At 40.8% G+C, this 115,343-nt stretch carries 105 protein-coding genes and 1 pseudogene (2 of these 106 running past the window's edge); 87 read left to right on the top strand and 19 right to left on the bottom strand.

All coding sequences use genetic code 11. The features are described from left to right. Positions 1–233 carry the 5' end (the start) of a M42 family metallopeptidase gene (locus tag AC3WJJ_RS02530; protein WP_492537721.1) on the bottom strand. The gene continues 853 nt to the left of window position 1, outside the view, so 233 of the gene's 1,086 nt are visible here — the first part of the coding sequence; it begins with the start codon at positions 231–233; the stop codon falls past the left edge of the window. A 275-nt stretch (positions 234–508) separates the two neighbouring features. Here AC3WJJ_RS02530 and AC3WJJ_RS02525 point away from each other — a divergent pair, with 275 nt between their 5' ends. The 3 genes from AC3WJJ_RS02525 to AC3WJJ_RS02515 all read left to right on the top strand — a co-directional run bounded on the left by AC3WJJ_RS02525 (position 509) and on the right by AC3WJJ_RS02515 (position 5,375). Next, on the top strand, positions 509–1,258 hold the full coding sequence (locus AC3WJJ_RS02525; protein WP_492537718.1) for a class I SAM-dependent methyltransferase: 750 nt from the start codon (positions 509–511) through the stop codon (positions 1,256–1,258). 266 nt (positions 1,259–1,524) lie between these two features. Next, positions 1,525–4,731: a cohesin domain-containing protein gene (locus AC3WJJ_RS02520; RefSeq protein WP_492537716.1), complete on the top strand. Its 3,207-nt coding sequence runs from the start codon at positions 1,525–1,527 to the stop codon at positions 4,729–4,731. Between the two features lie 167 nt (positions 4,732–4,898). Beyond that, positions 4,899–5,375 carry a GNAT family N-acetyltransferase gene (locus tag AC3WJJ_RS02515; RefSeq protein WP_492537714.1) on the top strand — a complete coding sequence of 159 codons (477 nt, stop codon included), beginning with the start codon at positions 4,899–4,901 and terminating at the stop codon, positions 5,373–5,375. A gap of 98 nt (positions 5,376–5,473) precedes the next feature. On the opposite strand, the gene pgmB is transcribed toward AC3WJJ_RS02515, so the two are convergent. The 3 genes from pgmB to AC3WJJ_RS02500 all read right to left on the bottom strand — a co-directional run bounded on the left by pgmB (position 5,474) and on the right by AC3WJJ_RS02500 (position 9,802). Then, positions 5,474–6,133: a beta-phosphoglucomutase gene (gene pgmB / locus AC3WJJ_RS02510; RefSeq protein WP_492537713.1), complete on the bottom strand. Its 660-nt coding sequence runs from the start codon at positions 6,131–6,133 to the stop codon at positions 5,474–5,476. A gap of 18 nt (positions 6,134–6,151) precedes the next feature. Beyond that, on the bottom strand, positions 6,152–8,440 hold the full coding sequence (locus AC3WJJ_RS02505; protein WP_492537711.1) for a glycoside hydrolase family 65 protein: 2,289 nt from the start codon (positions 8,438–8,440) through the stop codon (positions 6,152–6,154). Between the two features lie 342 nt (positions 8,441–8,782). Then, on the bottom strand, positions 8,783–9,802 hold the full coding sequence (locus tag AC3WJJ_RS02500) for a LacI family DNA-binding transcriptional regulator (protein ID WP_492537708.1): 1,020 nt from the start codon (positions 9,800–9,802) through the stop codon (positions 8,783–8,785). A 316-nt stretch (positions 9,803–10,118) separates the two neighbouring features. Here AC3WJJ_RS02500 and AC3WJJ_RS02495 point away from each other — a divergent pair, with 316 nt between their 5' ends. The 5 genes from AC3WJJ_RS02495 to AC3WJJ_RS02475 all read left to right on the top strand — a co-directional run bounded on the left by AC3WJJ_RS02495 (position 10,119) and on the right by AC3WJJ_RS02475 (position 15,699). Next, entirely contained in the window at positions 10,119–10,970 is an 852-nt protein-coding gene (locus tag AC3WJJ_RS02495; RefSeq protein ID WP_492537706.1) for an endonuclease/exonuclease/phosphatase family protein, read from the top strand. Positions 10,971–11,237: 267 nt separating this feature from the next. Further along, positions 11,238–12,515 (top strand): cytosine permease, encoded by a 1,278-nt coding sequence (gene codB / locus AC3WJJ_RS02490; protein ID WP_422661163.1) that lies wholly within the window; start codon positions 11,238–11,240, stop codon positions 12,513–12,515. Then, a complete protein-coding gene (locus AC3WJJ_RS02485; protein WP_492537704.1) occupies positions 12,484–13,752 on the top strand; it encodes a cytosine deaminase in 1,269 nt (422 codons plus the stop codon). Before codB ends, AC3WJJ_RS02485 begins: the two co-directional genes overlap by 32 nt. Positions 13,753–13,980: 228 nt before the next feature. Then, a complete protein-coding gene (locus tag AC3WJJ_RS02480; RefSeq protein ID WP_492537702.1) occupies positions 13,981–14,292 on the top strand; it encodes a hypothetical protein in 312 nt (103 codons plus the stop codon). Between the two features lie 435 nt (positions 14,293–14,727). Then, positions 14,728–15,699 (top strand): VanZ family protein, encoded by a 972-nt coding sequence (locus tag AC3WJJ_RS02475; RefSeq protein WP_492537700.1) that lies wholly within the window; start codon positions 14,728–14,730, stop codon positions 15,697–15,699. 98 nt (positions 15,700–15,797) lie between these two features. Here AC3WJJ_RS02475 and AC3WJJ_RS02470 read toward each other — a convergent pair whose 3' ends face one another. Then, positions 15,798–16,208 (bottom strand): MerR family transcriptional regulator, encoded by a 411-nt coding sequence (locus tag AC3WJJ_RS02470; protein ID WP_422661459.1) that lies wholly within the window; start codon positions 16,206–16,208, stop codon positions 15,798–15,800. Between the two features lie 233 nt (positions 16,209–16,441). Between AC3WJJ_RS02470 and AC3WJJ_RS02465 the strand changes: the two genes are divergently transcribed. The 7 genes from AC3WJJ_RS02465 to AC3WJJ_RS02435 all read left to right on the top strand — a co-directional run bounded on the left by AC3WJJ_RS02465 (position 16,442) and on the right by AC3WJJ_RS02435 (position 22,263). Then, on the top strand, positions 16,442–17,482 hold the full coding sequence (locus AC3WJJ_RS02465; protein WP_492537697.1) for an NAD(P)-dependent alcohol dehydrogenase: 1,041 nt from the start codon (positions 16,442–16,444) through the stop codon (positions 17,480–17,482). Positions 17,483–17,513: 31 nt separating this feature from the next. Beyond that, on the top strand, positions 17,514–18,086 hold the full coding sequence (locus AC3WJJ_RS02460) for a DapH/DapD/GlmU-related protein (protein ID WP_492537695.1): 573 nt from the start codon (positions 17,514–17,516) through the stop codon (positions 18,084–18,086). Positions 18,087–18,182: 96 nt separating this feature from the next. After that, a complete protein-coding gene (locus tag AC3WJJ_RS02455) occupies positions 18,183–19,223 on the top strand; it encodes a DUF1835 domain-containing protein (RefSeq protein WP_492537693.1) in 1,041 nt (346 codons plus the stop codon). Between the two features lie 128 nt (positions 19,224–19,351). Continuing rightward, complete coding sequence (locus AC3WJJ_RS02450; protein WP_492537691.1) at positions 19,352–19,720, top strand: DUF3221 domain-containing protein; 369 nt, start codon at positions 19,352–19,354, stop codon at positions 19,718–19,720. 107 nt (positions 19,721–19,827) lie between these two features. Further along, a complete protein-coding gene (locus AC3WJJ_RS02445; RefSeq protein WP_492537689.1) occupies positions 19,828–20,478 on the top strand; it encodes a hypothetical protein in 651 nt (216 codons plus the stop codon). Between the two features lie 222 nt (positions 20,479–20,700). After that, positions 20,701–21,627, top strand: a complete 927-nt coding sequence (locus AC3WJJ_RS02440) for a poly(ethylene terephthalate) hydrolase family protein (RefSeq protein WP_492537687.1) — start codon at positions 20,701–20,703, stop codon at positions 21,625–21,627. Between the two features lie 111 nt (positions 21,628–21,738). Further along, positions 21,739–22,263, top strand: a complete 525-nt coding sequence (locus AC3WJJ_RS02435) for a CueP family metal-binding protein (protein ID WP_492537685.1) — start codon at positions 21,739–21,741, stop codon at positions 22,261–22,263. A gap of 208 nt (positions 22,264–22,471) precedes the next feature. Here the strand turns inward: AC3WJJ_RS02435 and AC3WJJ_RS02430 are convergent, their stop codons facing one another. After that, positions 22,472–23,965, bottom strand: coding sequence for a peptide MFS transporter (locus tag AC3WJJ_RS02430; RefSeq protein ID WP_492537683.1), 1,494 nt, complete (start codon positions 23,963–23,965; stop codon positions 22,472–22,474). 309 nt (positions 23,966–24,274) lie between these two features. Between AC3WJJ_RS02430 and AC3WJJ_RS02425 the strand changes: the two genes are divergently transcribed. After that, the gene (locus AC3WJJ_RS02425) at positions 24,275–27,430 is read left to right on the top strand and encodes a chondroitinase family polysaccharide lyase (RefSeq protein ID WP_492537681.1); all 3,156 of its coding nucleotides are present in this window, start codon (positions 24,275–24,277) and stop codon (positions 27,428–27,430) included. A gap of 57 nt (positions 27,431–27,487) precedes the next feature. On the opposite strand, the gene AC3WJJ_RS02420 is transcribed toward AC3WJJ_RS02425, so the two are convergent. After that, entirely contained in the window at positions 27,488–28,171 is a 684-nt protein-coding gene (locus AC3WJJ_RS02420; RefSeq protein WP_492537679.1) for a response regulator, read from the bottom strand. 37 nt (positions 28,172–28,208) lie between these two features. Beyond that, complete coding sequence (locus AC3WJJ_RS02415; RefSeq protein ID WP_492537677.1) at positions 28,209–29,396, bottom strand: sensor histidine kinase; 1,188 nt, start codon at positions 29,394–29,396, stop codon at positions 28,209–28,211. A gap of 434 nt (positions 29,397–29,830) precedes the next feature. Between AC3WJJ_RS02415 and AC3WJJ_RS02410 the strand changes: the two genes are divergently transcribed. The 6 genes from AC3WJJ_RS02410 to AC3WJJ_RS02385 all read left to right on the top strand — a co-directional run bounded on the left by AC3WJJ_RS02410 (position 29,831) and on the right by AC3WJJ_RS02385 (position 36,476). Continuing rightward, positions 29,831–31,114 (top strand): ABC transporter substrate-binding protein, encoded by a 1,284-nt coding sequence (locus AC3WJJ_RS02410; RefSeq protein ID WP_492537675.1) that lies wholly within the window; start codon positions 29,831–29,833, stop codon positions 31,112–31,114. Positions 31,115–31,189: 75 nt separating this feature from the next. Next, the gene (locus tag AC3WJJ_RS02405) at positions 31,190–32,089 is read left to right on the top strand and encodes a carbohydrate ABC transporter permease (RefSeq protein ID WP_492537673.1); all 900 of its coding nucleotides are present in this window, start codon (positions 31,190–31,192) and stop codon (positions 32,087–32,089) included. 36 nt (positions 32,090–32,125) lie between these two features. Further along, the gene (locus AC3WJJ_RS02400; RefSeq protein WP_492537672.1) at positions 32,126–32,995 is read left to right on the top strand and encodes a carbohydrate ABC transporter permease; all 870 of its coding nucleotides are present in this window, start codon (positions 32,126–32,128) and stop codon (positions 32,993–32,995) included. 15 nt (positions 32,996–33,010) lie between these two features. Continuing rightward, a complete protein-coding gene (locus AC3WJJ_RS02395) occupies positions 33,011–34,438 on the top strand; it encodes a sulfatase family protein (protein WP_492537670.1) in 1,428 nt (475 codons plus the stop codon). A 1-nt stretch (position 34,439) separates the two neighbouring features. Then, positions 34,440–35,639: a glycoside hydrolase family 88 protein gene (locus tag AC3WJJ_RS02390; RefSeq protein WP_492537668.1), complete on the top strand. Its 1,200-nt coding sequence runs from the start codon at positions 34,440–34,442 to the stop codon at positions 35,637–35,639. A 210-nt stretch (positions 35,640–35,849) separates the two neighbouring features. Further along, the gene (locus AC3WJJ_RS02385) at positions 35,850–36,476 is read left to right on the top strand and encodes a BTB/POZ domain-containing protein (RefSeq protein WP_492537666.1); all 627 of its coding nucleotides are present in this window, start codon (positions 35,850–35,852) and stop codon (positions 36,474–36,476) included. Between the two features lie 255 nt (positions 36,477–36,731). On the opposite strand, the gene AC3WJJ_RS02380 is transcribed toward AC3WJJ_RS02385, so the two are convergent. Beyond that, entirely contained in the window at positions 36,732–37,319 is a 588-nt protein-coding gene (locus AC3WJJ_RS02380) for a GNAT family N-acetyltransferase (RefSeq protein WP_492539554.1), read from the bottom strand. Between the two features lie 271 nt (positions 37,320–37,590). Here AC3WJJ_RS02380 and AC3WJJ_RS02375 point away from each other — a divergent pair, with 271 nt between their 5' ends. The 12 genes from AC3WJJ_RS02375 to AC3WJJ_RS02320 all read left to right on the top strand — a co-directional run bounded on the left by AC3WJJ_RS02375 (position 37,591) and on the right by AC3WJJ_RS02320 (position 47,038). After that, entirely contained in the window at positions 37,591–37,941 is a 351-nt protein-coding gene (locus tag AC3WJJ_RS02375; protein ID WP_492537665.1) for a VOC family protein, read from the top strand. 65 nt (positions 37,942–38,006) lie between these two features. Next, positions 38,007–38,306, top strand: a complete 300-nt coding sequence (locus AC3WJJ_RS02370) for a DivIVA domain-containing protein (protein WP_492537663.1) — start codon at positions 38,007–38,009, stop codon at positions 38,304–38,306. 57 nt (positions 38,307–38,363) lie between these two features. Then, positions 38,364–39,674, top strand: coding sequence for an amidase (locus tag AC3WJJ_RS02365; RefSeq protein WP_492537661.1), 1,311 nt, complete (start codon positions 38,364–38,366; stop codon positions 39,672–39,674). Positions 39,675–39,913: 239 nt separating this feature from the next. Next, the gene (locus tag AC3WJJ_RS02360) at positions 39,914–40,234 is read left to right on the top strand and encodes a PadR family transcriptional regulator (RefSeq protein WP_422661198.1); all 321 of its coding nucleotides are present in this window, start codon (positions 39,914–39,916) and stop codon (positions 40,232–40,234) included. Positions 40,235–40,296: 62 nt separating this feature from the next. After that, positions 40,297–40,638, top strand: a complete 342-nt coding sequence (locus AC3WJJ_RS02355; protein WP_492537659.1) for a DUF1048 domain-containing protein — start codon at positions 40,297–40,299, stop codon at positions 40,636–40,638. 144 nt (positions 40,639–40,782) lie between these two features. Further along, positions 40,783–41,544: an ABC transporter ATP-binding protein gene (locus AC3WJJ_RS02350; protein ID WP_492537658.1), complete on the top strand. Its 762-nt coding sequence runs from the start codon at positions 40,783–40,785 to the stop codon at positions 41,542–41,544. Next, positions 41,545–42,294, top strand: coding sequence for an ABC transporter permease (locus tag AC3WJJ_RS02345; protein WP_492537656.1), 750 nt, complete (start codon positions 41,545–41,547; stop codon positions 42,292–42,294). It begins immediately after the preceding gene. Between the two features lie 397 nt (positions 42,295–42,691). Further along, on the top strand, positions 42,692–42,997 hold the full coding sequence (locus AC3WJJ_RS02340) for a DUF3889 domain-containing protein (protein ID WP_492537655.1): 306 nt from the start codon (positions 42,692–42,694) through the stop codon (positions 42,995–42,997). A gap of 142 nt (positions 42,998–43,139) precedes the next feature. Continuing rightward, entirely contained in the window at positions 43,140–45,434 is a 2,295-nt protein-coding gene (locus AC3WJJ_RS02335) for a preprotein translocase subunit SecA (protein WP_492537653.1), read from the top strand. 227 nt (positions 45,435–45,661) lie between these two features. Further along, positions 45,662–46,072, top strand: coding sequence for a MarR family winged helix-turn-helix transcriptional regulator (locus tag AC3WJJ_RS02330; protein WP_422661205.1), 411 nt, complete (start codon positions 45,662–45,664; stop codon positions 46,070–46,072). Between the two features lie 20 nt (positions 46,073–46,092). After that, positions 46,093–46,731 carry a nitroreductase family protein gene (locus AC3WJJ_RS02325; protein WP_492537650.1) on the top strand — a complete coding sequence of 213 codons (639 nt, stop codon included), beginning with the start codon at positions 46,093–46,095 and terminating at the stop codon, positions 46,729–46,731. A gap of 10 nt (positions 46,732–46,741) precedes the next feature. Continuing rightward, entirely contained in the window at positions 46,742–47,038 is a 297-nt protein-coding gene (locus tag AC3WJJ_RS02320; RefSeq protein ID WP_492539552.1) for a putative quinol monooxygenase, read from the top strand. Between the two features lie 58 nt (positions 47,039–47,096). On the opposite strand, the gene AC3WJJ_RS02315 is transcribed toward AC3WJJ_RS02320, so the two are convergent. Continuing rightward, positions 47,097–47,930, bottom strand: a complete 834-nt coding sequence (locus AC3WJJ_RS02315; protein ID WP_492537648.1) for a MerR family transcriptional regulator — start codon at positions 47,928–47,930, stop codon at positions 47,097–47,099. A 101-nt stretch (positions 47,931–48,031) separates the two neighbouring features. On the opposite strand from AC3WJJ_RS02315, the gene AC3WJJ_RS02310 reads away from it, so the two are divergent. The 10 genes from AC3WJJ_RS02310 (at position 48,032) to AC3WJJ_RS02265 (ending at position 57,817) form a co-directional block, all read left to right on the top strand. Beyond that, positions 48,032–48,484, top strand: a complete 453-nt coding sequence (locus tag AC3WJJ_RS02310) for a GNAT family N-acetyltransferase (protein WP_492537646.1) — start codon at positions 48,032–48,034, stop codon at positions 48,482–48,484. A gap of 16 nt (positions 48,485–48,500) precedes the next feature. Continuing rightward, positions 48,501–49,907 (top strand): MATE family efflux transporter, encoded by a 1,407-nt coding sequence (locus AC3WJJ_RS02305; RefSeq protein WP_492537644.1) that lies wholly within the window; start codon positions 48,501–48,503, stop codon positions 49,905–49,907. Positions 49,908–50,180: 273 nt separating this feature from the next. Beyond that, positions 50,181–50,630, top strand: a complete 450-nt coding sequence (locus AC3WJJ_RS02300) for a VOC family protein (RefSeq protein ID WP_492537642.1) — start codon at positions 50,181–50,183, stop codon at positions 50,628–50,630. 324 nt (positions 50,631–50,954) lie between these two features. Then, entirely contained in the window at positions 50,955–52,025 is a 1,071-nt protein-coding gene (locus AC3WJJ_RS02295) for a hypothetical protein (protein ID WP_492537640.1), read from the top strand. A 104-nt stretch (positions 52,026–52,129) separates the two neighbouring features. Continuing rightward, complete coding sequence (locus AC3WJJ_RS02290) at positions 52,130–52,588, top strand: GNAT family N-acetyltransferase (RefSeq protein WP_492537638.1); 459 nt, start codon at positions 52,130–52,132, stop codon at positions 52,586–52,588. A 212-nt stretch (positions 52,589–52,800) separates the two neighbouring features. Then, complete coding sequence (locus AC3WJJ_RS02285; protein WP_492537636.1) at positions 52,801–53,295, top strand: hypothetical protein; 495 nt, start codon at positions 52,801–52,803, stop codon at positions 53,293–53,295. A 228-nt stretch (positions 53,296–53,523) separates the two neighbouring features. Continuing rightward, on the top strand, positions 53,524–54,579 hold the full coding sequence (locus AC3WJJ_RS02280; RefSeq protein ID WP_492537634.1) for an ankyrin repeat domain-containing protein: 1,056 nt from the start codon (positions 53,524–53,526) through the stop codon (positions 54,577–54,579). A 132-nt stretch (positions 54,580–54,711) separates the two neighbouring features. Further along, positions 54,712–56,361, top strand: coding sequence for a DUF6138 family protein (locus AC3WJJ_RS02275; protein ID WP_492537633.1), 1,650 nt, complete (start codon positions 54,712–54,714; stop codon positions 56,359–56,361). A 210-nt stretch (positions 56,362–56,571) separates the two neighbouring features. After that, positions 56,572–57,183 carry a TetR/AcrR family transcriptional regulator gene (locus AC3WJJ_RS02270; protein ID WP_492537632.1) on the top strand — a complete coding sequence of 204 codons (612 nt, stop codon included), beginning with the start codon at positions 56,572–56,574 and terminating at the stop codon, positions 57,181–57,183. 7 nt (positions 57,184–57,190) lie between these two features. After that, complete coding sequence (locus AC3WJJ_RS02265; RefSeq protein WP_492537630.1) at positions 57,191–57,817, top strand: GNAT family N-acetyltransferase; 627 nt, start codon at positions 57,191–57,193, stop codon at positions 57,815–57,817. A 79-nt stretch (positions 57,818–57,896) separates the two neighbouring features. On the opposite strand, the gene AC3WJJ_RS02260 is transcribed toward AC3WJJ_RS02265, so the two are convergent. Then, a complete protein-coding gene (locus AC3WJJ_RS02260; RefSeq protein ID WP_492537628.1) occupies positions 57,897–59,105 on the bottom strand; it encodes a sugar efflux transporter in 1,209 nt (402 codons plus the stop codon). A 306-nt stretch (positions 59,106–59,411) separates the two neighbouring features. Next, positions 59,412–60,182, bottom strand: a complete 771-nt coding sequence (locus tag AC3WJJ_RS02255) for a polysaccharide deacetylase family protein (protein ID WP_492537627.1) — start codon at positions 60,180–60,182, stop codon at positions 59,412–59,414. Positions 60,183–60,555: 373 nt separating this feature from the next. On the opposite strand from AC3WJJ_RS02255, the gene AC3WJJ_RS02250 reads away from it, so the two are divergent. From AC3WJJ_RS02250 to AC3WJJ_RS02220, 7 genes are all read left to right on the top strand, one after another. Beyond that, entirely contained in the window at positions 60,556–61,227 is a 672-nt protein-coding gene (locus tag AC3WJJ_RS02250; protein WP_492537626.1) for a S1C family serine protease, read from the top strand. Positions 61,228–61,253: 26 nt separating this feature from the next. Beyond that, positions 61,254–61,919 (top strand): HAD family hydrolase, encoded by a 666-nt coding sequence (locus tag AC3WJJ_RS02245; protein WP_492537624.1) that lies wholly within the window; start codon positions 61,254–61,256, stop codon positions 61,917–61,919. A gap of 121 nt (positions 61,920–62,040) precedes the next feature. Continuing rightward, complete coding sequence (locus AC3WJJ_RS02240) at positions 62,041–62,568, top strand: RNA polymerase sigma factor (protein WP_422661221.1); 528 nt, start codon at positions 62,041–62,043, stop codon at positions 62,566–62,568. Continuing rightward, on the top strand, positions 62,555–64,027 hold the full coding sequence (locus tag AC3WJJ_RS02235) for a DUF4179 domain-containing protein (protein ID WP_492537622.1): 1,473 nt from the start codon (positions 62,555–62,557) through the stop codon (positions 64,025–64,027). Before AC3WJJ_RS02240 ends, AC3WJJ_RS02235 begins: the two co-directional genes overlap by 14 nt. A gap of 169 nt (positions 64,028–64,196) precedes the next feature. Continuing rightward, a complete protein-coding gene (locus AC3WJJ_RS02230; protein WP_492537620.1) occupies positions 64,197–65,732 on the top strand; it encodes a spore germination protein in 1,536 nt (511 codons plus the stop codon). Further along, on the top strand, positions 65,729–66,829 hold the full coding sequence (locus AC3WJJ_RS02225; RefSeq protein ID WP_492537618.1) for a GerAB/ArcD/ProY family transporter: 1,101 nt from the start codon (positions 65,729–65,731) through the stop codon (positions 66,827–66,829). The genes AC3WJJ_RS02230 and AC3WJJ_RS02225 overlap by 4 nt, the downstream gene beginning before the upstream one ends. Beyond that, positions 66,826–67,947 carry a Ger(x)C family spore germination protein gene (locus tag AC3WJJ_RS02220; protein WP_492537616.1) on the top strand — a complete coding sequence of 374 codons (1,122 nt, stop codon included), beginning with the start codon at positions 66,826–66,828 and terminating at the stop codon, positions 67,945–67,947. The genes AC3WJJ_RS02225 and AC3WJJ_RS02220 overlap by 4 nt, the downstream gene beginning before the upstream one ends. Here the strand turns inward: AC3WJJ_RS02220 and AC3WJJ_RS02215 are convergent. Beyond that, the gene (locus AC3WJJ_RS02215; protein ID WP_492537614.1) at positions 67,940–68,383 is read right to left on the bottom strand and encodes a MarR family winged helix-turn-helix transcriptional regulator; all 444 of its coding nucleotides are present in this window, start codon (positions 68,381–68,383) and stop codon (positions 67,940–67,942) included. The genes AC3WJJ_RS02220 and AC3WJJ_RS02215 overlap by 8 nt on opposite strands. Before the next feature lie 160 nt (positions 68,384–68,543). On the opposite strand from AC3WJJ_RS02215, the gene AC3WJJ_RS02210 reads away from it, so the two are divergent. The 4 genes from AC3WJJ_RS02210 (at position 68,544) to AC3WJJ_RS02195 (ending at position 72,173) form a co-directional block, all read left to right on the top strand. Beyond that, a complete protein-coding gene (locus AC3WJJ_RS02210; protein ID WP_492537612.1) occupies positions 68,544–68,858 on the top strand; it encodes an ArsR/SmtB family transcription factor in 315 nt (104 codons plus the stop codon). 147 nt (positions 68,859–69,005) lie between these two features. Then, positions 69,006–70,301, top strand: coding sequence for an arsenic transporter (locus AC3WJJ_RS02205; RefSeq protein WP_492537610.1), 1,296 nt, complete (start codon positions 69,006–69,008; stop codon positions 70,299–70,301). Between the two features lie 27 nt (positions 70,302–70,328). Then, positions 70,329–70,748, top strand: a complete 420-nt coding sequence (gene arsC / locus AC3WJJ_RS02200) for an arsenate reductase (thioredoxin) (RefSeq protein WP_492537608.1) — start codon at positions 70,329–70,331, stop codon at positions 70,746–70,748. Between the two features lie 375 nt (positions 70,749–71,123). Beyond that, positions 71,124–72,173, top strand: a complete 1,050-nt coding sequence (locus AC3WJJ_RS02195; RefSeq protein ID WP_492537606.1) for a flavin-containing monooxygenase — start codon at positions 71,124–71,126, stop codon at positions 72,171–72,173. Positions 72,174–72,719: 546 nt separating this feature from the next. On the opposite strand, the gene AC3WJJ_RS02190 is transcribed toward AC3WJJ_RS02195, so the two are convergent. Continuing rightward, positions 72,720–74,708, bottom strand: coding sequence for an ATP-dependent DNA helicase (locus AC3WJJ_RS02190; RefSeq protein WP_492537604.1), 1,989 nt, complete (start codon positions 74,706–74,708; stop codon positions 72,720–72,722). Between the two features lie 366 nt (positions 74,709–75,074). Here AC3WJJ_RS02190 and AC3WJJ_RS02185 point away from each other — a divergent pair, with 366 nt between their 5' ends. The 13 genes from AC3WJJ_RS02185 (at position 75,075) to AC3WJJ_RS02125 (ending at position 93,712) form a co-directional block, all read left to right on the top strand. Beyond that, positions 75,075–75,722, top strand: a complete 648-nt coding sequence (locus AC3WJJ_RS02185; protein ID WP_492537602.1) for a response regulator transcription factor — start codon at positions 75,075–75,077, stop codon at positions 75,720–75,722. Then, entirely contained in the window at positions 75,700–77,097 is a 1,398-nt protein-coding gene (locus AC3WJJ_RS02180; RefSeq protein ID WP_492539550.1) for a sensor histidine kinase, read from the top strand. The genes AC3WJJ_RS02185 and AC3WJJ_RS02180 overlap by 23 nt, the downstream gene beginning before the upstream one ends. Positions 77,098–77,249: 152 nt before the next feature. Further along, positions 77,250–78,101, top strand: a complete 852-nt coding sequence (locus AC3WJJ_RS02175) for a metallophosphoesterase (protein WP_492537601.1) — start codon at positions 77,250–77,252, stop codon at positions 78,099–78,101. A gap of 101 nt (positions 78,102–78,202) precedes the next feature. Beyond that, positions 78,203–78,943, top strand: coding sequence for a type I methionyl aminopeptidase (gene map, locus AC3WJJ_RS02170; protein WP_492537598.1), 741 nt, complete (start codon positions 78,203–78,205; stop codon positions 78,941–78,943). A gap of 105 nt (positions 78,944–79,048) precedes the next feature. Beyond that, positions 79,049–79,174: a hypothetical protein gene (locus tag AC3WJJ_RS02165; protein ID WP_492537597.1), complete on the top strand. Its 126-nt coding sequence runs from the start codon at positions 79,049–79,051 to the stop codon at positions 79,172–79,174. Positions 79,175–79,237: 63 nt separating this feature from the next. Beyond that, positions 79,238–81,751, top strand: coding sequence for a GH39 family glycosyl hydrolase (locus tag AC3WJJ_RS02160; protein WP_492537595.1), 2,514 nt, complete (start codon positions 79,238–79,240; stop codon positions 81,749–81,751). A 195-nt stretch (positions 81,752–81,946) separates the two neighbouring features. Continuing rightward, entirely contained in the window at positions 81,947–83,188 is a 1,242-nt protein-coding gene (locus tag AC3WJJ_RS02155; protein WP_492537593.1) for a PTS sugar transporter subunit IIC, read from the top strand. 24 nt (positions 83,189–83,212) lie between these two features. Continuing rightward, positions 83,213–85,492 (top strand): beta-glucosidase family protein, encoded by a 2,280-nt coding sequence (locus tag AC3WJJ_RS02150; RefSeq protein ID WP_492537591.1) that lies wholly within the window; start codon positions 83,213–83,215, stop codon positions 85,490–85,492. A 261-nt stretch (positions 85,493–85,753) separates the two neighbouring features. Continuing rightward, positions 85,754–86,815: a suppressor of fused domain protein gene (locus AC3WJJ_RS02145; RefSeq protein WP_492537589.1), complete on the top strand. Its 1,062-nt coding sequence runs from the start codon at positions 85,754–85,756 to the stop codon at positions 86,813–86,815. A gap of 71 nt (positions 86,816–86,886) precedes the next feature. Continuing rightward, the gene (locus tag AC3WJJ_RS02140; RefSeq protein ID WP_492537587.1) at positions 86,887–89,172 is read left to right on the top strand and encodes a hypothetical protein; all 2,286 of its coding nucleotides are present in this window, start codon (positions 86,887–86,889) and stop codon (positions 89,170–89,172) included. Positions 89,173–90,169: 997 nt separating this feature from the next. Beyond that, positions 90,170–91,543 carry an outer membrane protein assembly factor BamB family protein gene (locus AC3WJJ_RS02135; RefSeq protein ID WP_492537586.1) on the top strand — a complete coding sequence of 458 codons (1,374 nt, stop codon included), beginning with the start codon at positions 90,170–90,172 and terminating at the stop codon, positions 91,541–91,543. 108 nt (positions 91,544–91,651) lie between these two features. Beyond that, positions 91,652–92,953, top strand: coding sequence for a DUF1963 domain-containing protein (locus tag AC3WJJ_RS02130; protein ID WP_492537584.1), 1,302 nt, complete (start codon positions 91,652–91,654; stop codon positions 92,951–92,953). A gap of 51 nt (positions 92,954–93,004) precedes the next feature. Then, complete coding sequence (locus AC3WJJ_RS02125; RefSeq protein WP_492537582.1) at positions 93,005–93,712, top strand: DUF4274 domain-containing protein; 708 nt, start codon at positions 93,005–93,007, stop codon at positions 93,710–93,712. 94 nt (positions 93,713–93,806) lie between these two features. Here the strand turns inward: AC3WJJ_RS02125 and AC3WJJ_RS02120 are convergent, their stop codons facing one another. Further along, the gene (locus AC3WJJ_RS02120; RefSeq protein ID WP_492537580.1) at positions 93,807–94,748 is read right to left on the bottom strand and encodes an SMI1/KNR4 family protein; all 942 of its coding nucleotides are present in this window, start codon (positions 94,746–94,748) and stop codon (positions 93,807–93,809) included. Between the two features lie 58 nt (positions 94,749–94,806). Further along, a complete protein-coding gene (locus AC3WJJ_RS02115) occupies positions 94,807–95,073 on the bottom strand; it encodes a tetratricopeptide repeat protein (RefSeq protein ID WP_492537578.1) in 267 nt (88 codons plus the stop codon). 369 nt (positions 95,074–95,442) lie between these two features. On the opposite strand from AC3WJJ_RS02115, the pseudogene AC3WJJ_RS02110 reads away from it, so the two are divergent. From AC3WJJ_RS02110 to AC3WJJ_RS02040, 15 genes and pseudogenes are all read left to right on the top strand, one after another. Continuing rightward, positions 95,443–96,261, top strand: a pseudogene (locus AC3WJJ_RS02110) (YwqG family protein). Positions 96,262–96,337: 76 nt separating this feature from the next. Further along, positions 96,338–96,886 (top strand): hypothetical protein, encoded by a 549-nt coding sequence (locus AC3WJJ_RS02105; protein ID WP_492537576.1) that lies wholly within the window; start codon positions 96,338–96,340, stop codon positions 96,884–96,886. 24 nt (positions 96,887–96,910) lie between these two features. Further along, positions 96,911–97,789 (top strand): ADP-ribosylglycohydrolase family protein, encoded by an 879-nt coding sequence (locus AC3WJJ_RS02100; RefSeq protein WP_492537574.1) that lies wholly within the window; start codon positions 96,911–96,913, stop codon positions 97,787–97,789. A 79-nt stretch (positions 97,790–97,868) separates the two neighbouring features. Beyond that, positions 97,869–98,924, top strand: coding sequence for an ankyrin repeat domain-containing protein (locus AC3WJJ_RS02095; RefSeq protein WP_492537572.1), 1,056 nt, complete (start codon positions 97,869–97,871; stop codon positions 98,922–98,924). 57 nt (positions 98,925–98,981) lie between these two features. Then, a complete protein-coding gene (locus AC3WJJ_RS02090; RefSeq protein ID WP_492537570.1) occupies positions 98,982–99,797 on the top strand; it encodes an inositol monophosphatase family protein in 816 nt (271 codons plus the stop codon). 20 nt (positions 99,798–99,817) lie between these two features. Beyond that, a complete protein-coding gene (locus AC3WJJ_RS02085) occupies positions 99,818–100,183 on the top strand; it encodes a hypothetical protein (protein ID WP_492537569.1) in 366 nt (121 codons plus the stop codon). Positions 100,184–100,406: 223 nt separating this feature from the next. Further along, positions 100,407–101,087: a nicotinamide riboside transporter PnuC gene (gene pnuC, locus AC3WJJ_RS02080; protein WP_492537567.1), complete on the top strand. Its 681-nt coding sequence runs from the start codon at positions 100,407–100,409 to the stop codon at positions 101,085–101,087. Further along, the gene (locus tag AC3WJJ_RS02075) at positions 101,084–102,094 is read left to right on the top strand and encodes an AAA family ATPase (RefSeq protein ID WP_492537566.1); all 1,011 of its coding nucleotides are present in this window, start codon (positions 101,084–101,086) and stop codon (positions 102,092–102,094) included. The genes pnuC and AC3WJJ_RS02075 overlap by 4 nt, the downstream gene beginning before the upstream one ends. A 26-nt stretch (positions 102,095–102,120) precedes the next feature. Then, positions 102,121–103,014, top strand: coding sequence for an NUDIX hydrolase (locus AC3WJJ_RS02070; protein ID WP_492537564.1), 894 nt, complete (start codon positions 102,121–102,123; stop codon positions 103,012–103,014). Further along, a complete protein-coding gene (gene ybiA, locus AC3WJJ_RS02065; RefSeq protein ID WP_492537562.1) occupies positions 103,011–103,562 on the top strand; it encodes a riboflavin biosynthesis intermediates N-glycosidase in 552 nt (183 codons plus the stop codon). Before AC3WJJ_RS02070 ends, ybiA begins: the two co-directional genes overlap by 4 nt. A 36-nt stretch (positions 103,563–103,598) precedes the next feature. Further along, on the top strand, positions 103,599–103,913 hold the full coding sequence (locus AC3WJJ_RS02060) for a hypothetical protein (RefSeq protein ID WP_492537560.1): 315 nt from the start codon (positions 103,599–103,601) through the stop codon (positions 103,911–103,913). A gap of 102 nt (positions 103,914–104,015) precedes the next feature. Then, complete coding sequence (locus AC3WJJ_RS02055) at positions 104,016–104,327, top strand: ArsR/SmtB family transcription factor (protein ID WP_492539548.1); 312 nt, start codon at positions 104,016–104,018, stop codon at positions 104,325–104,327. Positions 104,328–104,422: 95 nt separating this feature from the next. Beyond that, positions 104,423–105,598, top strand: coding sequence for an MFS transporter (locus tag AC3WJJ_RS02050; RefSeq protein ID WP_492537558.1), 1,176 nt, complete (start codon positions 104,423–104,425; stop codon positions 105,596–105,598). 87 nt (positions 105,599–105,685) lie between these two features. After that, on the top strand, positions 105,686–107,641 hold the full coding sequence (locus AC3WJJ_RS02045; RefSeq protein ID WP_492537556.1) for a GTP-binding protein: 1,956 nt from the start codon (positions 105,686–105,688) through the stop codon (positions 107,639–107,641). A 347-nt stretch (positions 107,642–107,988) separates the two neighbouring features. Continuing rightward, positions 107,989–108,699: a dihydropteridine reductase gene (locus tag AC3WJJ_RS02040; protein WP_492537554.1), complete on the top strand. Its 711-nt coding sequence runs from the start codon at positions 107,989–107,991 to the stop codon at positions 108,697–108,699. Positions 108,700–108,728: 29 nt separating this feature from the next. Here the strand turns inward: AC3WJJ_RS02040 and AC3WJJ_RS02035 are convergent, their stop codons facing one another. Then, a complete protein-coding gene (locus tag AC3WJJ_RS02035; protein WP_492537552.1) occupies positions 108,729–109,442 on the bottom strand; it encodes a MerR family DNA-binding transcriptional regulator in 714 nt (237 codons plus the stop codon). A gap of 150 nt (positions 109,443–109,592) precedes the next feature. Between AC3WJJ_RS02035 and AC3WJJ_RS02030 the strand changes: the two genes are divergently transcribed. From AC3WJJ_RS02030 to AC3WJJ_RS02015, 4 genes are all read left to right on the top strand, one after another. Next, positions 109,593–110,108, top strand: coding sequence for a DUF6022 family protein (locus AC3WJJ_RS02030; protein ID WP_492537550.1), 516 nt, complete (start codon positions 109,593–109,595; stop codon positions 110,106–110,108). Between the two features lie 331 nt (positions 110,109–110,439). Then, the gene (locus tag AC3WJJ_RS02025; protein ID WP_492537548.1) at positions 110,440–111,729 is read left to right on the top strand and encodes a M20/M25/M40 family metallo-hydrolase; all 1,290 of its coding nucleotides are present in this window, start codon (positions 110,440–110,442) and stop codon (positions 111,727–111,729) included. Next, positions 111,716–112,525, top strand: a complete 810-nt coding sequence (locus AC3WJJ_RS02020) for a DUF3100 domain-containing protein (RefSeq protein ID WP_492537546.1) — start codon at positions 111,716–111,718, stop codon at positions 112,523–112,525. The genes AC3WJJ_RS02025 and AC3WJJ_RS02020 overlap by 14 nt, the downstream gene beginning before the upstream one ends. Beyond that, positions 112,506–112,994 carry a hypothetical protein gene (locus AC3WJJ_RS02015; protein ID WP_492537544.1) on the top strand — a complete coding sequence of 163 codons (489 nt, stop codon included), beginning with the start codon at positions 112,506–112,508 and terminating at the stop codon, positions 112,992–112,994. Before AC3WJJ_RS02020 ends, AC3WJJ_RS02015 begins: the two co-directional genes overlap by 20 nt. A gap of 166 nt (positions 112,995–113,160) precedes the next feature. On the opposite strand, the gene AC3WJJ_RS02010 is transcribed toward AC3WJJ_RS02015, so the two are convergent. Both AC3WJJ_RS02010 and AC3WJJ_RS02005 read right to left on the bottom strand, forming a co-directional pair. Then, entirely contained in the window at positions 113,161–114,765 is a 1,605-nt protein-coding gene (locus tag AC3WJJ_RS02010) for a response regulator transcription factor (protein ID WP_492537542.1), read from the bottom strand. 2 nt (positions 114,766–114,767) lie between these two features. Further along, positions 114,768–115,343, bottom strand: partial view of a sensor histidine kinase gene (locus tag AC3WJJ_RS02005; RefSeq protein WP_492537539.1) — the end only. It continues 1,233 nt past the right edge of the window; the window shows 576 of its 1,809 coding nt (coding positions 1,234–1,809); its start codon lies beyond the right edge, outside the window; its stop codon occupies positions 114,768–114,770.

The following is a 115,343-nucleotide window of genomic DNA, read 5'->3' as shown; positions in this document are numbered from 1 at the left end:
TCAATCCGCGTTACCATGAAACCAATTTCATCCAAATGGCCGGCAACCATTATTTTAGGGCCATCAGAGACTGAGCCTGTTTTTCTGGCGATCAAGCTGCCGAGATGATCAACAGTCACTTCATCAGCATAAGGGGTGATGTGTTCCCGCATCACGTCGCGTACTTCATCTTCATGACCAGGTACGCCATTAGCGTCGGTTAAAGCTTTTAACATTTGTAGGGTAGAGTCCAAGGATGTCCCTCCTCCATTAGAATTGAATTTCAATTTATTATATATGAATTTACAGGTCAAGTCATTACTGGAAAGCGATCTTTGCTTGCAAATATAAGCCTTGCATTCAAAATAGCCTGTGGTCATGGTTAGGATTCAATCATTAACTAACTATGATTAATATCAATGGACACTAGCTTATTAGTATATTTTTCTATAAAATGAAATTGGGTTTCATCTATTGAAACGCAAGCGGTGTTAATCCCGAAATGACTTGGATAGGAGTGTGGTTTTAGATGAGCAGTAAGGAACGGTTTTCGAGCCGTGTCGATTCGTATGTGAAGTATCGTCCCAGTTATCCGCAAGAGCTTATAGATTATTTGTATGAAACAGTAGGAATTGATGGCGAGATAGCCGATATTGGATCCGGGACAGGGATATTCTCAAAGCTTCTGCTGAACCGGGGAAGCTGCGTAACCGCAGTGGAGCCCAATCAGCCTATGCGCGAATCTGCCGAATCAGACCTTGGAGGAAAACCTGGATTTCGTATGGTCTCAGGCTCAGCCGAGGAGACAGGGCTGCCCGATCAATCGGTGAATCATATCGTGTGTGCTCAATCCTTTCATTGGTTTGACCGTGATGCTGCCCAAATGGAGTTTCGTCGGATCCTGAAACCGGGTGGAAAGGTGGTACTGATATGGAACTCTAGGATCACGCAAGGAACGCCGTTCTTGGAAGCGTATGAAGAGCTGCTTCTTACCTATGGAACCGATTATAAAGAGGTGGATCAAAAGAACCTTTCGCACGATACGCTCGCTAATTTCTTCAAGTTAGGTGACATGAAAGAGGAAAGGTTCTTCAATCGGCAGATCTTTGATTATGAAGGATTATGTGGCCGTTTGCACTCATCTTCTTACGCCCCTCTTCCTGACCATCCGAATTTCGAATCCATGATGAGTGAACTGCGTGCTATTTTTGATCGAAATGAGCAAAATGGTTTTGTGTTTTTTGATTATGAGACCAAGGTATATTGGGGAGAAGTTTAATTATTATATTCCCCAAGGATGTGAAATTTTTAGAGATTTTCTTATCATAAAGAAAACGTAATTAACATAGCTATCCTGTATGTAAGACAGATTATCATCTTAATACTGAAGTGCTGGGTATGAGCTTAGGAGAGTCATCTCTTGAAGAGCATACCTTTTTCCATTTTAGAAGAATATTAAGGTGAGAAGGGGGAATGCAATACTCGTATTCACTTAATATCTGTTAATTGCTCCGTTGATTCGGATTCGATAAGGAGGTTATAATCATGAAAAAGATGTTGCTAAAGGTATTAATGTTAAGTCTTTCAGTACTTGTTTTCGTGTGTGGAATGCCACTGGCAATGGCCGATTCTGAAAGTGTTGTGGCATCCTCAGGTATTAATAAGATGGTCGGAGTGAAGGAGGCAGTTCTATTGGGTGGCGAGAAGAAGGGGAAGAGTCAGACCAGTTATTCTAATACACTGAACCATGAAGTTATTAACCGAGATGCAAATCTTTTACCTTCCGATAGTTTATTAAGCGTGCATAACGTTGCGAAAGACGAGGAGAATGTGTCAACGGGCAATACCACGTATTATGTGGATGATCTGAACGGTTTGGATACCAATAGTGGTACAGGTCAAGATCAAGCGTGGAAGTCATTGAAACAAGTGAATGCGTTTACATTTTTACCAGGGGATAAAATCCTATTCCGTGCTGGAGGAAAATGGTTCGGGTCATTGCAGCCGAAAGGCTCGGGTTCTAAGGGGAAATCGATTGTCATTGGCAGATATGGTGAAGGTAACAAACCCTTAATTGAAGGGCAAGGACTCGTTGAGAATACAGTGTCTCTCTATAATCAAGAGTATTGGGAAATCAGCCACTTAGAGATTACGAATAAAGGAGTACAGGCAGCTACTTCCCCACGCCGTGGTGTGCTCGTCATGGGAGAGGATTATAAGAAGGGGAATGAGACCAATGTAACCGATGTTCATGTGCTGAGCGGTATATATATCCATGATCTCTACGTTCATGATGTGAATGGTGAGGATAAGAAGGATGTAAGCGGAAGTGCAGGGATTCAAGTAAGTGTCCGAATTCAAGGGGTTGTGAATAATGTTCCGGATTCGAATCGAATCATTCAGCGTACAACGTTCGACGACGTCAAGATTATCAATAACGAGATCCGTAATGTGGCGAGATCAGGCATTGTTACTTGGAACGATTGGAAGAGTAGAGCTCTACTTGGAAGCTCGTATGGCAGCAGCGAACGAACACCTTGGACTCCAATCACCAATGTTATCATTCGCGGTAACAAGCTCTATGACATTGGTGGCGACGGTATTGTTCCGCATATGTCTGACGGTGCGCTGGTGGAATACAATTTCTTAGATGGATACAATCGGACATCGTCTGGTTACAATGCTGGTATGTGGACGTGGAATGGCGATAATACGCTCTATCAGTTCAACGAAGTGACACGCGGCTTCTCAACACGAGATGGGCAGCCATTTGATTTTGATCACGGATCCCAAGGGATTATCTATCAATTCAACTATAGTTATAATAATGATGGAGGTAACCTGCTGATCTGTTCGGATGGAAGTGGTGGTGAAGTGAGGAATGGTATTTATCGTTATAATATAAGCCAAAACGATAAATACCAGATATTTACCATCTGTGGTGCAAGTAATGCAAAAAACATTCAAGTCTATAACAACATTTTCTATGTCAAAGAAGGAATGAACACTAATCTGCTTGTCAGCCAAGGTGGAGCTGTTGAAGTGAAGTTGTTCAATAACGTCTTCATTAACCATGGTTCAGGTGGATATACAGCCAAACCAAGCTGGACTTATAACAATAATGCGTTCTATGGTAATCGTGTTCCATCCAAGGAACAGATTCCAGATCCATTCATGATAACAGGGGACCCGTTACTTATGGACCCTGGCAAGGCAGGCACCGTGTTAGGCGTTCCTGGTGTGATTGAACCCAATCAAGTGAAGTGGGATGCACTTCAGGGTTATAAGGTTCGAGATGATTCACCGCTCATTAACGCAGGACGATTTATAAGTGTAACGCATAATCCTGGTGTTCGTGATTACTACGGAAATCCAATCTATAATGGGATGCCAGATATCGGTATTCACGAATATTCAGGAGAGATTTTTCCAGATGTAGATCCGTTCGAACCTGTGATTCCAAAGCCGCCAGCGGTCATTAAAAATGGGGACTTTGAGAATATCGCACAGCACGGACCACGAGATCCATGGGATTATATGTGGAACAACGGCGGAGGGATTGTAAGTGATGGCCATGCGCATAGCGGAAACTACGCAGGTGTCATCAAAAAAATCTCGGCAGAAACGACAATCGAGCAGACCTTTGCGGTTCAACCAACTACTACTTATCGGATTAGCGCGTATACCAAGGTATTGGATCCACAGTTGGAAATTCTTTTTGGAGTTAAGGGGTTAGGAATCGATGAAAGCCTGCGTGTAACTTCCTCAGATTATAAGCTAGAGACAATTGAGTTTACGACTGGAAGCAGTACGAAATCGGCTACGGTCTATTTCTATAAGAAATCTGGTCCTGCAGCAAATGCTTATATTGATGATATCAAGATTGAGGAAGTCGTTGCAGTTCCAATCGATAAAAGTAAATTGCAAGCTGAAATCAATCAAGCAATTAAGCTGCAATCGGATACGGTAGTAGGAACTCTCCCAGGGCAAGTATCTAATGGTGCAAAAGAAAAATTGGATAATGCCATCACAGCTGCTAAGGATTTGTACGGTAATAATGAAGCGAAGCAATCGCAAATCGACGCGGCCGTTGTAACACTGAGCGCAGCTATAACGGAATTCAGAGCGGCCATTGTACCTGCACAGCCGGATTTTCCAACGACGACACTAACTGGTGACAATACGATAAAAGCGGGAGATGTATTCACAGTTACATTGGGACTTGATCAGGTGAGAAGACCCGTTTACGCACAGGATATTTCATTGAATTATGATGTGAATCTGATGGAATATGTGGGGGCAGTCCCCAGTCTTTCCGGCGTAAGTATCGTGGATAAAGTGACTAATTCCAACGGAAAGCTTCGATTTATCTTAGCTAGTGAAGGTGCAGCGCATGCGGTTTCCGGAAAGACAGATGTGCTTAATCTTTCTTTCCGAGCCAAGGGAGTGGAACAATCTGTCTCAGGGCTAATTTCCGTTTCCAATGCAACCATAGCAGACGATGAGGGGAGAGAAGTGACGATCGGGAACTCTTCCAAGTTGATTCAGGTGATTGTCGGTTCTCCAGGAGTTCCAGGTGATACGAATGGGGACGGGAAATTTAGTATCGGTGATTTGGCAATTGCTGCTGCGAATTATGGCCTTACCAGCAAAGATCCAAATTGGGAGAATATTAAAGCTTCTGATTTAAACGGAGACGGAGTAATCGATATTGAAGATCTAGCAGGAATTGCGAAGAAGATTGTAATGTAAGTACTAGGGGCATCCATGCGTGAAAGTTGGATGCCCTTCTTTGTGGTGCTTAATATGAACGAACATGAGGTAGATGGTAGAAATTGATTATTGGATAAGTTAGACTTAATGAAGTGGGTTGAGTATATGTTAGTTTTACTTTTAATTTGAAAAATGGAGCTACTAGAATGAACATAAGAACAATTCGAACAGAAGATAACCATGACATTGAAGCGATTATTCGGCAGTGTTTAATTGATTATGGCGGAAATCGTGCGGGATTAGCGTGGGAAGATGAAAGTTTAAGCCATTTATCTGACTATTATAATCAAGAGGGTCGAGCATATTGGGTTGCGTTGGATCAAGACGGCAAGATGCTTGGTGGCTGCGGAATCGCACCCTTCGGTTCCCCGGAGGACCAGATATGCGAATTGCAGAAGATGTACTTAATACAAGAAGCAAGAGGAACAGGAATTGCGAATAAATTGCTGCAGATCGCTTTGCAATTTGCACAGCAGAACTATCGAGTTTGTTATTTGGAAACTCTGCAAACGATGCAGGCAGCTAATCACTTTTATAAGAAACACGGGTTCCGCTTGTTGAAATCTCCACTCGCAGGGTCTGAGCACTTTGCTTGTGATGCTTGGTATATCCGGGATTTATAAAATTACCAATATCCCATTGGACAAACAGAAGACGCAAGTAAGATAGATCGCAGGTAACGATCTACTCTCTTACGTCTTTTTTGCATATCAACACTTTATTAATTTGTTTTTTTCCTAAAGTTCTCTTTCAGCAAATGTAGAGACAAATCTGCAGTTGAAGAGACGATGAGGTCTGCTTTTTGCATTTGAGCAGGCGTACCTACACCGACCGCGTACATACCAGCTGCGAGAATAGACTCGATCCCGGCTTCTGCATCTTCGATGCCAACACAGTCTTCGGGGGGGACATCGAGTTTAGCTGCACCAGTTAGGAAAATTTCCGGATCAGGCTTACCTTTCTTGATCAAATTCACATCTAAGACATGATTAAAATAGTGGGTGACACCGAGACGGTCAAGGATAAACGGTGCATTCTTGCTTGCGGAAGCAAGAGCTGTCTTTATACCGGCTTCCTGCAGCTGAGTTAAAAGTGTTTCAATGCCGGGGAGCAGATCTTTTGGTGTTACTTGTTTAATCATATCTTTATATAGATCGTTCTTCTTTTCAGCGAGTGCTTTTTTCTCTTCTGCGGGATAAGAGACATTGCCGAGAGCTAGAATCAGCTCCAGCGATTCCATCCGGCTCACGCCTTTTAACTTCTCATTGTATTGTTTGTCGAATGGAAGATGTAACTCGCTGGCTAAGCTTTTCCATGCTAGATAATGATACTCAGCTGTGTCGGTAATGACCCCATCGAGGTCGAAAATAACGGCTTTCATTGTTTCTCCCCCTATAACTTAAGCTTCTGAAGAAGTTGTTGCAACTAACGGCGCTTGATCCGTAATGTGAACTTTTTTATCATATAGTTCCATAGATAGCGGTGGACCGGAAACGAGTGTAATTATGACTTCATTTTGATCAACGCTTACCTTAATCAACCGATCTCTATAGTTAATATGGAAGTTGTATTTCTTCCAATCTTTTGGCAGGAATGGAGCGAAGCGGAGAGTATCTCCATACGTTTTCATACCGGCAAATCCTTGTACAATCGCAAGCCAGCTACCAGTCATCGAAGTGATATGCAGTCCATCTTCAGTATCATTGTTATAGTTATCTAGATCCAGTCTAGCTGTACGCTTATACATTTCTACCGCTTTTTCTTCCATCTTCAGTTCAGCCGCAAGAACAGCATGAATGGAAGGAGAGAGGGAAGACTCGTGAACTGTCATTGGCTCATAGAAATCAAAGTTGCGTTTTTTCTCTTCTTTAGTAAACTGGTCGCTGAAGAAATAAATTCCTTGTAGTACATCTGCTTGTTTAATGAAAGGAGAGCGCAAAATTTTGTCCCAAGACCATTTTTGATTCAACGGTAGATCTTCTTTGGTCAGTGAAGAAACCGGACGCAGGTCTTTATCTAGGAAGGTATCATGCTGTACGAACACACCCAGTTCATCATCGTAAGGGAAGTACATGCGGTCCACAATGTCTTGCCAGTGAGCAAGTTCGTCATCAGAAATATCCAGCTGCTCTTTTCTCTGTTCGTCGATATTTGTAAGACTTGCCATCGTATATTTCAGCACCCATGTTGCTATGGTGTTGGTGTACCAGTTGTTGTTTACGTTATTCTCGTATTCATTAGGCCCAGTAACACCATGAATCATATACTTGTTGTGACGCTTTGAAAAATGTACTCGGTCAGCCCAGAACCTACTGATTTCAGTCAATACTTCAATGCCTTCATTCTGAAGATACGTTGCGTCACCAGTATAATTCGTATAGTTATAAATGGCGTACGCAATGGCTCCGTTGCGGTGAATTTCCTCAAAGGTAATTTCCCATTCGTTATGACACTCTATGCCAGTGAAAGTAACCATTGGGTAGAGAGCACCTTTTAAACCTTGTTGACGTGCATTATGCTTCGCACCATCGAGTTGATTGTAGCGATAACGAAGCAAGTTTTCAGTAACGCGTTTATCTGCTAGCGCGAGATACATTGGAACAGCATATGCTTCGGTATCCCAATACGTAGCACCACCATATTTCTCACCAGTAAATCCTTTTGGGCCAATGTTCAACCGCTCATCATGTCCATAATATGTCGAGAACAGCTGGAAGATATTGAAACGAATACCTTGCTGTGCTTCAACATCGCCCTCGATCATAATGTCTGCTTTTTCCCAGCGACAAGCCCATTCAGCAATATGCTCTTCTTTTAACTGGTTGTAACCCTTGTTCATCGCTTCTTCCATCAGATGCTCTGCTGTAGGAATGAGATTGTTCTTCTCCATGTCACGAGAAGTTGTAACCACTACAAATTTCTGAATTTCCGCAGATGCGCCGGAAGATACCTCATAGTCATATTTGACTCCCGCATATAGTTCTGCTTCCTCAATAGTCTTAGATACAACGTTCTCTGAAACAATTCCCATCGTAGCATTGACCGTAAAACGCTCGATATCAAATGCATTTTCTATTGTCTCTGCGGATAGGCTGATATAAGGTTCGCTTACCTTTCGCCCAGCTTCAATCCAAAAAGTCTCTTCATAGTTAGCGTCTTCGTTCTTCGTATTTCCATCTAAATAAGGTATGAGAGTTACTTTAAGATTCTCATTCGTTAGATTCGTTACGCGATAGGAGATGAGGCATAGCTCAAGGAAGGTGACACTTAAGAAACGCTCGGTTTCAATACGCACTTGATTATTTACTGTGAATGAACGACGCAGAATGCCTTCTCTCATATCTAACTCTTGATAGAAATCAGTTACGTCATCTTTAAAAGTATCTATCTCGCGGTCGTTGATCAAAATATGTATTCCAATAAAATTCATAGCATTAATCACTTTACCAAAATACTCCGGGTAACCGTTTTTCCACCAACCAACCTTTGTTTTGTCAGGGAACCAAACTCCAGATATATAAGTGCCTTGATGATGATCGCCTGAATAAGTTTCTTCAAAATTTCCGCGAATTCCCATGTAACCATTACCAAGAGAAGTCATGCTTTCTTGAAGACGCAGATGGTCTTTATAAAGTGTATCTGTTGTGAGTTTCCATTCATGTGTGTCAAATAAACGGTTATAAGACATATTCATATCCTCCTTAGAGAGTGTGAGTGCTCACAGCTCCTGTATAGTTCATCATTTCGCTTTCTTTATACTCGTATCGTATTGTAAAGACTCAACATATTATCAACTAAATTCCTACATATTATTTGATGAAGTACTTGAATAACTACTTCAAAAAATACGATGTTAGTATAATGAAAGTGCTCTCATGAAATTTCGTACTCAGTATATAGTGCAACCGGTTGCCTTGTCAATATAAAAAAGAATGATCCCATAATCGTCTTTGATGTAGCAACAAGTAACTGTCTACAAAATCAAAAAAATGGTGATCATTCTTATTTGTTAGCAAGGATTAGTTTACACTTATTCTTCCTTGACTCTAGGTATTGAAGAAGCACGTTCAACAATTCGGTGAGGAACAATAATATGCTTAGTCATTTCTTTGGGATCTAAAATTTTCTCAATTAAACTTTTTGCTGCCTGATATCCTAACGTGAAAATATCAATATCTACCGACGTAAGAGCTGGATTCAACATTTCAGCAATACGAAGGTTATTGAAACTAACGAGAGAACAAGCTTCTGGTAGAGAAAATCCCATTTGAGTTAACATGGTTTGCAGTGATAGAGCTTGCATGTCATCCCCAACAATGATGGCCGTTGGACGGGTAACATGATGGAAAAGTGACTCCAAATCTTCCTTGGTAAAATCAGAATTCAATATATATCTATCTTCAATAGAGATATTCGCTTCCTCAAGTGCTTCCCGGTACCCGCGAACTCTTTCTTTGTGAACGGTTCGGCCAATATCAGCACCAACATAAGCAATATATTCATGCCCAAGCTGCATTAAGTACTGAGTTACATCTTTACCAGCTTGAAAATTATCATTATCCACATGAGTTGTCTCACTAACGTATTGCTGTGGTTTACCTATGACAGTATAAGTGATCTTCTCGTTATGAAAATAATCAATAACCGGGTCATCCAATTTCGAATAGAGAACGATGAAGCCGTCAACGCGGTTCGTTCTTGTCATCATTTTGACGCGTTCGAGTAGTTCTTCATCCGTTCTTGCTGTCACAATAGACATTGTAAAGTTCTTCTCATTTGCAAGCTCGCTAATTCCTCGAATACTCTCCAGAAAAAATGGGTTCTGAAAAACAGCTACATCAGCCTCTGGCATGATAATTCCAATCGATTGAGTCATTTTATTAGCTAAACTTTGAGCAGAAAAATTAGGCTCGTATCCGAGCGCCTTCATTTCTTTCCTTACTCGGGCCTTTGTTGCTTCACTAATTTTTGGACTGTCTTGTATGACGCGAGATACGGTGGAAGTAGCAACATTCGCGCGCTTGGCTATATCTTTAATTGTTACTGCCATCGGTAACGCTCCTTCAATATCTTCTTTTGTTATATCATACACACACCTTAACAAATGAACAACGTTAAACCTAGTTTTGAAAATGCATTTATAAAAAGGGGTTGCAATATGAAAATGAAATTATTTATCATTTTTTTGCAACCGATTGCACCAATTTGCATTGTATAAGCAAAGAATCAGGATTAATCCCATTATGTAAGAGATCTCTTGAGGCTAGCAATATAAATTATAAAAATTGGGAATCATACCTGTGAACTACACGAAAGCCGATGTTCTAAAATCAGATATTCAAGACAGATTAGGGTGATGATGAGCAGTGAAACTATTAACACTTAACACACATGCTTGGATTGAAGAAAACCAATTTGAGAAAATAGAGCAGCTTGCTCATTTTATCAATGAACATGATTTAGATGTCATTTCACTTCAAGAAGTCAACCAATCTATGCAGGAAGAAGCACTTCCTGCATCGGAGCTGACCTATTTCTATGAAGCCGAAGAGAATACTGTCGTCAAAACAGATAACTATGCTTACGTACTTCGTAGACAGTTGAAGCATGAATATTATTGGACATATATTCCGGTTCATACGGGATATGAGAAATACGATGAAGGTCTTGCGATTTTATCCAAAACACCGATTCAGGAGGCTTTCGGGGCTTACGTTTCGCATTTGAGGGATTATGAGAACTACAGGACACGCAAGATCATAGGGATCAAGACGGATTTAGCCGGGGTGAATACCTGGTTTGTCAACGGGCATTATGGGTGGTGGCAAGATGAAGAAGAACCATTTAAACCACAGTGGGAGCATTCTCTTGCTGTAATGGATAAGTATATTGCTTCTACGCCCGCTTTTATTATGGGAGACTTCAACAATGCAGCTCACATTGAAGGAGGAGGTTATTCCTTAGTAACACAAAGTGGATGGCAGGACTGTTATGAACTTGCTGCTCAGAAAGACGATGGTTTCACTGTCGTTAAAGCGATTGCAGGATGGGAAGAGAATGAGCAGAAATTACGAATTGATTATATATTCACGAATCGAGAGATTCCTGTTCTGTCTTCGAAAGTCGTATTTAATGGTACGGATCAGCCAGTGGTCTCAGATCACTCTGGCGTCTTCGTGGAAATACATGATAACGATTGGAAATCTACCAATGGATAATAATGACATTGACATCCTTTGAATTTTCCAAAATAATAGATATTAATTGAATACTGGTACCTTTAATTCAGTCCAGAGAGGCTGACAAGGACAGCGGATTTTTATAGTCTTGCGTAAAATTAGGCGTATTCCCGGTTTGGGGTATGCCGTGTCTTTACGCGGGGTTATGATGCAAGAAGAGGCTACTTGTCAGTGTATAACTTGACGAGTAGCCTCTTTTTTTCTGCTTATTTTGGTATCAGGACACTTTACTTTGGGGGTATTCTGATGAGCAAGCAAGATCAAGAGTTTTCGTGGCAAGCGGTACCGAAAGCGCAGAGAAATCATATTGGGAAGACGTTCTCCGTCATGTTGGCGTTCACATTCTTCTCCGCTAGCATGTTGGCAGGAGGGACTCTCGGCGTCAGCTTGACGTTCATGGAGTTTATAGGGATTGTACTTGCAGGTAATTTGGCACTAGGGATTTATACAGGGGCGCTGGCACATATCGCTGCTAGAACGGGTTTATCAACGCATTTACTGGCAAAGTATTCGTTCGGTGAAAAAGGGTCGTACCTTCCTTCTTTCTTGCTAGGTTTCACACAGGTCGGTTGGTTTGGTGTAGGTGTGGCTATGTTCGCAGTTCCAGTCGCTAGAGCAATGGATTGGAATGTGTATCTGTTAATCTTCGTTTTTGGTCTTGCAATGACAGCATCAGCCATTTTCGGCATTAAAGCTTTAATTGTTCTCGGTTATGTTGCGGTCCCAGCCATTGCTATTCTCGGTGGTTACTCCGTATTTGAAGGTGTGGAAAAGCTAGGCGGTATTCAAGGGTTGTTTGATTACACGCCGACACAGTCTCTGACCACGGCAGCAGCATTGACCATATGTATTGGATCATTCATAAGCGGAGGAACACTAACGCCTGACTTTGCAAGATTCTCTCAGACATCCAAGCAAGCGGTGACGGCAACAGTTATTTCATTCTTCCTGGGGAACTCACTCATGTTCTTATTTGGTGCGGTTGGTGCAATGGCTTATAATCTTGCTGATATCTCGGAAGTTATGTTCCTGCAAGGCTTGATGATTCCAGCAATCATCGTTTTAGGATTAAATATATGGACGACTAATGATAACGCACTCTATGCATCTGGTTTAGGCTTCGCTAACATCACGAAAATCTCGAAGAAATTCTTCGTCATCGTAAATGGTATTGTAGGTACGATATTCGCCATGTGGATGTACAACAATTTTGTTGGATTCCTAAATGTACTTGGTGCTGCGATTCCGTCCATTGGGGCGATTATCATTGCAGATTACTTCTTTGTAAAGAGAAGAAACTATAAACCGTTTGCTGAAATGACCTTTAAAAAGGTAAACTGGATAGCGATGATCGCTTGGGCTATCGGTGTTGCCTTCGCTCAACTGGCACCTGGAATAACACCATTGAACGCACTTATCGGAACGGCCGTGGTCTACATCGTGTTAATGGTGATTGTTCCTGCAAAAGAATCTACAGAAAAGGGGAAAACAAATGATTATACAGAACGCAAAATTGCGGGGTAAAGAAGGTCTATGGAATATCGTTGTCAAAGACGGGAAGTTCGAGCAAATTACGCAGTCAGTGGAAGTTACTTCAAACGATGAAGTGATCGATGTTAAAGGCTCGCTTGTACTGCCGCCTTTCATTGAACCACATATTCATCTGGATACAACGCTCACCGCAGGCGAGCCTGAATGGAACTTGAGCGGAACTCTGTTCGAAGGAATCCAGCGTTGGTCAGAACGCAAGGCATTCCTCACACATGAAGATGTTAAAACACGTTCCAAAACAGCACTGAAGTGGCAAATTGCACAAGGTATCCAGCATGTAAGAACCCATGTGGATGTCACCGATCCAAGCTTAACTGCCGTTAAAGCAATGCTTGAAGTCAAAGAAGAAATGGCACCATTCATTGATATCCAGCTTGTCGCTTTTCCACAGGAAGGTATTCATTCCTTCCCGAATGGTGTGGAATTGATGGAAGAGTCTTTGAAGATGGGCGTTGACGTTGTTGGCGGTATTCCGCACTTCGAATTCACAAGAGAATATGGCGTTGATTCGATGAAGGTTGCATTTGATCTTGCTGAAAAATACGACCGTCTCATCGATATCCATTGCGATGAAATAGATGACGAGCAATCCCGTTTCTTAGAAGTCGTTGCCAAGGAAGCTTTGGAACGCGGTCTAGGATCACGTACAACCGCAAGTCATACGACGGCGATGGGTTCATATAATGATGCTTATACGTATAAATTGTTTAGATTGCTGAAGATGGCTGACCTGAATTTCGTATCCAATCCTTTAGTTAACATCCATCTGCAGGGACGATTTGATACCTATCCAAAACGTAGAGGGCTGACACGCGTCAAAGAGCTACAGGAAGCGGGTCTTAATGTATGTTTCGGTCATGATGATATCTTTGATCCATGGTATCCGCTAGGCACAGGTAACATGCTTCAAGTACTGCACATGGGTATCCATGCTTCGCAACTGCTGGGTTATGACCAAATCGTAAATTCGATTGATCTTATTACGAAAAATAGCGCAAGAACCTTACACATTGAGGATATGTATGGCATTGAAGAAGGGAAGCCAGCGAACTTCATCGTACTTGAAGCGGAGAACGAATATGAAGCAATCCGCAAACAATCTGCTGTGCTTTATTCCTTCCGAGGTGGACGCAAAATTGCAGAAACGATGCCACGCGAAACATCGATCATCTTAGATGGTGATTCAGAAAAAGTCACTTTTAATAAATAATAAAATAAAGCGTGTATGGCTTTAATCAGGACGTGCACTATACTCAGAAATCCCCTCTTCGTGAATAGGATAAGGAACTCAAGTAATTGAGATCTCTTCCTACGATATAAGAGGGGATTTTTTTTGCGTATTTTAGGTGTTTCAATCATTCAACTATATGTGATAATTAAAGATAATATATAATTTAAAGATAGAGGCTAGGACGATAGCTTAGAAGGAGGAACAAAAATGAGAAAACGCATAATAGGTCTTGTCTGTATAACTTTAGGGTTAGGCGTGTTAGCCGTTCAGCATTTTCATGTTCCGACTGAAAGGGTGTATGTCTATCCACCTAGGGCAGAAGAGAAAGCTATTCACGAGGAAATTCAATCATCAGGAAGCCAACTGATTGTTAATGGAAGTTCTATCCCTCATAAGGTAATTCCAAGGGATGTATCTGAAGCAGAGGCTAAGCGACTTCGTGAAGAAGCTGGTTATTCATCGGAGGGGGTAACAGGAGGAGTCATTGTTGAATTGAAAGAAATTGATCCAGACTCCTGAAAGAGGATGGGACTGACCTAATGTATTTTCTTTCTTCTCTTTACTCCTTGGACAATAAACATAAGACCCATTAAGAAAAATAGTATATTACTAGAATTCAACATGTGTTGTTCAGATAATAAGTCTTTAGTTACCGAATAAATTTGGATGACCAATATAATAGAAGCGTACAAAAAATACATATTGGATTTGTCTTTGAATATTTTCATACCAACTAACCGTATTAGAAGTGTTATTGCAATTCCGTAAACTAAGATTATTCCCATAAAAATTAGAGCTAAAATCGAAACATTCATTATTAATTCCTCCTCATAGCAAAATAACATTATTTTCCATAATGACACGTGGCTTCATTGACATCAATGAAAACATACTATTATACTTTTACCGGTAACAAAATGTGCATGTAATGCTAAGAATAGAAAAGGTGTGTTTATGTATCAGGGAAAATCAAGAAAAATCGTCCTCACGCTGCTTGGGTTATACACGTTATTAACCTTGTTCTTCTTATTTCTAGGATTCAATCGAGCTAGCATCAATCCAGAGGGTTTACGGTATAGCTTCATACCTAGTGGTATTCCTCTACACTTTCCCATGGGAAAAGATTTTAAAATTTGGTTTTTTGAATGGGGGAATTTCTTAGCCTTCATTCCATATGGAATCCTCATCCCGCTACTGTTCCGCACAACATTTATCCGGTTTATCAGCCTATTTGTTGTTTGTATTACGATACTAGAGACTATTCAAATGTTTACGGGTCTAGGAGCATTCGATATTGACGATATCATCATAAATACAATCGGGGCTGCAGCAGGATATGTAGCACAGCGGATTGTATCCCAGCATCGGAATTCAGTAAGAGGAATGCTTAAAATCCTCCTGAATGCAATTCTTATCTCAGCAAGTACAATTATTCTCGTAGGCGGTGCCAACTATTACTTGGAGAATGGCGGCGGAGAAATCGTAGCTTTGAATGAAGTTGATGTAGCAAAGGGAACGGTACTATGGGATGAAAGTCTTACTGGATTTACTGCAGCCCAATCAAAGATTGAGCCAAAGATTAATCTTTACAGCCATAAGAACACTAAAAATAATGAGTTTTCGTTCCTTTTAAATGGTGAATATACGAGAATGGAAGGATATGTTGCAATACCGAATGAAGTAGACATCATGAACGGGAGAAGTGACATCATATTTGAGGCAGATGGATCAGAAATTTATTCAATCGGATTAGGAGATCATCAGCCAGATTCATTTCAGATTCCCTTACAAGGGGTAGAGGAGCTAACCGTTAAAGTTATCAGCGATGGACCAAATCTGAAGACCAATATCGTAATATGGGACACTACACTTACAGAAGCAAACGTAGGACAAAAGCTCATCAATAATATTCGCTCCTTGTTTTAGACGGGCAGGATAGTCATTGAATGATGTGCACTGTCAAGCTACAACGGAATATTTAACATAGTATTCATTCAAGTCCAACTCGTTGGACTTTTTTTATTTTAGGTAAGTGAACTTCCTATATTATCTTTATGAATACTTTCTGTTCCTGCTTCAAGCGCAGTTTTGTAATACATACATTTATGTTCGATAACTTCCATGGATTTTTTCAATTCTTCAATCTGATGTTCAACAGCAGCTTTTCGTTCCATAAATAAGTCATATCTTTGCTGTAAGGTTGCATCTCCATCAGAACACCAGTCGATAAATTTCTTGATTTCTTTGATGGGCATTCCCGTAGATTTTAAACATTCAATCACTTTTAAAGCACCTAGATCAGACTCTTTAAACACTCTTATTCCAGTGGATGTACGTTCTACAAAAGGCATCAGACCTTCCTTATCGTAATAACGCAAAGTGTGTGGTGTAAGGTTTAGTTCTTTAGCAACCTCGCTGATCGAATATGTAGTCATCATGTTTTATCCTACTTTCTATTCTATAGACTTCGAGTTAACTCTATGATCATGCGGATATTAACACGTAGTCTATTTCTTCGTCAATAAGTAGGAATAGTATTATATTTATGACTTGACTTAGAGTTAACTCTAGGGATTACATTTATCCATAAAGAGAAGTAAGTAGGAATGCTATTGAAAATGTAGTGTTTTTACCGCTCTCTTGGAATTTAATATTAGGAGGTTATTTTATGATAAAAGCTAGAGCACGGGCCGTAGATGGACCAGATAAGCCATTTCGGGAAGCTGAAATTAAACGACGGGATCTTGATTCCCACGATGTCTTAATCGATATTAAATACTCTGGCATATGCCATTCCGATATACATACTGCTCATGGTGAATGGGGGCCGGTGAATTATCCGCTTGTACCTGGACATGAAATTGCGGGTATTGTTACGGATGTAGGAGCAGAAGTTACAAAATACAAGGCTGGTGACCGCGTAGGCGTGGGCTGCATGGTTGATTCCTGTGGCGACTGTGAGAACTGTCGTAATGGGGAAGAGCAGTACTGTCTAAAAGGAAATACTCCGACCTACGCTGGTGTAGATAAATATGGAGAGCCGACACAAGGCGGGTATTCTTCCCACATCGTCGTTACCGAAGACTTTGTTGTACGAATTCCGGATGCTATTGAACTTGATGTAGCGGCACCTTTGCTATGTGCAGGGATCACGACGTATTCACCGCTTAATCATTGGGGAGCTGGCCCAGATAAAAAAGTAGCGGTGGTTGGAATGGGTGGACTCGGTCATATTGCAGTCCAAATTGCCCATGCAATGGGTGCTGAGGTAACGGTTCTATCTCAATCATTAAACAAAAAAGAGGATGGCTTACAGTTTGGCGCAGCTAGCTACTATGCCACAAGCGAACCTGAAACCTTTGAAAAACTTGCGGGTTCATTTGATCTGATCTTGAATACGGTAAGTGCAAATATTGACATTAATGCATATTTTGGATTACTCAAGCTTGATGGAACCTTAGTAAATGTAGGTGCTCCTGGAGAGCCATTATCCGTTAATGTAATGTCGTTGATTGGTCATCGCCGATCTTTTGCAGGTTCAATGATTGGAGGTATTAGAGAAACGCAGGAAATGTTAGAGTTCTGTGCTCAGCATAATATTGTACCTAAGATTGAAGTGATAACGGCGGACGAGATTGATTCTGCATATAAACGAGTGTTATCTTCCGATGTGAAATACAGGTTCGTAATTGACATTAGCACGATGTAATATTTAATGAAGAGTTAGGTGGGATCGTTCCATGGATATGAAAGAGTTTATTGAATATTGTAAAGACGGAAATCCCATTTCGCGTACAGATACAGATTTGCATGGACTATTAGTACAGTGTAGTTATGAAGCTCAAAAAGTTACCATGACATTAAATTCGTCTTTTCATACAAAAGAAGAAATCGTAGAGATTTTTAGTGAATTGACGGGCAGTCACATCGATCCATCCTTTATGTGTTTTCCGCCATTCTATACGGATTTTGGTAAGAACATCGTCATCGGCAAGAACGTATTTCTAAATACGGGATGTTCATTTCAAGATCGCGGTGGCATCCGTATTGGAGACGGAACAATGATCGGAATGAATGTAACTATAGCTACTCTAAATCATGGACTCGCTTTAGAAACAAGAAATACAACTTACCCATATCCAGTTACAATAGGTGAGAATGTGTGGATTGGATCAAATGCTACAATTCTACCAGGAGTGACGATTGGTAAGAATGCTGTAGTGGCAGCGGGTGCTGTTGTGACGAAGGATGTTCCTGAAGATAGCGTTGTAGCTGGAGTACCAGCAAAAGTTATAAAATCCATACATGATTGAATCTTTATAAGAAGTCGCCTATCGGCGGCTTTTTTTTTGGGAGATTAATTACAAAATGTGGTACCATTGTGTGTATTATCCTTAAAGGAGGGAGTCATGGATAAGTTATTCGACAATCTAAGTCAATTGGGTGAGATGGAACTTCGAATGCTTTTTAATAATATCTTGCAGACAGTAGACCGCAAATATAAGAGTGGCACCGAGGAAGATAAAAGGATAGCTGAAGGACTCGTTGATATGATTCAAGAGCATATGAATATAGTCAGCGATCATAAATTACATACGAACGAACGAGAACGGTTTATCCATATCGTATTTAGCCTTTCTGATGCAGGATCGTTAAAAGTAACGCTCTCTAAGATAGATAAACAGGATCAATGTAAAGTGCTAGCATTTAATGAATGGTTCTCCGTTGGACCCATATTGAACATAGATACAACCGCTGGACAGCAAGATCGGCTCTTATGGCAAATGGAATACGATGAGGATTTCAAAAGTGCTCAATATGTCGAACCCGCGCATCAACTTGCGAATATGGTTAAGGCGGTAAAGGATATTCCCGAGCATAAAACGATAGTCATATGGTGTGCAGACAATGCTCATGACCAAACTGGATTACGATTCGTGTTGCATTTGTTAAGAGAACGAAAAGAGAACGTTCATGTTGTTAATGTGACCGAACTCTATCAAGCTACTGAGTTTCAATCTTTAAAAGATGTTATTGCACCTTATGCTAGCGCATTAATCGATCGAAATTATTATCAAGCAATCGTTAGAGACTATTATGAAGGCATCCCTCTTCATTCTAGCCAAAGAAAAAGGTATGAATCCGAATGGGAAGTGCTATCTAGTAGCAATCATGTTCTTCGGTTGTGGGAAGAAGGCACGGTAACGGGCAAGGATGAAAATGCCCTAGATGAAATAATCATCAAGTCCATCATTGAACTGGAGGAAGAACAAGACGAGGATGGCTATATTCTGGCTGGGAGTGTCGTTGGTAGGGTGCTCGATGCATCTAGACAACTCATAAGTTACTCATTCATTTCTGTTCGAATATGGACGTTAGTTAACCAAGGGATCTTGTTGTTTAGAGGACTGCCTGGGGCTTTATATACGTTTTCAGTTAAAGTGGTCTAAGAAGGAAAAGGAATATTCAGGATGAAAGCACGATCAAATAAGATGCATTGAAGACAGATGGTAATCGACTTTTCCATGTCATCGGACCAAGGAAGTGGTTTGAATAATTATCCAGGAGGAGTGGGTAAATGAGAAAAATAAATAAAAGGAGCGTCTTTGTACTAGTTTTAACACTTCTGATAAGTATATTAAGCGGTTGTAATGCGGCGCCTGAAACAGGCTACGGAGATTTTATTATTTCAAAGGAAGACCAAAGGATACTAGTAGCGAAGAAGATTTCACAGGAGGATGCTGCAAGTAAAACGCACGCTGAACTGAAACAAGATAATATCGAAATAATCAATTATATAGTCGAAGATATCGAACTCTATAACGAGCTTGAACCAGGTGAACAAGTTTATGTGACCCCGAAGACGAGCGCTAATGGGGCATATATCGTAATGAAATCGGATCCTCCACAAATTGTAGTGGGCCGGATAGAAAGACTTAGAGATTAACTCCCTCATAAATACAGAGGTGATAGGATTAATAAATAACGATATTAAACTAAAATCTGTTATAATATACGTTTGCTATTAATTACTTTGTATGAAGGAGATTTACAATGGGGTCCATATGGTGGAAAATTTTATTTTATTTGTTTGTGTTTATTTTTGCTTTATTCATGTCACTTAATGATTATTCACCAATTCTGACAGTTGGTCTTTTGTTCGTGGCTACTATTTTAGCATTTTCGTTGTTCTTTTATTATCCATTGTTATTAGAGAAGCGAATAAGTCGTTTAGAGTCTTTTTTGCGTAAACAGAAAAAAACACCGGCAATTTACGTTCACTATGTCTTGGCGAACAGACTAGAGGATGAAGCAGGAGAGATTATGGAGCAGCTTATGAGCAAATATAAGCAGAGCGGTACACGGGCTATCTTTCAAGCAGCCTTCGGTGTTTATCAGAACGATATGGACATGGTTCGTGAAGCTTTGCCGGATATTCAAAAATCCGACTATCGCGCGTATTACGAAACCACTATACATATCGAGAATGGTGAGATGGATCGAGCCCGTGAGACTCTCGGTTCAATCAAAAAACACTGGATGAGATTAGCGCTCCTAGTCGATATCGAAATGAAATCTGGCAACCAAGCTGCCGCTATTCAATATGCTCGGGAAGCAGTAAACTCTACCAGAGGTGTTAACCGCTATACACTCTATAAGGAATATGAAAGAGAATTGCCGCAAGCTGTTGAAGGCATTGGATAGACTAAAACCATATCGTAGATATTTTCAAAATAAGACTGCTATCGTTGGCAGTCTTATTTTGTTTACCACATTATCCATAAGCCGTGTCAGTGTTTGATTTAATGTAAGGGCATATATTCAAAAGAAGGGATTAGATATTGAATAGAGAACTTAGTGTGAATCAATATATTAAATAGGATTTTATTAGAAGGAGCGAGATAAACTCTCGTAGAGGTAACATGTATGAAGGTTTTGAAGAAACGAAAGTGGATTGTATGGTTCTCAGCTTTAGTGCTTATCATTACGGTTTCAATAACCATTTTCATGCAAATAATCATCCATTCTAATGTTCCAAAACTTGCAGAAGAAAGTATTGAGCAGCGGTATGCACAGCAAGGAAGCTATCCTGTAAAAGTAGAAGAAGTAAAGAGTAAGAGTGGAGAGGCTTTGTTTAGAATATATTATCCAGCATTTCAAGAAAACGAATCTTATCCTATGATATCTTGGGGAAATGGAACAGGTGCCACGCCAGATCGTTATGACGAGCTCTTGACTCATCTTAGCAGCTGGGGATTCATTGTCATAGATTCGTATAGCAAGACAACAGGAACAGGCAAAGAAATTATAGAGGCTGTCGATTATCTAATAGATGAGAATGAACTAGAAAGCAGCTTGTTTTATCAAAAAATAAACGTGAAACAGATTGGTGTGGCTGGACATTCTCAAGGTTCTACAGGGGTTATTAACGCTCATACCAACTTTACAAATGGATCGTTGATTAAGACGGTTGTATCCATCGCGCTCCCGGACTTGAAGCATTGTGACCCAGAGGATGTGTACGATACAGCGCGTATTACGGTTCCATTCCTCATTCTGGGCGGCACGCGAGATTTTCTAATCTCACCGGTATCAACGAATCAATTAGCCTTGCAAAGTACTAATGCAACTACTCCTGTTATGATGGGGATGGCAAAAGGTGCAGCTCATACAGCAATTGAAGGAGACGGTGGCAATCATAGGGGCTATTTGACAGCTTGGATGAGATATCGACTGTATGATGATCAGGGGGCCAAGAAGGCTTTTCATGGAGATTCCTCCGAGATGAGCCATAACCCCAATTGGTTACACGTTATACAAGCCAATATGGATGCTGATGAATTCGTGCAATAACATAAATTCAAGAATTTGTGAATAATACCACCATAAAGTAAGGTAGATCTATGATAAATTCAGAATAGTTTTACTTTTCAATATATGACGAAAACGGGAGTGACAGAATGTATGAAAAAAGGTTTGCTCTTACTAATGGGTTTATTACTAAGCGTGGTGTCAGTAGCCTGTAACAATGATGGTAGTACACCAAAAGAAGCGGATGCACAGGATATTAAAGAGAAAGTCCATGCGTATAGTTTAAGTACTAATGAGGATGAGAAAGCATCAATTACATCACATGAACTTATCGTAACGGATAATGGTAAGAAGACTACTTTTAACCTTCCAGAGGACGAGTTTTTTGTTTCGATTGCACCGTATGTTGAAAGTACACATGAATGTGCTATTCACTCGTTAACGGGGTGTCAAGGAGAATTAGTAGAAAAAGACTTCGATGTGCATATTCAGGATAAAGAAGGTAACGTAGTGGTGAATGAAACGATGACGTCTTTAGATAATGGATTTATTGATCTATGGTTACCGCGAGACCGGACTTATCAAGTGCAAATTAAGTATGATGGCAAAACAGTAGAATCTGAAATTTCTACTTTTGAGGATGATAATACTTGTATCACAACGATGCAACTAACATAATTCCTCTGTAATGCTTATCAAAGTTTATGACGATAGATCAGACTACCTACTTAAGTATCCTTCACCAGTCAATACAGTCAATAATACTATATTCGTTTGAAATAAAACAGAACGGCGACCCTCACTTGAGGATCGCCGTTCTTTGTATTAGTCCACTGCTGCACTTATTTGCATCGATAACCAGCAGTAATCTGGACGCGATAATTTTTTAACGTATCCCTTTCATATAGCCTTGAATTTTTGAAGAGAACATGAAGAGTACGATACTGAGCAGGATCGCTGCTCCACCAATAACACCGAAATAGATCATCTCTGTCGCTGGGGAATAGAACTTAACAATCTGTGCATTAATCGCTTGAGCCGCCGCATTGGATAAAAACCATAAGCTCATAGTCTGAGCTGAGAAAGCGGAAGGAGCCAATTTTGTCGTAGCCGATAAACCTACAGGAGATAGGCATAACTCACCAAGCACAACAATGAAGTAGCTAAGAACGAGCCACAAAGGATTAACGAGAGAGTCTTCACCACCGAAGTAAGCCGGTAAAAGGATAACTAGGAAAGACAAGCCGGCAAACAATAAACCGAGTGCGAATTTCTTAGGTATCGTTGGCTGCCGATCACCAAGTTTTACCCAAAACCAGGCAAACACTGGCGCTAATAAGATAATAAATAAAGGATTTAAAGACTGAAACCAAGCTGGCGTAATATGAATGCCTGCAAAATCCAATTGTGTCCGTTTATCTGCATAATTGGCAAGGATCGTTGAACCTTGTTCTTGAATAGCCCAGAACATAATCGCTGCAATAAACAGTGGAATGTACGCGATGAGTCTGGATCGTTCCTCACTTGTGGTTCGTGGACTACGGAACATAACTATGAAATATAGAGTAGGAATCAGAATTCCCAAGATGCCAATTATTACGATCAGCGTATCAAATGTCAATAAACCGAGAGGAATCGTAATGGCAACAATAGCAGCGATAATCATAACACTGATACCTACAATAAGGAACACTTTCTTCCGTTCCTCTGGTGATAAGGGACTTGCTACGTAAGTACCTGCAAGACCGAGGTTTTTTTTCTTCGTAAACACAAACATAATCAATCCAAGAAACATACCGATCGCTGCAAGACCGAAGCCCAAGTGGAAATTATAATCCATACCAACGGTTCCGACAATGAGCGGGGCTATGAAGGAACCCAAGTTAATGCCCATATAAAAAATACTGAATCCTGCATCTCGTCTCTGATCTTGCTCACTATAAAGTTCTCCAACCACGCTGGATACATTGGGCTTTAATAAGCCTGTACCGAGCACGATCAGAACCATGGACACAAAGAACAAAGCAAGACTGCCTGGTATAGCGAGGGTGATGTGACCAAGCATAATGAGTATCCCGCCGTAGAATACAGCCTTGGACTCACCGAATATTCGATCTGCTAACCAGCCTCCAATAATCCCTGACATATATACAAGTGAACCGTAGATGGATACGATGGCTAGAGCCGTGTTCTCATCCATGCCGAGTCCGCCCTTACTCACTTCGTAATACATATAATAAACCAGGATTGCTTTCATTCCATAGTAGGAAAAACGTTCCCAAAACTCAGTGAAGAATAGGGTAAACAACCCTTTGGGATGTCCGAAAAACCCCTGTTGCGGAACACTCTCAACAATTTTTTGCTTGTTTACATCAGACATGCTGTCACTTCCTCCTTGGTGCATTAAATGTTCTGTTAAAAGCGTCATCCTTTCATAAGGATGTCCACTTTAAGTGAATTTCAACTTTTAATTCCTTGTTTAGACACTTCGGCGGACTAAAATTATACCATATGTATAGTTGATTTTACTATTAAGATGGTATATGCACATATATTTCCAACCTTGAAAGGCTTCGATTACAGCGAATAGAGGGGTATAAAGTTTTCGACTTATGTTTTGCTTGTTTAGCCTTAGAATATATTTGTAAGCGTTATCATATTGACTTTCAAATAAGAAAGGAGAGAAATAATGAGGAAACATTTAACCATTATGACGTTATCAGCGGTTTTGACGGTTCCTGTGGCCATGACGTCATCTGTAACTTTTGCCTCCGAAGGGACCGATCATTCAGCTCTCACATTCGTGGGTGAGCAGGATCTTGCTACCCGCGCCTCACAGCTTGAGAAAGAAGCAAGAGCCATGGGAATCCCTCTGTTTTTATTTGAAAGTAATGTACCTAAGACATTTAAAGCGGAAAAGAGCGATTCCATTGAACTGGATGCCAGACACTCTAAGGACGGTACTCACTCATTAAAATGGAATTATACGAATGGTTCCAAACTCATTGTGAACGAGAAAATAGGGTTTTCTCCGTATATCTCTAATAATCAAGACCAATCGATTAGCAGTTTTGTTGTCTGGGTATATAACGAAAATCCGGTGAACGATACAGTCACTTTCCAATTTGGCAGAGGGAATCAGAAGGAAAGCTGGTTTGAAATGAACTTAGACTTTTCAGGCTGGAGAGCAGCGTGGGTTTCTTTTGAGCGTGATATGAATGGAACTCCGCATCCGAATATGAATCGAATGACAGTTATCGCTCCAGAATCGAATTCTGGGACATTATATTTTGACTCCATGATGTTATCTACTCGAATTGACCCTCGTCATCACACGCCAGATCAACAAATTCCATTCGTGAATCCAGGCGTAACGGAAGCCGCAAATGCTCATTGGCTCAGTCTATTGGATTATTCCAAACTGCCCCCTCCAGATCCGTCAGCCGAATTAAATGAAACAGCATTAAGTGGTATCCGTAATATTGAATCAAAATTCACTGAATTCATCTTCAAAAAAGCAAAAGTAACCGAGGCTTTACTATCAGATATTCGGAGCAAGTATGCTGCTTTTGGTATCACACGTGACGATAACGGAATTCATGGTGCTTCCTTATTTATGCCCCACTTTGACCATGTTCCAGATTCTTTAAAGCCATCCTTTAAGGAACTAAGCAATACGGCAGACCTTCGCGCCTACACCGATTTAATGAATGTCGTAGCTAACACATATCTTTCAACAGAAGATTTAACGATTAGATCCGAACTGAAATCAATGTACATTAATTTAGCCGATCATTTAGCCGACCAGGGTTGGGCTTATGGAAGTGGTCAAGGTACGATGCACCATCTGGGCTATAATGTTCGAGGATTTTATTCTTCAGCCTTTTTGATGAGGGATGTGCTAAAGGAAGCCGGCATATTGGATCGCACTCAAAAAACGTTGTTTTGGCTGAGCGGGGCAGGAAGAATGTATACACCTAAAGATGGTGTTGTCGGCAATATTGACATTTTTAATACGACATTAAATGGGATGCTAGCTAGTATTCTAGTCCAAGAGGACTCAAAGGAAAAGATTAGGGATATGGAGAGTTTTACCTCTTGGCTTTCTCAAGGACTTCTTCCCGCTAAAGGACTAGAAGCCGCATTTAAGAAAGACGGATCAGCGTATCATCATGCGAATCATTACCCTGCATATGCAAAAGACGCCTTTAATGGCGTGACTCCTATACTTTATGTATTATCTGGTACACCATATCGTGTAACGGAGGAAGCTCATGAAACGTTGAAAAAAGCACTGCTGGCGATGCGCCTGTATTCTAATAAAACACAGTGGCTTATCTCCGTAGCCGGACGTCATCCTGATGGCCAAGGAGCATTGGCTTTACCTCCATACCGCTATATGGCGCTCGCGGGATCCCCTAACGGGAAAGACTCGATCGATCGTGATTTGGCTGCAGCTTATTTGAGGATCGTGAATCAAGAAGATGCAACCGCCCGGCAGTTTAAACAGATGGGAATTGAAGCCGAAGCTGACCCGAGTGGATTCTGGACAATGAATTATGCCAATCTAGGGATTCATAGAAGGGATGGGTGGCTTGTTGGAGTAAAAGGCTACAGCCGTTATCTATGGAATAATGAAACGTACCAAGATGCGAATCTATATGGACGCTATATGTCATATGGACAAATGCAAATTATGAGTTCCTATAATCATCGAGATAGTGGGTATGTACAGGAAGGGTGGGATTGGAATCGCTGGCCGGGAACGACCACCATCCATCTGCCGTTTGACAAATTGCGCTCTGATGTCAGAAATGTAGACCGTTTCAGTGGTTTTGAGGAGATGCTGATTTCGGATGAAACCTACTCAGGAAGCTTAAGCCTTCAGGGTCAGAATGGCATGTTCGCGATGAAGCTTCATGAGCATCCTAAATATGACGGAACCCACAGAGCACGGAAATCCTATTTCTTTTTTGATGATCGAATTGTAGCTCTTGGTTCCGATATTGAGAACGAAAACACATCCTATCCTACCGAAACGACATTGTTTCAAAATTACATGGAAGCAGAATCAGAACCAGTGTGGATGTCCGATACAGGAGCAATTACGGAATTCCCGTATAAACAACAACTCGCTCTTACACAAGATGCTTGGGTAATGGATAATAAAGCAAATGGTTATTATGTACCAGCAGGACAGACGATTTCCTTATCACGCTCGGAGCAGCAATCCAAACATCAGAAGGATGGTACGGATACGGCAGGGAACTTCGCAACAGCATGGATTGATCATGGAAAAGCCCCCAAAGAAGGCACCTATCAATATGCTGTTTTGGTGGACACCACGGAACAGAAGATGAAGGAGTTTGCTAGCTCAATGGAATCTGCGGATCAAGCACCGTATGTTGTTCTGCAGCAGAATCGGATGGGGCACATTGTACATGACCGGGATAGTGGGATAACCGGGTACGCTTTATTTGAACCCAATGATTCAATCAATCAAGGAATTGTGCGTGCGGTGGATACCCCCTCTATGGTCATGACTCGAAGGGATGGCGAAAAATTAGTATTAAGCGCGGTTGACCCAGATCTCCGATTGTATGAAGGGACAGAGGCAGATCAGTATGATGAGCAAGGCGTGCAGAAGGAGGTGAGTATTTACTCTCGGACTTGGCTCCGCTCAGATAGCATCATGCGTCCGATGAAATTGACGATTGAAGGGGAGTGGACTTTGGGATCGCTCGATTCTCGAATTCGAATTCTTTCAGCAGATGAAGGCCGCACTGTACTGGAGATGGATTGTAAAGATGCGGAGCCGCTTGAGGTGGTTCTGTTACCGAAATAATGAGATAAAAAAAGAAAGGCGTTACGATTCGCCTTTCTTTTTCACTGTTGTATCTGATTAGGAAATCTCCTCAATCAAATCAAATAATCGAAGTTCGTTGACTTCAGTGATGATGTCTTTGGTGCTGTCTTTATCAAACTTTTTCAACAAGCCACTGATTTGCTTTTTGATCGTTTCCACTTCGACGGCACGGATTTCAGCAATTTCTTTTCGTTTCAGCCCACTGCAGAGCAGCTTCAATACTTCGAGCTCGGACTGTGTTAGGTTGGCAATAATCTTAAAGAAATAAGTAAGTTGATCTTCTGACTTTTTGATTCGGGCAAATTCGTGTCTAATCTTCTCCGCTATAATCGGGCGGATCGGCGATTGATTGTTTGCAGCCGAATAGATTGCCTCGATAATTTCTTCTTTCGGTGCTGATTTCATCAGATAATCGACGATGCCCGTCTGAAAGGCTGCGAACACAATATTATTATCCTGATGGACCGTCAGCATGATGATCTTGGTGTCCGGTAAAATCTTATGTATCTCTGAAGCGGCTCTAATTCCAGCCATTTGACTCTCCATTTCAATGTCCATCAAAACGATATCCGGTTTCTTCACTGCGGCATAGGCAACCGCTTCGTACCCGCTCTTGGCTGAACCGGCGAGTGTCAGATTGTCCACACTATTGATGATTCTTTCCAGCCGCCTACGATGGGCTTCCATATCATCTGAAATAAGAATATGAATGTTCCCCAAATGAATACCTCCCCTGAAAGAATATCGGTGGTATATTTTATACCCTCTTCACCAATGGCAATAGAATATCAAACTGCGTAAATTCCCCTAATGCACTTGTAACTTCAATTTTCCCTCCATGCCCGGTCACTACCTTATGACAGAAGGACAATCCAATGCCCCAGTTCGTAATGCTAGGTTTGGTGGAGAAAAATGGGGTGAAGATGTCATCTGCATTCTCTGCTTCAATACCAGGGCCATTATCCCGAATTGTAATCGTGCCCCATTGATCAACTTGATTTAGCCTTACCGTGATTGTGCCAGCGGTATCTCCTAATGCTTCTACAGCGTTCTTAAGAATGTTATAGATCGCTTCATTCATCTGTTCTTCATCGATGTGGACAAGGATGTTTGATTCCGTTTTTTCTAAGTGAATTTCAGTTTTTGATAGCTTAGAAGAAAACCGCTGAATCGCTTTTTCAACCGGTTGCTCTAACGGAACGGGCTTCATTTTCAAAGTGATTTCCTTCAGCTTTTCATTCGCTTGATTAATACTATTAAACGATTGCTCACATGATTCACTAATTAATTTAAGGCTGTACATCGCATCTTCATCATCCGCTAATTTTTCTTGAAGATATTCCGATTCGGAACGAATCGCAAGCAGATGGTTCTTGATGGCATGAGTAAATGCCCGAACCCCTAACGAGGCCGTATCGATCTTTTTCTTCGTCATGAGATTGGTATTTGAATAACGAGCTTCATTTGCTTTGTATTTAAAAATACTATAGTTCATGATGGCGATAGCAATAGCGGCAATTAGCGGAAAAAAACGATATTCCGTTAAAAATAAGTTAATTGGAGGCTGTAAGTAATTGATGAAGCTTTTACTAAATGTAGTTCTGACGAAATTGGATGGAGCCCAGTAAAAAATGAATAAATGCAAAAATGTTATGGGCAGCAAACAAATCATCATGTAGAGTACATGGTCTCGAATGGACCGTAGTTTGTAATAACGGATGTAATAGTAAATGAATAATGCCAGACTGATGATGAGATAAGAATAATTCAATATTTGAAAAAACGTATCTCCAATGTGACTAAACTGCTGATACAGGAGCGTAAGGCGCTCGGTTTCGAAAGCTAAATCCTGAAAATAAAGGTGGATGCTCGGATCGTAGAAAAGAAACTGAATTACACTGACCGCAGCAAGACCCATGTACACAAACCGCAATTTGGCATTCATGATCAGGTTTCTAATAAACGATATCGAAAAACTTATATACGAAAAATAAAACAGAATAATCCCCAAATTGAATAAACGGATTAAGGTATGTGTATCAAAATTTTGCAGAACGAGACGGCTCCAAGTCCCAGGACCCAGTTCAATAAATTGATTTACGATGTAGTAATAGTAATTAAATTTAGATAAATAGAGGGTGAAAGAAATATACGCCAAAATCCACCCAATCGTTAACGTACATAGGAAGAAGACGGACCTGCTGTTCAAGTTCTTATAAATAAAAAAGATTAGGATAACCATGAATATTAAACATAAGAAAATCATGAATGTGACACCTCATATAGGAAAAGAGGGGGTAAAAACATTCTACTTATTCCCACAAATGAAAACCCTTACAATGATTATATAACAAACGAATATAAAAAGGGGGACAACACATGAAAAAGGGATTTCGTTTATTTTCTCTACTTATATTATCGCTGAGCATCATCGCTGGCTGTTCCGAGAATGGGAATGCTGGGAATCCAAAAGAAACCGATGGACCCGTTCATTTGAAGATGGCTGTTTTTCCAGCTGATGAAGCGGTGTTTAAGAAAGGTTATGAAGCATTTAAACAGGATCATCCGAATATAGACATCACCTTTGAAACGTTTCCGCAGCAGCAATATTATGAGAAAATCCGGATGCAGCTTTCCGGTGGTGAAGGCTATGATCTATTTACTGGGCAGATGGACCAAATGATTGACACGGGGATTTTGGCTCCACTAGATGACTATATCAAGGACAGCAGCATGGATGTTACGGGATATGGCTCAATGTATGAGTCTTATAAGTATGAAGGAAAAGTATTAAGCCTGCCGTTTCGTAAATCCAATTGGATGCTGTATTACAACAAAAACCTTTTTGACGAAAAAGGGGTAGAGTACCCTAGCGATGATATGACTTGGAGTGAATTCCGTGAATTAGCGAAGAAAATGACTAGTGGCAGCGGGGAAAATAAAGTATATGGTGCCTATCTGCAGCAATGGCCGTCAACCTGGTATATGAGTGCAGTTCAACAAGGCGCTTCTGTGATTGATAAAGATTTAACTCCTTTTAAAGATGCTCTTCAATTAAGATTCGATCTCGAACAAGACGGTTCGATCATGAAGTGGTCTGAACAGGTAACAACGGGTGCCCACTATAATGCGGCTTTCCAAAAAGGAAATATTGCGATGAGTATGATTGGAGACTGGCATGTGGCTCAGCTTCGTCAAGGTGAAAAGGAAGGTGCGATGAAGTTTGACTGGGACGTAGTTCCGATTCCTCATCCTGAGGGAGTGGCCAAGAATACCTCATTAGCGTTGCCTGTTACGATCATGATGAATAAAAAAACAAAGCATGCCAAAGAAGCGTTTGAATTCCTGAAATACATGTCTGGCAAACAAGGGGCAGAGCTTCTTGCATCCGAAGGCTATTTAACGGGTTACATGGATAAAGATGTGAAGGCAAGTTACCTTGGTGATGGCACGAAAAAGCCTAAAAGTCTTCATTATTTTTTAGAAACAAAAGAATATCCGGAATACCCGATGCTTCCAGGCGTTAAGAACATCGTTGTTGAACAAATCTTCAAGCAAGAAGGAGAGCTTGCTCTTATTGGACAGCGCTCCGTGGATGATGCGATTCAAGAAATCGCCAAACGTGTCAAGAATGAGTGGGCGAGTAAGTACGGAGAAAAGTAATGAAGAAATGGGGGCGCTGCTCTGATTTATCTTAACAGCAGTGCCCTATTTTTGAAGAAAGGATGATATAAAGGCATGAAACCCGGCAAAACAAAGAAGTCAACCACCATACGGCGAAATCGGATCACAGCTTATACCTTTCTTCTTCCAAATATAATCGGCTTCCTGTTATTTATCTTGGTTCCTGTGATCGCTTCCTTTTTCATGAGCTTTACTTCATGGAATGGGTTTGGAAGTATTGAGTTTATTGGTTTAGATAATTACGTTCAATTATTGAAGGATGAAAACTTCAAAATTTCCTTTCTGAATAGCATTCTGTTCATGGTCATTTCTGTTCCTGTAACTTTATTTCTATCCGTATTAATCGCAGTCATCCTCAATCAAGGTGTGCGTTTCGTAAAGGTGTTCCGTACCGCGGTATTTCTGCCTTATGTGACAGCGACGATTGCTGTTGCTGCCGTGTGGCAATTGATTTTCAATCCAACAATGGGTCCGATCAATGGCATGTTAATGAAATTAGGAATCGATCAGCCACCCGGCTGGCTGTCTTCCCCGAGCTGGGCGTTAATCTCGGTTTCGATCGTTTATATTTGGCACTCTATCGGCTATTACATGGTGTTATTTCTAGCAGGACTGCAAAATATACCGGATTACTTGTATGAAGCGGCTGATCTGGATGGAGCAGGGCCGATTTCAAAGTTCTTCAAAATTACCTTGCCCATGTTGTCTCCGGTGCTCTTCTTTACCACAATTATAGGCGTTATTAATTCGTTTAAAGTATTTGATCTCATCTACGTTCTGACCGGAGGCGGTCCTGGACGTTCCACTCATGTACTTGTCTACGACATTTACAATAGTGCATTTAAACAATTCGAATACGGGTACGCATCAGCGATGGCATATGTATTATTCCTGCTCATTCTGCTGATCTCGATCATTCAATTTATGGGTCAGAAAAAATGGGTGAACTATTAAGAACAGCACACAGCCTGAAAGGAGTGGATATATGTCATGAATGTGGCTCCCGAAGCTTCCGTTCACACCTCTAGAGTGAAGAGGAGGAAGAGAACTTCCTCCGGACAAGTTATCAAGTATGTTGTCATTATTATCGTTTCGTTAATGATGGTCCTTCCCTTTGTTTGGATGTTGTCTGCTTCATTAAAAGCAGAAACAGAGATTTTCGGCTTTCCGATTAAGTGGATTCCTGAGTCCTTCCGCTGGGACAACTACAGTGAAGTTTGGACATCGGTCCCATTTCATTTGTATTACTTGAATACGATAAAGATTGCTGTAATTACGACGATTCTGGTGATTATGAATAGTTCCCTTGCGGGTTATGCGTTTGCAAAAATTAAATTTCCTGAGAGTAATCGAGTGTTTTTCATATATGTTGCAACAATGATGATTCCTTATCAGGTCATGATGATTCCGCAGTTTATGCTGATGAATAAGCTGGAATTGGTGAACTCGCACTGGGCATTGATTATTCTGGGGACATTCAACCCCTTTGGTGTTTTCTTGTTCCGCCAATTTTTCTTATCCATTCCTGATGAGTTGTTAGAGGCTGCTAGGATTGATGGTCTGAGTGAGTTCGGTATTTATTGGCGGATTATCATGCCACTCTCAAGACCGGCAATTGCGTCTCTTGTTATTTTTTCATTCATGCACTCTTGGAATGATTTCTTGGGGCCATTAATTTATCTGACGTCGGACCGTCTGTATACGCTGCAGTTAGGAATCCAGCATTTTATTACCGAATATAACACGGAATATGCCTTGTTAATGGCTGCTGCCGTTTCGGCGATTGTACCGACAATTCTCGTTTATTTCTTAGCTCAAGATCATTTTATCAAGGGTGTGGCCAATACTGGAATCAAGTGATGAGGGGGCGTAAGCATGGACAATCAACAGAAGCCGAATCTCCTTTATATATTTGCTGATCAATGGCGTCGTCAAGCTGTAGGGTATGAAGGGGAAGATCCAGTTCTAACGCCGAACATCGATGCTTTTGCTCATGAAGCCGCTATTGTGGCCAATGCGCTCACCTGTTCTCCATTATGTTCTCCACACCGTGCATCTCTCTTGACGGGCAAATACCCGATAAGTACGGGGGTATACACCAATTGTAAGGTAGGAGCAGATGTGATGCTGAGTTCTGATGAAATCTGCATCAGCGATGTGCTTGCCAAGAGCGGTTATCAGACAGGGTATATCGGGAAGTGGCATCTTGATTTACCGGAACGGAACGTGACAGATGAGCCGTTATCTGGTGCAGCAGACTGGGATGCCTACACACCACCCGGGCCCAAACGACACGGTTTTGAATACTGGTATTCCTATGGTGCATGGGATGAGCATCTCAGCCCGCATTATTGGAAGGATAGCCCGGAGAAAATTAACGTTCAGCAATGGTCAGCCGAGCATGAAACCGATCAGGCGATTCATTTTATTCAGAACCGGAATCGTGAGCAGCCGTTCGCCTTATTTGTATCCTGGAATCCACCGCACAGCCCATTTGATCAGGTTCCAGAGAAATACAAGAAGATGTATGACCGGAATCAAATTGTTTTAAGAGAAAATGTCTCAGCATCTTCTTTCTCCGTCCATACTGGGGAATCGATTGAGGGCGGAATCGAAGAATTAAAAGATAAACAGTTGAACTATTTCGCTGCGGTATCTGGAATCGATGACCAGTTTGGGAGACTTCTACATGTATTAAAGAAAGAAGGACTCGATTCGAATACGATTGTGGTTTTGACCTCAGATCATGGCGAAATGATGGGTTCACACGGTTTGATGGCAAAACACGTCTGGTATGAGGAATCCATTGGTGTTCCGTTCTGTATCCGTTGGCCCAATGTGATTCCTGAAATGCGAACAGACCTTTTGCTAAATACGGTTGATATCATGCCAACCCTGCTTCGATTGCTGGATTTGGAGATTCCGATGTCAGTCGAAGGAACGGATTTATCCGATTTTCTGTTAAACCGTGAGAAGGGTGGCCCAGAGGAAGCATTTATCAGCGCTTATCCGGGTAGAAAGGAAGTCATAGAAGCATTTCAAGAGGCTGGTGTAGATAACCGAGAATATGGCTGGCGGGCGATTCGTACTCATGATTATACCTATGTCCTTCACCATGGATACGCACCTGGAGACAAGTTAGTGCGTTATCTTTATGATCTGAGAACAGACCCATATCAGCTTAAGCCGGAGCGGATTGAGCACATCTCCGAACACCTGCTGGCGAGAGAGCTTGAGATCAAGTTGCAGCATAGGTTGAAAGAAATGAAGGACCCAATCATTACAAGGTTAGAGGTGATGTGATATGACGATAAGTATCCAGGAAGTACGTAAAGAAGAGATAAAGAATCTTGCACGTTATGCAAGTGCACCGGCCGTTGACCGAGCTTTTGTAGAAAAGGCTATTGACCATGTGCTGGCGAAAATCGATCAAAATCTAGACGTGTTCACTGAGAAATTTCCAGATTCGAGTAGTGTAAACCTTGTATATAAAGCGATTGATAATGTGGAATGGACGACCAGCTTTTGGACCGGCATGCTGTGGCTTGCATATGAATACACGGGAGACGAGAAGTACAGGGAAGTTGCAGAGAGACAGGTGGGAAGCTTTAAAGAACGGATTGAAAAGCGCATTGAGGTTGACCATCATGACCTTGGTTTTCTGTATTCACTTAGTTGTGTAAGCGCTTATAAACTGACGGGAAGTGAAGAAGCAAAAGCCATAGCCCTGAAGGCTGCTGATTTGTTAATTACACGATATTACGAAAAAGCCGGAATCATCCAAGCTTGGGGCGATCTTAATGATCCGAAGCAGCGTGGCCGGATGATTATTGATTGCAATATGAACTTGCCGCTGCTGTATTGGGCAACTGAAGTAACCGGAAAAGCACACTATCGTCAAATTGCCGAAGCGCATATTAAACAAGCAACCAAGTATATTGTTCGGGAAGATGCATCAACTTTTCATACGTATTACATGGATCCTGTAACCGGGGCACCCTTATTCGGGAACACTCACCAAGGTTATTCGGATGACTCCTGCTGGGCACGTGGGCAGGCTTGGGGGATATATGGCTTCCCGCTTAGTTATCACTATACGAGTGATTGGAGTTTAGTAGAGTTAGCGAAGAAACTGACCAACTATTATTTAAATCGCTTGCCCGAGGATGAGATTTGTTATTGGGATCTAATATTTACGGACGGTGAGGAAGAGCGGGACAGTTCAGCAGCCGCCATTGCGGTCTGTGGAATGCTCGAAATCGCAAAGCATTTGCCGTTAACGGACCCAGATAAACATGTCTATGAAAATGCAGCACTAACGATGATTCAGTCGTTGTATGAAAATTACCGGACGGGTATCAACAGTGATGCCAACGGCATTTTAAAGCATGCAGTCTATTATAAAGGCGGCGGACGTGGTGTCGATGAGAGCTGCATTTGGGGAGACTATTACTATTTTGAAGCATTAATACGATTGGCGAAGGATTGGAAGATGTACTGGTGAGAGTGGTTTCGAGGAAGTATGGTTACTGTTTTCGTATTTCAACTGAAAACGATGATTAATAGAAAAAGGAGCAGTTGTCGCAAGACACGAACTGTTCCTTTTTTTGTTTACTAAAATTGAAATAACAGGATGTAACTTTCACCTTGTATTAAGTGTTAAAGATATAAAGTTAATACGTATGTTAGATGTGAAATAAAAGGAGTGGATAAAGTGAGGATGTATACAAGCAACATTAAAAGATTAAAGGGTGTGGTTTTTATTGTATGTGTAGTGAGCGGTATACTGTGGTATCAAAGTTCATTGGCTATGGACACCGATGATCAAATACCAGAAACACCACTTAACTATCTTGTGAACGAAAACGGGAAGACCTACGGAGTTGTTCATGAAGACATTTCAGATGAATCAGATGAATCATTACCTGACTACATATATGCTGGGAACATAAATAACATTTCAGGATATGTGTTGAAATCAGATTATCTGGGTGAATTTAGTCGCAATGTCCCAGTATACGATGTAGATGGTGTAAACATTATAGGTTCTATTCATTATGGTGCTAAGAATATGATCTTCCCTAAAAATAATAACGGACAGACTTACGGTTCTTCTGCCGATGCTTCTTCCCCGGAAATGGAACCTGAGTTAATTAGCGCAGTAGGTATCGATGGCACTAAAGGATATGTGTTGAAAAAAGACTTAGATGGTGAGAGACCAAAGTCACCCGAAGAAGCCATTGCGATACAGAACAGCAGACCACCAGGTGGTGTCGATATTCCTCTGTACGATGTTGACGGGGAAACTGTCATTGGTGTGTTTCATATGGGGGGACAGTAATAGACTCTTTTGCAGACAAGCAATGGAATTTTGTTTCGAATGCTGAAATGTTCACGACAGTTCTGTTCTAGGAAGTTAACGGGGGAACTCATATTATCATTGTGACACGTTTCGCAACTAACGAACAATTGGAACATGCAGAAGCCTGTCATTATGGCACCAGATGTGCTGTCGAAGACTGTGATTGATTTCGAGTAATCGTAATTGATGTAACGTGCGCTGCTTGCTTTGATTGATAATGAGTTTGTTCTCCTATTATAGGAATTGACCTACAGGAAGCTCGAGATTAATTGGCGATTGGCGTAGCTTTGTCTCATAGGTTTGCGCTTTCGCTGAGAATAGACGTAGCAGCACCACTACTTGTAGTAAATCGCTGGATAAGGCTCTTTCGTCGCAACTACCAATAAGCTTAACATTCGGATTCACTTGCCATGCACCAGCATGTTCGTAAAAACAGGCTAACGAAGGTTCGCATGTAAATACACCAAGATCTATATCACTATGCTCTTCAATCCATCGGGTAGCTGAAACGACAGTGCGCGAACCTAACCCTTGGCCTTGAAAATCAGGGTCAGTTGCCACACAGCTTAATCCAGCAATGTTAAACAACTGACCTGAATGTTTAATCGTTTTGCGCACGACCCCTACATAACTAGCTAACCTACCGTCTACATATGTAAGAAATGAACGAGCGTTTAATGATTCATCATGCGTCAGAGGAATGGTGTCATCTTGCTTTAGGTTCTCATCCGGCCAGATTCGATTTAACATTTCAGCGATCTCACGTCGACATGAATTAGGAGCATCATTATAGTTGAGAGATTGTACATAAGTCATCGCTATTCCCCTACTTACCATATAATTTATAGATAATAAAGTTCCAAATGTGATGATAATTAAGCCGTATTAATTGCGGTTTTTTTTGTTTTTCTAGAGTCTGATATCATGTCATAACTATATTGCTGAGGAGGATGCTTGTCTAGACCTTATTCTTTATCGAGATTCTATTAAGCTAGAGATTAAGATGATTGAATAACCTGGTGCTAGATGATAATGTAAAATAAGGTCAACGCTACTAAATTAGGAATTATTCTATTGAAACGAGGGTCTGTATATGAGGGTGAAACGTATTGTTACAAACATTGATACGCAGCATGTACCCGCAGCCAAAAGCTTTTATCAAGACTTACTCGAACTTGATTTATTGATGAATCATGAATGGATTCAAACCTATGGCTTACTTGGGGAGGAGAAAGTTCAGATAAGTTTCGCTTCACAAGGTGGCTCAGGTACACCTACACCTGATCTTTCGATTGAAGTCGATGATGTCGATGCAATGTACAATAGGATGATGAGTGCGGGATATACAATAGAATATGGACCTACGGATGAGCCTTGGGGAGTTCGTCGATTTTACGTCCGCGACCCATTTGGGAAGCTGATCAATATTCTTGCACATGTTTAATTCAGTAAATTGAGCGATTTTTTTAAGATGTGCGATAGAAAAGATACAAGGAGAGAGGATTAAGCATGAATACAACCATGAAAAGCCTTCAAGAGTTAGGAGTATCACTTACTGGCTTAGATATACATAACAAAGAATTCAAACATTCCATACGAGGTTATAACGAAGATGAAGTAAATGAATTTTTAGACGAGATCATAAAGGACTATGATCAAATTGGCATTATAGTTAAAGATCTACAGAAGAAAATAATAGATCTTGAGAACAAAGTTCCTCAAACTTCTTCAAGTGATATGGAAGGGATCATGCGGAGGCTTCGTGAGGTAGAGATCCATCTTTGGGGAAGGTCCAAAGATTACTATTAAAAACTAAATGTTTGTTTAGAGATGATTTTGTTGCAATAACGAAGGGGGAGTGGTTTTATGGTTGTTATTTCTGAAAGCTGGAAGTTGTCATCGGATATAGAGCCGAATACAAGTGATTTTCTTGATAGAGCACTCCATAGATTTTCAGAACGATACCGTCTAGCTGAGCCCTCTGTCCTCGCGTTTGTAGAAGAGGAGAGCCGCTTTAAACGCATCCGTCAAGAAACGGATGAGTTACGTAACCGGTTCATGGGTAGAACGAAACCACCTTTGTACGGGATGCCCTTTGGCGTAAAGGATTTATTTCATATCGAAGGTTTACCGACGGGTGCCGGATCCAAGGTGCCTTCTTCTCTGACAGGCATTGAAGGAAGTTTAATTCGTCGTTTGCGTGAACAAGGTGCGTGGTTTCCCGGGAAGACCGTAACGGAGGAGTTCGCTTATGCCGGATCAATTTCAACTCGAAACCCCCATGCACTCGAACATACACCGGGCGGTTCAAGTGCGGGTTCAGCTGCGAGTGTAGCATCAGGAATGTGTCCTGTTGCAATAGGAACTCAGACACTTCGATCCGTAACCGCGCCAGCCTCGTTCTGTGGGGTAACGGGGTTTAAGCCAAGTTATGGTCGTATCCCTATGGATGGTGTGATTTTACTGTCACCATCCATGGATACGGCTGGCATTTTCACAGCAGATATCAACTCACTGAGTATCGTCATACCTCACCTCATACCTGATTGGAACGTTCAACAAGGAAGTGATCAGTATGATCCAGAACGAAAACCGGTACTTGGTATTCCTAGTGGCATTTACATGGAACTTATGGGGGATGAGATTCGTGCGGCCTTTGAGAAACAGACGACTACGCTCATCCAAGCGGGATACACAGTAAGAACGGTAAAGATGCCTTGGGATGACTCTTTTATATACGGAGATGCCATGTTGCGATTTATTCAGGGTGAAATGGCAAGGGTGCACGAACAATGGTTTAATGAGCATAAAGACCAGTATGGTGAAGCGGTTCTACAGGCCATCTTAACCGGAAAGACAATTGATGACGAAGAATTAGTGAATTATCGAATTGAACAACAGCGCTTGCAGCGTAAATTAGCTGAATTCCGGCGTGAACAAGGGATTGATTTATGGATCTCACCCGCGCAAGGAGGCGTTGCTCCACCTCATGGTGGACGGACGGGTTGGGCGGGGATGACCGCGATTTGGACGTTTGCCGGATTACCAACGATAAATCTCCCTGTTGGGCAAGTGGAAGGACTGCCGCTTGGTTTTCAATGCATTGCTGAATTTGGACAAGATGAAATTCTCATGAATCATGCCGAGAAGATAGCTCGATTGTTAAATATGGAATAGTTAGAATTGATTTTTGGCTTTTTCGAATTTAGAGTCTCCTGTGACTTATGGACAGGAGACTTTTTTTGTTTTTAGAAATAGTTGACAACACTCACTACTCAGTGTTACATTATACCTGTAGTAAGTAATACAGAATAGGTTTGCATCAAATACAAAAGCAATCAATAAATTATACTTCCCCCTGGTATTACGCAAGACAGACTGAATAGAGGAGGGACATCATAAAGGAGGATCACAACATGGAAAATTTAACGGAAATGCTTAAAGGTTCTCTGGAAGGCTGCGTACTGGAAATCATTAGTCGCCGTGAAACTTACGGCTATGAAATTACACGCCGCTTGAACGAGTTAGGGTTTACCGAGGTGGTAGAAGGAACGGTCTATACGATCCTTGTGCGTTTAGAGAAGAAAAACTTAGTGAACATCGAAAAGAAACCTTCCGATATGGGGCCTCCCCGTAAGTTTTATTCACTTAATGAAGCTGGACGTCGGGAACTTGATCTGTTTTGGGAAAAGTGGGATTTTGTTTCATCAAAAATCAACGTATTGAAGTCCAGCTAGATTCATATGACCTTTCTATAGGACTCTTATTAAAGCGTTAGAATAAAAGGAGGCATAATAAAATGATTGAAATGATAAAAAAGCTAATGGGTGATAAAAAAGAATACAAGATGATGATGGCGAGGGTTGACGCACTGCCTGAAGACTATCAGTTTGTATTTAAGAAAGTTCAGAACTACATGTGGAATTTTGCAACAGGTAACGGGATGGATATGTTACAAATGCAGTATGAGCTAATCGATTTATTCGAATCAGGCGCAGCAGATGGTCGAGAAGTACTTGAAATTACTGGGGATGATGTGGCTTCATTCGCAGACGAACTAGTGGCAAATGCGAGGACCTATGTCGCTAAGTATCGTGAAGATCTGAATCAGAGTATCATGAAACAACTGGGAAAGAAGTAAATTAAAAATAATAATACCGACTGATTAGCTGGTTTCTTATGTAATGCGAATGATCACCTTAGCTACTCAGTTATATTTTTAGCTCAGTACTAAGTAGTACGTATTATCAGTAATACTAAATAGTTGATTAAGGAGGAAGAAAGTATGAGCAGTATAGCGATTTCTGTAAAAGCGTTGAGAAAATCCTTTAAAGACAAGGAAGTCTTAAAGGGAGTGGATTTTGAGGTACGCCCTGGTGAAATATTGGCACTATTAGGTTCGAATGGAGCGGGGAAGACAACGACCATCAACATCCTATCAACATTAATGAAGCCAGATAGCGGTAAAGTGGAGATTTGTGGCTATGATGTCCAGAGTCAATCGAATCATGTTCGCCAGAGTATCAGTCTTACCGGGCAGTTTGCTGCTTTAGACGGAATGCTCACGGGGCGCGAGAACTTGATGATGATCGCTAAGCTGCGGGGAGTTTCTCATCCTGCTCAGGTAGCCGATAATCTACTTGAAAGATTTAGTTTAATGGATGCAGCTAAGCGAAGGATAGATAAATACTCCGGTGGAATGAAACGTAGGATAGATATCGCGATGAGTTTGATCGGTTCACCAGCAGTCATTTTTCTAGATGAACCAACAACTGGGCTAGATCCTGAGGCCCGAATTGAAGTCTGGAATACGATTAAAGAACTTTCGAGAAGCGGAACGACAATCTTATTAACAACTCAGTACTTGGATGAAGCGGAACAACTGGCAGACCGTATTGCCATTCTGCACAGCGGTGAGATTATTACGACCGGAACCCTTACAGAGCTCAAAGAGATGTTCCCTCCCGCAAAAGTAGAATACATTGAGAAGCAGCCGACATTGGAGGAAATATTCCTCGCGATCATTGGCAACAAGGAGGAGAGATAAATGACCACCCATACAAGGATATTATTAGGACGTTTAATGCGTAACATCATGCGCAGCCCGGATACTATTATTACGGTGGCGATTACACCCATAATGATGATGCTGTTGTTTGTCTATGTATTTGGCGGTGCTATAGAAACAGGAACGGACAACTATATCAATTATTTATTGCCAGGAATCTTGCTGATGGCCATAGCTTCCGGCGTCGCTTACACGTCAGTACGATTGTTTACAGATGTAAAAAGCGGACTGATGTCGCGGTTTATTACAATGCCAATTAAACGTTCTTCGGTATTGTGGGCTCACGTGTTGACCTCACTTGTATCAAATGCACTTACTGTCGTGCTGGTTATCTTGATCGCTCTCTTCATGGGCTTTCGTTCTGGGGCTAGCTTACTTGATTGGCTCGCTGTTGTGGGAATACTAGGACTCTTTACAATGGCGCTAACCTGGCTGGCGGTCATTCCTGGATTGACAGCAGGCTCAATGGAAGGAGCCACAGCTTATTCGTACCCACTGGTATTCCTTCCGTTTATTAGTTCAGCTTTTGTTCCTACAGAAACCATGCCCACAATCGTCCGTGTGTTCGCTGAGAACCAACCTGTAACTTCAATTGTCAATGCGATTCGCGCTTTCTTGTATGAAGGATCTGTTGGTAACGATATCTGGGTCGCACTCGCTTGGTGTGTCGGCATTATGATGATTTCATACTTTTTTGCTAGTAAGGTATTTAAACGTCAAATAGGTTAGAATGTATAGATTGAGAGTGTTGCTGCGTTGTGTTAAGAATAATATTTCAAAGGGAGTATACGAATGATTCCTTCTTGTTTTTCAACTTACTGTTCAAGCATTCCCTTGATTAATGAGGTTCATGAATGGTCACTGTTAAGGAAATGGTCTAATTTCAAATCGGTGGTTTATGTTGGCTGATTAAGACATTACATTGGCTTGTATATGGTGGTACAGATTTGATTGCTGGATCAGAAGCTTGGATACCTGACCTGATAAAGGATGTAGAAGTTCTTTATCAGGAAATGGAGTAGTTTAAAATTCCCATGGCTCTCCACTTAGTGAACGAGGTTTATAGAAAGAATAATTATGAAAGATTTAGAGTATAATACCTGAAAATTTTAAAATGAGGGTTATTATGATTAGATTGGTGATTTGCTTAATAGTACTGTTTAATGTTTCCTCAGTTTCATTGTATGCAGAACCTGATTACGCCAAGTGGGGAGCAATTGCCGTAAAGGAAACTCAAAAACGATACCAGGAGAAGATCGTTGATTATAAGCACATTGGTCGAAGTGAACTTGCACCGAACAAGTCCGTAGAGAAGTTCAAGTTGTGGTTAAGAGGTCAAGAAGGAAATGAGTTTGGGGTTTATGTAACGATTACATTCGATCCGTCAACTGAGAATATTCAATCCATTCAATTCGACGAAACCACGCGATAAAAGAATCTTGTATTCGTAAGAACAATTATGGCAAGTAATTAAGGCTGCCAGCTTAGTTGGCGGTCTTTATTGTGTAAAATAGCAGGGGATTTCCAATATCTGTAGAATAATATTGAGATATGTACAGAGGAGGGATATTCCGATGAATGTAGCCGTCAAGTTAATACGAGAATTCAAAGATCATGATAACCGGCAGAAGTTAAGAGGTTACCGGGCTAAAGTGGATCTCATTCGGAGTCGCAACTTGTCAGATTGGGATGATAACCAGCTGAAATTGGAATCTCTTCGTCTGAAAAAGGAAGCAAAGTCGGGTGTGTCTTTAGATGAGCTTCTTGTTGACGCGTATGCGCTAGTCTGCGAGGCAGCGAAAAGAACGCTTGGTTTACATCCCTATGATGTCCAGATTATGGCTGCAATCGCTTTGCACGAGAGCTTTTTGATCGAGCAGCATACCGGTGAAGGGAAGACGCTCTCTGCTGTTATGCCAGCGTATCTTAATGCATTAAGTGGAGAAGGCGTCCATGTGTTAACGTTTAACGATTATTTAGCAAAAAGAGATGCGCAGTGGATGGGACCGATCTATCGTTTTCTCGGCTTGACGATAAATTCGGTTCAAGCGGACATGAGCTTGTCAGAGAAACGGGAAGCTTACGGCGCGGACATTACCTATGTTACGGCCAAAGAGGCGGGTTTTGATTATTTACGCGATACGATCGCATTGGATGAAGAAGACACCGTTCATCGTCAATTTCATTATGTCATCGTAGATGAAGCGGATTCACTCCTTCTCGACGAAGCGCGAGTACCGCTTGTTATTGCTGGTAAGCCTGAATCAATGTCCAATGAGGGTGTTCGTTATGCAAACGTGGCAAGACAGCTTGTGCAAGATGAACATTACCACTTTGACGAGTTCAAAAGAAATGTGTATCTAAATGAAGAGGGGTCTGCCTTAGCAGAATCACTACTCGGCTGCGGAAACTTATACGATAGTTATAATAGTCAATTGTTATCATCATTGAATTGTGCGCTGCAGGCGGAATCATTATTAAAGAAAGACGTCGATTACATCATCCGCGAAGGTAAAATCGAGCTGATCGATGAATATACCGGACGTGTAGCGAGGAACAGGCATCTTCCGGAAGGGCTCCAAGTGGCGCTGGCAGCTAAAGAAGGTCTTCAATCCTTAGCAGGTGGGAAAATCCTAGCTACGATCACTTTTCAACACCTCCTTAGCCTATATCCAAAGATGTGTGGAATGACGGCTACCGCACATGTATCTGCAATGGAATTTGAAGAAATCTATGCGTTGCAGGTATTGCAGATTCCGCCGAACCGGCCAAACATACGGATTGACCATCCCCATCGTATATACACCCATCGTGAAGCCAAACATAAGGCACTTGTGCAAGAAATCCTATCTAACCATAGGACTGGACGACCAATTCTCATTGGTACTTCTAGCGTGGAGGAGTCAGACAAGCTCGCCGAATCACTTGCTAATGCTGAAGTACCATGTCAAGTGTTGAATGCAAAAAACGACGCAAAAGAAGCAGAAATCATTGCAAAAGCTGGAGAAATCGGCTCCGTAACTGTGTCGACGAATATGGCGGGACGGGATATAGACATTCGTCTCGGGGGCGGCGATCTGCAACAAGCAGAAGTGGTCGCCAAGTTGGGTGGTTTATTCGTAATTGGAACTCATGTACATCAAAGCGTGCGGATTGATAACCAGCTTCGAGGGCGCTCTGGACGTCAAGGCGATCCGGGGGAATCTGTATTTTTCATATGTTTAGAGGACGAGTTAATCCAGCAGTTCGGCATCGACAAAGCGATTCCGCCTATGTATCGAGGTCTTAAGCAGGATGAAGCCCTAGGAGAGTCGGTACTTTATAATAAAATTGAACATATACAACGTGTTATTATGGGCCAAAACTTTCATATCCGTCAGGAGCTTAACCGTTATTCCGATATGGTAGAAGAACAGAGACGTATTCAATATGAGGAACGGCTCGGAATTCTGAAAGGTGAGCCTGCGATGAGCCCTTCAGAGCAGCGTGTAAGACTTTATTATATGGACAAGTTCTGGGCTGACCATCTAGCATACGTTTCTTACATACGCGAAAGCATCCATTTGACAAGCCTTACTAACCTTAATCCAATTGACGAATTTCATGGACTAATCATCCAAGCATTTGAGCAAATGCCGGCTAAAATAATGAGCGAGTCGGCAAAGATGCTCCTAAAGCTTGGAGGCTCTAATGATCCGGCAGAGTGGGAGAAGTTTGGGCTGAGGAGTCCCATTTCCACTTGGACTTATACGATGAATGATCAATACATGGATTACTTGCAGAATCGCAATTCATGGACAGTAGGTACGATTATCGCATACTGGATCCGAAAAATGTTTAAGCCGGTATTCAGTTGGGAAAAATTTTGATTTTGAGTTATAGATCTAAGATAAAAATATAATAAATTTAATGAAGCCACTGATATTGGAGCAGTGGCTTCATTTATTTATAAAGAACTTTATTATTAGTTACCCATAAACTTAGACTTGATTTTTTATAAACAATGATATAATATTGACCCATCAACTATTGATAGGTCAATGAATCGAAGGGGGTCTTTATCATCTCTACATGTCATAAAGATGACCTGCTGTACTTGCTAATACATTTAAACAAGCATATAGCAACCCGGTTTGAACGATGTGCTGGGGTTAGTCCTAATCGACTTGAACTTCTATGCAAACTGACGGGTGGCCAGATCAGCCAAACGGATCTCCAGAAAGCAGTGTCAATTGACCCAGCTGCGGTAACCCGCCATGTTAAGCAGTTAGAAGTTGAAGGAATTCTTATGCGAACAAAGTGTGAGAAGGATAACCGAATTACGTTAGTTCAATTAACCGAAGAAGGACAACGTAAAGTTGCGATGTTTAAAGCGGACAAAGAACGATTTCTAGAGGATCTACAAGCTGGCCTCACGGAATCAGAACGACTTGAGTTTATTCATGTACTGCGTAAGCTGAACAGCCAGATTCAACAAATGACTGAAACTAGTAAGACAACTAAGTAAAGAGATTAGGAGAGAATATGATGACTGTAACATCCCTAAACAATGACTATAAAGAGATTATTACGACACGGCGCTCAGTTCGTGTGTACGATCCAACGGTTAAGATTAGCCGTGAGGAAATGAATGAAATTTTAGAAGAGGCAACATTAGCACCATCATCCGTTAATCTCCAGCCTTGGAGATTCCTTGTTGTGGAGAGTCCAGAAGGTAAGTCCACCCTAGAAGAGCTTGCACCAAGTAACAAAACACAAGTAGCGACTTCTTCTGCTGTGATTGCTGTATTCGCAGATATGAAGGCATTTGAAAATGCAGATGAAATTATGGGTACTGCAGTGGAAAAAGGATTTTTGCCACAAGAGATTAAAGATCAACTGATGGCTAACTACACTAACCTTTTTGAACGTTTGCCAGCACAAGCTTTTCGTGAAATGATTCTTATTGATAGCGGTTTGGTATCCATGCAGTTAATGCTTTCAGCTCGTGCTCGCGGATATGATACAAACCCAATTGGTGGATTTGATAAATCCAACATTGCAGAAGCTTTCGGTATGGAGAAGGAACGTTATGTACCGGTTATGCTCATCTCTGTTGGTAAAGCGGCTAAAGAGGCACGTAGAACAACTCGTCTCCCTATTGATCGTATTGCGGAGTGGAAGTGAGGTTATGGAAATGATTATTATTCATGCAGAAATGAAAGTGAACCCAGAATTAGAGGCAGAGTTTCTCGTTACTATACAAGAACTTATTGAGTCATCCCGCACAGAAGCAGGAAATGTGTCCTACAAGCTGATGAAAGATATTGAGCAGGATAACACATATCTGATGGTTGAACAGTGGAGAGACCAAGAAGCTGTGGCAGCGCACAATACAAGCAATCATTTTCAAGCATTCGTTGCAACAGCCCCGAAATATTTGACAGCACCGTTACAAGTCCAAGCTTTTGTAGGTCAACCTATCAACAAATAGATTAAATATACAATCAAAAGAAGTCGCGGATACCGCGACTTCTTTTGATTTGATTGCCTTATTCATTGTCCAGAGCTTTAATCATAATCCGGGTGACATAATTCTCACTTCCGCTAACCGAAATTTCATCCAAAATGTACTCCTCGTAAGAGTATCCTCCAATATGAATATCATGCTCATGTATATAATCCAGCATCTTCTGATAAGTCTGTGCAATGTACTCATCTGAACCCTTATGATAAGCCACAATATAGGTACCTTTAGGTTTGATATGATAAGTAGCACCTTGTAAGTGTTTGGCTGTTTTATTGTACAGATACGTATAGTTCCCATAGTCTCCTTTTAAAATGTTATCTCTGCTTACCATCGCACCTATAGGATAGCCCATATCTAATTCATTCTTGTACAGATAATCAATAAATTCGGCAACAGATTTCAAAAAATCTCGGTCTGAGCAGTCCAGTATCGATTCACTAAGAAATAAGAGTTCTTCTTCTTGATGAATCCGTGTAATCTCCAAAATATCTACATTTAGTGCCGATTCCGTAATGTTAATCTTGGTTTCAATAATTTTTTGAAGTTGACGCAAGTCATGAATCTTCTTATCCATTTCTAGATATTTGCTTTTCAATAGATCGATCAGCTGCAAAGGCGTCTTGTTCTCGAAAAACCGCTTGATTTCTTTTAGAGGCATGTCCACTTCTTTCAATAACTCAATGACATGAAAGAGGTCGAACTGATGGTAGGAATAATAGCGATACCCATTCTCCAATTTAATCTCAGGGGATAATAGGCCGATATCATCATAATGAAAAAGGGTTTGTTTTTTCACATTACACAGCTTAGCGAATTCACCTGTTGTAAAATACTTCCTTGTAATATCATCGTTCATCGTTATACTTCTCCTTGACTATATGGTTACCGGATACTTTACCATGTAACTATACCACGTATAACGTGACGGAAAAAGGAACGGAAGGGATTGACGACAGCATGAGCATTTCGTTGCGTGAGGTAACGGGAGACAATAAGGAAGAGGTTCTACAGATTCAAGTTAAAGAGACACAGTCTGGATATATCGAAACCGTGGAGGCATGTTTAGAAGAAGCTAAACGATGCAAAATGTTCAAACCTGTAGGACTGTATGTAGATGAATCAGTAGTAGGGTTTGCGATGTACGGATTCTTTCCGGAAGAAGGCGATAACGGGAGAGTCTGGATGGACCGTCTATTAATAGATGCCTCTTTCCAAGGTCAGGGGCTCGGATCCCTCGCCTTGGTAGCCTTATTAGAAAGACTCAGAAGAGAATTTAACTGCGAAGAAGTGTACCTAAGTGTGTACGAAGACAATGTCGTTGCAATTAGAATGTACGAAAAAGCGGGATTTTTCTTTAACGGAGAAAGAGATGAAAATGGAGAAAAAGTAATGGTAAAGAAATTTATATAGGTAATAGGTGACAACAATGACTAGCATAAATCATTTAGATCAAACATCCATTGATCTTAGAACGAAAGACACGAAGAAACTATACTTTTCTTATTTAGTTCCTTCAATACTGGGTATGATGCTTATGGCGATTAATATACTCGTGGATGGAATTTTTGTTAGCAACGGGATCGGACCAGAAGCCCTTGCAGGAATCAACATTGCCGTGCCGATTTTCTCGATACTGCTGTCGATCTCGCTGTGGATTGGCATGGGCGGCGCGACACTGTATTCTATAGCGTTAGGTGAGAACAAACCGGAGAAAGCAAGGTCTATTTTTACACAATCCTTCTTTCTGGCTATATTTATTGTTGGTTCACTCATCATCATTGGATTATGGAAGCAACGGGAAATTGCTTATCTTTTTGGCGCAAGTGATGAGATTTTCCCTTACGTAAGAGATTATCTCTCTGTCATTCTAACGTTTGGTATTATTTATGTGGTGGAGAATATATTGAGTATCTTCATACGTAACGATGGCAATCCGAAACTTGCGATGCTTGGTCTTGGGATTACGGCCATTTTAAATATTGTTTTTAATTACATTTTTATTTTTATATGGGATATGGGAGTAAGTGGCGCAGCTTATGGTACAATTCTGTCTACCGTGATTGGTTTTGTTGTGCTTCTGTCTCATTTTGTTCGAAAGAAAAGCATTCTTAAATTTACAGCATTACGATTCAAAGTTTCGACCATTTTGGAGATTCTGCAAATTGGTTTACCTAGCTTTATTGTAGAAGCTTCTATTGCGGTAACCGTCATTGCCTATAATATTACCTTCATGCACTTCGTGGGAGAGATTGGTGTAACTTCATACGCGGTAATCAACTATGTACACAGTGTATTTATTATGCTGTTTATCGGAGTAGGAGCTGCTCTTCAGCCGCTCGTAAGTTTCCATCATGGGGCTAAACTGTATGGTAGACTTCAGCAATTCGTAAGGCTTGGACTTGTTACAGGTATATTACTCGGAATCGGAATATTGCTCATAGGCTGGTTCGAGGGAGAGACGATCATTGCGTTGTTTGGGGTAACATCGGAACAAGTTATGATCTATACCAAGCAAGGAATAACTCTCTTCTTTATCGGATATATATTTCTCGGGTTTAATCTGGTATATGCTGAATGTTTCCAAGCGATTGAAAAAATTAAGTTATCCTCAGCTATTATTTTGATGAGAAGCCTTATTCTTTTCTTGCCCCTGCTATGGATCTTACCTACCTTTTTCGGAAGTGATTCTATCTGGCTAGCATTCCCGTTAGCAGAAGGGCTTACGGCAGTTGGGTTAATCATTGCAAGGTTTACAACGAAATCGATGCAGCTCTCGCCTACGGAACAAATATCTAGATCAGTAATAAAGGCAGAATCTAGACCATCTGCGTAGGATGAAAAGGAAGATCGTGATTAACGAGACACTATATTGCAATTACAAATAAATAATAGGCTGCAAATATAAAAAGCTAAAAAGTCGCATTTTATGAGACTTTTTAGCTTTTTATCATTTCTGATATGATTTCATGCAAACATGATGTCAACGCCTTCTAATAAACTAATTGGCAGATAGTGAAATCGTAAATGTTTTTCTTTTTTTGTGAAGGATACTTCGGGATTGTGCCGAATGATTTTACAGAATGACACCAAAAATGGAGGTATATTTGTGAGAGAACAAGGAATCAATGAAAAGTCCAGAATAACACTGGGAAAGCCGATTCAAGTGCGTCTAGTTTCCGACCTGCAGAAATCGCAGTCCTATTACCGCGATTGTCTCGGATGTTCTGTGGATGATTGGGGTCATGCGGAACGTGATGATGTGTGCTTCATACTTCAGCAAGCTGTTTCAAGCGAGGATGTAAAACCAAATGTGGCTTCTGCAAAGCGCCCAAATTATCCTACTGAATGGGTAGGTCCTGACTACGGCTGGGATACTTTTCTGCATATCGGTTGGGAGGAACTAGACCAATTTGTCGAAGAAGTGCGTGCGAACGGTGGCAATATCGGAATCGAACCGTTTATGGGAGAACACGGCGATTGGGAATTTAAGAATGCCCATATTCTTGATCCTGACGGATATAACATTGTTCTTGGTGCAATGCGAAAGATCAAGTAACGATAGCAAGCCATCATTAAACTAACGGAGAACGACAATTGAATGATTACAAGAAGCAGCTGCTCAATTGACTGGCTGCTTTTCTTTTTTTAGGTGGATTTTGAGTCGAGTAACTCGGTCGATATATATTAAGAATGTGGAAGTATTTCCCGAACAGCTAAATGGATGGTAGGAAATACCCTTGGAAGATGATACATTTAAATAATACAAAAATACATATTATAACAACAGGGGGAAATCAAAAAGATGATTCAGTATTCTCGAAAGAAAACTAGGCTATACACCTTTCTGCTAGTAATTTTTTTGGCAGGAGTTTGCATGTTTGTGTCAGTAGATTCAGCACAGGCGAAGCAGAATAGCATGCCTGTTGAAAAATTAAAAAAGATAAGTCGATTGTCATTTACTTTGCGGGATGCTTATCAGAACTCCTATACGGTCTATATTTTCGCTCAAGATGAAAAGTCATCAACCTTGACTGAAATGGATTATTGGACCGGAAATAAACCGGGAGATAAGAATTACATAGGTACATATAAAGCCGCACTTGTTAAAAAAGGAGCTTCATACGGAACGCTTCAATCTGTGAATCTGGGACTGCACACGATTACATTACCTCAAAACTGGCATTATTCGGTTCAAAGTAAAGAAAAGGGGACACCAGATATTCTGATGATTACAGAATGGGGAACATCCAATTTCAATCTGGCTACTCCCTTCATTATTCGTTCAGGGTCGCTGATGCCCGTGAAGTTCGTTAATCCTAATGGCAAGAAAATAGATGATTATTATCCAGCAGGGCGGGGGGACGGTGTTCGCATGCTGTCAGATGCGCGGTTGCAGTTCAAGTTTTACAATAATGCTGTTGCCAAGTATGCGGTAAATACGTTCAAACTTAATGTGAGTAAGCGTGAACTCCGTTTGGCAGACACAAGATACATGGATTACAATCATCCATCATGGCCCAACTCGGGTATGGGTGACCATGCTTACCTTGAAAGCTTGAAGACTGCTGCAAAGAAAGGGATTCTTCCCGAACAGCCTGGTATCAAGCTCGGCATGACTCATAAATCGCTCCAAAGCACTCTTAAAAAAGCTAAACTGCGAGAAAATGGTGAATGGGGTGCATTCTATGTATATCAAAACTATGCTATAGGCTTTGACTCCTATCTCCATGAGCTGGATTCCACTTCAAAAGTTATGGTATTCAATCTTTTTGCCGAAAAGCGAAATTTGTACCCGTCAACAATAAAGCTGTGGCTAGGCAAACCGAATAATGAATATTTCAATGAGGCTGAAGGTGTGTATGACATGATCTACAACTTTGGCTCAGGCAACCTGTCATTTCATTATGATGAAGAGGATGGCCAAATCTACTCAGCAACGATTTATAGATAGTCAGTTGATGATAAGGGCACTCGAAACTATCAAATCTATATTAATCAAGTAACTCTTATCAATTTCCCATTATTCAAAAGGGATTAGACTAACGGAATGTTTATGTGGAGGTGATAAATATAGATACAGATGTCTATGTAAGATTGGCTTATCTAACGGATGCAGAAGAACTTTCGAGGCTAAATCAAGAGTTTAATGGTGGTGAAAAAAGACCTCCAGATAAGATAGCTGAGCACATGAAAATAAATCTTAACGAATTGATTGCCGTGGCAGAGATTAGTGGTAGAATTGTTGGTTTTGGATGTGCTCAAATTTATTATTCATTTTGTTATGAAGAACCACACGGAGAAATTACCGAACTATATGTAGAAGAAGCCTTTCGAAGAAAGGGAATTGCAATAGCAATAATTACTTGTCTGGAAGAAGCTCTTAGAACTCGTGGGGTTAGAAGTACGAAGGTTCTGACTGGTCGAGGAAATAACGCTGCAATAATGACATATGAACAATGTAATTATGTTAAAGATGATGAACAATTGCTAATTAAAAGGTTGGTGAAGACTTAAATAACATTTCCAAAGCTTGAGCCTTGCTTGGTTCAAGCTTATTTTGCTTTTTAAAATATAGAAGATATCGATGTTTTCCGGATTAGTGAAGGTAAAAGTACATCAACATATGATTCTCCTTATAATATTACTATTGGCTACAGAGCCTTGCTGACATGAATTCATAACAGCAAAACATTGAGGATTTATGTATACATAGGATAATATTAGTAGTGATTAACATACGAGAGAACTTCCAAATTCATGTCGGTGATTCTGATAGAACGGAGCAGGAAGTGCAGCAGATTGGAGTGATTGTTTTGAAATATTTAAAAGATATTCAGGAGCCGGGAATGGGGACTTGGTATTTTGAAATTGATAACGGTGGGGTTGTATACAGACAGATGGTTTATCATGATGACGGTATCTGTATCACATCAAATCGAAAGCATCCTCTCTATCATTTCATGCTGGCAGAACATCCACTAGATGCTAAGGAACCCTACTATAAAGAGATTAGTCAGACGGAATTCGAGGAGCTCTGGCACGAGCAACTACAACTCGGTGTGGAAGATTGGAATCGGACCCAAAGTCTGTTCCCTGTCGGGACTCGAGTGGAAGGTTATATAGAAGGTTTTTTTCCACAAGGTACCTTAATTAACTTACTTGAACCTCAGGCGGTAGGTATAACGGATACATCCGATTTGAAATCTAAAACCCCCGGTTGAATGGATGTATCCACGTTATCGAGTGATCGCCGAAGTAACTGGATACGATGAAGTTAATCAGTGGGTACGTCTTACTCTTGCTGAAGTGATGGGAAGTCAGTACGAAATGGCTGAAGTTAATTAATAGGGCAAATTTTGATGGAGTCGTGTAAAAAGCGGCAATCCTAGGTAGTGACTTCATTATGAAAAACAGTTTGGGGAGCTTCCCCTTAAGGAGAGAACTTACATATGGGCAAGAAGAAAAAAACCTTACCAAAAAATTTTGATGAACTAATTCATGCAGGCGATCTATCTGTTCAAAAAGAGGTATTCACTCGATGCGAATTGGATGCACGTGGCGGTTATAGTAAATCAACAACCTTGAGTTTCTTTGAAATACCGAATGATTTAGTTCGCTGGCTTGTGGAACAGGGTGCCGATATAAATGCTGGAGACAATTATGGAAGAACGCCATTGCACAATCATGCAATTAGTTGGTGTGGTAATACTGAATTGCTGCTTGATTTGGGCGCAGATCTAGAAGCTACTGATTATCAAAATGAGACACCTTTATTTGCCGCTGCAGGTTCATTTAAGCCAAAAGCGGTTCACAGCCTGGTTACTAAAGACGCAAATATCAGCGCAAAAAATAACATGAATCAAACTCCATTAGAAAAAGCTTTGGCCGTGTGCAGAAACGCAGATATTGTTAATATGGTGGAAGTTGCTGATATTTTGCTTAACGCTGGATCCACTATAACGACGGAAATGAAAGAATCTATTAAGCGAATCGGAAACGACTTTGAATTTCACAGAGAGGGGTTTAATAAAGAATATTTGAAACAAACGGATGAGGCACTTCTACGTTTATATGAGTTATTTGATGTTCCCCCGGTAGAGAAGCGTAAGACGCACGACGGCGCCTCTTCAATAGCGGTATCAACAAAGGGATGGCAGGCGCAACATAATGAACTCTGGGATTTACTAATTCCTTCAAAAGGTCATGCGAAAACCGTACAGGGTGAAGTTATCCGTATTACTAGCAAAGTGTCATATGAAATTTTAGATAATGGCGGTATCAACTGGGATACTCAATATCGTAAAATGCTCAAAAGCTTGATACATTACTTTAACTTGGGTACGCCATTAAATCCTGATGAACTTCAGGAGGCAGCAACATTAGCGAAAGAACTTCAGAACGGAAATGGCAGTGATGAACCAGCAAGACTGTGCGAACTAGCTGTGCATTGGGTACTCAGTAATCCGAATCCTATGATGCTAGAACAGCCTGACTATAAACGTTAAGTGATTTTCGTAAAGAGAGAGCAGAGGACAGATGTTATGTCTGTAGCACCTGACGTGGGAAGATGGTTATTCCCTGGGAACAAATAGGGGTTCTGTTCGGAACACATATTTAGCCAAACAGGAGGAGCGGTAATGGACGCAGCTGTGCAGAGGTTTTTAGATGATGTATGGAGCGAATTGATGACCATATACAAGAAAGAGAGTGAAAGAATAAATGGATTCATAGGTCATCGTTCGCTTCAGGCAGGAGTTAAGGATTTTCTTCAAGTAGCTTGGCGTGACGGAAAAATACATATAGATGTCGAAGAACCACTAGATTGGATGGACAGTTCTTATGCTATTGAAGCAGGTCCTTATATCGCTGAGCTCACGGATGAACTCATTAGATCTGAGCTTTATCCACAATTACGCGAGCGAGTAGAGGAACTCTTTTTATCAGATAAACTAGGTCTTCATTTATTTGATTACCGATTCCAGCTCGTACTTACTTTTGAAATGGAGGACGAAGACTTAAAAATTTGCGAGCATCTCGTAAACGGAGAGAAACTGAATGAACTCCAGGAATCATTACAAAAGTTTATAACATCCAAAATCATGGCTGATCTCCCGGTATTGCCAAGTGGGGATGACCAGTTTTTCTTTTCTCGTCACTTGATGAACCCTGATCTTATGGAACAGGAAGAAGTAGTTGTTGATCCTCTGATTCAGCGTTTATCGGACAAGCTCAGAAGTAACAGGGAACGCTTGAACGAATGGATTGACCAGTATACTTCAGCTATGGATCATTGGATTCAAGACATTTTTCTTCCTCGCTATTTTAAACGTGCAGACAGCTATTCGATGGACTGGACACTCAAGGAAGATACGCCTCTTTTGAATTTGAGTGAGGATGGGCTTTCCTTTTTTGTGTATGCCGCTTTGCAAATAGGTAAATCGAAGCCAGATCTCCGGGAGCAATATTTGAAGCTTGCGGTCCAACTTGGCTCAAAACAGGCAGCGGAGTATATCGAGCGAGGAAGTGGGAAATTCGATCCCGTATATAAAGGCAGCCATGTTGAAATTCATAATAATGATGTAACTCAGACCATTGAGGTTCGGATTTTGGCCGAGGAGGAAGCAGCTTATGGGGAAGCGTTAGATCAAATTATCGAATTGTTGCAGAATGGATTTCCGAAGGAATATAAGCTGAAGCTAAAAAGTAAACAAAAGCACTATCTTCCTCTTAAAAAAATGGCTAAATCAGGACTGCATCAGTTTTTTGCAGGAGCGCTAACCTATCCGGCCCTTTTTCAAAAGTTAGAAGCGTATGCGAATACCGCTATGGAACACTATGCGTGGTACAAGGACACAGAGCCGAGCGAAAAGTCGGTTATGCCTGGTACCTATGCCGTTCTCGGACTGGGACTATATAGCAGCGAATATTACTCACTTGTCTCTCGATATATGGAGATGGTAGATTCGGAGCACCAAATGATACAGGATGGTTATGCTGAGGTCTTTATTGATGCACATGGTGTGGATACGGAGCATATACCAGTACTGGTAGATATTCTGCTTGCAGGAAATGAGGAAGCCCGGCCTGTGAAAAACTTCGTAATTGATCGGGTCGAGCTAGCGGAAGTGCTGCTTCAAGAGCTGTTGTCTAAAGAAATATATGAACGTGAGCAAGTTCTATATCGGATTTTCGGAAGCCGTACAAAGCTTGAAAAAGCCGTTAGGTCAGAACAAACGGAGCCTAAGCTTAGAGTTGTTTATGCGAAACTACTCGCTCTTCTAAGTTGATTGATTCTAAATCGAAAAAGATCTGAGGAATATGAAAGAGAGTCAGGGTGATTTCAAAACGATAGCTCAACAAGAAGGCAGCTGATCATTATGATCAGCTGCCTTTGTTAAACTAACCGGCAGAATCGCTAACTGAGGTTGAATATTGATATCCCGTTTTCAATGTTTTATAATGAGTAAAAATTCATTCATTAAAAAGGAGTGAGTTGGTTGCCGCGTAGCAAGGAACAGTTTGAAAAAATGCGCAATGCCACGAGGGAAAAAATCCACTCAGCTGCGATGCAGTTATTTGTTCATCAAGGATTCGGCTCCACGAACGTTCAAGATATCGCGGATACAGCTGGCATTAGTATTGGACTACTGTATCGTCATTACAAAACAAAAGATCACTTAATTAACGAAATCGTTGCCTACGCAGTTGAAGGGTTGAAACATAATATTTCTCTCTTTGAATCCGATCAATCCCCTAAAGATTTAATTACTCAGTTTGTGGACGAAGTCTACACTGACATGATTAATGGGGATGAACTAGCCCATCTTTTGATCCTTATTAATCAATCGCTATTAGCTGGAGCTGCCATAGCCTCAACACATTATGAAGAGATCCTCCAGATAAATGCCAGACTGCTTGATTCTACGGTACAGCTCATTCGCAAAGGTCAGCAACTTGGGGAATTTCACTCGGGTGATGCACAGGAAATGGCTGCTCTTTTTTATGCATCGATTCAAGGTTTGGCTCAGATGAAAGTATTACTAAAGAGCAACTTTACCATGCCCTCACCATATATACTCACCGCATTTCTATTGAAGGAAAGGAAGTGACCATGTCATGATAACCGTGGTTAAAGCCGAACAAGCTGAATTTGATGTGAGGAAAGGAATATCTGAAATATTTGCAGAGGGATTCACACAGTGGCTAGAGTTTTTCTCTAAGGACCCCAAAAGGATTGCTGCGGCGTTCGCTCATATATTCGTTCTGGAGCAATTCTATGTTGCTTTATACAAGGGGCAAGTGGTCGGAATGGTTGCTTGTACAGATGGAACTTCACTTTCGGTTAAACTGAATAAAAAGGAACTACGCAAACATTTAGGCTTTTATAAAGGTACTATGGCCGGTATTTTCTTAAAAAAAGAGTTTGAAACTCCCATTGTTCATCCCTTACCTGGTATAGGGTACATTGAATTTGTAGGAACGGCTGCCGAATTCAGGGGGCAAGGTATTGCTTCGCAAATGATTTGTCATATCCTTGAGCAAACACCATATGAGAATTTTTTGATTGAAGAAGTAGCCGATACCAATATTCCAGCCATGAAACTCTATAATAAATTAGGTTTTGAAGTATACAAACGCAGACAAATACCAATTAAGCGGGCAAAGAAAATCGGGATCAATTCCCTAGAATCATTGAGATATTCAAAAAATAAACACCACACTAGTTCAATTCAGAAAGATTAAAACCTACTATTAGATGCAAATTAGAATTAGAAGCTCTATTAGTAGGTTTTATTATGATATAAAGTACAAAAATTGCAAATTATGTTGAAACCTGTGGTTCATCTACAGGCTGACGTCCACTCACCGCAAGCATAATCACTGCGATAATGATAAGTATAAAACAGAAGATAAATGAATAACGGTAACCTACAATGCTAGCTACTCCACCACCAACAAGACTACCTATCAGTCTGCCGATTGTGGAGGAATTAGAGTATAGCGTAGATGCATACCCAGGCATGCTTGGAAGCAGATCCTGGATGTAGCTAATACCAATTGCAGAAATAACGGCAACAAAAATGGCCAGTAATACTTGTGCTGCAAGCATCTGCCACATCGTCTCTGAAATAATGATAACGAAATAATAAACCCCTCCTAGAACGGCCCCGCACAGCATCAAGATTCGGTTACTGTACTTTGCACTGAGTAGACCAAGTGCAAGCATAAAAGGAATTTCCAATGCGGCACAAATACTGCTGACTAGACCTACATCTCTTGTGGTTCCCCCTAGATTGGTTGTAATAAAGAGCGCAGTATTTATACTGCTCATCCAGTGAGTCGTGTACATGAGTATCATAATCAGAAAAGGAAGCAATATATGACGGTTCTGGGACAGTCGGAAATTTTTTATTTTTACATTAGCATGACTGCTATTCATTTCTGTGTTTGATTTGAGAAATAGGAGAACAAGTAGGCTAACTAATAGAAAAGCTCCGATCGTACCCAAGAAAATCCCCTTAAACCCAACTGCGGCGATGAGTAGAGTACCAATTAAAGGACCTGAAATAAAGCCGAGAGAGAAAGCAGAACGTAACGTAGAATTAGCTAACGCAGGGTCCGTAAACTTGCTCTTTATCACCGCTTCTCTAGAAAGAGCAAACAACTGAGGCATCCCTGGTGCACCGAGGGCGGTGAATACAATCATATAAAGGAACAAAATCCAAAATTCATGAATGAGCAAGTATCCGCTATAAGCTAGAACATTACATAGCGTTGCAAAGAGATAGACGCTTTTTCGATTTAAGCCGAGGTCAGAGCGTCTCCCAATTAGCGTACTGATAAATATCCCAGCAATTAACGTGACGGCTAGATAAAGACCGAACATTCCAATAGATACTCCAAGCTGTTCTGTGAAATAAATGGATAAGAAGGGGGCGCTGAGTGAAATACCCATTCCCTGTAGTAGCATACACAAAAAGAGTAATGCATAAGAAGGAATTGAAAATAGCGTAATGAGTCGTTTAATCATGTTGTGAAGTTACTCCTCTAAATTGGTTTTGATCAATATTTATAATTGTTGTTGTTGATTCAATGATTTGAGTTCATTAATCCATGGTGTAATTTCTCAATTATAAATACCATGATAAGAATAGGCAATGAATCAACACGATAAAGATCAACCGTCAACAGAAAAGTTACCATAGAGGAGTCAACTTAGAAGCGATAGCAATTCTTATAAAATGAAAAGGAGCAGCGTGCCTAAGGCATCTGCTCCTTTTCACTTGATATTAACCAAACCTATAGGTATCAACAAATTAATGATTAACATCCAACATCAATGAAATTTTCGAATAAAGGCAGCTAATGACTGATCTCCAGGTATTCGAACGCGATGGAGAGTTAAATATCCTTGTTTTTTCTCGGCGTAACCAGGTTCTGTTGTTACCGCAAATTCAAATCCAGCACGCTTAACAACCTGTATAACATTCTGATTGAATTTACCTGAAGGGTATGCAAAAGAAATAAGGGGATGCCCCAATTTCTTCTCCAGCATTTGTTTAGCGCCCGAAATTTCGTCCTCGAGTTGGAGCCGGTTACTTTTTGTCAAATCTACATGATGCCGGGTATGCACACCAAATTCAATGAGACCAGAGCGTTCCATCTCATTTGTTTGACTCCAGGTCAAGTGATTGGGTGAACCAATAAAATCGCTGGTAGCGAATATTGTTGCTTTCATTTGAAGTTTTTTTAAGATTGGGTAAGCGGTTGTATAGTTATCTAAATAGCCATCGTCAAAAGTAATCAAAATCGGTTTATCTGGGAGCTGTTGACTCATCTTCCAACTCATTAAATCCTTGAACGTGATCGTATCATATCCGAAATTCTTTAGATGTTCCATTTGTTTATAAAACACCTTTGGAGGCACAGCAAGCGTATTAGATGGATTAATGCTAATCGAATGATACATCAAGATAGGAATAGATTCTTCATTAACTCTAGAGATGAATTGAGTTTCAGATGCAGGTTGTTTTGTCTCGATTTGTGATTGCAGAGGAGGATTCGTTTCTTGTTCCCAACCTCTTGTTAACAGACTAATTAACAACATACAAACGTGCAAAGTATACATTCTTCTCAACCTCCAAATATATCTTGTGCATTTCAGAACGAAAAAAACCAAGGGATACTTCACGATTTATTGATTTATCAGCTTCATGTAACTGTTCGAATTGTCAGTCATGGGCTGCCAGTGTTTGGTATAATCATCTAGAATCAAAAATTTTATTCTATTTCTCATTAGCAGGGAGGTATTTCCCATCCATAACGATGAGCTAGATGATCCCAAAACGCCCACCGATGAAGTAAATGATCCCGATGTCCCAGTTGAATGGGAAGAAGAATTTTGGAACCTGGAGGATGACAATGAAGATGATGAACCGAATCCCCCACCCCAAAGAACATGGATCAAAAAAACAATTATTATGATGCTGGCCATTCTACTCTTCGGAAATCTAATCGCTTTTATACCACAGATTTACAATCTACCAACACTACGATTTTTGAAAAAGGATTCACAATTATCACAAGATGAACAGATCCAGCAATATAAGCAAGCCGTTGTCAACGTTAGTGTCGGTGATCGGAAAGGAACAGGGTTCAATATCACTCCGAATGGACTCATTATTACGAATCAACATGTCATGGATGATGACAAGGCTGGCATAATCCAATTTCTTAATGGAAAAACATATCTGGCAGATGTTATCGTCAGTGATAGCGAAATCGATATCTCGATACTTAAAATTAGAGACAATGCAAACAACCTGCCTACACTTCAATTGGAAACAGAGATAGCATATCAAGAGGGCGATCCTATTCATGTCATCGGGAATCCGCTGGCATTCTACCGAATCGCCACTGAAGGCACCGTGTTAGGATTAACCCCATCAGAGAGTCGCCAGCTTCCCATGCTCATGATACAAGCGCCAATTCATAACGGAAACAGCGGCAGCCCTGTGCTTAACCATAAGGGGAATGTTATTGCAGTTGTGTATGCCACAACAACTACATCACAAGGAGATCAATCTCTCACAGTAGGTCTAGCTATTCCAATCGATTACTTAGAGAAATATGAAAAGATTATGTTTGAATAGCAGTATTTTTCATATCTAAGATAACAATGATTTGGTGGTGGAATATGTTAAGGATCGGCAAAGCAGTAATTTTTGATTTAGATGGAGTCATTATAAATAGTCAAGAGTTATATGAAGAATCGCTAAGGACTTTTATACAAGACTTAGGTGTTAAAGATGTTGATTTTACACGGTTAATAGGTATGACAACTGCTAAAGCATTGTCGTGTATAAATGAAACTAATGTGTTACCTGGAACTATTTCAAGTTTGACGCAGGCATTTCAGGAAACATATCAAACGGCCTTCAAACAATCGCTTAGTGAAGAGAATTTGGTTGAAGGTGTAGAACAATTTATTCTAAGGTTGGCTACCTCAAATAAAAGATTGGCAGTCGCTTCCTCGGCGGCAAGACCAAAAATTGAATTCGTTCTAGATAGATTCGGATTGACGCAGTATTTCGATTGTGTAGTAAGCGGTTATGAAGTTAAGAAGTCTAAGCCTGCTCCTGATGTATTCCTTGTATCAGCATCAAAATTAAATGTTAGTCCTATCGACTGCATTGTCATTGAGGATTCTACGAATGGAATAATAGGAGCCAAGAGAGCCGGTATGTTCTGTATAGGTTTTCGCAATCCTGAATCTAGAGATCAAGATTTGACGGGAGCAGATTGCATTATTGAGAGTTTTTCTCAAATCGATACCATGGAATAAGCCTGTTGCTTCTACAGGCTATTTTTTATGTGTATTTTGAAATTTTTGATATTTTTTGTGAACCTTATCAGACCTTTGGTGATCTAATGTATAAAGAGATCGGGCAGGAAGGGGAAATGAAGTGGAAATCTATGAGAAAGCGAAGCTTGCAAAGCGAGGGGATAAAGAAGCTTTTGTATTCTTAATCAGGGCTTGTCAACAGAGTCTTTATGTTATAGCCAGATCCATTTTGAACAATGATGATGATTGTGCGGATGCGATGCAGGAAGCGATCGCTAAAGCATTCTCGAATATACATACATTGAGAGAACCGGCTTACTTTAAGACATGGCTTATCCGAATATTGATCAACGAGTGTAATAACATGATCAGGAAAAAGAAAAGGGACTATCCGACCCCTTATGATATGAGAACAACATCATATATCGGTGACTATGAACAGATCGAGCTATTTGAGGTCATAAATGGGCTGGATGAACAACTTCAAATCATAGTCACGCTTTTTTATATCGAAGATTTATCAATTAAAGAAATATCTAAGGTGCTTGATGTTTCTATAGGAACGGTAAAATCACGTTTATACCGGGCAAGGCAGCAATTATCAGAGCTCGTCTTAAGGGAAGGAGGGAGTAAATATGAATTATCATGAGCCGGTTGACCGTGAGCTGAAACGTTTGTTGAAATCTAAAACGCAAGAATTGGTTGTTCCTGATCTGGTGCAGGTGGCTGTAGAACATTCACTTGACTCACTCCCTGAGCAGAATGTAACAAAAGCTTATCCGAAAAATAGATGGAGATGGGTAGCGGCGGTGTTAAGTCTCTTTCTCGTGTTGAGTACGATATCATTCTATACGGTTCCTACATTTGCTGAGATGATCCGATCTTTATTCGTTAAAAGTCATACGGATATCGGCCTATTGAAGGCACAGGAATTAGGACTCGTGCATAATCCACAGATCAAAGTAAAAGACAAAGGTTATACGTTAGTAATCAACGAAGCTGTGGCAGATCCAACTAGAGTAACGATGGCGTTGCAGCTATTCGATCGTAAAGGCAAGCATGTACGCGATAAGTTATTCCTTAATGATGCAAACACGATTTCAATTAAAGACGATCAAGGAAATATAATCGATACCATGTATGATATGGGGTTCACGAATGATTTTTATTATATGGTTGCATTTATCGATGAACCGATGCAGACGGATAAGATTACAATCGAAGGAAATATTCATTCTTTAGGTAGAAGCGGTGATAAACTTACCCAAGGAGACTGGAACTTCAGCTTTGATATCGATATGAAAGAGGCAAATCGCCAGACCAGGACAGAAGAACTCACTGGCAGTTATACTACGCCGAATGGGATGACGGTTACCTTAAAAAGATTGACTAGAATGGTGCAGGGAGTACGTTTTGAGCTGGAGACTGAACTGGACGAGGCTGCGCTAGCAAGATCACCAGGTGATCTGTGGGAGAATCAAATGCTCAGCTTTCATTTTGAATCGATAGAAGGGGAAGAGATTCATTCGGTGAATGCGAGAAAAAGTGAATCACTATATACCTTGATGACTTCTGATTCTCGTGTGATTGAAAACGGGAAAATGCACTGGAGTTATACGTTCAGATTTCTGCCTGAGAACGAACCTTATCGATTCATTCTGGATGGATATTATGTCACGGAACTAGACGGAAGCAAGTTTTCATTTAGGCCTTCAGATCTGACAGAACCTAGAACATTTAAAATTGAAAACAATACATTTGAATTGATAGGGGCATCATTAGAAGATTCGCAAAACGAAGGTGGGGGTTATGAAACAGCGATCTCATTTTATGGGGAAATAAAAAATGAAGCTTTGAATAATCAATGGAGCGCATACGATGCAGCAGGCAAGAAATATGAAGCATTTTTTAGAGGAGCATCAAGTTATATAAACACGCGACCAGATAGCTGGAAAGAGGGAATGATTGAAATGGGAGACCGTAACATGCCGAATCCTTATCAATTTCGTATTGAAGGGTTAAGTCAGATTCCTGAGGAACTTACACTGGTTAGAGATGTCGTAAATAAACGTTACACAGATCCAGACTGGTCAGTCTTGATTGAATGATCAGCTATCTCTATACGAGAATAGCAGCTTTGGCTAGTTCGAAGCTGCTTTTTTTGATTTAAATCCTCTTCAACATGTTGAATCAGTTCTGTCAGCTTAGTGGCGGCTTATTCTCTTGAGATGAATATTCTACACATTTTACTAAATACTACTGTAGAGGTGATCATACATGAGATTTCGCCGCAGTCGGTATAATCGAAGAAAAAAATATAATATGGAAACGAAAGAGATACATAACCATTTGACGTTGAGTTGTACATTGTCGGAAAACCTAAAACATTTACATAATCTGTTTAATGATACACCTGATTTGGTTATTCGTTCGTTTCAATACAAACAGTTTAAAAGCCAGAGTGCCCTTGTATATCTAGATGGGTTAACAGACAAAGTCTCGATAAATAACGATATTCTTCGTCCGTTGATGTATGAGACAAGTGAAGAGTCTGATGATAACTCTGTAGTTACTCTCGGTGGCGTCAATGTTTACGATGATTGGAAGCGGGTAGAGAATGCCATTTTACAGGGACAAAGTGTCTTATTTATCGATGGCTATAAACATGTAGAAGTATTTGATACACAAGGATGGCCACAACGTGGGATTGAAGATCCTCAACTTGAGGCTTCTCTTAAAGGAGCTCATATAGGGTTTACCGAAACCGCTAGTCAAAATGTATCCATGATTCGTCGCTTTATTGCTAATCGCGAATTAAAAATTAAAGAGTACACAATTGGAAAAAGATCTAACACCAAAGTTTCTATTCTATATTTAGCTGATGTTGCACATCCAGAAGTTCTACAAGAGCTAGAAGATCGGATCCGTCAGGTAGATGTGGATTGCATTCTCAATACAGGGGAATTAGCAGAGTTCATCGAGGACAATCCATATTCACCGTTTCCACAATTCATTATGACGGAACGACCTGACTCTGCCGCATCCCAATTATTGCAAGGAAGAATGTGCGTAATTATGGAGAGATCTCCTAGCGTATTGATTGCACCCGTTGGGATTATTTCATTTCTACAAAATGTAGATGACTATAGCACACGCTGGATGGTGGCTTCATTTTTAAGAATACTTAGATTTTTAGCATTTTTGATTGCTATTTTTTTGCCAGCTATATATATTTCGATTATTTCTTTTAACTTTCAGCTCATTCCACTGGATTTGTTGATTTCAATTGGGGAATCGAGAGAACGAGTTTCATTTCCTCCAATAATAGAGGCATTATTGATGGAAGTCACATTAGAGTTGTTACGTGAATCAGGAATCCGCCTCCCTGCACCTATAGGACAAACCGTTGGCATTGTTGGAGGTATTGTTATTGGTCAAGCTGTAGTTGAGGCAGGTATTGTCAGTAATATTATGGTCATCGTTGTAGCGGCTACTGCCATTGCTTCGTTCAGCATTCCGAACTATGATTTGGCTTCTAGTCTTCGCTTAATCCGCTTCCCGATGATGATAATAGGTTGGATGTTTGGAATAGTTGGAATCGTCATCGGATTTATGATCATTGTTGCACACCTCCTGTCACTGGAATCTCTTGGTACACCATACGGGGCTCCATTAGCGCCCATTAGGTTCTCAGATTGGAAGGATCTAGTTATTCGAGCGCCACTTTGGAAAATGACCATACGACCTAAAAGTACTAGAGCTGTTCAATCGAAAAGAATGGGTTCAAACAGGTCACAGGAGGAAGAAAAATGAAGAAGTCTGCAAAACAAGAAATTACTCTTATGCAGTATATTTTCTTAATTCACGGAGCACAAGTTGGCATAGGCATTACAAAGTTCCCGCTTCAATTAGCTGAGATAGCAGGAACGGATGGATGGATGGGAATCATTATAGGATGGATCGTATCCTTAGTGGCGAGTTTAGTGATCATTCAAGTGATGAAGAGACACCCAGATCAGAACTTGATTGATTTATTACAGCATTACTTTGGGAAGTGGATTGGGAAAGTTATAACCCTTGTTATTGTTATGTATATGATTTGTTTGGCATATTTTGTAATGCAACGTATGGCTCTTCATGTGAAGTCATGGGTATTGCAACCTACACCAATATATGTACTTTTAATCCTTTTTGCAATTCCGTCATATCTAATTATCCGAGGTGGTGTACAAACCATTGGAAGGTATGCAGAACTTGTGTTTTTTATGTCTTTATGGTTACTTATTGTGTTTTTGATGCCTTTAGGAGATAGTCACTGGATTCATTTGCTTCCTCTATTTAAGGAGGGAATCCAACCGGTGCTACTTTCAGCCAGTTCGTCAGTTTTATCCTTTTTTGGATTTGAAATCGCCTTTTTTTTATATCCATATCTGCAAAACAAACAAAGAGCTTCTATCGGTATCGTTTTTGCAAATTCACTAACTATGCTTGTTTATTTATACGTGACAATTGTATGTTTCGTATATTTCAGTCCAGATCAAATAACCCAATTATACGAGCCTACACTTAGCATATTAAAAGTTATTGAATTTGAATTTATTGAGCGATTTGATATTATTCTGCTTACCTTTTATATTATTGTTGTTTCAAAAGTATGGGCTCCATACTTGCTTTTTTCAGTGACTTCTATAGTTCAGGTTTTTGGTAAGAAGAATTATACACCGCTTTTGTTGATGGTATTTTTAATATTTGTTTTAGTAACGTACTTCTTGAATTTATCTTTCAACGACAGTGAACGATTTGTGAAATATATAGAGCAGGTTGGAATTTTAATAGCACTTGTGTTTCCACTCTGTTTTTGGTTTTATATGACAATATTTGATCATTTGCACAGGAGGATGCATAAATGAAAAGATGTTTTAAGATGACACTTGTGCTGATAATTGTGATTGTTCTTCAGGGATGCAACGGAAGTAGGCAAGTTTTAGAGAATTTAACGTTACCTCTGATTCTTGGTTTCGATTTAGATGAAAATAATAATCTGCTCATTTATCTATCAGGGCCGATATTCAGTGAAGAGGCAAAGGAAAAAACAGAAGTTTATGAGGTGAATTCTCAAACCTTATACGAATCTAGGGGGAAATTTGATGCTAAGGCAATTGGACTAACCACTAGCGGGAAATTACAGATAGTTTTGGTTGGAAAAAAAATATTGCAACAAGATAATTGGTTTCAGTTATTTGACACTTTGTACCGTGATCCAACGTTTTCGGCGAACGCTAAGGTAGTAGCAGTTGACGGTCCTGTCTCGGATCTCATTAATTACCACGCTAAAGATAAACCTCGTCTTGCCATGCAATTAATAAAGAAACTAGAGACAGCAAATCAAAGAAGCATCACAATGAAGACGACACTTCAAGAGCTACACCGGCAAATGTTTGAGAAAGGGCTAACTCCAGCCATCACTGAAATAACAAAGGATCAAGATATAATCATTAAAGGAACGTCTTTACTAGATATGGACGGAAAGTATGTCACATCCCTTAACATCGATAACAACAAATTGCTACCAATGTTACAACATCCAATAAAGAATGAACTCTCTATCACTATGTCAATTCCGGAAGTTGATAAGAATAACAGCATCTTTAGTTCAAATAAGATCAGTTTTACATTAAATAAAACGTCAAAAAAAGTAAAAGTGAATCACCTTGAAGACAGATTTCAATTCGATATCAACCTAAAGATTCCGGTTTATTTCAAAGAACGTTTGTTTTTATTCGACATAAAAAATAATGAAAAAGTCATGGAAAAAATGATAGCAGAACAGCTTGAAGTACAATTCAAAAACCTAATTAGTACATTTCAAGAGCACCAAATTGATCCAATTGGTTTAGGATTGTATGCAAGAGCTTATAAATACGACGCGTGGAAAGAAGTTCAAGACAAATGGGGACAGGCATTTAGCAAAGCAAATATTAAGGTTTCAGTACAGATCGATATCCAGGATAAAGGGATAATCAAATGATGTGTGAGCATTTAATCATTTTAGCCATCGCTTCGTTAAAAATTTTAACGGAGTTAAGTACCGTTTCTTTTTCAAACTCGGTCATATATGAAAACACTTCATCTAGATAGCTGTTTATTTGTTGATCTAACATAGTAGCTATGAACTTACCTTCTACGGTAAGGGTAAGCGAGTAAATTCTTCTATCCTGAGAATCGGGTGTTTTTTTTACTAAATTCAATTTGATTAAGGATTGGATTTGTCGGCTAAACGTTGTAATATCAGTTCCTAAAGCCTCTGCGACTTGTTGCATTGAAGGTTTATGCTGCCGATCTATTTCATACAAAATGTGGCTGTGTACTAAAGAGATGTCGTTTCCTTCAATATTGCAGCAAGTTTTATTCACAAGACCAAAGCTTCGCGTCATGATTTGAAACAATTCACGTGGATTTTCCATTAAAAATCACCTCATTTCTTAGTTATACAATTTTTATTTGCATTATGCAATTATAGCTTGAATTCAGTAATACTATCGTTTAATATATAAGCATTAAATTATATGCTTATGATATCGTGACTTTAATTTTTCAAGAAAGGGATGAAACTTATTGGAGCAGATGAATGAAATTGCCGAGAAGCTCAAATTGCTTGGAGATAAAACAAGGCTTACCATGTTGACGCTCCTAAAAGAAAGAGAATGGTGTGTTTGCGAGTTTGTTGATATTTTTGACATGTCACAGCCTGCAATAAGCCAGCACTTAAGAAAGCTTAAGTCTCAAGGAATTGTAAATGAAGCAAGGCGAGGTCAATGGGTTTATTATTCATTGAATGTCGCGGATAAGCCATATATCCAAGCCGTGTTGAATGAGATACCAAGTTCTCAGGAAATACTGACATCGTTAAATAAGGAAATTAACTGTGCTTGTGATTAACCCGTAATCAGGAATATTTAGCATGAGATTGATGGATGCTAAATATTATTCTGTTATATATATATAAGAATATAGTTATATATTAATTTAGTAGAGAAGAAAACATAACTATATTCTAGTTCAAGATATAATTGGAGGATTTGTACATTGGTTTCTGTTGTCTTGGCAAGCATTATTTTTCTTGTTACTTTAGTTTTTGTTATTTGGCAGCCTAAAAATCTATCCATTGGATGGTCAGCTTGCGGCGGTGCTGTAATAGCACTTCTCGTTGGAGTCGTTAATTTTCAAGATGTGTGGGATGTCACCCAGATTGTATGGAATGCTACGCTAGCCTTTGTCGCGATTATTATCATTTCATTGATCTTGGATAAAATCGGTTTATTCGAGTGGGCCGCTTTACATATGGCTAAAGCTGCTCAAGGAAACGGTATTCGGATGTTTGTGTATGTATCGATACTTGGAGCTGTCGTAGCTGCTTTTTTCGCAAATGATGGTGCTGCCCTAATCCTAACACCTATTGTACTGGCGATGGTTCGTGCACTTAATTTTGACGAAAAAAAGGTGTTCCCGTTTATCATCGCGAGTGGTTTTATAGCGGATACAACTTCTCTACCACTTGTTGTCAGTAACCTGGTGAATATCGTATCGGCTGATTTCTTTGGGATAACCTTTATCGAATATGCTACTCGTATGATTGTTCCGAATTTGTTCGCTTTGGGAGCCAGTATCCTTGTGCTCTACTTATTTTTCCGTAAGAGTATCCCGCGGAAGTTTGATGGGACACAGCTCAAGCAACCATCAACAGCGATTCAAGATCCTAAAATGTTTCGTTTAGCATGGATCGTGTTAGGTGTTCTGCTTATCGGTTATTTTGTATGCGAATTTGTCGGCATTCCGGTTTCCATTGTTGCTGGAGTTATCGCGATTTCATTCCTGCTGATGGCTAGAAGAAGTCCGGCTGTACAAACAAAAGAAGTACTTAAAGGTGCTCCATGGGCAATCGTATTTTTCTCGATAGGCATGTATGTCGTAGTCTATGGCTTGCGTAATGCCGGTCTCACGGATCTTCTCGCAAGTGTCATCCAGAGTATTGCTGATCAAGGTCTGTTTGCTGCAACCATGGGTATGGGATTTATCGCTGCGATTATCTCATCGATTATGAACAATATGCCAACTGTAATGATTGATGCGTTAGCAATAGATGCGACAAACACTTCAGCCGCCATTAGAGAAGCGTTAATATACGCGAATGTTATAGGATCTGATTTAGGTCCCAAAATCACACCGATAGGCTCACTGGCAACTCTATTATGGCTACATGTCCTTTCCACTAAAGGTGTAAAGATAAGCTGGGGAACGTACTTCAAAACAGGGATCATATTGACTATACCGACATTATTTATAACCCTATTAGGATTATATATTTGGTTAACCATACTTTAATTCATGCGATAAGGGAGAGAAACAATGATGAAAAAAAAGACACTTTACTTCTTATGCACAGGCAATTCATGCCGTAGTCAAATGGCTGAGGGATGGGCCAAAAAACATCTGGGTGATGATTGGAATGTCTTCAGTGCAGGTATTGAAGCTCATGGTCTAAACCCGAATGCAGTTAGAGCAATGAATGAGGTAGGAATTGATATTTCGAATCAAACTTCCGATATCATTGATCCTAAAGTTTTAAATCAATCCGACTTGGTGGTCACCTTATGTGGTGATGCTGCCGATCGTTGTCCGATGACGCCTCCACATGTTCGCCGTGAGCACTGGGGATTTGATGATCCAGCAAAAGCTCAAGGAACAGACGAAGAAAAGTGGACTGTATTTAAGCGCGTTCGTGATCAAATCGGTGAACGTATTCGAAAATTTGCTGTAACTGGCGAGTAAACACGATTCTGGAGCCGGGAGCTTTCTCGGCTTCCTTTAATTTAGAATAGAAATGATATGAAATAAACCCAGCTCAAAGGGAATCCCCTGAAAAGATATTTGGAGCATAGTTGTGATAGCCACTTGACTACAGGTGGCTATTTATATAGATGATTTTACATAATAACTTGTAAGTTGCAACTATATAAGGTATAACTGATTTAAGGTCATACTAGTGAAAGTATGAATATAGTTCGTTTTTTTAATACATATTGAATTTGACTGATGGATTGGTTCTACGATTAATTACTTGCAAATTACAACTTTAAGCGTTAATAAAGACGGCATTGTATTTATTATTTAAAAGCATACTTAAAGTGCGAGGAGAGAAGAACAATGAATCAAGTTTTAGATGTCATCGTCATTGGTGGCGGACAATCCGGATTAGCAACAGGGTACCATTTAAAGAAAAGTGGTTTATCATTTTTAATATTGGAAGCGAGTGGAGAAGCTGCAGGTTCGTGGCCTAATTACTATGATAGTTTAAAGTTATTTTCACCGGCTAAATATTCATCCTTGCCTGGATTATCTATAACATCTTCAAGTGATTGTTATCCTGATCGCGATGGAGTCGTTCAGTATTTGAAAAATTACGCGTCTCATTTTCAGTTGCCGATTACCTTTCATCAACGTGTTGAGCAAGTCTCTAAAGAATCAGATGTCTTTCAAGTTCGCACTACTACTGGAGAAATATACAATGCACGTAATGTGATTTGTGCTACGGGTTCATTTAACAAGCCATATACACCAACCATAAAAGGGCAGGGATTTTTCAAAGGTAATATCATACATTCCGCATTTTATAAGACACACGATCCCTTTAAAGATCAAACTGTTATTGTCGTTGGGAGAGGGAACTCAGCTGTGCAAATCGCCATGGAATTAGCAAATATAACAAATACAACGTTAGCTGTACGTAAGCCGATTTCACTTATGCCACAGCGTATTCTAGGTAAAGACATACATTTCTGGTTTATCCTCACCGGCATCGATTCAAAGTGGAGGATAGGAAAGTCATTGGTAAACACCTCTAGCGTAATGGATCTGGATGGATATAAGCAAAGGTTGAAGGAAGGTAACCCCAAGCAAAAAAACATGTTTACATCGTTTTATGAAAGTGGAGTTATTTGGGCCGATGGATCTAAAGAGAAGGTGGATAGTGTTATCTTTGCAACGGGATTTCGTTCCAATTTGGATTTCATTAAAGATTTAGGAGGGCTTGATGTTAATGGGGACCCACAACAATGCAGTGGAATAAGTACTGTTGTATCCGGTCTACATTTTGTAGGCTTATCCGGTCAGCGCTCCTTTGCTTCAGCTACCATCCGTGGGGTCGGTCAGGATGCTAAATATGTTATAAAGCACATTCGTAAAAGAGAGCGGTAAGTGCACTAAACCGTTTGAACAAAATAAGACTTTCATTCCTTATCCTAAATGATGAAATGAAATGATTTTCTGAGACCTGTTTCTTCTTTAAGCTATATGAAACGAGTGGTTCAATGAGACTACATTATAGTGTCATAAGAAAAAATATTAACTAGACGGTGGCACAATCTCTTTTAGGTTCAAACTGTATTAATCTGCAGACATGCTTAATCTCTTCTAAAGGTACCCATACAGCACCGTAGACACTCCACATTTTTAAACGATCTGTACAAGAATGGGGTATCCCTTCTAATATTTCTCCATTATTTAAGTGTACGATCATAACCTGTTTCTTCTGTATAGCTGCATTAATCTCTTTAAGCAACTTTTTCAACCTCCATGTCCTAAGAACTACATCCATTCTATCAAATACAGGAATTATTTACTATGATTAAAATTTATTAATAAGCATTATGAAGTAAAAATAGAGTTATATGAAAATATGCAAAAAAGCCTTACAAGATGCTATCTTGTAAGGCTTTTTACAATAAGGTTAGCTATAGTTATCTACTCAACGGATAGCAACGATTCAACTTCAAGTGTAGCTCCAGGTGGTAATACTGCTTCCACACTACCTCTGACATGCTGATTGAGCAAAATTTCCGCATCCAAGATGGCTGCAATCCCTTGATCCGTCGATGAGCGAATGAGTCTTCCTAATCCTTGTCGTAAGCGAAGGAGCATATATGGAAGATCTACTTCTTCATACGGTGAATTTGCAGCTTCCCGTTTAGCTATAAATACAGGATCTTCGGGCGGATAAGGCAGTGACCATATCATAACGTTGGACAATGAAGGTCCTGGTACATCCAGACCCTCCCATAGGCTTGCCGCACAAAGAACACTTTCCTCAGTATTTTGGAATTCTGCTATTAGATTGCTAATCTCACGGTCACCTTCATACAGCATCGTATAAGATGCGAAAGATGGATGGTGCGAAGCTGCTTGCTTAAACTCGCGGAGCTCATTCATGGTTCTAAATAACAATAGAGCTCTTCCTTCGGTACGTTCGATCAGCTTGGCTGCCAGTGCTAGCTTCTTCGAGGCAGCAACGTCACGCTGAATCTCTCCATCTTGCAGAAGTTCACTCGGTGCTATTAGCTTCATCTGTTGCTCATAATCATAAGGAGAGTCTACGGAAAAAGATAAAAAGTCGCTGATTCCGAGACTTCCTGCTACGTAATCAAATGAACCATCTACCGACATGGTTGCTGATGAGAATACAATTGGCATCTGAAGTCCAAATACCCGCTCCTCCAGCACTTCTTTGACTGTTTGCGGCATGATGGCTAGTGTTGTTGCACCGTCTTCATTTTCTTCTGCCCAGCAAATGTAGGTATCTGGCTCACGGAACAGATGAAGCGCAGTTTGGATCATTTCCAGATGCTCTTCAACGATACGCAGCTTATATTCATCAAGCGTATGCAAGCCACTTTCAAAGACTAGTTCTTCATCAATAGCTTCAATTGTACTTTTCCAGCGATTCAGTTCTTGTATGAGCTTCTCATCCATTAGGATTTGTTTTCGATCAGATCCGGGTATCGCGGTACTTTGCTCCGCGATTAGAGAAAATACGAGCTGACTTTGATCAATGGAATCTTCAATTCGTTCTGCCAGCGACTCCCTGATCTCTCCATCTAGAAGACGAGTGATAATCTCTTCATATGCACTATGTTTCAGCTTATAACTGAGGGCATGTTGTGCGGCCGATTCGAGTAGATGTCCTTCGTCAAAGACAACTGAACTATGTTCCGGGAGCAGGGGGAGTTGACCTTCTCTTTTTCTACCCTCATAGGTCCACACATGTTCCATGTAGTAGTCGTGGGAACAGATAATAAGATCTGTAGATTTCCGATAATGATCCCGGGACAGGGTCATGCCGCATCGATGTCTTTTGTCACATACAAAACAATCTTGAAATGAATCCCAGTTGATCTTATTCCACTGTTCATCATTCAGATGGGGGTAATCTTTACGATCGCCGTATGGGTAAAATGATTGCATCGTTCCAGGAGAGTGTACAAAATCAGGAAGATTCTCATACACATCTTCAATAACCGCCGCATCCTCATCTTGAAGACGAACAGCGTCTATTTTTTTGAGACATAGATATTGATCAGGGGATTTACCAAGCCGCGCATCAATCTGTAAATCCAAATAACGGGCAAGCTTAGCGATGTCACCTTCTTGTTTCACAAGTTGCTCAATGAGCGACTCATCTGCACAGGCAATCACTGCAGGCTTACGTGTATATCTTGCATAGTTCACTGCATAAAGCAGATACACGAGAGTTTTTCCCGTACCAACACCTGCTTCTGCAAAAATCGTTTGCTTATTGGCATAGGCTCTTTCCAATTGGTAAGCCATAAATATTTGTTCATCACGTACATCAAATCCATGTTCAGGCAACACATCATAAAATACATCCGCAACCCAATCGCCGACCTGCTTGACGAAAGGTTCAGTCGGATCATACGAGAAAGGATATCGATCCAAGCTTACGCCTCCAACACTATCAAATTCTTAAATGGCAAACTCGTATTATCTCATGAATGAATAGTTTTGGCAAACTTATAGAACAGATTATTTAATGGTTGTCACACTTGTGTAACGAAGCCAGTTTAAGATTGTGTCACAGAAATAAGCAGTTATGTTTATTATAATTAGAAGGAGCGAAAGAATGTGAAGGGTTTTCCAAGATTATTGTTTGTTTCTTACATTATTATTGTCCTAATTCTTCTTGTTTTGGCTAATAATAAAACTGTTATCGATTCTATAAGAACGTTTCTTTGAGATAGCAGTATCCATAAGATTCCCCTTGGCTAACTCTTAAATGAATCAAACGGGATAAGGGTGATTACTATGCGTGTATTAATAGCTGATGACGAACCGGATATGTTACGGATATTAACAGCATATTTCATGAAGGAAAGGTACGAGGTATTTACGGCCAATAACGGTGAGGAAGCATTAGAGGTTTTTTATCGTGAGAAAGTGGATCTTGTCATTTTAGATTGGATGATGCCCAAGAAAAGTGGGATTGAAGTATGCCGCGAGATCAAAGCCCGATCGGATAAAAAAGTGCTGATTTTGACAGCGAAAGGTGAAGAAGAGGATGAATTGCAGGCTCTTAGCATCGGTGCTGATGAATATATTCGAAAGCCGTTTCACCCAAAGGTTCTCGTGCTGAGAGTCAAAAAGCTGATGGGCATCGAAAAGGAACTTCGTTATCAAACACTTCGAATTGATCCGGAAGGAAGTAAAGTGTATAAAGATGATGTCGATTTGCTGTTAACTAAAACGGAATTTGAGCTAATGTACTCTCTAGTTCGCCACAGAGGCCAGATTCTAACTCGGCAGAAGTTACTGGATATCGTATGGGGGCTCGATTATTTTGGTGATATAAGGACTGTGGATACACATGTTCGTAGACTAAGAGAGAAAGTTGGTGAGCATGTGATTAAAACACATCGTGGACTTGGCTACAGTGTGGATGCCAGCGATGAATAAGTTAGGGCGTAAGTTGTCTACAAGCATAACGGTTTCCGTTCTACTCCTCTTCGTCATGTTCATCCCACTGGAGAACCTGTTTATTCCAAAATATTATATTTACAAATCAAGAGAACAACTCAATGAAGCTGTTCATGAAGTATCTGAACATTCAGAAGAGAATTGGATCGAAGCAATTCCTAAACTTGAACAAGAATATAGCGTGACCATCGTGTACGATAAATTACGGAAGCCCGTAGATGAGCTTAATGATTCACTCAAGCAGCAGCTTGCGATTAAGAGAGTTACTTTGAACAAATTTTGGATTACGGAAGAATCTTTATTGAGGCTTAAGGCAAATACCCGGGTTAATAAAATCTACGATCAGGATAAACTCAAATCCAGCTTTTACACCAGTTTTATCCCAAAGGGTGATAAGATTGTTCTTATAGGGCTTTCGATGGCCCACTTAAGCGATACAATTCAGATTATCAATGAATTCTATTTATTATTAGCGCTATTTTTGGTTCTAATTATCGTGTTAATTGTATGGATCTTGTCATATCGAATGACCAAACCACTGAAAGAACTAGAGCAGGTGGCGAAGGACATATCCGAACTGCGATTCCGAAAAGCTATAGTCCATACCCATGATGAAATCGAAGAGCTGGCGGAAAGTATCAACACGATGAGTGACAAGCTATGTGCCGCACATACTGATTTATCTAGAAGAAATGCGAATTTAAAGCAGTTTATGTCGGATATGTCGCACGAGCTGAAAACGCCGATTTCTCTAATTCAGGCTTATGCCGAAGGGATTCAAGATGGGCTTGATGACGGCAGTTATGCGACAACAATTTTGCGGCAGAATGAAAACATGGCTAAAATCATTGACGAATTTTTGGATTTTTCGAAAATCGAACGGGATGAGTTAAAGCTTCATTCGGTTGACTTTAAAAGTATGTTTCATAAATGCGCCGAAAAATTTCATATCGAACTGAAATCGAGGGAATTAAAGTTCTTGATCCACGATGAATTACTAGGTAATCCAGTGATCGAAGCAGATCCGGGTAAGATTAGAATGGTTTTTGATAACCTGATAGGTAATGCGGTCAAATATGCGGTAGGTGAACAAATTGACGTACATTTCCGTGAGGAGTATGGGGAAATTGTACTTACTATAAGCAATCGTTTTTCAGGAGAAATTGCTGATCCATCTCAGCTGTGGGAGCCTTTTTATGTAGAGGAACGGTCACGGTATAAAGCTATATCAGGTACCGGCCTCGGGCTTGCGATAGTCAAAACCGTTCTGGAACGACACGGATTCCGATATGAAGTAGAAACAGAGGGGCAAACGATCCATTTTAATATTTATTTCAAAAGAATGAGCCCCTAATCTGATAAACTTAAATACCTTCAGGAGAATGTATCTTTATCGTGATGCTATTCTTGAAGGTGTTTTTGTTAACACCAATCATCTTGTAACTTGGTTGTCACAAGTTCCTTTTATACTGTTCCAGAACGATATAAAAGGAGTGGAATAAGATCGTGAAGTTACTAAAATATTTAAGTATCAGTTTTGTTGTGTTGATTCTATTAACCTGTGGTTGTATATTCTATGCGTTTCAAATCGAACCTTATAAACTTCAAATTAAGGAATACACACTGAATGAAACCCGAGTAGATACAAACGAAATAACTATCGTACAGATCTCTGATTTGCACATCAAGCAGGATTTCACCTATGAAAACCTGGCTAATGTAGTAGAGACAATTAACGCACAAAAGCCTGATATTGTACTATTCACAGGAGATTTGTATGATAATTATGCGAAATACAACGATGATAACAATATAATTAAGGAGTTACAGAAAATTGAAGCGAAGTACAATAAAATATCCATATGGGGAAATCGTGACTACGGTGGCGGGGCTGTAAGACAATATGCAACCATTATGGAACAGTCAGGCTTTACACTTCTAAAAAATAAGAACCTGTATGTAACCCTTGATAATGGCAAGAAAATATTATTTACAGGACTAGATGACTCTTTGCTTGGAAATCCGTTCATGCCGGATTCTACAAAAATGTATGACTCTGATTATGATATCCTGCTGACACATGAACCGGATGCTGCAATAAATTATTTGAATTATGATTATGACATCATATTAAGTGGGCATAGTCACGGGGGTCAGTTTAATATCCCATTCCTGCCTGTGGTCAATGAAATGGCAGTTACTTCGACTAGTCTTTCCACAGAATACAGCGGCGGAATGTATACATTAAAATCGGATACAGATTCAACTTTATATGTAAATACAGGAATTGGAACTACTCATATTTCTGCACGATTCGGTGTTGTACCCGAAGTTGCAGTTTTTCATATTTATATATAATATTTCCTCGAAAACCCATCATATTTTACATGACATAAGTTTTCTGAGAAAATAAACATCTATATAGGTAATCCAAGATAAAGGAAAGTGAGATAAGCCAAATGATTGCAAAAACAGAAGAAGACTTTAATGGTTTGAAGGAAATTGGCAAAATTGTTGCATCTATTCGAGATGAACTGGTACAAAGAACGGTTCCTGGAGTAACGACAAAAGAGCTTGATGAAATTGCTGGAGAGCTTTTTAAGAAAGCAGGCGCCGTTTCAGCTCCAAAAAGTGAATATAATTTCCCAGGTTATACATGTATCAGTGTGAATGAGGAAGTGGCTCATGGAATTCCAGGAGATCGGGTTATTTGTGAAGGAGATATCGTAAATGTAGATGTTTCCGGTTCAAAGAACGGTTATTTCGCTGATACAGGCATCTCATTCGTAGTTGGCGAAGGAGAAGAAGTGTTAACCAAAATATGTAATGTTGCCAAACAGGCTTTTGAAATGGGTCTTAAAAAGGCAAAACCAGGCTCTAAAAAAAGCGGGATTGGAAAAGCAGTATTCTTAACAGCAAAACATCATGGATTAACGGTCATCAAAAACCTTACAGGACATGGTGTTGGGCGTGCTATACATGAAGCACCAGACCATATTTATAATTACAATGACACAACAGATGATGAGTTATTAAGGGAAGGGATGGTTATCGCATTTGAACCATTTATCTCAACCTCTGAAGAAGAAGTATTCGAAAAAGGAGACGGCTGGACATTTATTACAAAAAAAAGCCGTGTAGCTCAGATAGAACATACGATTATCCTTACTAAAAATGGTCCGATTATTGTCACACTATAATAAATTCAAGAAGTCGATTCCTAGCTGGGAATCGGCTTTTTTTGTTTGATCGGATCAAGTTCTTGTCCCGAGTCGAGGACATGAACCCACGGAGCGCCAGGAGGCATGTATGAAAAGCTGCAGGGCGAGTTTAATGTGGGTCACTCTCTGCTTACGGCACGCGGAATTTCCTGTGGGGGCGAAGGTGTCTTGAAAACGAATGTGGCTATGAAAATATGTGATATGAAGTGAACCATTATGTATGGACTGGTCGTAAATAAGTATGCTATAAGAATAAGCGACTATTTTTCACGTATGAAACGAGGACAGCAAATGAGTTACCTTTACGAATTTATTGAGCATGAGGCGGATATTCCATTCAAGCTGTTTGTTAACAGCGTTAATTATATTCCATTTCACTGGCATAAAGAGGTGGAGATTCTCTACGTACTTGAAGGTTCGGTGAACATGCATCTGGATCAGAAGCAGTTTACCCTGAATCAAGATGATGTGGTTGTTGTAAACAGCATGTCGGTTCACAAGATTGAGCGGAGCAATCAAGATAATATACTGTTAACACTGCAGTTCAGCCCAGAATGGCTGAGTGATAACGTGTTTATATCCTGTAACTCGACAACGACAACAGAACCTATTGGAATCCAGTACGACACCATTAAGCAAGAACTTGCTAAGATGGTATGGGAAATGAACAAGAAAGCACCCGGATATCGAAGCTATGTCATGGGTAGAATGCAGACCCTTTGTGGTCATTTACTTCGATATTTCTCAGAGGGAATGAACCCGGAAGCTGAGGACGGAAATAAAAACTATGATTTTAAAAGACTGAATCGGGTTCTTACATATATAGACCAGCATTATAAAGAGAAGGTAACACTGCAGACCATGGCAGAGCAAGAGCACTTAAGCCTGCATTATTTCTCACACTTTTTCACCAGAAAAATTGGGATTCCCTTTCAGAAGTATTTAACGCTAATTCGGTTGGAAAAAGCTCAAGCTGAGCTCATCGGAAGTGAAAAGAGCATTACCGAAATTGCATTGGACTGTGGTTTTGCTAACGTAAAGCTATTTAATAAATATTTTAAGGAAAAGTATGGCTGTACACCTAGTGCGTATCGTGAATCCTCTATGACAGTGGATCCGAACAAGGCTAACCGAAAACCACTTACTTATGAAGAGTCAACAAGTGGAGATTATTATGAATTGGATGCAATCCACGCCATGAGTATGCTATATCGGTACCTAAATGTCACACCAGCACAAGAGACAATCAGTCTTAGAGCATCTGTGGTGTCGGAATACGAAAACATCATTATTAATCCAGGCATGCCATCGCAGTCGTATTCAAAGCACTGGAATAGATCGACATCAGCAGGCAGAGCCATTGAAGGACTCCGTGAGGATTGGCGCAGGCAGCTTACAGAACTTGCCCGCCGAATCCCCTATCAATATATTCGGTTCCATGGCATTTTCAATGATGAAATGATGGTGTACAGCGAGGATAAAGACGGCACTCCAATCTATAACTGGTCATATGTCGACGAGCTTTATGATTTTCTTCTGGAAATCGGAATGAAGCCATTTGTCGAACTTGGTTTTATGCCTTCAAAGCTCGCCCGTTCGAAAGAAACGGTATTTTGGTGGAAAGGGCATATCTCTCCGCCAGCGGATATGTCAAAATGGAAAGCACTTGTGCGGGAGTTCGTTCGTCATTGTTTGAATCGGTATGGGGCAGAGGAAGTTGCGCAGTGGTATTTTGAAGTATGGAATGAACCAGATTTGTCAGGAGTGTGCTGGGCGGGAACCAAAGAGGAGTACTTTAACTTTTATGAATCAACTGCTCGTGAGATCAAGTCCGTGCTACCCGAGCTTAAAGTCGGTGGTCCGGCTTTGGGATATGGTTCCCTATGGAACGATACATGGGCTGAGGAGTTTATGGACTACTGTAAAAGCGGCAATGTTCCGCTCGATTTCTTTTCATTTCATGTGTATTCGGAATATCCCTATCGTAAATCCGAAGGTCTAAGCCTGACCCGAATGATGCCACCTTCTTTTTATAAAGATAGTGTTCACCTAATGCAGCAGAAAATGGAGCAAGCCGGTTACCCTGACTTGGAGCTGCATATGACAGAATGGAACTTTTCGCTTTATGACCGACATTTACTGCATGATACCATGTTTATGGCTCCCTTTGTCATTTATCATGCCTTGCATACCATCGGAACGATGAAATCCTTGACGTTCTGGTGTTTTACAGATGTATTTGAAGAAAGTGTACCACCTCCTTCTCCATTTTATGGTGGATTCGGTCTTATAAACAGAGATGGACTGAAGAAGCCGAGCTATTTCGCTCTGGAGCTCCTTCAGAAACTGGGAGATCGCATCATTGCACAGGGAGAAGGTTATATCTGCACGCAGAAGAGGGATGGAAGCCTTCAGCTTCTTCTGTACCACTACGTCCATATGGATCATCTTTTTTCAAGCGGTGATTGGTCGGATATGTCCGAACTAAATCGCTATAATGTGTTTGAAGAGAAGGGGAACAAATTATTCCGAATCAAGTTCTCGCAATTTACAGGAACCTTTAAATATACAAGCTATCAGTTGGACCGGGAACATGGATCTGTGTTTGATGAATGGGTGCGTATGGGAGCACCAGAGTGTTTGTCGGAGGAGGAGCTTGTTTATTTACAAGGCAGAAGCGGGCCGGTGATCCGGACAGAAACTATACAAAATAACAGCTGGCACCAAGAAATTAACCTCCCTCCGCATGGAGTTCTTATGATAACATTCGAAAAACAATTTGTATAAAATATTCAAGAACGCCCTTCCATCTAAGGAGGGGTTTTTTTTGCTGTTTATTTTGGAAAAAATAAATGAAACAGCTGAAGTCGGGCCAAAGTGAACAAAAAACGACCCCAACCGGAACAAGTTAGAACAAGAAAGCGTTCACAGCAAAATCTATACTATAGATATACCCAAGAGAAATTCAGGAGGGGAAAATAGATGAAACGTTTTATGAAATGGATGACAGAATCTTTTGCACCAAGGTTGGAGGCGTTTACAAAAAATATTTGGATCGCTTCTATTCAAGAAGCCATTATGGTTGCCATACCGATGATTTTTATTGGCTCCATCATTACTTTGATCTCAATCTTACAAGACTTTATTCCGGGAATGCCGGATTTAACACCAATCACAACATTCAGCTTCGGTTTACTCGGACTGTTCATTGCGTTCCTAACACCTTATACCATAATGGAAAAAAAGGAACGCCACAAAATTAAACTGCTCGCCGGTATGACCGGATTATCATTATTCATCATGCTGCTTAACCCAACCATCAATGAGGATGGAAGCATTAGCTTTATTCTGGAGCGCTTCGGGGCTGGCGGAATGATTACAGCTTTACTTGTTGGTGTCTTTGTTGCTGTGATCATGACGGTTACTGGAAAAATTTCTTTCTTTAAAAAAGGTTCATCGATGCCAGAGTTCATCATGGATTGGTTTGACTTCCTTATTCCAATCGCAGTGATTTTGGGTACAGGCTGGTTGCTGGTATATCAATTGAACTTTGATATTTTTGCACTTATTGTAAGCATTTTCGAACCGATCAATGCGATGGGTCAAAGTTTGTTTGGATTTGTGCTGTTTAACTTTATCGGGGTTGTGCTCTATTCCTTCGGAGTCAGCCCATGGGTTCTCATGCCAATCTGGTATGCCATCTGGATTCCTGCGATTGAAGAAAATGCTGCTTTGGTGGCACAAGGGCTTGACCCAGTTAACATTAATACATTTGAGACTTTCTTCTCCGGCTGGCTTGGTATCGGAGGTATGGGGGCTACATTACCGCTTGTCGTTTGGTTCCTGCTCGCTAAATCGAAAAAGCTAAAAACCATCGGTAAAGCAACGATCGTTCCATCCCTATTCAATATTAATGAACCTGTTGTTTACGGTGCACCAGTTGCCTTTAATCCGCTTTTGATGGTGCCAATGTGGATCAATGGACTGATTACACCAATTATCGTGTACCTCGCTTTGGATATGGGATTTGCACAGATTCCAAGCAAGATATTCCAGTTGTGGTATACACCAATCGGAGTTTCAACTTATCTGATGTCCGGATTTAACGGATTAATTCTGCTCGCAGTCGTCCTGCTGATTGTATTTGCTGTATGGTTCCCGTTCTTTAAATTGTATGATGCTCAGGAACTGAAAAAAGAACAGCAATCTAATGAAGGAGCTTAATATTTGCTTGAAAGGATGATTTGAATGAATACATCTATTACTAATTTGATTAAAGAACTGACATTGAGTGAAAAAGCTTCCCTATGTGCGGGATTGAATATGTGGATGACCAAGGGGATCGAAAGATTGAATATTCCTGCGGTTCATATGTATGACGGAACAAACGGTATTCGTAAAACATTGAGCGATGATGAGATGGGGATTACATCGGAGAATATACCAGCAACTTGCTATCCGACCGGATCAGCTATCGGTTCTTCCTGGAATACGGAACTGTTGCAAGAAGTCGGTGAAGCTCTTGGAGATGAATCCAATGAGATGGATGTAAAGCTGCTGCTTGGACCAGGAATTAATATGAAGCGGACTCCGCTTGGTGGAAGAAACTTCGAATATTATTCTGAAGACCCATGCCTAACTGGTGAACTCGGCGCCTCGTTTATTAATGGCCTTCAAAGTAAAGGGGTTGGCGCTTCACTGAAACACTTTGCTGGTAACAATCAAGAGCATGAAAAAATGGTGACTAGCTCGGAAATCGACGAACGGACATTGCGAGAAATTTATTTAAGTGCCTTCGAGCGGATTATTAAAAAATCAGATCCTTGGACTGTAATGTGCTCCTATAACTTGCTCAATGGTTCGTATACGAGTGAGAACGAACACTTACTGGATGATATTCTGCGTAAAGAATGGGGATACGATGGGGTTGTGTTGTCAGACTGGACAGCTGTAAACGACCGTGTCCGTGGTCTAAAAGCAGGATTGGATATTGAAATGCCTGGACCTGCTATCTATAATACAAACGCTATTATCAAGGCTGTTGAAAGCGGTGAAATTTCAGAAGAGCAGATTAATACTACTGTAGGCCGCATTCTGAAGTTTGTTGAACGTGTAACGGGTGAGAAACCAGCTCCGGAGTCCAATCGAGATTATCATGCACTTGCGAGAAAAGCAGCAGCAGAAAGTATCGTGCTTCTGAAAAATGAGAACGATATACTTCCTGTTCAGCTGGAATCCACCAAATCCATTGCTGTAATTGGCCGATTTGCTAAAAATCCTAGAATCCAGGGAGCTGGAAGCGCGAAAGTTACGCCTACACAAGTAGATATTCCTTTGGATGAGATGAAAAAGCTAGCTGGTGATGCTGTAGCAATAGACTTTACTGAAGGATACCCGGAAGATGACTCCATCAATGAAAAAATGATTGAAGAGAGTGCAGAAATCGCGGCTAAATCCGATATTGCCATTCTTTTCGTGGGTCAGCCTGAATATGCGGAATCTGAGATGCGTGACCTGAAAGGTATTGATCTCCCTGTTCAACAGATTCGCCTTATCCAAGCTGTTGCAGCGGTTCAACCAAAATGTGTTGTGGTTACAAGCAGCGGTTCCGCTTTGGCCATGAGCCCATGGGTTCAGGATGTTCCTGGTGTGATTCATGCATGGCTGTCCGGACAAGGTATGGGTAGAGCGCTTGCTGAGATTTTGTTCGGTCTTACGAACCCATCGGGTAAATTGTCTGAGACCTTCCCGGTTAAACTTACGGATAATCCAGCTTATATGAGTATTCGCGGAGAGAACGGTAAGCTAATTTACCGTGAGGGGTTGTTTACTGGTTATCGCTACTATGATAAAAAAGAACTTGCTCCGCAATTTCCATTTGGTCATGGTTTATCCTATACAACATTTGATTATAAAGATATGAGAGTAGCTCAAGAGGGGAATGGAGTTAAGGTTGCTTTCTCGATTGAGAATACAGGAAACGTTAAAGGTAAAGAAGTCGTTCAACTGTACGTGCACGACGAAGAATGCAAATGGATCCGTCCAGAGAAAGAATTAAAAGCATTCACAAAGGTTGAGCTTGAACCTGGTGAGAAGATAGAAATCGAATTTGAACTGGAAGAGAGAGACTTTGCTTACTACAATACCAAAGTTAATCGCTGGGTAGCAGAGACTGGTTATTTCAACATTGCACTGGGAAGTTCATCACGTGATATCCGAATTACAGAGCGTCTGTGTTGTGATTTTGGTACAGAGGAAGTTTCGCTTCATAAGTTCAGTTTACTGAGTGATTGGATTAATGATCCGACGTCGAAACAAGTTCTAGCAGAGTGCTTTAATGAAATGAACGAGCATGTCGTGGATAAAGTATATCTGAATGAGGAGTTCGTTGGGTTCTGGGAAGACGCCCCTGTCATTAAGTTGTTCCAAATGTATGGACAGGTTTGGCTGGGTGATCGTTCACTAGATTCCGTAATGGAAGAGCTTATTCATAAAGTAGAACAGAAGCGGCATATAACTGAAGTGTAATGAATGTAATGATACTGTAATTGAAAGCAATTCTTTATAAAGAACAGCTCTGGTGATCTCATCGGGGCTGTTCTTATTTTGCTACTATTTAGCTTTGTTTTTTCGTAATCTGGCGCATTTTTATAGCGAACACTGATTTAGCATCTGTGGTTATTTTTTTATTATTCTTAAAATTTAGTATAATTAGATAGATTGACAGAGTGAAATATTGGTAAATTCAAAGCTACCGTAATTTTAAAATATACAAGTTGGAGGAGAAAAATGAGAGAAGCAGAAAACACGACTGGATGGGATGCAATTGAAGAAGCAGTAACGAAGCTATACGGGGAACAGAAACCGAAGCATTATATTAACTCAATTCCTTATATTCTAGGTGGACAGGACCCTTTAGATGGTCTTAGTGCTTATAAAGCGGAATCACCTTCACCACACTGGCATATTGTAACGTTTGGTTTCTCTGAGCTCTATGAAAAGGAATCGGAAGATCCTGAGTTCAGCGGCTATGGATTTGAGCTTACCTTTCGGGTTGCTCGTAGTGTGGAGGAAGTGGAGCCACCGGCATGGGCATTGAACCTGCTTCAAAACATGGCACGATATGTGTTTGGCAGCGGTAATATATTTAATGCAGGTGATTATTTGGATGCGAACGGTCCAATCTGTTTGGGAGCCGATACAGAGCTAACCGCTCTTGCCTTTATACCGGATCCAGAACTGGATATGATGGGCACGCCTAACGGACGCGTTGAATTTCTACAAATGGTTGGGATCACGGAAGATGAGCTGGAAGCTATGAAAATATGGAATACACATGGTTTGCTTGAAGCTGGAAAAGAAGAAATTCCGGGTTTCATTACTGATTTATCCCGAAAATCGATGCTGCAAGTTCCCGCTATTCGGGAAAGTGTTCAAGAAGGAATTGACCGTGATGGCTCGAGTACAGGATTTTTATATGTGGATCAATTAGCTTGGGAACCCGGTAAGAAAGGATTATTTAGCAAGAAGCCGTCTGTGCTCACACTAGGAGCGAAGCAAGCTGAAACGGTGGCAAAGCTGCTACGAGGGCGGCTGCTTAAAGGTAAAGATTTGATTTTGATAAGCAATGAAGTAAGCATAACATTGGAGTCAGCTTCAACATCTAGTATTGAAATGGAAGAGGGCAAAGTTCGTATGAACCTGGATGAAGCGATTGTGGGCGAGCTCATCAACAAATTACTGCCAAAAGAAGGACAAATTCATTTGTCTTCTAATAAAGATTTAATCATACAAGTTGTTAAAACATACATCAAGGATCCAGATGGAAATGTGGTATCTGCCATCGGATAGGCACTGTCTTTTACATAACATATTCAGACGATCATAAAGAAACTTTCATGATTTAAAGGGAGAGAAACAAGATGAGAAAAAAGCGAGCGATATCTCTCGGCAATTTAATATTTTTTATTCCAGTCATATTGTTAAGTTTTTTCATGTGGAATGACTATAAGGATTATATTGATGAATATACACCATCCTTTGATAATGTCTATATGCTAGATGGGGGAAAGAAATTAATTGGTTTGGCAAAGCACCCAGTTGGAGAGCAATATGATGTTTATCTTTTTGATACTGATAAGGAAACCGTAATTAAAGATACGACTATACTAACCGATTTCAGTGGAGGGCTAGGGCCGGCAACTTATCATCAAGATGGTACTATCATCCCAACCTATGATGACTCACGTGGGCTACAAATCAATTACTTCCACTCAACAGGGAAGGTGGAAGAATTGGCTCAGGGAACGATGGAGCTGTCAGGCTCATGGAAATCAGATGTTTATTCCTGGCGCGGCAGACTCATTGTAGCAGGGGATACGCCATTTGATACATTTATATTAGCCCAGGTGAAGGACGGTAAGCTGGATAAAGTCAATTTAAACGAAGAGGGGGTACTTCCGTCAAGGCCGGTTCGGATTGATGAAGTGCATGGGAGCTTTAAGAATGACAAGGCAGTACCCTTATTTTCAGTGGCTTTAAAGGACGATCGAACAGCATTTGTCAGCGGTATATTAGGCAAAAATGGTGATTTATCCGTTATGCTTAAGAATGAAGAAGTGAATACATTTACCGAACAGGATCGGGCTGGGGCTAAATTCGCTAAAATCTTTGGTTTTAATAACGCCAAGTTGGTACGCGAAAATGGCAACTACCCTGAAGAAGCATCGTTTTTTAACGCTAACGAGAATCGATGGGGAAGTGCAGTTCCTACGCCCAAGCCGGTATATCAAGCTCGAGTATTCTTGTTGAATGACGAGGAAGTCCTGATTGCGGGATCTACTGCAGAAGATGAATTAAATGGAACAGTTACTGGATATGTATTCAATGAGAAATCCGGGAAATCTCAAGATGCCACTGCTCTTCTGGAGCAGCTACCCTACGAGAATTTAAAAAATGACAAGACTGAGTTCCATAAGAATTTGGGAAGTAGCGTCCTTTACTATAGTAGTGGAGATAATGGTGGAGAGAGTACGGCAGGCTATGTCGATATGGAGATTCAGCAGGCGAGAATTCTTTCGGGCGAGCAGGTCGAGAACTGGGCTCTTGCTGAAGTCCAAAACAAAGTTTCGCTTCAAAGTTTCTGGAGTTATATTAAACAAGGCGGACCGATTGTTATTAACTGGGCAGTCTGGGTCTTCATTATACTAATCACATTCATAAGTCTCGCAATCGCTCCTCGCATGTTGGCGAGATCAAAAATGAATAAAATGAGAGATGGCCAGCAAGTTCAGGGACGAATTATTCATATGGAAGAAACGGGTACGTTCGTGAATGAACGACCTCTGGTTCGATTTACCGTAGTGTTCGAAGATGGGGGTCAAATGAAAGAGGTTGAGATCAAGAAGGTTATATCCTTTGTGGACCCTACTCAAGTTGGTGATCCGGTGGTAATCAGTTACAACCGAAAGAAACACAAGGCTATTTTCCTTACAGAAGAGGATCTTAGAAATGCGACGTATAAGACACAGGCATCCAATCCAGAAATGATTAATGATGCGGTCCTCACCCATATTGATCGATATGGAAGAGTAAATCGTGGGGAAGCCCTTCAGCTTCATTTCTCGGCCCAAGGACGCGTTTATACGATACCGGTCGTGCAGCCTTTCGGATTTGAATACCGTACGGGTGAACGAGCGAATCTTATTTTGATACAAGGAATGGCGAGAATCTTCAGGTATGGTAGTGAGAACTCAGAAAAGGCATCGGACCAACTCTCCCTGCAAGGTGAAGTGATCCATGTGCAGAAAATGCCGATCGTTATAGATAATAAGCAGCTTATGCTTATGGAAGTCATGATTACTAGCGGGGCGGATCGATTCCGTAAATCTAATAGTCTATTTGTGCCAGTAAACCAGTCCGTAAATGTGGGTACAGTCGTTCCAGTCAACATGGAAGTAGACGATTTACAGAAGGAATCCCGTTTACTTCGAGGTAAGCAGGGCGCGGCTAAAGTGCGCTCCGTACATTTTGACGGAACAAAGGGAGAACGTCCAATAGCCAATATTATTGCAGAAAAGGACGGAGTTACCTACCACATTCATCAGACCATTGAACCAGTATATGGTGTAGTTGTTGGTGATGAGTTGTGGATCGCTTACGATGAAGGTACGCAAGAAGCTATCATTATTAATTATTCTTCGAACTAGTAAGCCAACTTGAATACTAGAGCAAAATAGACAAATAGCCTGCCATTTTGGCAGGCTATTTGATTTGTATAAACATTAAAGTTTTGTTGTTTTTTGTGAACCTAATCAGGTATTTAATGCTTTTGTAACATTAATACGGGCCTGCCAGCAAAGTTTATATATCATATCCAGATCCATTCTGAAAAATGATGACGATTGTGCAGATGCAATGCAGGAAGCGATCGCTAAAGCTTTTTCGAATATACATACTTTGAAAGAACCTACATACACAGTTGTGGTATCAGCTACTTCCCATCTAATTAGATTTTCAACAAATTTTAAATACTACACGTTTAATTTAATAGGAATGACTTCATTCATCTTCTAGTGATTAAGAAACGGGGGAATAGAATGTTACACAAAAAAGGTTATTTATGGTAAAAGCGATAGCTGCGGTGTTGTCAGCTGTGCTGTATACCTTGTATGTTTCTTGGACCATGTACACTCCTGAATCCGAGAGGCTTTCCAATACTGCGTATTCTTCTTTTGTAGGCATATTTTCTTTCAACTTTGTACCCATCTTTTTCATTGCGATCATAATGGGACCGATGCTGTCCCCTCTTATGGACAGGGCTATTTATAAAGTTTTAATCTAAAAGGACTAGGCGGTATGTTAATCGTTATTTCAGCGTACTTGATGTTAGGAATAAATGTGGCCCTCCTTATTAGTTTTTTCTTTACGGGGATGAGACTTGTTCTTAGCTATATCTACATGTCTTTGTTTATATCAATGATTTTTCTGTTCATTCAAACGGTCTTTCAATTTTTTGTTTATAAGTTGGGCAGTAGAGGCTCGGTATAGCTGGATTTCTGGGCTATATGGTTGATAACGATATATTAGATTATAAAATGATAAACAAACCATTTTTGTAAATTAACATGCAACTTTTTCTCCCTAACGAGTGTCTTATTGTCAGATGGATAGAGAATTTTAACCTGATAGGGAGGATAAACTCAAATGGACATCAAAAAGAAACGATTGTTTGATCATTTTTTTAAACGTCTAGGTGCAGGTGTACTTGCTGGTCTGTTAGTAACTTCTTCATTATCTTTACCCGTGATTGCAGAAAAAGCTGATATTTCAATTCATAACGGAGCTGCATTTTCAAAAATTAAGGTGCCTGAACTGAAACCTTCCTGGTCGTTAAAAGTGGACAACAAGTTAGAGCGAATCGATAATGCCTTTTCCGGGAATAACGCAGTTGCAGAAGAAGGCAAGGTGTTCACTATTGTTGGGAAAAAGCTTGTTGCCTTGGATGCGAAGACGGGTAAGCAGCTGTGGAGTTATGGTAAAAACCTGACACCTTATGTTGTTTATGATAACGGGATCATTTATGGCCTTTCAGGAGATCAGAAGCCGTTTGCTCTGAATGCGAAGACAGGAAAGGTAAATTGGCTATCGAAATCATCGGCTTTTGTTAAGGAGCAGCTGGGTATGGAGGCCATTGTGCCGACATCTGATTCACTCTATGTGATTAAAGGAAGTGCTACCTTTGCTTTTGATAAAACAACAGGTAAGTTACGCTGGAAAGCAGACGAACCAGGAGGAAACGGGACCGATTACCTTGAGGAATCGAATGGTGTTATCCTTCGGACATTCCTTGTTCAAGGGGCACTAACAAACGTACAACTGGACGCTTTTGATAAGAAAACAGGGAAGAAGTTATGGGGGATTTTCGGCCAGGGTGATGCCATTCGCATTAAAGATGGTCTTGTGTATTCGGTTGACTATCATTCAGAGTTAATGACGGATTATGAGTCACTGCCTGAACGCAAAGTCATCGTCAATATATACAATCTTAAGACTGGGGTAAAGAAAGGCACTCGGGAATACAACTGGAAACGCTCAGAAGAGCCGCCGTATCCGTATGGACAAGGCGATTTAATCGTACATGGAGACAAGATTTACATTCAGCAAGCTGATAAGGTGGCTGAATATGATTTCGACTCCTATAAGCCAAATCCGGTTCCTCTTCGTACATTTAAGATACCTTATGGAGATAATTGGACATTAATTGATATTGTGCAGGATCGGCTGATTTTCAGAAATAGTTCAACGAATGAAATCACTGGCATGAAGATGGTGAATAATCGACAGGTCGGCTGGTATGGTGATGCACCTTTTGCTCAGATTGATGTGTATGGAAATGGAGTTTATCGAGCACAGCGGAATGGGACCCTTCTTGGGACCAATTTATTGACAACCAATCCTATTTTTAGAGTAACAACCGGTTCAGATTTACATGGGGCAACGCTAAAGACTGGTGATATGATCATCATTCAAGCTGAGGGGAAACTCCTTGGCGTGAAACTGCCAGCATCGCTGAAATAAGCAAGATAACAACCGATGGAGAACGTTCAGGAAACTGAGTTCAAATTTTAGCGTCTCTAAGGAGACGCTTTTTTTAGTAAGTCCTATGGAACGGAAGGGGAATTAAATTTGACGGAACGTATACCATGCAAAACAGAAGGCTGCAGCGCGACGATTCTGCCGAACACCGCTGCCAAAACAGGCGGCATCTGCATGCCCTGCTTCCAAGAGCAGGAACGAAAAAAACAGCAGGCTTATATTGAGAAGCACCGCAAAACAGTGAATCTGTATGAGAAATTGATAGATCCAGTAGACATTCTCAAAGTGATACATGCACCTAGAAAACATGACCCGCTTATACAATACGTTCCTTACTCATTGAGTAAAGAGCAGATGTACATATCCTTATCCGATCAGGAAGCAGACCGAATGCTGAAATATGCAATAGAATTACTCGGTAGTAACCATGAAAGTGAAGCGGAGAACATTCTTCTATCTCTAGTGTGCTACCGGGAGCATAATATATCGGATGTTTTGCCTGAGCTCATACAGCATGACTTATTTTATAATTCAGTTCTTTTTAAAGATGCATCGCAACACATTCGAGACCAGCTTCTGGATCGGGTGACATGGGATGAGGACAATCGGAATCACATTCTCCTCGCACTTGGATGGATTGGTGATCCTGTGGTTATAGACCAGTTTCGGAAATGGCAAACACAGCCGCCAATATGGGCGGAGCAGTTGAATGTAGCACCTGAACATTATACTCTCGATGGTGGGTGGGAGCTTACCCCGGATGGAGAGAGACGCAACCTAGTAAATCATTTATGCTATGCGATCAGGCAGACAGATCCACATCATGATGAACAGCAAGGTGATATAAAGGAAGTACATCATGCCCGTTTTCTTGAGACAAGCCATTCTACATGTCCATGGTGTAAAAGGAAGTTAACAAAGCTGATAGACGTAGATACCAATCATCCGGCCTTGCAACATCTTATCCTGCCCATGGAGAACCTGCAGGTGATAACCTGTGAAAATTGTGGTGCCTTTAGCACGATTTACATGGAGCTGGACAATCGAGGCGAGCCAGTCTGGAGCCGTGATAATCAGGAGCCGGATTATCTTTCGGATGTTGAAGATGTAGATACCAATACGAGATCCTCATCTAGATTAACGCTTTCCACTAAGCCGCAATCGCCGTATTATGCCGCAGTATGGACGATGTCTCAGTTGGATTCGCAGATCGGCGGCCATCCGAGCTGGGTGCAGGATGCGGAGTATCCGATTTGTCCTTGTTGTGAACGTAGAATGGAGTTTATAGGGCAGATCGATTATGCTGATTTCGACGAGTATAGTGAGGGCATTTTTTATATGTTTATATGTCTAAAGGACAGGATCACAGCAACACTTTATCAGCAAAGCTGAATGGTGTTGATTATCTATGGTAAGCACGAAGACAAAAGGGGGGGAGTATTCTTGAACTGGAAGGAAGTAAGCAAGATAGCTGATCTTTCACAGGTACAAAAAGCAGCTGCAGAACTGGATGTGAACGAACGGGATGAGCGGGGGAGAACACCGCTGATGTTATTTCTAACCTATCGAATGCCTGTTCAGGCGATAGAAATATTGATCAAGCATGGAGCAGATCTTGAAGCACAGGATAAACTGGGTGATACGCCGCTTAAAAAAGCGGTAAAGTTCAAGCAAGTTGAGGCTATATTGAAACTTATAGAAGCTGGAGCTCAACTTAACTCATCACTCGGCATATTAGATACGGCCTGGAACGCAGCCCGCAAAGATATTAAACTCGCTGACCTTCTGCTTGAAACCAAAGGAGCTGTTCGCCTTACTCTTACACCTGAGGAGCAAGAAATTGTTGATGAGGTTCTGTATGAAGAGTCGCAGAACAAGATGTGCAAAAGGATAGAACGAATAAATTCGCCTGTAATAATACATGCCATTATGAACGAATATAACTGGGATGACGGTCCAGAACCGATGCTGACTGTTTTTCATAATCCATTAACTCCAGAAATTACGCTTCTCGACATGTATGAACTATTGGAGGGAGATTACTGGCTGGAGAAGGAGGAATCGGATGATCTGGACTCGGCAGAGGAAAAACGCTTCAAGGAACTTGCTGTAAGGCTGAAGGAGAAACTGGGCCAAATAAATCCGATGTAAAAGAATGAATGGTAGAGACCCGGGAAAAACATAATTCAAGAGCCCGCTTTGGAAGCGAGCTCTTTTTCATTGTAGGCTTGAGTTTGATCTTCAATTAAGCTTCTTGTAATTTCTGAATTACTTCCTCTGCATACGCCTCGGTAAACCGAATCATCCCATTCTCCTGTACGATCCGACCTTCCTTAATTCGTTGATCAAGCCAATCTGTAATAAACGCAGGAGCATATCCGCCTATATCGAATTCTTTGCCAAATGGGATGATATTCTGATAGGCTTCCAGATATTGATCGCGACTCGTGTCCGGAAACGACTTGGTATATAACCAAAACTGCACATCATACATGACATACGATAATTCATCCGCATGAAAATGAAAATGGCCTTTCTCTTCGACAATCCGTGTACAAATACGGCGGATTATCTGTTCAACCTGCTGCACTTCGGTTACGGGAAAGCACAGCTCCTCCAGCAGAGGAGAAAATTTGGCACTAGCTACTTTATTCAAAGCTGCTATTTTGTCTTCTTCAGAAGTATCATATTCTTCTTCGTTCACTAAACCTTTTATAAACTCCTCAAAATTATCAGCAAGGAAAGTAATCTCATAATCGTCTTCTTGATCGACATGAACGACTTCAGGCTCACCATCTTTACCGCATGCCCGGTAGTCTAACATCACGACATCATGTCCTGCTGAAGGACAGTCACAGATCACTACTCCAATGTTAGGATACCCCCATTCCTCAATCATAAAAGGGCTGCCGAACTCCCCGCACAGGGAATAGCTTTTCTCGCGACCAATCCCCATGATACCTGTAATCGCAATATGATCCTCTGCCCAGGAACTGGGTTCTTCTGTTGGGAAGCAAGTGTTCTTCGGGACCCCGCCATTCTGCTGCTTCATCATGTAAATGTAAGAGGAGGGGATCTTGTAACCAAGCTCATTCTCAATCGAATCAATGAGTGCATCCGTCGGTGAATCCGATTGATAAGCTTCACTTGAATAATCACTGTCTTCCCAAAAATCAGATAGCGACATATCTGAAAAAGGAATCTTTCCCGCTTGGGATCCGTTAACCTCTTGAGATGCTCTTTTCTTAGCGAGGCGTAAATTTTCTCTTTTTTGCTTTTTGTGTGCTCCAACTTAAAAAAGATTCCGTATTTTGATCATTAGGCTCTAGCTCATCAGATCTGCGGAATGCTTGTACCGCTTCTTCAAAGCGCTTCAAATGAAAAAGAGCAAACCCTACTCGATAGTGCCATAACGGATCCTGTTTGCCAGCTTCGGCAATGCTCTCAAAATGATCTAGTGCTATTTCGTACTGTCCCAAATTGTTATAAGCTCTGGCTAAGCTACTGATCATTTCATAGTCTCGTTCTTCATCAGGAATTGCTGTCAGCGTGTCTACGATTTGCTGATGTTCGTCTTCTTCATGCCATTCTTGCAGTTGATCAATAAGAGATTAATTCATTTCTACCTCCAAATGATTAATAAAAAATACTCCATATGTATCTGGCAGTCTCTACCTTTAAAATAGTAACATCTATAAATAAAGGTTTCTAGAACTATACCATATGTTACAATGAAGCTGTTTTTTTATTATTGATTATTTGAATTTTCATGGAACATAGAATTTAAGACTTTACACATAGGGAAGGTGAATCGATTGCTAAGTGCTAACAATCAAAGTAAGCTCGAGCAAATCGTTTGCGAGAACCAATTCGAACATATTATGGATTACCTAAAGGAGTCTGTACGCCAAGGCATTCGCTTATCTAAAAAAGAGATCGATACATATACGGAAATATGTCCTTCTCGTATAGGAGGAGACCCTGACCTACCTGATAACGAGGAATGGCCGCTCAATTCTGAGGGTACTCCGATGACGTTCTTGGCTCAACTGCGTTTAAGTGAATTGGTACCTCATGATGTAGAAGCGCTGCTGCCTGCCAAAGGTATGTTGTAATTTTTCGTTGGAGTGGATGAACCTGCGTATGGAATTGAGCACAAGGTGATTTATGTATCAGAGGACAAGCTTCATGAAGCTAAACGTTACCCTTCGCCTAAAGTGACTACCATTGAGGGCCAGTTTACTGGTTATCGTGTGAGCGCTAGATCAACGTTGGAACCTCCTAATTATGGCTATGTAGATTACGATATCGTGGAAGATGATGAACATGATTATGAACAATACGAAGATCTCTGCTTCGAGTTAAATGATAACAATTCAGGTGATCTGGCAGTCATGTTTGGTTATCCCTCTACCCAGCATGGGGATTGCGAATACGAAGCAGCACTTCAACTGTTGACTGGACAAGAGTATAACTATTCAACGGATTCAGCGTTGGAACAGATCACAGATCATTTCAAAGGTGATTCGGATAGAGCGAAGCAGGAAGTACAGGATACGCTATTGTTGCTCGCGCTAGATTCTGATCAGAGTGTTGGTTTTTGCTGGTGGGACGCTGGAGAATTGCAGTTTTTTATTCGAAAGGAAGATCTACTCGCAGGGAACTTCACAAACACGTATTGCTCCCTATATTCTAGCTAAGACAGAAGACGATATCTATATTAACAAACGAATAGGACATCAAATAGCACATGTCTAGCTGATTGGAGTGACTGTTTTGAAGTATTTAAAAGATGTACAGGAGCCGGGAATGGGAACTTGGTATTTTGAAATTGATAACGACGGTGTGGCATACAGACAGATGGTTAACCATGATGATGCCATCTGGATCACATCCAATCGAAAACATGATCACTATCATTTCATGCTGGCAGAACAACCACTAGATGCCGAGGAATCTTATTACAAGGAAATTAGTCAGGCGGAATTTGAGGATCTTTGGCACGAGCAGCTTCAACTTGGTATGGAAGACTGGCATCGAACCCAAAAGCTGTTTCCAGTAGGTACTCGAGTCGAAGGGTATATCGAAGCTTTTTTTCCACAAGGTACCTTGATTAACTTACTGGAACCTCAGGCTGTAGGTATAACGGACACATTGGCTTTGAAATCAGAAACCCCTGCTGAATGGATTTATCCACGGTATCGTGTGATTGCCGAAGTATCAGGATACGATGAAGTGAACCAATGGGTACTACTTACCCTTACTGAAGTGATGGGGAATCAGTATGAAGCCGATGAGGAAGAAAATAAAAATTCAGAAATTTAAGTTGGAAAAAAATGAGGGATTGGAATGGACAATAAGTTAATGGACCGGATCAGAGGTGGAATGTATGGCGTGTCTGTCGGAGACGCTCTTGGCGGAACAACTGAATTTATGACTGATCGGGAGATTAAGGCACAGTACGGTTATTTGACAGAAATCATCGGCGGCGGGGTATGGAGCTTGGAACCGGGGGAAGTCACCGACGATACGATGATGACGCTTGGTGTGGCTGATGGGATACTCGAGAATACGGAGGAGCCTATGGAAGCGATCGGGCGTTTTTTTATGGAATGGTACCAATCGCGGCCAAAAGATATAGGAAACATTATTCGTCGTGTTTTTGAAAAATATGAAGGTGACTGGTTTGAAGCGGCTTTTGTTGCTCACATGGATATGGGACAAAGCGGCGGGAATGGATCACTCATGCGGTGCCTGCCGGTTGCGCTGGCTTATAAGGAGCTTGCTGATATCGATCGAGTGACGATCATGCAATCTCGAATGACGCATTATGATCCCAGATGTGCCGAAGTCTGTGTCATGTACAACCGAATTGCTCACCGTCTACTGAAGGGAAAAGATTTAAAAACGTCTATTAAGGCTGAGATTGCAGGAAGTGAATACGAAGAACATGTATCTGCGCTACCAGATTGTCCGCCGAGTGGTTTTGTCGTACATACTTTCCGATGGGTACTACATATTTTGCTTCATACATCCAATTTCGAAGAAGTCGTACAGAAGGCTGCCAATCTAGGTGGTGACTCTGATACGATTGGCGCCATTGCCGGAGGGTTGGCAGGTATTTATTATGGCTATGAAGGCATTCCTACTCAATATGCAAATGCGATTCTCATTAAAGACAGACTTGACCAAACCATTTTGCAATTATATGTCATGAAGACCTCATAAGAATATTGAACTAATTCACAACATCCCGGTTCCCGGTGAAGATTACAATGGTGCTTTGACAAAAGGAGGGAATGTACATATGGGCAAGAAGAAAAAAAACTTACCTAAAAATTTTGATGAACTCATTGAAGAAGGCAACATACCTGCTTTAAAAGAGGTATTTACCAAATGCGAATTAGATGCTCGAGGCGGTTACAGTAAATCGACAGCCTTGGCCTTTTACAATGTACCTGATGAGTTGGTTCGATGGCTCGTGGAACAGGGTGCTGATATAAATGCTAGCGACAATTACGGAGAAACACCATTGCACAGCCATGCGAGAAGTTGGTGCGGAAATCCTGAATTACTGATTGATTTGGGTGCCGACTTAGAAGCGATCGACAGTCGAAACGAGACACCTTTATTTGCTGCCGCAGGTTCATTTAAACCAAAAGCGGTGGATATGTTGGTTACTAAAGGTGTAAATATCAGCGTGAAGAATAAGATGCAACAGACTCCATTAGAAAAAGCTTTGGCATTGTGCAAAAATGCGGATATTGTCAACATGGCTGAAGTTGCAGAACTTTTGCTTAAAGCTGGGGCCACTGTAACGCCGGAAATGAAAGACTCTATTAATCGTATCGGAACTGAATTTGAATTTCATAGAGAAGGTTTTAATAAGGAATCTTTGATTCAAACCGATGAAGCACTTAAACGTCTATATGAACTATTTCATGTTACTCCAATAGAGAAGCGTAAGACACATGACGGCGTCTCTTCCATAACCGTATCAGCAATGGGATGGCAGGCTCAACATCATGAACTCTGGAGTTTATTAATTCCATCAAAAGGACATGCGAAAACCGTACAAGGTGAGGTTATCCGTATTACAGGTAAAGTGTCATACGAAATTTTAGATCATGACGGTATCAACTGGGATCAACAATATCGTAAAATGCTTAATTGTTTGTTAGATTATTTTAGCTTAGGTACACCATTAGATCCTGCTGCACTTCAGGAGGTAACAGTACTCGTCAAAGAACTTCACAGCGGAAAGGGTAATGATGAGCCTGCCAGACTATGCGAACTGGCCGTACAATGGGTACTCAGGAATCCGAATCCAATTACGCTGGAACAGCCTAGCTATACACGATAACTTATGTTTAACCTTTTTCAAGATGGGATTTTGAATTGAATTAAAGGGGGAAACCCAATGCAGAGTAAAGCGTTTGAGTGGGCAAATTTTATGACAAAAGTACTTCAAACAGCGGGAAATGAATTAATCAGATTACGAAATGAGTTACGTGTAGAAGTTTCATATAAAAATGCAGGGGAACTAGTTACCACAGCCGATTTAGCTTCCGATCAAATTATACGTGAAGCTATTTTACAGTGTTATCCCAATCATCGTATTCTCTCAGAAGAGCTGGCCCCGGAAACCGAGAAAGAAACATATGAAGGCCCCTTATGGGTCATAGATCCATTAGACGGGACAGTAAACTATGCCCATAAAATGTCCCATTTTGCAATCTCTGCAGCAATCGCAGTGGATGGGGTTGTTTGGGCAGGGGTAGTCTATGCTCCAGACTTAGGTGTGACCTATGTTGGCATAAAAGGTGGAGGGGCTTATTGCAACTCAAAACCTCTTTATATTGATCATATCAGACCTTTATCTTTAGCAATCGTGGGTACTGGTTTTCCACACGATAAGGGAAAGGTGGGACCTGCACTTGAAAGAATGAGAATTCTGGCAACCCACTGTAAAGATATTCGTCGTTTGGCTGCACCAGCGATAGATATTTGTTATGTCGCTTCCGGCCAATTGGATGCACATACAGAGACGTTAGCACCTTGGGATATAGCAGCAGCTGGTTTAATTGCTCGAGAAGCAGGAGCTATTACAGGGCATGTTGGAGTAGTGCCTAACGACTTCCCCTCAGATTTATATGGTGAAGAAATGATTTGCGCAAATCCAGGTATCTATGAGGAGCTCCTTGATGTAATGCGATCTTCAAAGTCATTAAACTAAATAGAAAGCTAGGTTATTATATGAAAACTGTGAGTCAAGAAATCCAAGATTTATCTATTAAATCTTTGGAATCGACTTTTAATAAGCTGTCAAATGCTTATACAAGCATGACCGAAAAAGGTTCCAATACAACCCTTGTCCTAAAGAGAAGAAATGCCGTGAAGATCGGTTTAGAAAGCCTGAAAGATGTTTGGAATGAGAGTGGGTTTGTCTATGATCAAGAAACAATATTGACTTCTAAAGATATTCTTGAAGGTGTCATTCCATCGATCGAAAAACAGATAGCAAAATCAAAAGAAGGTAGTTCTCAAAAAACAATAAATGAACGCCGCTTGACTGCACTTCACTTGGCAATTGAATCTTTGGGGAACCGTCTTAAGGGCTGAAGCCAAGACCTCCACGATGTAAAAGCAGCAACGGATTTATAATCCACTCATAACGAACCCTCATTAATAAATAAAAACCAGCCTGCGATAAATAAGGAATAATTTACTTGCCCTTGGCTGGTTTTTCTGTTAATTTTGATAGTAACAAATTGTTATTAACAAAAAGTTACTAAGTGATTCGTGTTTTTCAGTCTACGCTTCAGTGAAAACGGAGGGGTAAAAGATGAGAAGAGTTGTGGGTGGCTGGAATCTGTTCGAAATCGTGTGGTTGTTGCTATTTACATCAATCGCTGTCGGGTTTACGGTAAATTCAAAGGACTCATTTTTCGGGTTTACGGTTTTTATTACTGGGGTGCTTTGTGTAGTACTTGCAGCGAAGGGCAATCTGATGAGTTATGTTTTCGGCATGTACAATACCGTCGGTTATGCTTATTTGGCCTATATTAACGGTTTGTTTGGAGAGGTAATGCTGAATTTGTTATTCTTCGTTCCTATGAATGTCATTGGCTTCTACATGTGGAAAAATAATCGCAAAGAAGACGGTAAGCTGACTATGCGTCAGATGGATCTAAGAGGACTCTTTTTCGTTGGGGTGGTCTGTGTAATCGGATGTGTACTGCTAGGATTCGGGCTTTCGTTCATTTCGGGTCAGAACTCACCATACATCGATGCTACTACGACGGTGCTATCTGTTGTGGCGACCTTCTTAATGGTTCGAAGATTCAAGGAACAATGGCTGGTCTATATTGTGCTGAATTTGTTTACGGTGCTATTGTGGGTGATTCGGATGCTCGATGGTAGTGGTGAAGGCCTGATGATGATCGTAATGTGGAGCGCATATCTGGTCAACGCGGTTTACGGGTACTATATTTGGAACAAAGGAGCTAAGGAGGTGGCGGCATGAAAACACTTGGACTAACACTAGGAAAGTTTGCCCCGCTGCATAAAGGGCATCAGTATATGATTGAAACGGCGTTGCAGGAAGTCGATGAATTGATCGTGGTCATCTATGAGACGACGGTCACCCCGATTCCGCTTCATGTTCGAGCGAATTGGATTCGTAAGCTCTATCCGGCAGTTCGTGTAATCGAAGCTTGGGACGGACCGGATGGTTATTCGAATGACAGGGAGCATGAAATTCGGGAAGAGCAGTATATACTGGGTGTGCTGAACGGTGAGCAAGTAACACATTTTTACTCAAGTGAGTTTTACGGCGAGCATATGAGTATCGCTTTAGGTGCGGTAGATCGGCGGGTGGACGAAGCCCGTGAGCGGGTTCCGATTTCAGCGACGATGGTGCGTTCCGATCCCTATAAGCACAGGGAGTTCGTAAGTGATATTGTGTACCGGGATTTGATCACGAAAGTGGTATTCGTTGGAGCAATGTCGACGGGTAAGTCGACGATCACTGAAGCGCTGGCACGGCGATATGACACGACTTACGCGAGCGAGTATGGACGGGATTATTGGACCGAGCATCAGGTCGACCGTAGAATTGGCCTAGAAGCTTTCAATGAAATCGCGGTCGGTCATATCGAGCGTGAAGAGCAGGCTTTACTTTTGGCGAACCGATTTCTATTTGTCGATACTAATGCGATTACGACGTATATGTTCGCTCTGGATTACCACGCTGGAGCTCCTGAGCTCTTAACCCAGATCGCGCTGGAGAACGCGCAACGCTACGATCTGTTCTTCCTATGCGACGACGATATTCCATACGATGATACATGGGACCGCAGTGGAGATCAGAAGCGCCATGTTTTTCATAAGCAGATCATCGCAGATCTTAACGAGCGGCGGATACCTTACATTACGTTACGAGGGAGTCTGGAGGAGCGGATACGTAAGGTAGATGAGGTATTAGCCAAGTTCGAGCCCTACGGGAATTATTTTGGGGAGTTAAACAATTAGAAAGAAAATCAAGGAGGCGAAAAAACTTGGATTTGTTGGATCGCGATGGACTTACGGAAGGTGAATTTTTGCAGCGTTACCGGGCAGGAGATTACGAGCGGCCTTCGGTGGCGACAGATATGGTTATCTTCACCGTGACCAATGTTGAGGTGGACAGTTATCGTAAACTGCCAGATAAGGAGCTTCGGGTTCTCCTTATTCGCCGTGGAGGGCACCCTTTTCTGGGCAAATGGGCGCTTCCTGGGGGTTTTGTTCAGCCGAACGAGACGACTGAGCAGGCTGCGGCAAGGGAATTACGCGAGGAAACCGGGGTGGAGGATGTTTATTTAGAGCAGTTGTATACGTTCAGTGATATCGGTCGTGACCCCCGAACATGGGTTATGAGCTGCAGCTATATGGCTCTAATCAATAGTGATAAGTTGGAGCTTAAGGCAGGGGATGACGCGACCGACGCCGCTTGGTTTAAGTTATCATATCGTCTGCTACGCGAGCAGAAAGAGCTAATTGAGGGTGGATATTTCAAGACACTGGACTACGAACTGAAACTAAGCAGTGAGGAAGAAGAACTTTCGGCAGTCGTAGCGAGAACGATGACTGCGAAGACTACATCGACCAGCATAGATTATAAGATCGTATCGAATGACGGATTGGCCTTCGACCATGCGAAAATCCTAGCTTACGCGATCGAAAGGCTACGAGGAAAAGTAAATTATACCGATATTGCGCTTCACTTGATGCCGAAGCATTTTACTTTGACGGAGCTCCAACGAGTTTATGAGGTTATTTTGGATAAAGAACTATTAAAAGCGGCCTTCCGGCGCAAAGTAGCTGATCTTGTGTCGGAAACTGATCATTACACCGAAAACGCGGGACATCGACCATCCCGGTTGTATCGGAGAAATTTGGAGGATAAGCGATGATTTACAATCTCGATGAGTTAAGAAAAGCATATAACGAGGGAGAAACGTTTAAGTTTGTATTCTTTTGGGGCCATACGCCACCTAAGGATGGAAACATCGACAAAAGCTGTTTCAGCCAATGGTGGATGTGTCCGTTCACGGTAGAAGAAACAGAATACTCCTGCGCTGAGCAGTTTATGATGGCCGAGAAAGCAAGGCTGTTCGGCGATGAGGAAATGCTGAAGTCGATCCTAAAAGCGAAACACCCGAAGGAGATGAAAGCCTATGGACGTGCGGTCCAAAACTTTGACAAGGATATTTGGGACAAGGAATGCTACGACATCGTCAAGAGAGCCAGCTTGGCCAAGTTTTCACAGAATCCGGCGCTTGGCGATTATCTGAAGTCGACGAAGAAGCGCATTCTTGTCGAAGCCAGCCCGCGTGACCGCATTTGGGGTATCGGTATGGCACAGTCTAATCCGGACGCGGAGAATCCCCTGAAATGGCGGGGCAGAAACCTGTTGGGGTTTGCGCTGACGGAAGCACGGGACGAGTTGCTACGAAATTAGTCTTTCGCAAGAACCAACAAACAGCATCAATCGTAGGTGTTTGAATTGGTCACGGGAATCGCGATTTATGATACAGAGAGTATAAACGCTTCCGAGGCTTTGGAAATTGGACGGTCCTTTTTTGAAGCCATAGGCGTCAATGTTAACGATTCCACAAATTACAAATTTTTGAGTAATGGAGATCAAGAAGGGGATCACCAACTGCTCGATATATCTCTCGACCGTTTACAAGAGAATGTGTTAACCAGAGCTTGCGATGCGTTCTGGCTTTATCACGAGCGAAAGGGGCGAAGCGTTGGTATGCAGCATTTGGCCGAGAAACCAGAGATTATGGAAGCTTTCCTGTTTTAACAGCATAATGCGAATTATCACTAGAAGAAGTTTATGGCCCTTTCCATACATTTGCCGCATGAACATATTTACAAATCTATAAAAATAGATATAATATTGGTTATGGAACCTTCATTGATCTATAAAGCATTATCAAATGAAACAAGACAGCAAATTTTATTATGGCTGAAAGAGCCGGAGAATTATTTTGATGAAGAGCCTTATTTAAGACAAGGGATTAGTTTTCGAGTTGGAGTATGTGTAGGAGAAATCCAAGTGAAAACGGGGCTCGCTCAGTCGGTTATTTCTAGTTATTTATTAACAATGAAGAATGCAGGATTATTAGAATCTGAACGTATTGGAAAATGGACGTATTATCGTCGAAATGAAAAAACGATACAAGAGTTTGCCGAGTATGTTCAAAGGGAATTATAAATAGGGAGGAGGGACTTTTTTTTTGCAATAATACATCTATTTATCTAGATATATATATATATTATGATTATACATAAAGAATGGAGATTTCATAAATGAAAAAGATAAGCCCTCTACTTATAATTATGCTGGCATTAGGTGTATTCGGAATTATTACAACAGAAATGAGTGTTGTCGGGGTATTACCACAAATAGCACAAAAGTTTGCTATTTCAACTTCACAAGCGGGCTTATTAGTCAGTGTATTTGCTCTTGTTGTTGCGATTTCGGGGCCATTTCTAATGATATTGGTATCTGGGATTAACCGAAAAGTACTTTTACTAACTGCTATACTTATGTTCGTTATTTCGAATATTATTTATGCTTTTACCACACATTTTGAAGTTATGCTTATTTTTCGAATCCTACCTGCAGCACTTCATCCGCTCTTCTTTTCAATCGCGCTTGTTACTGCAGCTTCACTTGTACCACCAGAAAAAAGTGGCCAAGCCGTTACTAAAGTTTTCACGGGAGTTACCGTTGGATTTGCTCTAGGTGTACCATTGACCTCTTATATTGCAGAACTGTTTTCCTTAGAAGCTGCTTTCATGTTTGGAGCGGTAGTAAACGCTCTTGCATTTATAGGGATACTTACTTTGCTTCCTTCTATGCCGGTTAAAGAAAAAATGTCTATTGGAAAACAGATCGGTATACTACGTAAGCCAGGGTTATGGCTAAATATTGTTGCGGTTATGTTTATGTTTGCAGCCATGTTTTCGGTTTATAGTTACTTTGCTGAGTACCTTGCGAAAGTAACTAACATGAATGGCTCTCTGATCAGTGGCATGTTACTTATATTCGGCGTCATTATGATTGCAGGGAATCAATTATTTGGATTCTTGCTACAAAAAAACATCCTAAATACCGTAATATCATTTCTAATTGCATATTTAATAGCCTATTTATTGGTTTATTATTTAGGCTCTTATTTCGTTCCTATGATTTTCATGGTATTTATTTGGGGAATCATTCATTCTGGCGGATTAATTGTAGGTCAGACGTGGTTAATGAGTGAGGCACAAGAATCCCCTGAATTCGGCAATAGTTTATTCGTCTCGTTCTCGAATCTCGGAATTACTTTAGGAACCTCTATTGGCGGCTGGTTTATTTCTCAATTAGGAATTCACCAGTTGATCTGGAGCGGCTTCTTGTTCACACTGCTTTCTTTATTATTGATCATCGTAAAAGTGAGATATTTCAAGTCTAGTAGTCAACCAGTACCATTAAGCTAAAACTAAGCTTATTCTTACCCACGCTCCCGATTTCTATGCTTTAATAAAATGAGTAGTATCAACTAGAAGCGATGAAAGTGGGATTCTATGAAGCGACTAACAATTGGCCTGTTCGCCCATGTGGATGCAGGTAAGACAACTTTTGCGGAACAGCTGCTATACCATACGAACAGTATCCGGTCGCGTGGGCGGGTGGATCATCAGGATGCTTTTCTGGACAACCACGACATCGAACGGGCAAGGGGCATAACGGTGTTCGCTGATCAGGCAGTAATGGAATATAAAGGGGACACCTATTATTTAATAGATACGCCAGGACACGTCGATTTCTCCCCGGAAATGGAGCGGGCGTTACAGGTCATTGACTATGCCATCCTGATTGTAAGCGCGGTTGAAGGTGTTCAAGGCCATACGGAGACGGTCTGGCAACTGCTGCGTAAGCATAAGATTCCGACGTTCTTTTTTATCAACAAGACGGATCGGATCGGCGCAGATATAGACAGAACTGAGGCGGATATCCGTCAACAGTTGACGGAGGAGACATGCTGCATAACACAAACCTTCACTGACGGTATCATTGGCGATTCGCTGCGGGAGGCCATGGCAGAGCGGGACGAAGGCTTGCTGGAAGCGTTCCTGGAAGGGAGAGAAGATCCTGACTTCTGGCTAAGGGCGTTGCAGAACGTGATAGCGGAGGGTCTTCTCTTTCCCTATGCTTACGGTTCAGCGCTTCAGGATGCAGGCGTCATTGAATTTCTGGATCAATTACACCTGCTAACTACAATGACTTATGACGAGAATGCTTCGTTTCAGGGGCGGGCGTATAAAATTCGGCACGATGAAAGCGGAGTAAGACTCACGTTCATTAAGGCGCTGAGCGGCCGCTTGAAGGTGAGGGAACAGCTTAGTTACGAGAGCGGTGGGGTTCTAATTGACGAGAAAATTACGCGAATATTTTTGTTAAACGGTCTCAAGTCACAGTCGATAGAACAAGTGGTAGCCGGTGATTTGTTTGCGGTTGCGGGATTGTCCGCCGCTGAAGCCGGACAAGGTCTGGGGTCGATATCAGACAAATTGGTTTACGACTCTGAGCCGACGCTACAATCGAAGGTATTATTCGATAATTCAATACATGTACAGAAGGTGCTTGGAGCTTTTCGCATGCTGGAGGCGGAGGAACCGTCATTGAATGTCGTCTGGGATGAGAAATTCCAAGAGATTTCGATCCGTGTCATGGGATTGATTCAACTGGAAGTGTTGGAACAGATTGTAAGGGGGCGATTCGGCTTTACGATCTCTTTTGAACAACCGCAAATCTTGTATAAAGAAACGATTCAATCGGCTATTAAAGGGTATGGCCACTTCGAACCACTCAGACATTATGCAGAAGTGCATCTGTTGATTGAACCGGGAGAAAGAGGTAGTGGCATCATGTTCGATAGCCGATGTCATGTCGATGACTTGAATGTCAGCTATCAGAATTTGATTCAGAGTCACCTCTATGAACGGGAGCACCACGGACTCCTGACGGGAATGCCAGTCACTGACGTTAAAATTACGCTGCTGAAAGGCCGTGCGCATAAAGAACATACCCATGGCGGCGATTTCCGTGAGGCTGTTTTTCGAGCGCTGCGCCAGGGGCTTGAGAAGGCCGATAATGTGCTGTTGGAGCCTTATTACGATTTCAAAATCAAGGTCACTATTGATGAAATGGGCAGGGTGCTATCGGATATTCAGCGCGCCTCCGGTATTTTTGATCCGCCGCAGACGACTGAAACGCAAGCGGTGGTGACAGGCAGGGTGCCTGTGTCGACCTTTATGAACTATAGTGCCGAATTCGCCTCCTTTACGCATGGGCGTGGTAGTATTCGCTGCGTGTTCAGCGGCTATGATCGATGCCATAATACAGAGGAAGTGATAGAGCGGATGGGCTATTGTAAAGAAGCAGATCCCCTGTATACATCTTCGTCCATCTTTTGCGCCAAGGGAGCAGGATACTCGGTGCCATGGGATGAGGCGGAAGCCAAGATGCACCTTGAATGATCTATATTAAACTAAGTAATTCTGAAATTATCGTGAGTCGTACTATTCATAATGTGAGGATATTAAGTATATTTGTTCAGGGTCAGTGAAATATGAGTACAAATAGAAATGGCTAAGGAAACGTCCAAACTGAGCAACAATGGATGCAAAATGAAGTAGAACCAAATCAGACAGCCTCGAGGATTACTTGTCAAAATGTTAATCGTGCAAAGTTTCTCTACGCAATATGTCTATTTGATCGCTTGCCTTGCAACGATGAACTAAGATATATAAGGTTGTAATTGAGAATTGTTATCATTTATAGTATATTAATAAAGATACATATCATAGAGTATGGGGGATATATAATGCAGATATACTGGACTAAAATAAATAAGATCATTGACGAAACACCTGAGGTTAAAACGTACCTGCTAGACCGTCCGGAAGACTTTACATGGGAAGAAGGTTCCCACACCCACTTCGCTTTGGAAGGCTTTAATGCTGGTGACAAACCCAACCGTAGCCTGATTCGCCACATGTCCATTTCTACTTTACCGCATGAAAATTCAATAGGCATCACAACACGAATCAGAGAGCAATGCTCTGAGTTTAAAACGATTTTAAGAAATCTGAAAGTCGGCAATGAAGTTGCAATATTTAAAACTCATTCCAATGTACCGCTAAAGAGAGAAGACAAAAATGTATACTTGCTATCCTCAGGTGTGGGGCTGGCTACGTTCAGACCAATCGTTCTTGAATATTTCGAACGTGCTGACAACGTCAATCAAATACATTCCCTAAACGTTGATTCATCCAAACAGTTCCTATTTACTAAGATATTTGAGTCCACTCCTGACAAGAAGTTCACAGCACAATTCGTCGATAATCGCAAAGACTACTATGAAGAAGTGAAGAATCTTGCTAATGACAAGACAGGACTTTTCTATGTTGTTGGTAGTGACGAATTCCTCGTTCAGAACATTGAAGTACTACGCGAGCAAGGTATCAAGCCGGAACAGATTATACTTGATAAACGTGAACAACAAATACCTGAGTTTTTATCATTCGATCTGTAAATTTCAAATCGTAGAAACCCACTGATTAATCAGTGGGTTTCGTTTTTATTTATCTGTTGAATTAATTGGTATAACCTAGATATCCCACACATTTGTAACTCGATTCTTTTATTAAGATAAGATCGTATTTCTGTAGCCAGTTTCATGATGTTTTGCAGATCTCGATGCTCAGTAGCGGCTATCCACTGCTTGTACTTCACGGTTTCTTCTGAGTAGACGAAGTTCTGCATGATCTGCAGCAACCTCATTTTTAGCAGATGATCCCCATTGTAGTATCGATAACTATTGTTTGGATCTCGGTCCGCGACCACATATCCAGCGTGTTCCCAGTAACGGATTGTTGATTTTGGTAAGTTCAGCAGTGTAGAAACTTCATTGATACTAAGACGCTGCTTTTGATATAGTGATGTTTTATCGTCTGCGAATACCTGAATATCCTGGATCAACCTCTCTAATTTCTCTTTGTCCTCGTATAAAACAACTTCCTTTTCTCTGATAATCCATAAAGCCTCATGCCTCTTGTCACGTTGAATGTTATGAATGACCTCTGTTGTTAATTCCATCCCGAAAGCAGGGGCCATGGCTTGAATACAAGACAAGTAAGCGGCATGCAGGTCCGTATAATAACGATATCCGTTCCCTGATCTTTCGGCAGAAGGAATAAGACCTTTAGCTTCATAGTTCCGTAAAGTGCTTGGGCTAATCCTAAATGTTACTGCTATTTTGTGGGGACGCATCTTCATAAACAGCATCACTCCCTATTGTAAACATTACATTGAATTGTAAGATATTCTAGATACTCTGAAGATTATCCTACTTTATGTGTGATCAACCTTGCAATTGGCTTCAATGTTGTACGATTTTTATGAAAAGACAAAAGGAGGAGAACGTGTATGACTAATAAAATTCCAGTATTCCACCAAGACATGACGATAAGAGAAATAGGTGAGGAGGCTAACCGCTATATCGAGGCTGAATGGAAGCCATTGTATGAGTCCGTGTTTAAAGACTTTACATCAGCTTTTGCAGAAATAGAAGATGCAGCCTACGGCCTTTACTTGGATAAATTGATGACATCCCTATTCGAACATCTGGAAAGTGTCGGTTTAAGTGCCATGGTGAAGCTGGAGGATAACGATTTCGTTATCGCAAAACGCTTAGTTTTCCGGAACTCCCTTGAGAAATGGGGTACAGAAGATAATCGATCGAGAATATTCTGGAATGTGATTCGTGACATGCAAGGCAATCCGTTAGGTACTTTACTTACCGAAATCCCTCATTCTCATTTAAAATTCGACATTCCTTCAGCACCGGTCGTCTATGCATTATCTGTGTTTCATAAGGATAAGATCGTACAAGGAATTAAAGGGATTAAGGAATCAGTGAAAGATAGTGAGGAACTTGCGTGAGTGACATAAAGGGTTAGCAGATTGCTATCATAAAGGTATATGGAAGAAGATAGTGAAATGGAGCAGATTGCTGTGGCAGTCTGCTTTTTTTCATCGAAGTAACGGGCAGTCATTACAGATTTTAAAAAGGTCTAATAGATATGATGCTACGAATTAATGCTCCTAAATAATGGATTATTGCTTACAAAAATAGAAAATAAGGCAATAAATTGATTTGAAAACGAACAATTTTTATATTATTATAACTAATGTTCGTGTTTTACCTATTAATCTGTATTAACCGTAATTGATTCACTAGTAATTTTCGATGAATGGAATGGAGGAACTTGTGTTGATTTTCAAAAACCAGTACGAGGATATTAAGAGGGTTGCAGAAGATATTTATCATCATCCAGAGCTGGGATATAAAGAAGAACGAACCAAACAGATGGTGATCTCTTATTTAAAACAGCTAAATCCAGATATTCAGTTAGAGGAATTCAGTACAACTGGCTTCCGAACCACATTAGGCGATTCTGATAAAGAGCTGCATGTTGCGTTTATCGCGGAATTAGATGCAGTATATGCTCCTTCTCATATGCATGCCGATAAGGCTACAGGTGCTGCCCATAATTGTGGTCATTACACACAAGTTGCCATTGCGCTTGCTTTATACAGCTATTTTGTAAATACCCAGGCATATAAACATTTTGATTACAAAATAACCTTTGTTTTTGTACCAGCGGAGGAGTATTTGGATCTGGCCTACCGAGATGAATTAATGAAGCAGAACAAAATCACTCACTACGGTGGTAAGCCAGAAGCCATGAAGCTAGGCGTCTTTGATGATATTGATGTGGGCATTTGTGTGCATGCGATTGGCGGGGAGTTTGCGAAGCGCACCATTAATATTAATTGCGATTTGGCTGGTTTCCTGTATAAAAGATATACCTTTATCGGACAGGCATCTCACGCAGGGTTCGACCCATTTTCCTCAAAAAATGCGTACAGCATGTCTACTTTGTTTAATGTAGCGGTTGGTTTAAGCCGTCAACAGCTTAAAGATTCAGAAAAGGTACGGATTAATCCGATAGTTATGCAATCTGATATGTCCACAAACGTCATTCCGAACGGAATCACCGTAGGAACGGATTTGCGGACTTTATCTGTTGATTATATGAAGGAAGCTGCAGGGAAGCTGGATGCCGCGGCTAAAGGAAGTGCGCTAGCTTTGCAGGGAGAGGTAGAGATTTCCACTCAAATGGGTTATCTGCCGTTTAATCAAAATCGCTACTTATCTTCTTTTGTAAAAGAGGCTTTTGAGGATACCGAGGAAATTGAAGTGTTATTGGATGCTGATCCAATTAGTGCAGCAGGAGATATCGGTGACCTGGCCTACATGCTTCCTTGTATCCAGATCGGCTACAGCGGTTTTACCGGCACGATTCATGGTGATGATTTCATCGATGTCGATCCTGCGTTTATATATGAGATTTTCCCGAGATTCCTGGCACAGGTATTTGAGAAGATGAATGGAGAAATTGATCGATCTAAATTGTATAAAAGAAGTTATGAAGAGTATGCAGGGCTGATTAACGAGATTATTTGGGAAGAGGAAGGAAGTCATCATGAAGAAAAATAACTTTATCTATCTCTTAATCTTTGCGTTGGTCGTCATAACGATATCTGAAATGATTGGCTTCCAGAGTATCTCCGTGGGGGGACTATCTATCGGACTGTTACCTCTCGTGTTTGCGATCTTGATTACGATGATACTTGGGCTCAGTTTTCTGCGTAAAGGCTTCTGGAAAAAGGTCTACAGCAAGGAGAATATTGAGTTTGCCGGTAAATATCTAATCTTTATCATGCTTCCGCTTATGGCGAGATACGGTGCGGACGTTGCCCCAAAAATCAAAGAAATTCTTCAAATCGGGGGAATATTTCTCGTTCAGGAGCTGGGTAACCTGGGAACTGTGATTTTTGGCCTTCCTGTTGCTATTCTGCTAGGCTTGAGACGAGAGGCTATCGGCGCTACGCTGGGTATTGGACGTGAAGGTGAGCTTGCATACATTTCGGAAAAGTACACGCTGGATTCGAAAGAAGGAAGAGGCGTACTGTCCTTATATATTATTGGAACTTTGTTCGGCACCATATTTTTCAGCGTATTTGCACCGATTCTGCTTAGTCTTGGTTTCCGCGTTGAAGCTCTAGCTATGGCATCCGGGGTCGGATCAGGAAGTATGATGAGCGCATCTTCTGCATCCTTAGTTGCTCAAGTACCTGAAATGGAGAGCACGATATTATCCTATGCAGCAGCAAGCCAGCTACTGACCAGCTTTTTAGGAACGTTTACGATGGTATTCCTTGCAGCGCCTTTACAGCAATTCTTATATCGAATCTTTACACGAGGTGACAAACATGCAAACCGTGCTGCGTAATAAATACATTAAATATGGTCTGATTGTTCTCTTAAGTATCGCTATGATTCTGTTTACGCAGTTCATTAAAAATATGAAGGATCCTAGCTCAGCTCCTGTTACAGGGATGACGATCGTAGGTTTGCTTTCCCTTTGGGCGTTCTCCATGATCGGAATCTTTATATCGGAGAAGTTAAATTCCTCATCCATTAGAATATTGAGGGAGTTCCCGGTATTAGGATGGGTATCGATCACTTCCCTTGTCATGTGCTTGCTATCTGATTTTTTTGTAGAGGCTATTCAAGCCGTAAATTTCCTTTCGATTACGACACCAATCCTTACGTTCGCAGGTATTTCTGTAGCTAATCGTCTAGTTGAATTAAAGAACACCTCTTGGAAAATTGCCATCGTTGCCATTTTCGTATTTAGCGGAACTTATATTGGTAGTACGCTGGTAGCACAACTCGGGTTGTTCATTGCAGGAAAGTAAGAGATCGCGGATTTAGTAAGGTAACCATTAAAGGAGCTAGAAGGTTTACAAAAACCTTACAATTCAGAAGGTACAATGTAGATATGATAAGGAATTGAATGGAGCCATCTTCCGGCTCCATTTTTTGTTGCCTAATTGAATTAGTGAAGCGTTTAATTTGAAATGATTAAATTAATGATCTTTTATTGCCATTTAATAATTGAAATTCAGTAGGCGTCATTTCGAAATATTGTTTAAATACATAGTTAAAATGCTTCACGCTGATATAGCCAACTTGTTCCGCTACGGTATACACTTTATGACTTGGATCGGCGAGCAGCTTGGCAGCCTGCTCCATTCGGGTTCTGTTCAAAAACTTTACATAAGGCTCTCCAATTTGTTTATGAAACAGATGACTGATATACGTTGCATTTAACTGGAATTTCTCAGCTAACATAGGTAAACTGAGGGCTTCTTTGTAATTTGCCAGAATGAATTCTTTAATATGCTGTGCCAGCATGTAATCTCTCGTTAAGGGAAGAGAAACTTCCGATTCAGGATCATTATCATATAAAATGAAGATCATCTCCGCATGCAGTTGGCCCATTTCTTTGAAAGTAAATGGTTCATGGAGAGAAGAGAGGTGCTCGGTTAAGAACTGATAAGCATCTACAATTTTGTTCTCAGGAAAACCGGCAGATAAAGATTCCAGACAATACAACATGAAGCGGATGACATTGGATTTATTGGTGTTTCCTTGATTTTGGTACCAGACTTCTAGAAGTTCTATCAGTTTTTGTTTGTCCTTTGCTCTACTAATGGTCTTAATTTGTAATAGGAGCTGCGAAAATTCATCAAACCATTTCTTATTTTTTTGGATATCGGAGTTAGCGAAATTGTTTTCGAGTAAACTTTTTATGGCTTCAGCATAGCTGGATTTAAGAGAAAGCAGATCATATTCCAAGCTCCCTATTGTGCTGGATATAGTTACCCCGATCGTATCTTTCATTTTGGATATGATTTCGGAGATCGTACACTCCATATGTTTACAGAGAACATTCTGATCATCCGAAGTAAAGAAGATACAAGTATTTTGATGTGTATCGAGAAAAGCCCAAGCATTGGTTGTGGGTTCAATGTGTTCTTTACAGACATTATATAGGATGTATTTGTAGGTCTGGATATCTTGGTAACGGATTGATTTTAACAGAGAAGCTTCTTCGTTGAACGACAGCACTGCAATGCTTCCAACCCCATCAAATAAATTGATTTTAAACCGATGAAGTAATGGATATAATGTATTAATTTCTACACGAGCATCCATGATCACGGACTGCAAGAAATTCCGGATTACGCTATCAATGGATTCCATTTGTAAGGAACGTAATTCTTGAAGTAAGGAGTATTCTTGAATTTCTGTCGTTCTTAGATTTGCAATACGAGCTAGCAACTCCTTAATCTGACTTTTGATAATCGGCTTAAGTAAATAATCTTTAATCCCATACTGTAAAGATTGGCGAGCAAAATCAAATTCATCAAATCCGGATAGGATAACGACAAGTTGGTGTTTGTTGATTTTACTGATTTGTTCGCTTAATTGTAGTCCGTCCATTCGAGGCATTTTTATATCGGTTAGCACAAGATCTACAGAATTATTCTCAAGAAAATCCAGTGCTTGTATACCGTCACTAGCCTCACCGGCGATAATAAATCGTTCATCGAGTAAGGGGATTTGTGCCTTTAGAAAATTTCGAGTATGAGCCTCATCGTCAACGATTAATACTTTATACAAGATTACACCTTCCTTAACTGCTGTTTAAGTGGTAATACAATTTTTATGGAGGTACCTAAGTGAGGTTGACTTGAAATTTCCAGTCCGTAAGGTGCTCCAAATTGTTTGCGTATACGTTGATGGACGTTAAGAAGACCGATTCCTGTCGTTTGCTGATTCTCCCGTTCCGATTCTTCATCACCCAGAAGTTTGTGGATTTCAGCAAGAGAGTTAGCCGGTATACCAGGACCATTATCAGTAACGAACAGACAAACATCTTCTTGAATGAATTCGCTGTAGATCTTAATAGTTATAGATTCATTCTGGCCTTCACATCCATGGATTACAGCATTTTCAACCAGTGGCTGTAAGATTAAAGATGGGATAATGAAAGAATCTAATTCTGGATGAATGTGCACAGTATATCCCAGTTTCTCGCTAAATCTTGCTTTCTGAATATAGAGATATTCATGGATCAATGAAACCTCCAATGATAGCGGAATATTTTTAGCCATTTTTGTGATTTTTCGAATCATGCCACTAAGGTTCTCAATACTTTCAACAGCTTCATCCTCTTGGTTCGATTGAATCATAATACT

This window comes from Paenibacillus sp. FW507-14B1B (assembly GCF_058781425.1).
Note: the sequence above shows the minus strand (reverse complement) of the source record. Positions and strands in the feature narration are given on the sequence as shown.

Coding starts and splice junctions, on each gene's coding strand:
- AC3WJJ_RS02415 (WP_492537677.1), bottom strand. CDS start 29,396: ATGAATGCCAAATTGCGGTTTGTGTACATGGGTCTTGCTGCGGTCAGT.
- AC3WJJ_RS02265 (WP_492537630.1), top strand. CDS start 57,191: ATGATAACCGTGGTTAAAGCCGAACAAGCTGAATTTGATGTGAGGAAA.
- AC3WJJ_RS02055 (WP_492539548.1), top strand. CDS start 104,016: ATGGAACCTTCATTGATCTATAAAGCATTATCAAATGAAACAAGACAG.
- AC3WJJ_RS02400 (WP_492537672.1), top strand. CDS start 32,126: ATGAATGTGGCTCCCGAAGCTTCCGTTCACACCTCTAGAGTGAAGAGG.
- AC3WJJ_RS02030 (WP_492537550.1), top strand. CDS start 109,593: ATGACTAATAAAATTCCAGTATTCCACCAAGACATGACGATAAGAGAA.
- AC3WJJ_RS02440 (WP_492537687.1), top strand. CDS start 20,701: ATGAAGGTTTTGAAGAAACGAAAGTGGATTGTATGGTTCTCAGCTTTA.
- AC3WJJ_RS02160 (WP_492537595.1), top strand. CDS start 79,238: ATGAAACGAGGACAGCAAATGAGTTACCTTTACGAATTTATTGAGCAT.
- AC3WJJ_RS02455 (WP_492537693.1), top strand. CDS start 18,183: ATGGATAAGTTATTCGACAATCTAAGTCAATTGGGTGAGATGGAACTT.
- AC3WJJ_RS02075 (WP_492537566.1), top strand. CDS start 101,084: ATGAAAACACTTGGACTAACACTAGGAAAGTTTGCCCCGCTGCATAAA.
- AC3WJJ_RS02370 (WP_492537663.1), top strand. CDS start 38,007: ATGAATACAACCATGAAAAGCCTTCAAGAGTTAGGAGTATCACTTACT.
- AC3WJJ_RS02020 (WP_492537546.1), top strand. CDS start 111,716: ATGAAGAAAAATAACTTTATCTATCTCTTAATCTTTGCGTTGGTCGTC.
- AC3WJJ_RS02350 (WP_492537658.1), top strand. CDS start 40,783: ATGAGCAGTATAGCGATTTCTGTAAAAGCGTTGAGAAAATCCTTTAAA.
- AC3WJJ_RS02140 (WP_492537587.1), top strand. CDS start 86,887: ATGAGAAAAAAGCGAGCGATATCTCTCGGCAATTTAATATTTTTTATT.
- AC3WJJ_RS02430 (WP_492537683.1), bottom strand. CDS start 23,965: ATGTCTGATGTAAACAAGCAAAAAATTGTTGAGAGTGTTCCGCAACAG.
- AC3WJJ_RS02525 (WP_492537718.1), top strand. CDS start 509: ATGAGCAGTAAGGAACGGTTTTCGAGCCGTGTCGATTCGTATGTGAAG.
- AC3WJJ_RS02195 (WP_492537606.1), top strand. CDS start 71,124: ATGAATCAAGTTTTAGATGTCATCGTCATTGGTGGCGGACAATCCGGA.
- pgmB (WP_492537713.1), bottom strand. CDS start 6,133: ATGAAAGCCGTTATTTTCGACCTCGATGGGGTCATTACCGACACAGCT.
- AC3WJJ_RS02230 (WP_492537620.1), top strand. CDS start 64,197: ATGAGATTTCGCCGCAGTCGGTATAATCGAAGAAAAAAATATAATATG.
- AC3WJJ_RS02515 (WP_492537714.1), top strand. CDS start 4,899: ATGAACATAAGAACAATTCGAACAGAAGATAACCATGACATTGAAGCG.
- AC3WJJ_RS02090 (WP_492537570.1), top strand. CDS start 98,982: ATGCAGAGTAAAGCGTTTGAGTGGGCAAATTTTATGACAAAAGTACTT.
- AC3WJJ_RS02520 (WP_492537716.1), top strand. CDS start 1,525: ATGAAAAAGATGTTGCTAAAGGTATTAATGTTAAGTCTTTCAGTACTT.
- AC3WJJ_RS02255 (WP_492537627.1), bottom strand. CDS start 60,182: ATGTTGTTAATTAGTCTGTTAACAAGAGGTTGGGAACAAGAAACGAAT.
- AC3WJJ_RS02210 (WP_492537612.1), top strand. CDS start 68,544: ATGAATGAAATTGCCGAGAAGCTCAAATTGCTTGGAGATAAAACAAGG.
- AC3WJJ_RS02165 (WP_492537597.1), top strand. CDS start 79,049: ATGTATGAAAAGCTGCAGGGCGAGTTTAATGTGGGTCACTCTCTGCTT.
- map (WP_492537598.1), top strand. CDS start 78,203: ATGATTGCAAAAACAGAAGAAGACTTTAATGGTTTGAAGGAAATTGGC.
- AC3WJJ_RS02095 (WP_492537572.1), top strand. CDS start 97,869: ATGGGCAAGAAGAAAAAAAACTTACCTAAAAATTTTGATGAACTCATT.
- AC3WJJ_RS02485 (WP_492537704.1), top strand. CDS start 12,484: ATGATTATACAGAACGCAAAATTGCGGGGTAAAGAAGGTCTATGGAAT.
- AC3WJJ_RS02245 (WP_492537624.1), top strand. CDS start 61,254: ATGATTTGGTGGTGGAATATGTTAAGGATCGGCAAAGCAGTAATTTTT.
- AC3WJJ_RS02120 (WP_492537580.1), bottom strand. CDS start 94,748: ATGTCGCTATCTGATTTTTGGGAAGACAGTGATTATTCAAGTGAAGCT.
- AC3WJJ_RS02035 (WP_492537552.1), bottom strand. CDS start 109,442: ATGAAGATGCGTCCCCACAAAATAGCAGTAACATTTAGGATTAGCCCA.
- AC3WJJ_RS02390 (WP_492537668.1), top strand. CDS start 34,440: ATGACGATAAGTATCCAGGAAGTACGTAAAGAAGAGATAAAGAATCTT.
- AC3WJJ_RS02150 (WP_492537591.1), top strand. CDS start 83,213: ATGAATACATCTATTACTAATTTGATTAAAGAACTGACATTGAGTGAA.
- AC3WJJ_RS02500 (WP_492537708.1), bottom strand. CDS start 9,802: ATGGCAGTAACAATTAAAGATATAGCCAAGCGCGCGAATGTTGCTACT.
- AC3WJJ_RS02340 (WP_492537655.1), top strand. CDS start 42,692: ATGATTAGATTGGTGATTTGCTTAATAGTACTGTTTAATGTTTCCTCA.
- AC3WJJ_RS02040 (WP_492537554.1), top strand. CDS start 107,989: ATGCAGATATACTGGACTAAAATAAATAAGATCATTGACGAAACACCT.
- AC3WJJ_RS02250 (WP_492537626.1), top strand. CDS start 60,556: ATGATGCTGGCCATTCTACTCTTCGGAAATCTAATCGCTTTTATACCA.
- AC3WJJ_RS02505 (WP_492537711.1), bottom strand. CDS start 8,440: ATGTCTTATAACCGTTTATTTGACACACATGAATGGAAACTCACAACA.
- AC3WJJ_RS02355 (WP_492537659.1), top strand. CDS start 40,297: ATGATTGAAATGATAAAAAAGCTAATGGGTGATAAAAAAGAATACAAG.
- AC3WJJ_RS02445 (WP_492537689.1), top strand. CDS start 19,828: ATGGGGTCCATATGGTGGAAAATTTTATTTTATTTGTTTGTGTTTATT.
- AC3WJJ_RS02325 (WP_492537650.1), top strand. CDS start 46,093: ATGACTGTAACATCCCTAAACAATGACTATAAAGAGATTATTACGACA.
- AC3WJJ_RS02335 (WP_492537653.1), top strand. CDS start 43,140: ATGAATGTAGCCGTCAAGTTAATACGAGAATTCAAAGATCATGATAAC.
- AC3WJJ_RS02305 (WP_492537644.1), top strand. CDS start 48,501: ATGACTAGCATAAATCATTTAGATCAAACATCCATTGATCTTAGAACG.
- pnuC (WP_492537567.1), top strand. CDS start 100,407: ATGAGAAGAGTTGTGGGTGGCTGGAATCTGTTCGAAATCGTGTGGTTG.
- AC3WJJ_RS02480 (WP_492537702.1), top strand. CDS start 13,981: ATGAGAAAACGCATAATAGGTCTTGTCTGTATAACTTTAGGGTTAGGC.
- AC3WJJ_RS02365 (WP_492537661.1), top strand. CDS start 38,364: ATGGTTGTTATTTCTGAAAGCTGGAAGTTGTCATCGGATATAGAGCCG.
- AC3WJJ_RS02085 (WP_492537569.1), top strand. CDS start 99,818: ATGAAAACTGTGAGTCAAGAAATCCAAGATTTATCTATTAAATCTTTG.
- codB (WP_422661163.1), top strand. CDS start 11,238: ATGAGCAAGCAAGATCAAGAGTTTTCGTGGCAAGCGGTACCGAAAGCG.
- AC3WJJ_RS02045 (WP_492537556.1), top strand. CDS start 105,686: ATGAAGCGACTAACAATTGGCCTGTTCGCCCATGTGGATGCAGGTAAG.
- AC3WJJ_RS02185 (WP_492537602.1), top strand. CDS start 75,075: ATGCGTGTATTAATAGCTGATGACGAACCGGATATGTTACGGATATTA.
- AC3WJJ_RS02315 (WP_492537648.1), bottom strand. CDS start 47,930: ATGAACGATGATATTACAAGGAAGTATTTTACAACAGGTGAATTCGCT.
- AC3WJJ_RS02155 (WP_492537593.1), top strand. CDS start 81,947: ATGAAACGTTTTATGAAATGGATGACAGAATCTTTTGCACCAAGGTTG.
- ybiA (WP_492537562.1), top strand. CDS start 103,011: ATGATTTACAATCTCGATGAGTTAAGAAAAGCATATAACGAGGGAGAA.
- AC3WJJ_RS02425 (WP_492537681.1), top strand. CDS start 24,275: ATGAGGAAACATTTAACCATTATGACGTTATCAGCGGTTTTGACGGTT.
- AC3WJJ_RS02470 (WP_422661459.1), bottom strand. CDS start 16,208: ATGACTACATATTCGATCAGCGAGGTTGCTAAAGAACTAAACCTTACA.
- AC3WJJ_RS02015 (WP_492537544.1), top strand. CDS start 112,506: ATGCAAACCGTGCTGCGTAATAAATACATTAAATATGGTCTGATTGTT.
- AC3WJJ_RS02410 (WP_492537675.1), top strand. CDS start 29,831: ATGAAAAAGGGATTTCGTTTATTTTCTCTACTTATATTATCGCTGAGC.
- AC3WJJ_RS02395 (WP_492537670.1), top strand. CDS start 33,011: ATGGACAATCAACAGAAGCCGAATCTCCTTTATATATTTGCTGATCAA.
- AC3WJJ_RS02375 (WP_492537665.1), top strand. CDS start 37,591: ATGAGGGTGAAACGTATTGTTACAAACATTGATACGCAGCATGTACCC.
- AC3WJJ_RS02215 (WP_492537614.1), bottom strand. CDS start 68,383: ATGGAAAATCCACGTGAATTGTTTCAAATCATGACGCGAAGCTTTGGT.
- arsC (WP_492537608.1), top strand. CDS start 70,329: ATGAAAAAAAAGACACTTTACTTCTTATGCACAGGCAATTCATGCCGT.
- AC3WJJ_RS02435 (WP_492537685.1), top strand. CDS start 21,739: ATGAAAAAAGGTTTGCTCTTACTAATGGGTTTATTACTAAGCGTGGTG.
- AC3WJJ_RS02145 (WP_492537589.1), top strand. CDS start 85,754: ATGAGAGAAGCAGAAAACACGACTGGATGGGATGCAATTGAAGAAGCA.
- AC3WJJ_RS02280 (WP_492537634.1), top strand. CDS start 53,524: ATGGGCAAGAAGAAAAAAACCTTACCAAAAAATTTTGATGAACTAATT.
- AC3WJJ_RS02050 (WP_492537558.1), top strand. CDS start 104,423: ATGAAAAAGATAAGCCCTCTACTTATAATTATGCTGGCATTAGGTGTA.
- AC3WJJ_RS02360 (WP_422661198.1), top strand. CDS start 39,914: ATGGAAAATTTAACGGAAATGCTTAAAGGTTCTCTGGAAGGCTGCGTA.
- AC3WJJ_RS02460 (WP_492537695.1), top strand. CDS start 17,514: ATGGATATGAAAGAGTTTATTGAATATTGTAAAGACGGAAATCCCATT.
- AC3WJJ_RS02475 (WP_492537700.1), top strand. CDS start 14,728: ATGTATCAGGGAAAATCAAGAAAAATCGTCCTCACGCTGCTTGGGTTA.
- AC3WJJ_RS02100 (WP_492537574.1), top strand. CDS start 96,911: ATGGACAATAAGTTAATGGACCGGATCAGAGGTGGAATGTATGGCGTG.
- AC3WJJ_RS02405 (WP_492537673.1), top strand. CDS start 31,190: ATGAAACCCGGCAAAACAAAGAAGTCAACCACCATACGGCGAAATCGG.
- AC3WJJ_RS02465 (WP_492537697.1), top strand. CDS start 16,442: ATGATAAAAGCTAGAGCACGGGCCGTAGATGGACCAGATAAGCCATTT.
- AC3WJJ_RS02115 (WP_492537578.1), bottom strand. CDS start 95,073: ATGATCAGTAGCTTAGCCAGAGCTTATAACAATTTGGGACAGTACGAA.
- AC3WJJ_RS02135 (WP_492537586.1), top strand. CDS start 90,170: ATGGACATCAAAAAGAAACGATTGTTTGATCATTTTTTTAAACGTCTA.
- AC3WJJ_RS02320 (WP_492539552.1), top strand. CDS start 46,742: ATGATTATTATTCATGCAGAAATGAAAGTGAACCCAGAATTAGAGGCA.
- AC3WJJ_RS02450 (WP_492537691.1), top strand. CDS start 19,352: ATGAGAAAAATAAATAAAAGGAGCGTCTTTGTACTAGTTTTAACACTT.
- AC3WJJ_RS02220 (WP_492537616.1), top strand. CDS start 66,826: ATGAAAAGATGTTTTAAGATGACACTTGTGCTGATAATTGTGATTGTT.
- AC3WJJ_RS02345 (WP_492537656.1), top strand. CDS start 41,545: ATGACCACCCATACAAGGATATTATTAGGACGTTTAATGCGTAACATC.
- AC3WJJ_RS02310 (WP_492537646.1), top strand. CDS start 48,032: ATGAGCATTTCGTTGCGTGAGGTAACGGGAGACAATAAGGAAGAGGTT.
- AC3WJJ_RS02260 (WP_492537628.1), bottom strand. CDS start 59,105: ATGATTAAACGACTCATTACGCTATTTTCAATTCCTTCTTATGCATTA.
- AC3WJJ_RS02235 (WP_492537622.1), top strand. CDS start 62,555: ATGAATTATCATGAGCCGGTTGACCGTGAGCTGAAACGTTTGTTGAAA.
- AC3WJJ_RS02275 (WP_492537633.1), top strand. CDS start 54,712: ATGGACGCAGCTGTGCAGAGGTTTTTAGATGATGTATGGAGCGAATTG.
- AC3WJJ_RS02225 (WP_492537618.1), top strand. CDS start 65,729: ATGAAGAAGTCTGCAAAACAAGAAATTACTCTTATGCAGTATATTTTC.